Genomic DNA, 98,823 nt, shown 5'->3' on the forward strand with positions numbered 1-98,823 from the left:
ATCGCAGAGATGAACCCGGAGTAAACCCATGGCCCTTCTGATCCTCGGTCTGATCCTCTGGATCGCCGCCCATTGGTTCAAACGCCTGGCCCCCGGGCCGCGCGCCGCTATGGGCAATCCAGGCAAGGGGCTTGTCGCCGTGGCGCTGGTGATCGCGCTTGGGCTGATCATCTACGGTTACCGCAGCGCCGCCTTCGTGGATGTCTGGTATCCGCCCGCCTTCATGGTCCACATCAACAATACGCTGATGCTGCTGGCGCTCTGGGTCTGGGGTTCGAGCGCTGCGAAAGGGGCCAAGGCCTGGCCCGCATCGCGCATCCGCCATCCGCAGCTCACCGCGGTGAAGATCTGGGCGCTTGCGCATCTGCTGGTCAACGGCGATCTGGCCAGCATGCTGTTGTTCGGCACGATGATGGGCTGGGCAGTCGGTTCGGTGATCCTGATCAACCGCAGCGAGCCGAACTGGACCCCGCCGCCGCCCGCAGGCCGGGCCACCTATATCCGGCTCGCGGTGATCACGCTGGTTGTCTTCGCCCTGATCGCCGCCATCCACATCTGGCTCGGCGTCTGGCCCTTCCCTTCCTGAACAATCGGAGTTTCACATGAAACTATATCGCTTTCTGTCTGAAGAGGACACTTCCGCCTTCTGTCACAAGGTCAGCGAGGCGCTGAGCAAGGGATGGGAGCTTTACGGCACCCCGACCCAGACATGGGACGCGGCCGCGGGGGTCATGCGCTGCGGTCAGGCGGTGATCAAGGAGGTCGAAGGCAGCTATTCGCCCGATCTCAAGCTGGGAGCGCAGTGATGGGAGCCAAGACCAACCCGGGCCGTTTCTTCGAGGATTACCACGTCGGCGACACGATCCACCATGCGGTGCCGCGCTCTGTCGGGCAAGGCGAACGGGCGCTCTATCATGCGCTCTACCCGGCGCGTCACGCGCTCTATTCCTCCGATATGTTCGCGCGCGCCTGCGGCCTGCCCGCCAGCCCGCTCGATGACCTGATCGCGTTCCACGTGGTGTTCGGCAAGACCGTGCCGGATGTCTCGCTCAATGCCGTGGCCAATCTCGGATATGCGCAGGGCCGCTGGCTGGCGCCGGTCTGGCCGGGCGATACGCTGCGCTCGGTCTCCGAGGTGATCGGGGTCAAGGAGAATTCCAACGGCAAGACCGGCGTCGTCTGGGTCCGCACCAGCGGCTATAACCAGCATGGCAAGGCGGTGCTGGAATATGTCCGCTGGGTGATGGTGCGCAAACGCGATGCCGCCTCCGCCGCGCCGGAGCCCGTGGTGCCAGACCTGCTGAGCGCGCTCGATGCAGAGGCGCTGAAGATCCCCGAAGGGCTCGATTTCAGCGATTACGATTTCACCCTTGCCGGAGAGCCGCATCGCTGGGGCGATTACGAGATCGGCGAGCAGATCGACCATGTCGATGGCGTCACCGTCGAGGAAGCCGAGCATATGGTCGCGACGCGGCTCTGGCAGAACACCGCCAAGGTGCATTTCGATACCTCTGCCCGCCCCGACGGCAGCCGCCTGATCTATGGCGGTCACGTGATCTCCATGGCCCGGGCGCTGTCGTTCAACGGGCTGGCCAATGCGCAGATGATCGTCGGGCTCAACGGCGGCGCGCATGCCAATCCCTGCCTGTCGGGCGATACGGTGCGCGCCTGGTCCGAAGTGCTCGACAAGGCCGACACACCCGCCCCCGGCGTCGGCGCGATCCGGCTGCGGCTGGTCGCCACCAAGGACGGCGATCCCTTCCGTCTCAAGGGCGAGGACGGGAAATATCTTCCCGAGGTGCTGCTCGATCTCGATTACTGGGCATTGATGCCGAAATGATCCGGGGCCGGGGCGCCCTCGTGTTGCCGCCCCGGCCTTCCCATCGGGCCCAACCGCACCTTGTGGGCAAACCGGCTTGACCGGGAACTGAGTCGCAACCGCGCCAGAACCCCGTGCCGACCCCGCTTTTCAAACAGAACATCCGCAACATTTCGCTGATTGACCGCTTTTGTGATCACACCCCATTTCGCCGTGATCACAAATGTCGGATTGGGGCTGGCCAAAGCCGGACGACTGCTGAAATATCTTCACCGAGCCTTTAGACTCCATCGTGTAACGCGATTTGACTGGAACAGAAACGGGACCGTTTTTCATGAACATCCACGAATATCAGGCGAAAGCCCTCCTGCGCAGCTACGGCGCCCCTGTCTCCGACGGCCGCGTCGTGCTGAAAGCCGAAGACGCCAAGACCGCCGCCGGTGCGCTCGACGGTCCGCTGTGGGTGGTCAAGGCCCAGATCCACGCCGGCGGTCGCGGCAAGGGTTCGTTCAAGGAAGCCGATGCCGGTGACAAGGGCGGTGTGCGTCTTGCAAAGTCGGTGGAGGAAGCCGCCGAGGAAACCAAGAAGATGCTCGGCCGCACCCTCGTGACCCATCAGACCGGCCCGGCAGGCAAGCAGGTCAACCGGATCTACATCGAAGACGGCTCCGGCATCGAAACCGAGCTCTACCTTGCCCTGCTGGTCGATCGTCAGACCAGCCGCATCTCCTTCGTCTGCTCCACCGAGGGCGGCATGGATATCGAGGAAGTCGCTGCCAGCACGCCCGACAAGATCCTCTCTTTCAGCGTCGACCCGGCCAGCGGCTACCAGCCCTTCCACGGCCGCCGCATCGCCTTCGCCCTCGGGCTCGAGGGCAAGCAGGTCAAGCAATGCGTCGGCCTGATGGGGCTGCTCTACAAAGCCTTCACCGAGAAGGACATGGAGATGCTTGAAATAAACCCGCTGATCGTCACCGACAGCGGCGATCTCAAGGTGCTCGACGCCAAGGTCAGCTTTGACGGCAACGCGATCTACCGCCACGGCGACATCGCCGACCTGCGCGACACCACCGAGGAGGACAGCAAGGAGCTCGAAGCCTCGAAATATGACCTGAACTACATCGCGCTGGATGGCGAGATCGGCTGCATGGTCAATGGCGCGGGCCTCGCGATGGCGACCATGGACATCATCAAGCTCTACGGCGCCGAGCCGGCCAACTTCCTCGACGTCGGCGGCGGTGCCACCAAGGAAAAGGTCACCGAAGCCTTCAAGATCATCACCTCCGACCCGCAGGTCAAAGGCATCCTCGTGAACATCTTCGGCGGCATCATGCGCTGTGACGTGATCGCCGAGGGCGTTGTCGCCGCGGTCAAGGAAGTCGGGCTGAAAGTGCCGCTGGTGGTGCGTCTGGAAGGCACCAATGTCGATGCCGGCAAGGAAATCATCAACAATTCCGGTCTCGACGTGATCGCCGCGGATGACCTCAAGGACGGGGCGCAGAAGATCGTCAAGGCGGTCAAGGGCTGAACCGCCCTCCGAGGAGCTTTGCCATGACCCTGCCCGCGCCCATGTCCTCCCCCGCCCTGCCGGAGCTTTCCGGCCTGACGGGTGGTGACGGCGGCCGGGCGGTCTAGGTGGACCGGATATGAACCAGCGTATCGCAGAACAGAAACATCCCGACGCCGCGCCCAGCAAGGCACGGAACCACGCCGCCCAGCTCCGGCAGGGCGACCTCCCGGACGCACCCCTTAGCTGGCTGGCGACCGGCGCCGTGGTTGTCGCGATCTGCCTGAAGATCCTCGCGGTGCAGCTTCTGCCGCTCACTCTGCAGGAAACGCTGCTGGCCGAGGGCGGTCTCTACGAGACGCTTTCGGTGCTGCTTTATCTCGTCGCGGTGATTGCGCTGCTTGCGCTGTTCCCGCTGCGGCAGGTGGCGCAGCGCTGGTATCTGCCGGTGCTGCTTCTGCTCTTCGCCGCGCGCGAGCTCGATCTCGACAAAGCCCCCTTCACCCTCGGCCTGCTGAAGGCCCGCCAATACAGCAGCGACGCGGTGCCCATGGGGGAAAAGATCATCGCGGCGATCCTGCTGATCGCCATTCTCGGTACGCTGATCGTGACCCTGCGTCGCGAGACCGGCGCTCTGCTGAAGGCGCTGATGCGGGGCAGCGCCGCCGCGATGGCGATCGTGATCGGGCTGTTCCTCGGCATCGCCGCCAAGACCTTCGACGGGTTGGCCCGCAAGCTCTCTCCCTTCGGCATCGATCTCTCCGAGGGGTTCAACCACACGATCTACGTGATCGAGGAGATCGGCGAACTGGGCATCCCCCTGATGTTCCTCACCGCCATCCTGCTGCTCGCGCAGCGCGCCCGACATCGCAATCAGCCTCCGCAAAGGGCCGACGAAATCTGACCTGCCCTGCGCATCGGCGCGCCGCGGCACCCCAAACTGACCAAGGAAAAAACATGGCCGTACTCGTAGACGAAAACACCAAAGTCATCTGTCAGGGCCTCACCGGCTCGCAGGGCACGTTCCACACCGAACAGGCGATCGCCTATGGCACCAAGATGGTCGGCGGCGTGACCCCCGGCAAGGGCGGTCAGACCCATCTTGACCTGCCGGTGTTCAACTCGGTGCACGAGGCCAAGCACGTGACCGAAGCCAATGCCAGCGTGATCTACGTTCCGCCGCCCTTCGCCGCGGATTCGATCCTCGAGGCGATCGACGCCGAGATGGAGCTGATCGTCTGCATCACCGAAGGCATCCCGGTGCTCGATATGATGCGCGTCAAACGCGCGCTCGAAGGGTCGAAGTCGCGGCTCATCGGGCCGAACTGCCCGGGCATCATCACGCCCGACGCCTGCAAGATCGGCATCATGCCCGGCCATATCCACAAGCGCGGCTCCTGCGGCGTTGTCTCGCGTTCCGGCACGCTGACCTACGAGGCGGTCAAGCAGACTTCCGATCTCGGCCTCGGCCAATCCTCCGCCGTCGGCATCGGCGGTGACCCGATCAAGGGGACCGAGCATATCGACGTGCTAGAGATGTTCCTCGCCGATCCGGAAACCCAGTCGATCATCATGATCGGCGAAATCGGCGGCTCCGCCGAAGAGGAAGCGGCGCAATTCCTCGCTGACGAGAAAAAGAAGGGCCGCTGGAAGCCGACCGCCGGTTTCATTGCCGGGCGCACCGCCCCTCCGGGCCGCCGCATGGGTCATGCCGGAGCCATCGTGGCCGGTGGCAAGGGCGGCGCAGAAGACAAGATCGAAGCCATGCGCGCGGCGGGCATCGTGGTGGCGGACAGCCCCGCGACCCTCGGCGAAGCGGTGCAGGAAGCGATCGACAAGGGCTAACCCCGTCGGGCGGGTGCCTGCCATCCGCCCGACCCCGGCGACCCCGGTAATATCACCGCGGCGCCACTCATTAAGTGATGTCAAGTGAGGCACTCGTCATGACCGAACAACCCGCCAACGATCAATTTCACGCATCCTCCTTCCTGGAAGGCCAGAATGCGGAATATCTCGAGGCCATGTATGCCCGCTACGCCAACGACCCCGATGCGGTCGATGAGGCGTGGCAGGCGTTCTTCAATGCCATGGGGGATGACGATGCCGCCGTCCGGGCGGAGGCGGCGGGCCCGAGCTGGGCGCGCCCCGACTGGCCGCCGATGCCCTCCGACGAGATCACCGGCGCGCTGACCGGGCAATGGCCTGCCCCCGCCGAAGGCACTGCCGCGGGTGACAAGATCAAGGCCAAGGCCGAGGAAAAGGGCGTCAAGCTCGGTGATGCGCAGGTCCGACAGGCGGTGCTCGACTCGATCCGCGCGCTGATGATCATCCGCGCCTACCGGATCCGCGGGCATCTCGTGGCCGATCTGGACCCGTTGGGCATGCGCGACACCGGCCATCACGCCGAACTTGACCCGAAATCCTACGGATTTACCGAGGCCGACATGGACCGGCCGATCTTCATTGACAACGTGCTGGGGCTTGAGGTCGCCTCGCTGCGCCAGATCCTCGACATCGTCAAACGCACCTATTGCGGCACTTTCGCACTGCAATACATGCACATCTCCGACCCCGAGCAATCGGCCTGGCTGAAGGAACGGATCGAGGGCTACGGCAAGGAGATCCATTTCTCAAAGGAAGGCCGCCGCGCCATCCTCAACAAGCTGGTCGAGGCCGAGGGTTTCGAGAAGTTCCTGCATGTCAAATACATGGGCACCAAGCGTTTCGGTCTTGATGGAGGCGAAAGCCTGATCCCGGCGATGGAGCAGATCATCAAGCGCGGCGGTCAGCTCGGCATTCAGGACATCGTCATCGGCATGCCGCACCGTGGCCGCCTCTCGGTGCTCGCCAATGTGATGCAGAAACCCTACCGGGCGATCTTCAACGAATTCCAGGGCGGCAGCTTCAAGCCGGAAGAGGTCGACGGCTCCGGCGACGTGAAATACCACCTCGGCGCTTCCTCGGACCGCGAGTTCGACGGCAATATCGTGCACCTGTCGCTGACCGCCAACCCGAGCCATCTCGAGGCGGTCAACCCGGTGGTGCTCGGCAAGGCCCGCGCCAAGCAGGACCAGCTCCACGACAGCACCCGCAGCAAGGCGATGCCGGTGCTGCTGCACGGCGATGCCGCCTTCGCCGGTCAGGGCGTCGTGGCGGAATGTTTCGCGCTTTCCGGCCTCAAGGGGCACCGCACGGGCGGCACCATGCATATCGTGGTGAACAACCAGATTGGCTTCACCACCGCGCCGCATTTCTCGCGCTCCTCGCCCTACCCGACCGACAATGCGCTGGTCGTCGAGGCGCCGATCTTCCACGTCAACGGCGATGACCCCGAAGCGGTGGTCCACGCCGCCCGGGTCGCCACCGAATTCCGCCAGAAGTTCAACAAGGACGTGGTGATCGACATCTTCTGCTACCGCCGCTTCGGTCACAACGAAGGCGACGAGCCGATGTTCACCAACCCCTTGATGTACAAGGAGATCAAACAGCAGAAGACGACGCTCAGCCTCTATACCGAGCGGCTCGTCAAGGACGGTCTGATCCCAGAGGGCGAGATCGAGGACATGAAGGCCGCCTTCCAGTCCATGCTCAACGAGGAATTCGAGGCCGGCAAGGATTACCGCCCCAACAAGGCCGACTGGCTCGACGGGAAATGGTCGCATCTCGACAAGATGAAGCAGAAGAAATACCAGCGCGGCAAGACCGCGATCTCCGGGGAAACGCTCAAGGAGATCGGCAAGGCACTGGTCACCGCCCCCGAGGATTACCCGCTGCACCGCACCATCTCGCGGCTGCTCGAGGCCAAGGCCGCGATGTTTGAAAGCGGCAAGGGCTTTGACTGGGCCACGGCGGAGGCGCTGGCCTTCGGCTCGCTGCTCACCGAGGGCTACAAGGTCCGCCTGGCCGGTCAGGACAGCACCCGCGGCACCTTCAGCCAACGCCATTCGGCTTTCATCAACCAGCAGAGCGAGGAACGCTACTACCCGCTCAACCACATCCGCAAGGGTCAGGCCGAATACGAGGTCATCGACTCGATGCTCAGCGAATATGCGGTGCTTGGCTTCGAATACGGCTATTCGCTCTCCGAACCCAACGCTCTGACCCTCTGGGAAGCGCAGTTCGGCGACTTCGCCAATGGCGCGCAGATCATGTTCGACCAGTTCATCTCGGCGGGGGAATCGAAATGGCTGCGCATGTCGGGCCTCGTCTGCCTGCTGCCGCATGGCTATGAGGGCCAGGGTCCGGAACATTCCAGCGCCCGGCTCGAACGCTTCCTGCAGATGTGCGGCGGCGACAACTGGATCGTGGCCAATTGCACCACCCCGGCGAATTACTTCCACATCCTGCGCCGCCAGCTGCACCGCAGCTATCGCAAGCCGCTGATGCTGATGACGCCGAAATCGCTGCTGCGCCACAAGCTCGCGGTCAGCACGGCGGATGAATTCACCACCGGCTCCTCCTTCCACCGGGTGCTCTGGGACGACGCGCAGCACGGCAATTCGGACACCCAGCTGGTTCCTGACGACCAGATCAAGCGGCTCGTCATGTGTTCGGGCAAGGTCTATTACGACCTGCTCGAAGAGCGCGACGCCCGCGGCATCGACGACATCTACCTGATGCGTTTCGAGCAATTCTATCCCTTCCCGGCGCAATCGGCGGTGAAGGAGCTCGAACGCTTCAAACAGGCCGAGATGATCTGGTGTCAGGAAGAGCCGAAGAACCAGGGCGCCTGGACATTCATCGAGCCGAATATCGAATGGGTGCTGAGCCGGATCGAGGCCAAGCATTCGCGTCCGCGCTATGTCGGGCGCGCCACTGCCGCCTCCCCGGCCACCGGCCTGGCCTCGCAGCACAAGAAACAACAACAGGCGCTCGTCGACGAAGCCCTGAGCATCGAAGGAAATTAACCATGACTAGCGAAGTTCGAGTACCCACGCTGGGCGAATCCGTGACCGAGGCGACCGTGGCGACATGGTTCAAGAAACCCGGCGAGAAAGTCGCCGTCGACGAGATGCTCTGTGAGCTCGAGACCGACAAGGTCACCGTCGAAGTGCCAAGTCCGGTGGCCGGTACCATGGGCGATATCGTCGCTGCCGAGGGCGATACCGTCGGCGTCGATGCCCTGCTTGCCACGATCAGTGAAAGCGGCGGCCCCGCCGAAGGCGATGATCCGGCGGAGAAGTCGATCGACGCGGGCCCCGAACATCCGAGCCCGCGCGAACCCAAGGACGGCAAGGACGGCGACCCCGCGGGCGGCGCTTCCGTCGACGTGATGGTGCCCAGCCTCGGCGAAAGCGTCACCGAAGCCACGGTCAGCACCTGGTTCAAGAAGGTCGGCGATACCGTCGCGCAGGACGAAATGCTCTGCGAGCTCGAGACCGACAAGGTCAGCGTCGAAGTCCCAAGCCCCGCGGCCGGAGTGCTGAGCGAGATCCTCGCCGAAGAAGGCAGCAGCGTCGAAGCCTCGGGAAGGCTCGCGGTGATCACCTCGGGTGACGGCGCCAAGGCGTCGGCCAGCGCGCAGGAAACCGCGCCCGCCCCGGCGGCCCAGAAGGTCGAAAGCAGCGACGGCAAGGATATCGAGGACGCGCCCTCGGCCAAGAAGGCCATGGCAGAGGCCGGTATCAGCCGCGATCAGGTCACCGGCTCGGGCCGTGACGGCCGCATCATGAAGGAAGACGTGGCTTCGGCCATCGCCGCAGGCAATTCGGCAGCCAAGGACAGCGCCGAGAACGCCCCGGCCCCGGCCAAACGCGCGCCTTCGGCAGCCGATGACGCGGCGCGCGAGGAACGCGTCAAGATGACCCGCCTCAAGCAGACCATGGCCCGCCGCCTCAAGGAAGCGCAGAACACCGCCGCAATCCTGACCACCTTCAACGAGGTGGACATGAGCGAGATCATGGCCCTGCGCAACGAGTACAAGGAACAGTTCGAGAAGAAACACGGCGTCCGCATGGGCTTCATGTCCTTCTTCACCAAGGCCTGCTGCCATGCGCTGAAGGAGATCCCAGAGGTCAATGCCGAGATCGACGGCACCGACGTGATCTACAAGAACTACGTGCATATGGGCGTCGCCGCGGGCACCCCTACTGGCCTCGTCGTGCCGGTGATCCGCAACGCCGACGCCATGTCATTTGCCGAGATCGAAAAGGCGATCAACGAAAAGGGCAAGCGCGCCCGCGATGGCAAGCTGACCATGGCCGACATGCAGGGCGGCACCTTTACTATCTCCAACGGCGGCGTCTATGGCTCGCTGATGACGGCCCCGATCCTCAACCCGCCGCAATCGGGCATCCTCGGCATGGCGAAGATCCAGGACCGCCCGATGGCGATCGGCGGCGAAGTGGTGATCCGCCCGATGATGTATATCTCGCTGAGCTACGATCACCGGATCATCGACGGCAAGGGCGCGGTGACCTTCCTCGTGCGGGTCAAGGAGCTGCTCGAAGATCCGCGTCGCCTTCTGATGGACCTGTGATAGGCTGGGCGGGGGCCTTCCCCGTCCTAAGTCCAACGGCAGGGGCGATTTTATCGCCCCGCCCAAACGCACAGGAGCCTGCACATGACCGAAGCACATATTCTCGCCCTCTATGGCTTTCTTGTTCTTCTGACCCTGCTGTTGCAGGTCACCGGCTCGATGCAGCAGCTCAGCCTCGGCTATTTGATGTCCAACCGTGACGAGCACCGCTCGGTCACCGGCTGGACCGCCCGGCTCAAGCGCGCGCTCGACAATTCGGTGGTCGCCATGGCGCTGTTCGCGCCCGCAATCCTGCTGCTGATCGCCACCAAACAGACCTCCGATGCCTCGCTGCTCGCGGCGCAGGTCTTCCTCATCGGTCGCATCGTCTATCTCCCGGCCTATGTCTTCGGCCTCGTCGGCCTGCGGACGCTTTCCTGGCTCGTCGGCTTCGCCGCCACCACGGTGCTCTACTTCCTCGCCCTCTGACCCCGAACGCCATTCTTTTAAGGATTAGCCATGCAATTGCTCTGCACTTATGAGATCAGCGGCTTTGACGCCTGGAAAACCGCCTTCGACGATGATGCCGATGCCCGCCGCGAAGCCGGGTTGACGGTGTTGCAGATCTGGCGCGACGCCGACAGCGACAGCCGCGCCTTCGTCCTCCTCGGCCTCACCGACCGCCCCCGCGCCCAGGCCTGGCTCGACCGCTCCGAGGCGCTGCGCTCGGATGACGCGGGTACGGTCACTGCCACCACCGCCCATTTCCTCGCCACCGCATGAGCGCCGAACTCACCGTCCTGGCGCTGGCGGCCTTGTTGCAGATGCTGCAATTCGCCGCCTTCGCAATCCCCGCCAACCGGGAGCTCGGACCGGGCTACACGATGTCGGCGCGCGACCGCGCCCCCTCGCGCCCGATGTCCGACCGCACCGCGCGGCTCGGCCGGGCGCTCGACAATCATTTCGAGGGGCTGATCCTCTTCACCATCGCGGTGCTGGTGATCGAGATTTCGGGCAGCAACAGCCTGCTCACCGCGGGTTGCGCCTGGCTCTACCTGATCGCGCGGATCGCCTATGTTCCCGCCTATGCCCTCGGCCTGCGCCCGGGCCGTTCGCTGATGTGGTTCGTCGGCTTCCTCGCCACCGCCCTGATGCTGCTTGCGGCGCTGTTCTGATGCATTCCCCTCCCCGCCCGCGGATCTTGCCCTTCTTTGGGTCTGAAATACCTCGGGGGTCCGGGTGCAGCGCCCCCGCCAGGTGCCGCAGAAACACCAATACGTAACCGATAAGATACCGACGTCATATCGACGTCCCCAAAGTCCAAGGAGACCCCTATGTCCAGCTATGATGTCATCGTGATCGGCTCCGGCCCCGGCGGCTATGTCGCGGCCATCCGCTGCGCGCAGCTCGGGCTGAAAACCGCCTGTGTCGAGGGGCGCGAGACGCTGGGCGGCACCTGCCTCAACGTCGGCTGCATTCCCTCCAAGGCCCTGCTGCATGCGACCCATATGCTGCACGAGGCAGAGCACAATTTCGCCGAGATGGGGCTCAAGGGCAAGAGCCCCTCGGTCGACTGGAAACAGATGCTGGCCTACAAGCAGAGCACCATCGACACCAATACCAAGGGCATCGAATTTCTGTTCAAGAAAAACAAGATAGACTGGATCAAGGGTTGGGCCAGCGTGCCCGAGGCAGGCAAGGTCAAGGTCGGCGACGAGACCCACGAAGCCAGGAACATCATCCTCGCCTCCGGCTCCGAAGCCGCCAGCCTGCCCGGGCTTGAGATCGACGAGAAGACCATCGTCACCTCCACCGGCGCGCTTGAACTGGGCAAGATCCCCAAGAAAATGGTGGTCATCGGCGCCGGCGTGATCGGTCTTGAACTCGGCAGCGTCTACGCCCGTCTTGGCAGCGAGGTCACCGTGGTCGAATATCTCGACGCCATCACCCCCGGCATGGACCCCGAGGTCCAGAAGACCTTCCAGCGCATGCTGAAGAAACAGGGCATGAAATTCATCATGGGCGCCGCCGTGCAGGGCGCCGAGGTGGCCAAGGGCAAGGCGAAGGTCAGCTACAAGCTGCGCAAGGATGACAGTGAGCACGAGCTTGACGCCGATACGGTGCTGGTCGCCACCGGGCGCAAACCCTATGTTGACGGGCTCGGGCTCGAGGCGCTCGGCATCGAGATGACCAAGCGCGGCCAGATCGCGGTGAACAACCAGTGGCAGACTTCCGTGAAGGGAATCTACGCCATCGGCGATGTGATCGAAGGCCCGATGCTGGCCCACAAGGCCGAGGACGAAGGCATGGCCGCGGCCGAGGTGATCGCGGGCAAGCATGGTCATGTGAACTACGGCGTGATCCCCGGCGTGATCTACACCCACCCCGAGGTTGCATCCGTGGGCGAGACCGAAGCGACGCTGAAGGAAGCGGGCCGCGCCTACAAAATCGGCAAGTTCAGCTTCATGGGCAATGCCCGCGCCAAGGCGGTCTTCGCCGGTGACGGTTTCGTCAAGCTGATCGCGGACAAGGAAACCGACCGCATCCTCGGCTGCCACATCATCGGCCCCGGTGCCGGCGATCTGATCCACGAGGTCTGCGTGGCGATGGAATTCGGCGCCTCCGCGCAGGATCTGGCGATGACCTGCCACGCCCATCCGACCTATTCCGAAGCGGTGCGCGAAGCGGCGCTGGCCTGCGGCGACGGGCCGATCCACATGTGAGGCGGTCGTCGCTGCACACATCCTGAGATTGGGCGGCCCAAGCGGGCCGCCTTTCATATTTGACCTGTGTGATGTTACGGCTTTTGGAGCAGGCGATCTTGTCGGCGCGTCGCCCTATCCATGCAGTCAGAGCCCGGAAGTCACTGGGAAAACACGCCGTGCATTCCCCGCCATCCGCTCAAACCGGGGCGGGCAGCTCCCCGTCAGGCAGCCAGCCCGCGTCGCGCAGCAAGGTCTCTGTCGCCCCCTCGACCTCTTCCTCGAGCCGTCGCATGAAATCCTGACGGCTCAGCCCCGGTTCGATCGGCGCGAGAAACTCCACCACCGCCAGGCCCGGACGCCGGAACAGCCCGCGACGGGGCCAGAAATAGCCGGCGTTGGTGGCGGCGGGCACGCAGGTCTGGCCGAGTTGCTGATAGAGCAGCGCCGTTCCGACCTTGTAGGGCACACGCAGGCCGGGTGCGACGCGCGTGCCCTGGGAATAGATCACCAGCTGGCCCGGATCGATCCGCCCGGCGTTCACATCCGCGAGCATCTTGGTGATTGCCTGCCCGCGCTTGCCGCGATCGACCGGGATCATCTGCATCCGCTTGGCATATTGACCGATCACCGGCATCCGCAGGATCTCGCGTTTCATAATGAAACGGGCGCGCGGCAAGGCATGGAAGATCATCAATATGTCGAGGAAGGACTGGTGTTTGGACGCGATCAGCACTTCGCCCTGGGGCACGTCGCCGCGCACTTCGCAGCGCAGCCCGATCATCCAGCGCGCGCTCCAGATCGCCCAGCCCGCATAGGTCTTGGAGGCGCGATAGGCACCGCGTTTGGAAAACAGCGCCCAGGGGGCGAAAACCAGGCCGATCACCGGCATGGCGATGGTAAGCTGCACGATATAGAGGATCGAGCGCACCCATTGCAACATCAGGCAAGCTCCCTCAGCACCCGGCGCGCCGCCTTGCCCGTCGCGAGGAAGGCCACGGCGGCGGCGAGCAACGGCACCAGAAACGGCGCCAGCCAGCCCCAACCCGCAAAGCCGAGCCCGGTCAGGAACCCGCCCTCGTCCGACGCGGCGGGCAAGAGCAGCACTGCCAGCACGCCGAGCATGGTTCCCGCGGCGGCGCCCGACAGCGCCCGCAAAGTGAAACGCCGGATGAAAGCCTGGGCGATATAGCTGTCGGTGGCCCCGACCAGGCGCAGCACGGCGATGACCTGGGCATTGGCGGCAAGCGCCGCGCGTGCCGCCAGGGTGATCATCGCCGCCACTGTGGCCCCGATCAGCAGTGTGGAAAGCCAGCCGAGCAGCCGCAGCCGCGAGGCCGCCTGCACCAGCGGCGCGCGCCAGCGGGTGTGATCGTCAAGCACCGCGCCGGGCACTTCAGCGGAGAGCCGCAGCCGCAACCCGACGGGATCGAGCCCCGCGCCGTTTTCGATCACCTCGATCAGCCGCGGCACCGGCAGCGCGTCGAGCTCCATATCCGGCCCGAACCACGGCGCCAGCAACGCCTGCTGCTCCTCGTCGCTGAGCGCGCGGGCGCTGCCAACGCCCTTGGTCGTTTCAAGGATCCGCAGCGCCGCCTCGGTCTGCGCGCTGCGCTGATCGAGCGGCGCGACAATGCGGATCGTGGCCGATTGCGCCAGCTCCTCGCCCCAGCGCTGCGCCAGCCGTCCGGAGGCCAGCGAAAGGGCGAGCGCGAACACCGCCAGAAACGCCATCGCAGCCGCGGCAAAAAGGGTGAGCTGCGCGGTGAAACCCGAAGGCGGCACCACCCGGTCGGCCTGTTTGTCCCGGCTGAAAAGGGCGCGCAGCGCGCGCAGATCGAACTTCACAAATCGGCCCCCGCCAGTTGAATGCGCCGGTTGGCGATGCGCAGCACCCGGGCCTGGACCTGCGCCTTGGTGGCGCGGATCAGACCGAGATCATGGGTGGCGATCAGCACGGTCTTGCCCATGCGGTTCAGCTCGACCAGGAGGCGCAGCAGACGCTGAGACATTTCCCAGTCCACGTTGCCCGTGGGCTCGTCCGCCAGAACCACATCGGGCGACATGATGACGGCACGGGCCAAAGCGGCCCGCTGCCGCTCGCCTCCCGACAATTCCGGCGGCAGCGCCGCGGCGCGGTGTTTCAGCCCGACCCAGGAAATCAGCTCGCCAAGATCTTCCCCGGCAGCCTCGGCATGGCGGCCCGATACGGTGAGCGGCAGCGCGATATTTGCGGTGACATCGAGATGGTCGAGGAATTGGACATCCTGGTGCACCACCCCGACCCGGCGTCGCAGCATCGCCACGTCATCGCGCGCGAGGCTGCGCACATCGGCGCCGAACAGGGTAAGCTGCCCCGCCGTCGGCAGCAGCGCGCCATAGCAGAGCTTCATCAGCGTGGTCTTGCCCGCCCCCGAGGGGCCAGTCAGAAAATGAAAGGATCCGGGCGCCAATTTCAGCGTGATATCCGACAGCAATTCACCGCCGCCATAGCTGTAGGCCACATTTTCCAGCTCGATCACGAAGCACCTCGTCACATTCGACCTGTTGTGCCCCAGCACCGCTCGGGATTCAATGCGCCAGATGGCCGGGCGCGGCGGCATTTGCACTTTTACTGCCCCTGCCGAGCCCATATGCTGAGCCCCGATAGTGAATTGTGGGTTCTAGTATGCGCCAGGCAACGACATGCGGCTGATTTGCCCGAATTGTGACGCTCAATACGAGGTGCCCGATGAGGTGATCCCGGCGGCGGGGCGCGATGTGCAATGTTCCAACTGCGGCCAGACCTGGTTTCAGCATCATGGCTCCGGCCCGGATGAGGAGAGCGACGCGGACGCCGCGCCGGAGGCAGCCGACGAAACCGATCCAGACCCGCAGGACGACACGCCGCCTCCCCCCGATCCGGCGCCCGCCGTCGCCCCGCAGCCTCGACAGCTCGACCCGAGCGTTGCCGATATCCTGCGCCAGGAGGCCGAGGCGGAACAGGCCGCGCGCAAACGCCGACAGCAGGGCGAAACGCTCGACAGCCAGCCCGATCTCGGCCTGGAAAACGGCGCCGATCCGCAGCCGCCAAGCGCCACCCGTTCCGTGATGCCGGAACCGGGAGCAGCGCCCGGGCCGGACCGGACACCAACGGCCGATCAGCCCGACACGCCCCCGCAGGGGGACGCCGCCTCCGATGACGGCCGCAGCGCGGAAGCGCGCGCACGCATGGCGCGGCTGCGGGGCGAGCCGATACCGGCGGAGCCTGCCACCTCCGCCGCGGCGGTCTCTTCGCGGCGCGAATTGCTGCCCGATATCGAGGAAATCAACTCCACCCTGCGCAGCGGCAGCGAGCGCCCCCGCAGGCAATCCATAACGCCGCGCAGATACGAGGAACCGGAACCGCGCAAGCGGCGCACGGGCGGTTTCCGCGCCGGTTTCGCGCTGGTCCTCGCATTGGCCGCGATCCTCGCCCTTCTCTATGCCTATGCGCCGCAGATCGCGCGCGCGGTGCCGCAGGTCGATCCCTGGCTCTCGGCCTATGTGGCGCAGATCGACTCGGCCCGGCTGGCGCTCGATGCCGCGGTCCAGGACCTCCTGCGCTGGCTCGATGACAAGGCGGCGCAATCCGGCGGCTGATCCGCCGCGTTGCAGCACTAGAACCGTTCCAGCAACCGTTTGAGATAATCCCGCTCGACCTCGGGCCGTGCCGTCTCGCCCGAGCGGCGGCGGATCTCGTCAAGCAGCCGCCTTGCGCGGTCCTGCCCGTTCTCGCCCTCGGCCAGCGGCGCATCGCTGCCCGACGCGCCATTGCCGCCCTGTTCACGCCCCAGCGGATCCCGATTGGCGCTGCGCCGGTCGGCCTCGGCGGTGCCCTGACCGGGCGCACCATCGCGCTCCTCCTGCGCCATCGCCTCGCCGAGCGCGCGCATCCCCTCGCGCAGAGCCTCCATCGCCTGTGCCTGATTGTCGATCGCACCGGGCAGGTCATTGTCGCGCAATGCCTGTTCGGCCGAATCCATCGCCCGCCCGGCCCGTCCGAGCGCATCGCGCGCGGCGCGTCCCTCGGGGCTGGCCTGACCGGGCAATTGCCCCTGCTGGCGTTTCAGCTCCTCGCGCAGCGCCCGTTGTCGCTCCGCAAGGCCCTCTTCGCTCGGCTCCGCGCCGTCATCGCCGTCCTGCGCCCCGCGCCGCCCCTGTTGCGGATCCCCGCTGCCTTGGCCCTGACCGTTCTGACCGTCGTGCTGCTGACCGCGCCCCTGTCCGCCGTCGCGCCCCTCGTTGCCCTGGCTCTCGCCGGCATTGGCACCGGGGTTGAACTGTTCCTGCAGATCGCGGAACGCCTGATCGCTGAGCCCCTGCTGTTCACGCAGCGTGTCCGACAGCCCTTCCATCGCCTGCTCGCCGGGGCTCTGACCCGCCTCACCGGGCTGCCCCTCGGTGACGCGCATGTTCTCCATCATTTCCTGGAACTCGCGCAGTGCCTGTTCGGCCTCGGCCATGCGGCCCTCTTCCATCAACTGCTGAATACGGTCCATCATCCGTTGCAGATCATCCTGGGTCATCTGCATGGAGTCACCTGGCGGCTGCTGGCCTTCCTGACCGCTGCCCTTCTCGGCCTGCTGGCGCCGCAATTGCCGCAGATATTCCTCCGTCGCCTGACGCAGCTCATCCATCAGCTGCGCGATCTCCTCATCCGACGCGCCGTTCTTCATCGCCTCGCCAAGCCGCTCCTGCGCGCGGCGCATCCGCTCCAGCGCATCGGCGAGCACGCCCTCCTCGATCTCGATCGCCAGCCCCCAGAGCTCCTCGGCAATCTCGGCCCGGACCTCCTCATCGAGCCCAAAACGCGCACGCAGCTCCAGCCGCTCGATCTGGCGGCGCAGCCGCAGCAGCAAGGTCTGCGAGCGGAAGATATCCTCCGGCAGATGGGTCACCGCCTTGAGCACTTGGGTGATGCGCCGGGCATTGTCGCGCGACCAGAGCAGATCGCGTCGCATCTCGATCACCGCCGCCGCCAGCGGATCGAAGAACCGCCGCCCCGGCAGAACCAACGCTGCAGGCTCGGCCCGACCGATCTGCTCGGCGGCGTCGAGCACGCTCAAGGATACGCGGACCGGCAGGTTGGCCCAGGGGTGTTTGGAGAAATCCTCGATCAGGTTTTCCTCGAAATCGCGGCGGTCCCCGGCGATCGGGGTCGGCAGCGGCACCAAGATCTCCGGTCGCGGTTCCGGTGCGACGCTGAGCCCGTACCGTCGTTCCACCGAGGCCAGATCGAGCCGGATCCGCGCCTCCCCCGCCGCGACGCCGTAATCGTCGCTCGCGCTGAAGGGCAATCGCGTCTCGCCGAGCGCCGAGACCTCCGGCGCGCCGCTGACCGATACGCGCGGCGAGGCATCGGGCAGCATCACCACGTCCCAGCTTTGCCCACCCGGGCCGGAAACGGTGATCTCCCCGCTCCGGCGCACCGCGAAATCCTGCGCCGTGACATTGTCCGATGACGCCACTTCGCCACGTCCCGAAACCGTTTCCGACAGGCCAAGCGCCCCGACCTCGCCATAGAGCCGCAGGGTGACCAAGGTGCCCTCGGGCAGGGTCAAGCTCCCGCCCTTCTGATCGTTGAGGTAAAGCGTCGGCTTGCCGGTATAGCGCGGCGGCTCCGCCCAGCCCTCCCAGACCGGCCCCCCCGCAAGCCCAGGCCCACCGCCCGGGGCCATGTCGGCCACCGAGGAGATCCGCCAGAACGATCCGAACATCAGCGCGACCGCGAAAGCCAGCAGCGCCACATAGCGCAGCGCATAGGGATCGCGGCGTGCGATACGCAGATCACCGGGCACGCCCCGGGCGCGGGCGGCACGCTCTGCCATGCGCCGCTGATGCGCCCGCCAGAGCGCCATGGCGTCAGCGTCCCCCTGCCCGATCGCCGCCTCGTCAAGCAAGGCCGAAATCGGCCGCCCCGGGAGACTGGCATCGAGCCGCGCCAGCGCCGCCGCCCGGCCCGGGCGCCGCAGATGCCGCCCCGCATAGAGCAGCGACAGGCCACCCAGCAGCAGCAACAGGACGGCAATTCCCCAGATGATCTCGATGCGCAGCGCATCCTGCACCCCCATCATCAGCGCCGCGAGGCCAAGCAGGATCAGGCTCGTGAACGGCCAGAGGCTCTGCACCAGCGTCTCCGCCCACATCCCCGCCCAGGTCAGCCGCAACGGCCACCGCAGCCGGGCGAGGCTGGCGTGCAGGTCATCCGGGGTGAATCTGGCCATATTCAAGGATCTCCCGCGCTTTTCGGGCGGGACGCCCTCAAAGCCAATGAGGGATGGTATCGCGATTTATCATTTCGTCAAAGCTCGGCCTTGCGCGGATGATCGCGAATTGATCGCCCTGCACCAACACCTCGGGGATCAGCGGACGCGAATTATACTCGCTCGCCATTACGGCGCCGTAGGCCCCCGCAGAGCGGAACGCCACGAGGTCCCCCGCCTTGAGCGGCGCCATCATGCGCTGGCGTGCGAAGGTATCGCCGCTCTCGCAAACCGGGCCGACCACATCATAAGGCTGCTGCTCGACCCCCGGCGCCGGTTCGATCACCGGCACGATATCGTGATAGGCGTCATACATCGCCGGGCGGATCAGGTCATTCATCGCCCCGTCGAGGATCAGGAAATCACGACCCTCGCCGGATTTAACATAGATCACCGCGCTGACCATCAACCCGGCATTCCCGGCGATCAGCCGCCCCGGCTCGATCTCGATCTCGCAGCCAAGATGCCCGAGCGTGCGCTGCACCATGGCGCCGTAATCGGTCGGCAGCGGCGGCGCGGCGTTGGAGCGTTCGTAAGGAATGCCAAGCCCGCCGCCGAGATCCAGCCGCCTGATGTCATGGCCCTCGCCCCGCAGGATCTCGGTCAGCTCGGCGACCTTCTGATAGGCCTGTTCAAAGGGCGCCAGATCGGTCAGCTGGCTGCCGATATGCACGTCGATCCCGACCACGTCGAGCCCCGGCAGATCGGCGGCCATGCGATAGACCTCGCGCGCCCGGGCGATCGGGATGCCGAACTTGTTCTCGGATTTGCCGGTGGCGATCTTGGCGTGGGTCTTGGCATCGACATCCGGATTGACCCGGATGGTGATCGGCGCCACCACCCCGAGCTCGCGTGCTACTGCATTGAGCACCAGCATCTCCGGCTCGCTCTCGACGTTGAACTGGCGAATGCCGCCCTCCAGCGCCAGCCGGATCTCCCCGGCGGTCTTGCCGACCCCGGAAAACACGATCCGCTCGCCCGGCACCCCGGCGGCGCGGGCGCGCCGGTATTCCCCGCCCGAGACCACATCCATCCCCGCACCGGCCTGCGCCAGCGTGCGCAGCACCGCCTGGTTGGAATTGGCCTTCATCGCGTAACAGACCAGATGCGGCATCCCGGCAAGCGCCTCGTCGAACAGGTGATAATGGCGCAGCAGGGTCGCGGTAGAATAGACGTAGAACGGCGTGCCGACGGCAGCGGCGATCTCGCTCACGGCGACATCTTCCGCAAAGAGTGCCCCGTCCCGATAGAGAAAATGATCCATGTTTCTTTATGCCCCAAATACTCGCGCGCGCAGCGCGCCCACCCTATCGAACCGGCGCCGTCCGAAGAAACAGATAGAGCGGCAGCCCGCAGCTCACCCCAATACAGAACGTTGCCGGAATGGCAATCAGCGCGACCCAATTGCGCCGCACCGCCACCTCGGCCAGCACCCAGATGCTCAACGTCACCGCCGCGATGGTCAGGTCCCAGACCAATGCGCTGGTGGCCGCATTGACATGCCATGCGGCCACTAGCGCAGCCAGATCAAAGTCATGCTCGCGAAACCAGCGCGGGAACCAGAGCATCGGATGCGTCGCGCCCCAGAGGGCCAGTCCCAGATAGGTCAGACGCAGCAGCGACATTTCAGAAATTTCTTACCACACCGATGTTGGCATGGCCGGACACATGCAGCCCCGGCTCTGTATTGCTCGGCATCTGCCGCTCGTGCGGTGCAGGCGAGGAGCCGGCGTTCGGCCCGGCGCAGCCCGTAAGCACGGCAAGGCCAAGCGCCACAATGACCGCACGGCTCACAGCCCGAGCCCCAACGACAGGCTCACCGGCCCCTGGCGCAGCCCGACCCGTGTCGCCGCCGAAACGCCGCCGCTTGATATGGTGACCTGCGCGGCGCCGGTCGGGCGCACCGGTTCGCCGTCGACACCGCAGGCAGCCAGCGCCAGCAGCGTCGGGATCAGGGCTATTCTCAGCATCCGAAAATTTCCTTCCAACGGGCGACCTGTTCGCGCACCCGCGTCGGGGCGGTGCCGCCATAGGACATGCGCGAATTGACCGAATTTTCGACGCCAAGCACGCCGAACACGTCCTCGGTGATCTCTGTATGTACCGATTGCATCTGTTCCAGGCTCAGATCCGGCAGGTCGCAGCCCTGTTTCTCGGCCATCGCCACCAGCGTGCCGGTAACGTGATGCGCATCGCGGAACGGCAGGCCCGGCACCCGCACCAGCCAGTCGGCAAGGTCTGTAGCGGTGGAAAAACCACTGCCCGCCGCCGCCGCCAGATTTTCGCGGTTGGCATTCATGTCGCGCACCATGCCCTCCATCGCGGCCAGCGCCAGCATCAAGTTGTCGGCCGCGTCGAATACCTGTTCCTTGTCTTCCTGCATGTCCTTGGAATAGGCCAGCGGCAGCCCCTTCATCACCATCATCAACGCCGTGTTGGCGCCGAAGATCCGGCCGACCTTGGCCCGGATCAGCTCAGCGGCATCGGGGTTCTTCTTCTGCGGCATGATGCTGGAGCCGGTCGAGAACCGGTCGGACAGCGCCACGAAACGGAACTGCGCGGAGGACCAGATCACCAGCTCTTCGGCGAAGCGGCTGAGATGCATCGCACAGATGCTGGCCGCCCCGAGAAATTCCAGCGCGAAATCGCGATCGCTCACCGCGTCGAGACTGTTGGCCGAGGGCGCGTCAAAGCCGAGCGCCTCGGCGGTCATCTGGCGGTCGATCGGGAAAGACGTCCCGGCCAGCGCCGCGGCCCCGAGCGGGCATTCGTTCATGCGCTTGCGCGCGTCGCGGATGCGGCTCAGATCCCGGCCGAACATCTCGACATAGGCCATCATGTGATGGCCCCAGGTCACCGGCTGCGCGGTCTGCAGATGGGTGAAGCCGGGCATCACCCAATCGGCCCCGGCCTCGGCCTGACCCAGCAGTGCGACAATAAGCGCGCTCAGCCCGGATTCGGCCGCGTCGAGCTGATCGCGAACCCAGAGTTTGAAGTCGGTCGCCACCTGGTCATTGCGCGAACGTCCTGTATGCAAGCGCCCGGCAGGCTCTCCGATCACTTCCTTGAGCCGCGCCTCGACATTCATGTGAATGTCCTCCAGCGCCGCCGAGAAGGCGAAATCGCCGCATTCGATCTCTGACAAGATCGTGAGAAGCCCTTCCCGAATGGCGTCGGCATCGCTATCACTCAGGATGCCCGTCGCCGCGAGCATCGCGGCATGGGCGCGCGACCCGGCGATGTCCTGGGCGGCCATGCGTTTGTCGAACGAGATAGAGGCGTTGATCGCCTCCATGATCGCGTCCGGCCCGGCAGCGAAACGGCCACCCCACATCTTGTTCGAGTTCGTGTCAGTCATGTGCAATACCCTTGGAGGGACCTATGAGATCTGTCGTGCTTGCCTTCGTTTATACGGCCCTTGCCCTCGGTGCAAACCCCGCCGTCGCCGCCAGCACCGAGATCAGCGCCCTGCGCGAAGGCGATATGAAGAAGCTGGCGGTGCATGAATCCCCGCAGGCGACATCGGACGCCGCTTTCGACCTCGAAGATGGGGGCGGCAAGGCCAGCCTGACCGATTTCCGCGGCAAGCATCTTCTGGTCAATTTCTGGGCCACCTGGTGTGCCCCCTGTCGCACCGAGATGCCGCAGCTCAACGCGCTGCAAAAGCAATATGGCGGTGAGGACTTCCAGGTTCTGACCATCGCCACCGGGCGCAATTCGCCGGAAGGTATCCAGCGGTTCTTCGACGAGGCCGGGATCGACAGCCTGCCGCGCCACCAGGACCCGAAACAGGCACTGGCCAGCCAGATGGGTGTCTTCGGCCTGCCGATCACCGTGCTGATCGACCCCGAAGGTCGCGAGATCGCCCGGATGCAGGGCGATGCGGATTGGTCGAGCGACAGCGCCAAGGCGATCATCGCCGCCCTGATCGAGGCCGAACCGGAAAGCTGAGCACCCCCTGCCGCGCCACCCGGACGGCGCGGTTCAGGCTGTGTGTCTGAGGATCGCCGCTTCGGAAGCTGACAGGCTGCGCCGTGCGAAGCCGCCATAGCCATGCGGATCCTCTTCGAGCTGCGGGTAACAGGCCAGCAACCGCTGCCGGTCGCCCGCATCAAGCGCACTCAGCGCCGCCGAGGCCGGATGAAAGCTCTCGGTCTGCAGATTATTGGCCCAGAGCACCTGGTGGCAATCGAGCAGCAGGTGGATATAGGTGACCTCCCGCAGGGTGAGATCGACGCGCACCGCCGCGCCGTCGATCAGATCCCGCGCCGCTACCAGCACTTCCGGCGTGTTGAAGAGGCTTTGCGCCGCCCGTCCCTCGATCAGCAGTCGATGTTCGGGCGAGACCAGCAGATCGCCTTCCGGCCGCCCGGCGCCGAAGAGATCGCCGCGCAGCCGCACCGGGCGCAGACGCGGCATTGCGAAGAGCCGTGCCCCGCTCATCCGCCGACTGCCGATCCAGCGGATCGGCTGGGGACCGTTGTCCTTGGTCTGCACCAGATCGCCCTCGCGCAGATCCTCGACCAGCACCACCCCGTTCGGCGTGCGGATCCGGGTGCCGGGCGTGAAACAGATCACTCCGCCGCCGCTCATCGCATCCGGCGCGCTGACCGAGGCGCCCAGTGTATGGTGCACGATCCAGAGATCGCTGTTGCGCGGCGGTATCTCGTCCAGAAACATCAAGAGCGGCTGGCGGCCTTCGCCGAGCTCGATCAGCGTCACGGTATAGCTTTGCGCACCATCGGTGACGACAAAGGAATTATGCAGCATCGGCAGCGGATCGACCGCCCGCGCCGGATGCGGCTCCGGCGTGCCGTCCTGCGCCAGCGCCGCCCCGACGAGGCGGTGCACCATACGTGCCGCGCGCCTGCGCAATGCCTCGGCACCGTCCGCCTGATCCAGTCGCAAAATATCATTCGGGCCATCGACCCGAACCGCGTCCCCGCGCCAGGCCCATGCCGCCCCCAACTTGAGTTGCGTCAGCGGCGCGGCGTCGAGCCCGTCTATTTCCGTTTGCGACCAGCTGATGACGAACGTGCCACGAAAGCCCGTCTTCATTCTGCTGCCTGCCTGCCTGCCTCGATTATTATTGGCCAGAGGCTAACAAAATGGCAGCCAGCCGAAAAGCAGTGAATCCGCCTTGCCATCGACCTGTTGCAAATTGATCTTCGGCGCTCATCTGCAAGTCGCGGCGCACCGGTTCAAAATCGCAGGTTGACCCGCAGCGAACCGATGAATTGGCCCTCGTCCTGCCCTTCGAACTCCGCGCCGAGCCAGGAGAGCCCGTAAAAGGCCGAGGCGCCCTCGCCCTGCCAATGCAGCCCGGCGCGCAGCCGGTCGCGATGTCCGTTGAGCTCCAGTCCGCGATCTTCGGGCAGGTAGATCGAATCGCTCACATGGGCAATGTCGCCGCCGAGCACGAAGCTGAAACCCGTCGCATCGCCGTTCTGCACCGCGCGGTAGCGCTGGCCGCTGCCCGGATCACGGATCAAAAGGTCATTGCGTGTAACGTTGCCGAAGGTTAGGTCGAAACCGGTTCGGACGAGGTCCTCCACCCCGGCACGCGCCTCGACAAAGGGCCGCAGTTCCAGCCTGTCGGTAAGGGCGAGGTCCCGTCCCGTCTCGATCACCAGACGCGGATGCAGACCGTTGCCGATCTGATCCGCGCGGGTCGCATCCGACAGCGCGCCCTCGCCCAGCACCTCATGGAACTCGCCGTGCAGATTGCTCAGCCCGGTGTTCGGCCCGGTTGCCACGAGATCACCGCCGAGGGAGAATTCGAGACCGCCGCTCTGGTAATGGCTGTGCAGCCCGAGCGACAGGGCCCCCGCATACGGCCGATCCCCCGGAGCTGCCTCGTTGAGATTTTCCGGCGCCAGCACGTCCAGCCCGAAGCGCAGCTCCCAAAGCGCGCCGAGCCGGTCTGGCAACGCGCCCTGCCACTTCGGCCCCCAGACATGCGAGGCGCTGATCGCGCCGCTGCGCCAGCGGTCCTTGCCATCGCCGAGGAAATCGTTGCTGATCAGCCGCCCGCCGCCGAGATAGGATCGCTCATCGGCCTGCGCGGCCGTGAGGCCGAGCAGAGAGACGCACAGCGCCAAGGCAATTGGTCGAAACATGGTCTCCATCCCGCTCCTGAGGCCCCCGACAGGGGACCTCAATAGGTGATGGAAACAGATCTGACCAGTGCAGCAACGCAACAATCCCAGATTGTCTTCCCCGCTGCACGATGCTTCAGCCGAGCACTTCCCGAACTGAATCCTTCAGCTTGCTCGCGATCTCGTCGACATCGTCCCGGGTGAGGCAGAAGGGCGGCGCGAAGCCGATGATATCTCCCTGCGGCATCGCCCGTCCGATTACCCCGCGGCGCAGCAGCGCCGCATTGACCGAGGCGGCGACCGTCTTGCTGGCGTCGAAATAGCGGCGGTCGTCACGATCCTCCACGAATTCGACCGCGCAGAGCATCCCCTCGCCGCGCACGTCGCCGACATTCGCATGATCGCCCACCGCCTCGCGCAGCGCCTGGTTGAGATAGGCGCCGGTCTCCCCGGCGTTCTGCACCAGGTTGAGCTCGTCGATCAGCCGCAGGTTGGCGACCCCGGCCGCCGCCCCGATCGGATGCGCCGAATAGGTCCAGCCATGGCCGAAGGCGCCAAATTCGTCGGTGCCGCGCTCCAGCACCTGCCAGACCTTGTCGTTGATGATCGAGCCCGACAGCGGCGCATAGGCCGAGGTCAGGCCCTTGGCGATGGTGATGATATCGGGGCGGATGCCGTAATGATCGCTGCCGAACATCGAGCCGAGCCGCCCGAAACCGGTCACCACCTCGTCGGCGATCAGCAGGATATCATGCTTGTCGAGCACCGCCTGGATCTTCTCCCAATAACCCGCGGGCGGCGGCACGATGCCCCCGGTGCCGAGCACCGGCTCCCCGATGAAGGCGGCGATCGTGTCCGCGCCCTCGCGTTCGATCATCGCTTCGAGCTCGGCGACGCAATGATCGGTGAACTGCTCCTCGCTCTGGCTCAGGTCATCACGGCGGAAGTAATAGGGCGCCTCGGTATGCAGGAAGCGGTCGAATGGCAGGTCGAACTTATCATGAAACAGCTTCAGGCCGGTCAGCGAACCATTGACCAGCCCGGAGCCGTGATAGCCGCGCCAGCGCGAGATGATCTTCTTCTTTTCGGGGCGGCCCAGCACGTTGTTGTAATACCAGACGATCTTGACGTTCGTGGTATTGGCATCCGACCCGCCCAGCCCATAATAGACCTTGGACATGCCCTTGGGCGCGCGGTCGAGCACCATCTTCGACAGGGTGATCGACGCCTCGGTGCCATGGCCGACATAGGCGTGATAATAGGCCAACTCGCGGGCCTGATCGGCAATCGCCTCGGCGATCTCCTGACGGCCGTAGCCGACATTGACGCAATAGAGCCCGGCAAAGGCATCGAGCAGCTCGCTCCCGTCCCGATCGGTGATCCGGCAGCCCGACGCGGTCTTGATCACCCGCTGCGGGGCATTGCCGCGGGCGAATTCCGCCAGATGGGTCGAAGGGTGGAAGAAGTTCTCGCGGTCCCATTCTTCAAGTTGATCGTTCTTCAGCATGTCCGGTCCTTCATGATGATTGCCGCCCCCGAGGGCGATTCTTGTCGCCAGACTAGACGTGAACGGCGCGAATGAGCATTGGTTCTCGCGGCGCGGGGCAGAATAAACATCTGTCCCGACAACCTGCCGCAGACGTTTCTTCTGCTCAATCGCCGGGCAGCGGCGGCGGCGTGGATTTGATCGGTTTCGTCACGATATAGCCGAAATAGCGGTCGATCCCGATCTCGCCGTCCAGCAGGTCATCCATGAGATGCTGATAGGCATCGACATCGCGCACCACCAGCCGCAGCATGTAATCGACGCCGCCACCGATCGCCCAGCAATCGCAGACCTGCGGAAGCTCCTGCACCGCGTTTTCGAAACGGCGGAAATCTTCGGCGCGGTGACCCGAGAGGGTGACCTGCACCAGAACTTCCGTCACCGGCGCGAGCTTGCGCAGTTCCACCAGCGCCCGATAGCCGGAGATATAACCCGCATCCTCAAGCCGCTTCAGCCGCTCCCAACACGGGCTCGGCGTCAGGTTCACCGCCTCGGCCAGCGCCCGTTTGGTCATCCGCCCCTGCCGCTGCAACTGACGCAGGATCGCCATGTCGTAGCTATCGAGTTTGGGCAGGGACGACATGGGCAGACCTCTCGTGACGCGAGGCCGCAATCTAGGCGGGCCGGCAGGGGGCGGCAAGATGGAACGCACCGGCAGGATACCGGCGCGATACCGGTGCGATACGGGAATGAAAAAGGCCCGCGCAATCGGCGGGCCCTCTCCTTCTCTCTCTGGAATGTCCGGTCCGGCTTATTCAGCGCAGGCGCGGATCTTCTCGATGTCCGGACCGTTCGGCGTGCGGCCGAGGTTGAACGGCGCCGAGGCATCGCGCCACTTTGCGTAATCCTCGAGATATTCCAGCTGGCTCAGATAGACCTTGGCGGAATCGGGGTTCTCGCAAGCGGTTTCCTCGATCACCGTGTTGGCCTGTTCCTGGATCTTGGCGAGGGTCTCGTCGTCATAGCGGGTGATCTCGATCCCGGCGTCCTGGAACTGCTGATAGGCCTCGGTGGCCCGCTTCTCGGTGAAGGACAGTGACCAGATCAGGTTGGCCTGGGCCGCGACCTTCAGGTCTTCCTGTGTCTCGGGGGACAGCGCATCCCAGGAGGCCTTGTTGATCATCACACCGAAGATCGATGCCGACTGGTGCCAGCCCGGAGTTGCCCAGTATTTGGTAACCTGCTGGAAACCGCCGGAGAAATCGACGTTCGGGGTGGAGAATTCGGCCCCGTCGATCACGCCGCGCTCCAGCGACTGATAGATCTCGCCACCGGCCATCGAAACCTGGCTGCCGCCGAGCTTTTCAAGCAGACGACCCTGCTCGAGCCCCGACAGGCGCAGGCGCATCCCCTGCAGATCGTCCACCGTCTCGATCTTCTTGTTGGTGCGGAAGCCGGATTCGTTGTTGGTCACGCCATAGGGCAGATAGACCATGCCGAACTTGCCGTAGATCTCGTTATAGAGATCGCCGCCGCCCCATTGCTCGATCCAGTTGACGTAATCGATCGCGTTGAACAGGCTTGCCGTGGTGGCCAGCGGCGAAAAGGCCGAGTTGCGCCCCGCCCAGTAACCGGGCCAGTCAGCCCCGGCCTGGATCGTGCCGGACTCGACCGCGCCAAAGACCTCGCCCGCAGGCACAAGCGCACCGCCTTCGAAGAATTCGATGGTCAGATCATCTCCGGTCAGCTTGTTGGCCAGCTCGACGAAATGCTTGTCGATCTCGATCAGCTCAAGCGAGGTCGGCCAGGTGGTGGTCATGGTCCAGCTTTCCTGCGCCACGGATTGCGTCGCAATCCCCGCGGCCAGGGCTACCCCCGCCAATACGGTCGTTTTCAAGGTCATGTTATCCTCCTCAGGTTACTTGGTATAAAGCGTGTCCGGCAGCCAGGTGACGAGCTGCGGAAACAGGGCGATGGCGACGCACATCAGCAGGATCAAGCCGATGAACGGCAGCACGCCGACGATGATCTGCGATGTCTTGACCGAGCGCGGCGCAATGGCGCGCAGGTAGAACAGCGCATAGCCGAATGGCGGCGTCAGGAACGAGGTCTGCAGCACCACCGACATCAGCACGACGAACCACAGCAGGCTCACGTCCATTTCCTGCACGATCGGCAGGAAGATCGGGAAGGACAGCAGCACGATGCCGGTCCAGTCCAGGAAAGCGCCGAGGATGAAGACGATGAACATCATCATCGCGATCAGCAGCCATGGCGCCATGTCGAGGTTGCGGATGATCTCCTGCGTCGCGCGCAGACCGCCGGTGATGTTGAAGACGCCGGTGAAGGCCGTCGCGCCGATCACGATGAACAGGATCATCGCGGCGGTGCGCCCGGTCTCCAGCATCGCGCCGTAGAAATTGGCCAACGTGAACTTGCCGCGCAGGATCACGATCAGCAGGGCCAATGCGGCACCGATCGCCGAAGCTTCGGTCGCCGTGGCGATGCCCGCCAGCAGCGATCCGAGGATACCGAGGATCAGCACCAGCGGCGGCACCGCCTCGATTGCCAGCATCCGCATCAGCGCCGGTTTGCTGATCTTCTCGTCAGGCTCCACCGCCGGGGCCATGTCGGGGCGCACCACCGCGACGAAGAACACCCAGACCGCATAGAGCAGGCCCAGCACCACCCCGGGGATCATCGCCCCGGCAAAGAGCTCCCCCACCGACAGCGGCGAATAGCTCGCCATCAGGATCAGCATGATAGAGGGCGGAATGAGGATGCCAAGGCAGCCAGAAGCCGCGATCACCCCGGTGGTCAGCGTCGGGCTGTAGCCATATTGCAGCATCGGGCGCAGCGCCATCACCCCCATCACGGTGATCGAGGCGCCGATGATCCCGGTGGTCGCGGCCAGCAGGATCGAGATGAACACCACCGCCAGCGCCAGACCGCCGCGCACGTTGGACATCAGCAGGCGCAAGGATTCGAACATCTTGTCGGTCACCCCTGAATCCGACAGGAACCGCGCCATCAGGATGAACAGCGGAATGGCGATCAGGGTGAAATTGTCGAGTACATCGCCGAAGATCCGGTTGATCACGATGCCGAGCACCATCGGCTTGCCCGCGATCACCGCGCCGAGCACCGCGGTGCCTCCCAGAACGAAGGCCAGCGGATGGCCCATGAACAGGCCCAGCAACAGCAGGCCGAACATGCACAAAGCAATGATTTCAGGCGTCACGCGGTGTCTCCTGACGGTTTAGTACGAATTTCAGGAATTCCGAGATACCCTGGATCATCAACAGCCCGGCGGCGACCGCCATGGCCAGTTTCAGTGGATAGACCGGCAGCTGCACCGAGCCATAGGTGGTTTCCCCCTGCGCATAGGAACGCATGCCGAATTCCCAGGATCGGGTCATGAAGACCCAGGCGAAGGGGAAGAAGAAGATCACATAGCCCGCCGCCTCGACCCAGCGGCGCGGCCCGGCGGCCATGGCGCCGGTGACCAGATCGACCCGCACATGCGACTGATGACGCAGCGCATAGCCGCCGAGCATCACGAAGTAGAAACCATAGAGCTGCTTGGTGACGTCAAAGGCCCAGCGGGTGGGATCGTTCAGCGCGTAGCGCATGAAGACATCGTAGATAATGATCGCCGCAAAGATCACCGCCACGACGGAAACAATCCTGCCCACGACCTCATTGATCCCGTCAATTATACGGAAAAGCATGTTTGGTAATTCTCCCTGTCCTCGGCACGTTAGCGGGCAATGCATAAATGACAAGAGCGTATGAAGCCCGGCCCAGGCGGCCACGGGGCGCGCCGGAGTGACGCGACGGGGCGCAATGCCTTGCTATGCTGGGGCACGCGCGCGCCGGGCGCCAAAAACGACAGTATTACTTACCTTACGTCAGGTCCGCAGGCGCATCTCGTCGAGCGGCGCGGTGAAGGTTTCTGCGAGGCTCTTCCATTGCGTCTGCGGCAGGGCGCGCTTTCGGGCGATCATCCAGTAGCTCTCGGCCGGGTGCAGCGCCTGCTCGGAAAGACGCATCAGCCTGCCCTGCCGGAGCTGCGGATCGCAGAGCGGCAACGAGGCCAGCAGGACCCCGGCCCCGCAAACCACCGCCGCCAGCGCCGCGGAGAAACTGTCGAACCGGATCTGCGGCACGGGGGTCGTAGGATCGCCACTGTGCCGCGCCCATTCCTGCCAGCCCTGCCGCGGTCCGGAGACCGAAATGCGCGGCAGATCCTGCCATCGGCTCGTCTCGGCCATCAGATGCGGCGCGGCGACCGGGCTCAGCGCCTCCTGAAACAGCGGCACGGCATGATGATCCGGCCAGTCGCCCCGCCCGTATTCGACCCGCACCGAGGCTTCGCGATGTATGCTTTCGGATTGCAGCACCATGGTGGAAAACACGATCTGCGCCCGCCGCGCCTTCGACCAGCGGGCCAGCCGCGGGGCCAGCCAGAGCGCGGTGATCGAAGCGCTGGCGGAGATGCGGATCTTGTCGCGCTGCAACCCGAAAATGTCTTCGTAGCTCTGTGCCAGTTCACCCAGCGCATTGCTGACATAGGGCAGCCAGCTTTCGCCCTCCACGCTCAGCGCCACGCCGCGCGGTTTTCGGATGAACAGCTGACTTCCGATCCGCGCCTCCAGATGGGTGATGCGCTGGCTGATCGCGGCCTGCGTCAGGTTTAGCTCCTGCGCCGCGGCCGTGAAACTGCCTGACCGACCCGCCGCCTCGAAAGCGCGTATCCATTCCAGCGGCAAATTCTCCAGCGCGATCTCAGACATAAGAAAACCAACCCCTCATCCCGTTTTATCATTGATAGTGCTTATGCCTAAACTGTGAAACCCTCTGAACAATCGGATAGATCAAAAGGCCAATCCCATGTATGAGCATCACCTAAGCGACAACGGGCAGGTCCTGAGCCTGCGCAAAGACGGCCATGAGACGCGGTTTCACGCGATCTGGCTGCGCGACAATGCGCAGGACGCGCAGACCCGCTCCCCCGCCAACGGCCAGCGCCTGATCGCGCTGCGTGACATCTCCGAAGACCTCGCGATCAGCGCCGCCGAGATCACCGGCACACGTCTGAGCCTGACCTTCCAGCCGGAAGACCGCAGCATCGACTATGACCTCGCCTGGCTCGAGCGACACGCCTATGACCGCCCCGCAGAGCGCCGCCCCGGATGGACCGCCGATCCAGTCGAGACATGGGACAGCCGGTTGATGGAACGCCTGCCGACGGCGGATTTCGGCGCGGTGCAATCGGACCCGGCCGCCTTGCAGGGCTGGCTCGCGGATATCGCGCGTTATGGGTTCGGCAAGCTCACCGGCGGACCGGTTCAGGATCAGGCGCTGATGCAGGTGGTCGATCTGTTCGGCCATGTCCGCGAGACCAACTACGGCCGCCATTTCGAGGTGCGCACCGAGGTCAACCCGACCAATCTCGCCTATACGGGGCTGGGCCTGCAAGCCCATACCGACAACCCCTACCGCGACCCTGTCCCCACCATACAGGTGCTCTATTGTCTCGAAAGCTCGGCAGCGGGCGGTGAGAACATGGTGGTCGACGGCTTCCGCGTCGCCGAACGGCTGCGCGATGAGAATCAAGACTGGTTCAACGTGCTCAGCCGTCACTGCGCGCGGTTTGAATATGCCGGATCGGACGGGGTGATCCTGCGCTCCCGGCGTCCGATGATCGAGCTGGCACCGGATGGCGAGCTGATCGGTGTGCGTTTCAACAACCGTTCAGCGGCGGCGATCACCGATGTGCCGTTTGACGAGATGGCGACCTATTACGCCGCCTATCGCCGCATGGGCGAGATCATCGACGACCCGGCGATGGAGGTCAGCTTCCGCCTTGAACCGGGCGAAAGTTTCCTTGTCGACAACACCCGCGTGCTGCATGCCCGCAAGGCCTATTCCGGCACCGGCACCCGCTGGTTCCAAGGCTGCTATGCGGATATGGACGGTCTCCATTCGACGCTGGCCAGCCTGCAGGAACGCCGCCCGGAGGCCGCGGAATGAGCGTCCCTGCCCCCGAACTCACCCGCGACAACATCGTCGCGTTTCTCGAAGACATCTTCGAAAGACGCGGCGGCGAGGAATATCTCGGCGAGCCGGTGACCATGGCCGAACATATGCTGCAGGGCGCAACAATTGCCGAGCAGAACGGCCAGCGCGAAATCATCGTGGTGGCGGCGCTGCTGCATGACATTGGCCATTTCACTTCCGAATTCGGTACCTTCAGCATGGACGACACCGAGGACCGGCACCACGAGGAAGCAGGCGCGCAGGTGCTGGAGGCGTTCTTTCCGACCTTGGTGACCGATTGCGTGCGCTATCACGTCGCCGCCAAACGCTATCTCTGCGCCACCAAACCGGCCTATTTCGACCGGCTCTCGGAAGCGTCGGTGCATTCGTTGAACCTGCAGGGCGGGGTAATGAGCGCGGCCGAGGTTGCCGAATTCGAGAGGAACCCGAACCTCAAGGACATTATCGCCGTTCGCTATCTCGATGATGCGGGCAAAGATGCCGACATGGAGACGCCGCGTTTCGCGCATTTCGCGCCGATGGTGCAGCGCGTCGTCGATCAGCACTGCGCCGACAGCTAGGCCGAAACACCAGAAGACGCGCAACCACAACAGGTTGCGCGTCGTTTTCTTTCAGGGTCAGATGTCATGCACCGCATGGCAGGCGACGGTGCCGCCGATCGGTCCATGCAGCAGATCCGGCGCAATGCGGCTGCATTTCTCCATCGCGATCGGGCAGCGCGGATGAAAGGCGCAGCCGCTCGGCGGGTTGAGCGGGCTTGGCGGTTCCCCAGCCTGTGGCTCGACGTTGCGCTTGGGATTCTCAATGTCCGGGATCGTGTTGAGCAGCAGTTTCGAATAGGGATGCTGCGGCGCGGTGAACAGCTGCTCGACCGGCGCCTGCTCGACGATCCGGCCCAGATACATTACCGCGATGTGGTCGGACATGTGTCGCACCACGCTGAGGTCATGGCTGATGAACAGATAGGTCAGACCCAGTTCATCCTGCAGCCGCCGCATCAGATTGAGGATCTGCGCCTGCACCGACACGTCGAGCGCCGAGGTCGGTTCATCGCAGACCAGCAGCTCCGGTTCCGAGGCCAGCGCCCGCGCGATCGAGATCCGCTGACGCTGTCCGCCGGAAAATTCATGCGGGTATTTCAGCGCGTCATCGGCGCCGAGACCCACTGTCTCAAGCAGGTCGCGCACCCGTGCCAGCGTTTCATCCTCGCTGTCGCGCAGCTTCATCTCGCGGATCGGCTCGGCGATGATATCGCCGACGCGCCAGCGCGGGTTGAGGCTCGAATGCGGATCCTGGAAGATCATCTGCACCTTGATCGGCCGCCCTTCGGCACCGGTGCCGAAGGTGATGTCCCCGCTGCTGGTGGAATAGAGCCCGGTGACCAGCCGGGCCACGGTGGATTTGCCGCAGCCCGATTCCCCGACGATGCTGAAACAGGTGCCCTTCTCGACCGTGAAGCTGATATCCGAAACCGCGTTGACGAACAGCTTCGGACGCCGCTCGATCACCCGGTTGAGCCAGGGGGCGGAGACGTCGAAGATCTTGCTGACTCCGCTGACGCTCAGCGCCGGGACATCGGCGGTCAGCGGATCTCTGGATTGCGCGTTCATTGGGTGCCTCCCTGTTGCAGCCAGCAGGCGGCGCTGGTGGCGCCGGTGCGGACCAATGGCGGTTTGCTGGCGCTGCACTTCGGCCCGGCATGGGGGCAGCGCGGATGAAAGGCGCAGCCTGAGGGGCGCGCGTTGAGCCGTGGCATCGACCCGTCGATCTGCGCCAGGACCTCAACCCGGTCATGCAGGCTCGGGATGGCGCTCATCAACCCGCGTGTATAGGGATGCTGCGGATTGTGGATCACCTCGGCCACCGGGCCGCTCTCCACTACCCGGCCGGAATACATCACGCAGACCCGGTCAGCGGTCTCGGCGATTACCCCCATGTCATGGGTGACCAGCATGATCCCCACGCCGGTCTCATCACAGAGCCTGCGCAGCAAGGCGGTGATCTGCGCCTGGATCGACACGTCGAGCGCGGTGGTCGGCTCGTCGGCGATGATCAGCCGCGGTCCGGCGGCCAGCGCCAGTGCGATCACCACGCGCTGGCGCATGCCGCCTGAAAACTGATGCGGATATTGGCGCAGCCGCTCTTCGGGCGCCGGAATGCCGACCTGACGCAGCAGGTCGAGCGCGCGTTCGTGGGCCGCCTCACGCGACAGATCGGTGTGCAGGCGGATCGTCTCGACCAGCTGCTTGCCGATCGTGAACAGCGGGTTCAGCGCGGTCAGCGGGTCCTGAAAGATTGCCCCCATCTCGCGGCCGCGCACCTTGGTCAGCTCGGCTTCGGAAAGTTGATCGACCCGCTTGCCGTTGACGTGGATCTCGCCCCCGGCGATGCGGCCGGGATGTTCCAGCAGCCCCAGCACCGCAAGCCCGGTGATCGACTTGCCTGCCCCGGATTCGCCGACCACGCCGAGGATCTCACCGGGTGCGATCTGCATCGAGACATCGTCGATCGCCGTCAGCAGCCCCCGACGGGTGGGAAATTCGACCGTGAGCCCGGCAACATCCAGCGCCGGGGTCGCGGCGCTGCTCTGCTCGGGCGCGGGTATCGGTTGCACCATCATCTTACTCTCCATTCATCAGGGGGAAGGTGGGTGGAAAAATCTCCTGCACCGGGGGGTGGCCAAGAGTGCGTTCAGGGTATCTGGCGACGAGCCCGTCGAATTGGCGCTGGACCTGTTCGCGCGTCGCCGCCATGTCGATCCCGGCCACTTCGCCGTCGCGCATCGAGATCCGGCCATCGACGATGGTGGCGCGGGTGACGCGCCCGGTAGCCCCCAGCACCAGCGTCTGAATCGGGTCGATCCGCGGTGCCATATGGCGGTCGTTCATGTCAAAGATCGTGATATCGGCCTTGGCCCCGGCCCGCAGCACGCCGATATCCTCGCGCCCCAATGCCTTGGCTCCGCCGAGAGTGGCGGCATCGAAGACCTGGCCTGACGTGATCGACGGCATCGCGCCCTCGACCATCCGGCAGGTCATCACCGCCACCGCCATGTTGAGCACCATGTCGGGCGGCGCGGTATCGGTGCCCATGGCAATGTTGACGCCCGCCTCGCGCAGCTTGGCAAAGGAGTTCAGCGCGCCGCCGTGGCGGGCCGCGACCAGCGGGCAATGGATCACATGCACGCCGCTTTCGGCATAGAGTTCCAGGTCACGCGCGTCGGCAACGGTGAAATGCGGCGCCATAAGCCGCGGCGACAGGCAGCCGAGCTCGGCCAGCCATTGCGGCGCGCTCATGCCATGAAGCGCCTTGACGGTCTGCAGCTCCATCTGGCCCTGCGCCATGTGCAGGCGCACCGGGCAATCCAGTGCTTCGGCGGCGGCCATGGTCTCGAGCAGCAGCGCCTTGGTGCAGGTCTCGACCCTATCCGGCGCGAGCAGCGGCGAGACGAGGCCGCCCTTGAAGAGCTTGTTGGCAAAGGCGATTGCCGCATGCAGCCCGCGGATGCCGCGTTCTTCATCAAAGACCGCGCCGAGCTTGCCCGCCTCATCGACCACCATGCCGCCCGAACGATAGGCCGGGCCGAGCCAGACCCGCAGGCCCAGCTCTTCGGCAGCCTGTGCCGCGGCGGTGAATTCCTCCACCGTCTCGCCCCATTCGCGGTAGAACAGCGAGGCGATCGGCGCGGCCGAGGTGATGCCGTTGAGCAGCAGCTGGCCGAAGGAAAAGCGCTTCTGCAGGGCCAGCTCTTCGGGGCTATACATCTCATAGGGGCCGCGATCGACGTAGGATTGCGGCCAGACCCTACCCTTCTTCTCGCTCGGCCAGTTGTCATGGGCCAGCAAGGTGGTGTCGAGATCCGACAGCGCATCGAGATCCACGAAACCGGGCGCGATCAGTACCGGGCCGAGATCGAAGCGCGCCTGCACCTCGCCCTCGAAACGCGGCCCGGCATGGATCACGCGATCCTTCTCGATCACGACCTCGCCATTCTGCACCAGGCGGCGGCCCTGTTCGGTATCCACCACGATCCAGTCGGCGGCCAGACTCCAACGTCCCTCCGGACGCTTGCCGAGCGGGAGATCCTCGAACCGCATCACGGCGCTTCCATCAATGTCGCGCCGTCGCGCGCCGTGACGCGCCCGGCCTTCACCACCAGCTTTCGCGGCGCGTGGCTGACAATGGCATGGGCCACCGAGACGCCCTCGACGATCACCAGATCGCCGATGCCACCGACCTTGATCTCGCGGCGCTCCATGCCCATCGCCTCGGCCCCGCCCCCGGCACAGACATCGAGCGCCATGTACATCTCCGCATCCGAGCGCAGATTGCTGCGCAGCCCGACGAATTTGGCGCGTTCCAGCATGTCGCCGTTGCCGTACGGCCCCCACGTATCCTGAATACCGTCGTTTCCGGCACCGAACTTGATGCCATGCTCCGACATCTGCTTGACCAGCGGTGCGGGCGACGACGCCGGAGCGGTGGTCATGATGCTCGCCTCCAGCGCGCCGAGACGCTCCAGCAGCGGAGTGACACGGGCGGGATCGGTCATGCCGAGGCAGAAGGCATGCGACACGGTCAGCTTGCCTTTCATCCCCAAAGCCTCGGCGCGGTCGAGGATCTGCTCCATCGAGAAGGCACCGAGCTCGCCGCGTTCATGCAGGTGGATGTCGAGCCCCTTGCCATGTTTCTCGGCAAGACCGAAGATCGCGTCGAGATGGCCCTTGGGGTCTTTATCGACGCCGCAAGGATCGAGCCCGCCCATCAGGTCGGCGCCCATCTTCATCGCCTCGTCCAGCAGCTCATAGGTACCGGGGCTGATGGTCAGGCCCGATTGCGGGAAGGCCACGGTTTCGATCGTGACCACGTCCTTGAGCTTCTCGGCAGTTTCCATCACCCCCTCGAGCGCCTTCAGCCCGCCGGTCGTGTCGATATCGACATGGCTGCGGATCAGCGTTGCGCCGAAGGCCGCGGTCTGCAGCGCATGGCGCATCGACTGGACATGCGGGTCAAGGCCGAGTCGCTGTTTCATCTGGCGCTCGTTGTCGATCATCGCCATCAGATTGCCGCCGCCGACATCGTTGAAATACCACGGAAAGCCGAGCAGCGACTTGTCGAGATGGGTATGCGCCTCGGTCAGACCGGGGATCGCGATCCGCCCGCCCGCATCCTCGACGGCTGCGTCGTCGGCGTCGAGATCGGGGCCGATCCCGGCGATGCGCCCGTCGCGGATCAGGATATCGGTCGGATCGCCATCGAGCACACGGGTGTTCTTGATCAGCAGGTTACTCATATTCTTGTTCCTTCAGCGCAGTTTCGGGTTCAGCGCGTCGCGCAGCCAGTCGCCGAGCATGTTCACCGCTACCACGAGGATGCAGAGCTGCAGCGAGGGGAAGAGCACGATCCACCAGGACCCGGAGAAGAGATATTGATTGCCCACCCGGATCAGCGTGCCGAGCGAGGGCTGGTTCGGCGGCATCCCGACCCCGAGGAAGGACAGCGTCGCCTCGATCAGGATCGCCAGACCGAAGTTCAGCGTCGCGGCAACGAAGATCGGGGTCAGCGTATTGGGCAGGATATGCTTGATCATCAGCCGCCGCGCCGGGGTACCGACGAGCCGTGAGGCCAGCACATATTCCTTGCGCCGCTCCACCATGGTCTGGGCGCGCACAACGCGGGCATATTGCACCCAGGAATACATCGATATCGCCATGACCAGCACCGCGGCCACGCCGATCTCGCGCAAAGCGGGTGGCAGGAAGGCCTGGGCGATCGAGCTCACCAGGATCGCCACCAGCACGATCGGGATCGACAGCAGCACGTCACCGATGCGCATCAGCACGTTGTCGATCCAGCCGCCGTAATAGCCCGCCATCAGCCCCAGCAGCAGCCCGACGAACAGCGACACGCCGACCGAGGCGATGCCGATGATGATCGAGATCCGCGTGCCGTAGAGGATGCCGGAGAGAATGTCGCGGCCCTGCACGTCGGTGCCGAGCAGGAAAGGCCATTGCCCGCCCTCCATCCAGATCGGCGGCAGCTCGGCGTTCCACAATTCCAGCGCCGCGAGGTCATAGGGGTTTTGCGGCGACAGGAGCGGCGCGAGGAAGGCGGTGAGGATCACCAGACCGAGCACGATGGCGGCGCCGACCGCGGATTTGTGGCTCTTGAAGGACCACCACAGGTCACTGTCCCAGAACCGCTCCATGCGGGTCGGCATGGCTTTGTTGGTTGCTTGGTCGGTCATTTTTCAGCTCCACGAAGGCGGGGATCGATCAGCGCGTAGGTCATGTCCACGATGGCATTGAGCACCACGAAGATCAGCGCGACGATGCAGAGATAGGCGGCCATGATCGGCACATCGACAAAGGTCACGGCCTGGATGAACAGCAGCCCCATGCCCGGCCACTGGAACACCGTCTCGGTGACCAGAGCAAAGGCGATCAGCCCGCCGATCTGCATGGCGGTCATGGTGACCACCGGCATCAGGCAATTGCGCAGGGCATGGCGGAAATGGATCGAGCGGGCGGGGATGCCGCGGGCGCGGGCGAACTTGATGAAATCGGAACGCAGCACTTCGAGCATTTCGGCGCGCACCAGCCGCATCACCAGCGTGATCTGGAACAGCGACAGCGACAGCGCCGGCAGGACGATCGACATGCGCCCCGACGGGGTCAGCAACCCGGTGGTCCACCAGCCGAGATCGACCGTGTCACCGCGTCCGAAGGCCGGGAACCAGCCGAGCCAGACCGAGAACACTAGGATCAGCCCGATCCCGACCACGAAGGAGGGCAGCGAGATCCCGATGATCGAGGTGAATTGCATCGCCTCTGAATACCAGGCCGTTCGCCTGATCGCGGTAATTACCCCCATCGGCACGCCGACAATCAGGGAAATGAAGGTGGCGACCAGCACGAGCTCGAACGTCGCCGGGAAACGTTCGGCGATCATGTCGAGCACTTCGCGCTGGTTGCGGAAAGAGATGCCGAAATCGCCTTGGGCGGCGCGGCCCACGAAACTGCCGAATTGCATCAGGAAAGGCTTGTCGAGCCCGAGCTTCTCGCGCAGGTCGTCGCGCTGGCTCTGGGTGGCCTGTTCGTTGAGCATCTGATCGACCGGATCGCCGACAAAGCGGAAGATCACGAAGGCCAGAAAGGTCACCGACAGCATCACGAAGACGGCATTGGCGAGGCGTTTGATGATGAAGGCCAGCATGGCGCGGGCTCCTTGATAGCTGGAAAAGAGGGGCGACGGCGCACCGCCGCCCCAGTCTCAGGGAGATTACTTGGTCACGTACCACATGCGCGGCTTGTTATCCGGGAATTGCGGGAAATCCTCGAACCCGGCGGCGACGGCCCAGGCCATCGGCTGCTGGTGCAGCGGCATCATGATGACCTCGTCCCTGGCGATCTTCAGCGCCTCGGTTTCGAGCGCCAGGCGCTTCTCGCGGTCAAGCTCCACGGCTGCCTGCTGGGTCAACTTGTCGAGCTCGGGGTAAGACCAGCCGCCCCAGTTGAAGACGCCCGAATTGCCGTCCTTGCTGTGCAGCACCTGCAGCAGGATCGAATAGGTATCCAGCATCGGCAGCGTCGCCCAGCCGAGCGTATAGACGTCGGCCTTGCCGTTGGCGCGCTTCGGCGTCTGCTTGGCGGTCGGCCCGATGTCCAGCTTCGGCTGCAGCCCGATCCGCGACCACATGGAGGCGATGGCCTGGCAGAACTGCTCCTCGTTCACGTAGCTCTCGTTGGTGCAGACGAAATCGAAGGCGAAACCGTCGCCATAGCCCGCTTCCTCGAGAAGCCCCTTGGCCTTCTCCAGGTCGAGTGGCACGACCGTGTCGAGCTCTTCGGAATAGCCGGGGATCGAGGGGGCGACCAGCGTGCCGGCATTGCGGGACTTGCCGCGCATCACCTTGTCCCGGATCAGGTCCATATCCACGGCCATCTGCATGGCGCGGCGCACCCGGACGTCCTGCAGCGGGTTATCGCCGCCGCCGACCAGCTCGTCGCGCTGGTTGAAGCCGAGCATGATGGTGCGCAGGTCGGTGCGTTCGAGCACGTCGATATTCGGCGCGGCTTCGAGCCGCGGCAGATCCTGCACCGGCGCGGAATCGACGAAATCGACTTCACCGGAGAGCAGCGCCGCGACGCGGGTGGCGGCCGAGGAAATCGGATTGAACTCGATCCGCGTCAGATTGTGGTTCGGCTCGTCCCACCAGTCCTCGTTGACGTTGAGGATGGTCTTGGCCTCCGGCGTGCGCGATTCTAGGATGAAGGGCCCGGTGCCATTGGTGTTGAACGTGGCATAGCCCTCGACCCCGGCGCTGACGTCGGTCGGCTTCTCGGCGTTGTTCTCGACCAGCCAGTCCTTGTCGAAGATATGGATGTTGGTCAGGTCGTTGAGCAGCAGCGGATAGGCGCCGTTGAGCTCGATGTCGATCGTGTGGTCATCCACGACCTCGGCGCTCTTGTAGGCCGGCAGGTTGCCCTTGAGCGGCGAGCTCTCGTCACTGACCCGCTGCAGCGAGGCCAGCACGTCCTCGGCGGTGAAGTCATTGCCGTTATGGAACTTGACGCCCTCACGCAGGGTGAAGCGCCATGTCGTCGGGGAGACGATCTCCCAAGAGGTGGCGAGCCCCGGGACGATCTCGAGATTGCGGTCGAAACGGACCAGCCCTTCGTAGATGTGATTGAGGAAGTTGATCGTGTAGCTGTCGCCGTAGGAATAGGGGTCGAGCGAGACGATGTCGCGCGGCGCGCCCCAGCGCACCGTCTCCGCACTGGCGGCGGAGGTCATCAGCGCCGCCGCAAGGCCCAGGGCCGCTCCGCGATGCAGGTTTCGTAGCAGGTTCATTTTCTTCTCCCGTTGCATTGGACACGAAATTGTACGCTTTCGTATACAAGTATGCGTCATCGCCGCCGCCACGCTGATCCTGTTCCCCCCTCTTATCCCTGAGGAAATCGCGGATCGCTCCCTGACATCGGCCCCGACAGTGATCCAAGCCTAGGCAGGAAAACTTCTCTTGGCTACAAAAAAATAATAAATTGTATTCAATCACTGTATCCAATATATTGCAGTGTGTGAGTGCTACTTTTTCGATGTGAGATGGATACAATTATGTACAAACCTTCTACGCGCAGCTTTCCGGTCTATGATTCCCTCCGTCAGGCGATCATCGAACAGGCACTCAAACCCGGGGTGAAGCTGCCCGAAGATTCGATTGGCGAGACGTTCAGCGTCAGCCGCACCACGGTGCGCAGCGCGCTGGTGCGGCTTGATGCCGAAGGGCTGGTCGATCTGCAGCCCAATCGCGGCGCCTCCGTCGCGGTGCCCTCCATAGAAGAGGCGCATGACATCTTCGAAATGCGTCAATGCCTTGAACGCGAGGTGATGCAGCGGCTCTGCGCCATGGACCGCGCCCCGGTGATCAAGGCGCTGAAGGCGCATCTCGCCGAGGAAAAGAAATATCTCGACGTCGATACCACTCGCTCCATCCGCCTGTCCGGCGAATTTCACATCCTGCTTGCCGAGCTGACCGGCTCGAAGATCCTCGCCAATTACGTCAACGAGATCGTGTCGCGCTGCTCGCTGGTGCTGGCCCGCTTTGCCCAGGCCCATTCGGCGAAATGCGGGCTCGACGAACATACCGAGATCATCGCCGCGATCGAGGCAGGCGATGCCGAACGCGCCACCGCCCGGATGCATCATCATCTGCATGGCGTGCAGGACCGCGCCTTGCTCAATCCAGATGGCGAAGGCGAGGACAGCGTCAGCGATATCCTCGCGCGCTACCTGCCCTCCAACGGCTGATCACCCATCCCTTTCGATTTCCACCAGCAGAGACGGAATGTTTCATGACCCGCATATCCCCCCAATCCGACCGGTTCGATTTTTCCGCCCTCTCTGCGCGCGACCGCTACAAGCTGCTGATCGGCGCGGTGGTGCCGCGTCCCATTGCCTGGGTCACCACAATCGATGAGGAGGGCCGCCCCAACGCCGCGCCCTTCAGCTTTTTCAACGTGCTGTCATCCGACCCGGCGATCCTGGCGCTCGGGGTCGAGAATTACGCCGACATGCGGTTCAAGGACACCGGCCGCAACATCCGCAATACCGAGGAATTCACGGTCAACATCGTCGGGCATGACAATCTCGACGCGATGAATGTCACCGCCGTGCCCTTCGCCCCCGGTGTCAGCGAGATCGAGGAAGCCGGGCTGACCATGCTGCCGGGCGAATTCGTCTCCTGCCCGCAGATCGCCGAAGCGCCTGTGCGGCTCGAATGTCGCCGTCACGTCACCCTCAACATCGGCAAATCCCGCGAAATCATTCTCGGCGAGGTGCTGGCGATGCATGCAAGGCCGGGATTGGTGAACGAGCGTTTCCATGTCGATGCCGCCGGGCTCGATGCGCTCGGACGCATGGGCGGGCATGGCTATTGCCGCTCCAACGAGACCTTCGATCTGCCCACCATGTCCGAGGCGCAATGGCGCGACAGCCAGCCGCGCAAGACCGGGACGGACCGGTTCTGATGCGCGTCCTCGTCGTCAATCCGAACGCCACGGTCGAGATGACCGAACGCATCGCCGCCGAGCTGCGCCAGTATCTGCCGCCGGATATCACCCTGATCAGCGCCACCAACCACGACGGCCCGGCGTCGATCCAGGGCGCCGCCGATGGCGCGGCGGCGCTGCCCGGCACGCTGGCCCTGCTGCGCGCCCCCGGCCATGACGGCGCGGTGATCGCCTGTTTCGACGATACCGGCCTGATCGAACTGCGCGACATCCATCCGCGCCCGCTCACCGGGATCGGCGAAGCGGCCTTTGCCGAAGCGGCCGCGCGCGGTCGCCCCTTCGCCGTGTTGACCACCTCGCCGCTCTCCGTCCCGGTGCTCGAGGCCAACATCACCGCCTACGGGCTCGCGCAGCATTGCCGCAAGATCCATGCATCGTCGATCGAGGTGCTCGACTTCGAGACCGACCGCGCCGGGGCCGAACGGCGGCTGATCGCCGCGGGGCGCGATCTGCTGACGCAATATCCGGAGGTGGAGACCGTGGTGCTCGGCTGCGCCGGCATGGGCGGGCTCAGCGCCAGCGTCGGCGCGGCGCTCGGTGTCACTGTCGTCGATCCGATTGCCGCGGCGGCACATTCCCTGATGGCGTCCTTCGCGTTGAGCTGATCCCGGTTCCCGGAGCCTGCTGCTCGCGCTTGCCCAGGACCATGGCCCGGACGGCGGCCTTGCCGATATCACCACAGGAACCGGCCCTCATCATGCGAGGGGCCGGTTTCATCGTTTTTGGCCTCTGGACAAAGCCGCCAGAATTGATAAGTGAGGCTTATAATAAATACGCTATAGCAAACCTCGAAAGCGCCTCCCTTGTCCTCTCCCATCGATTCCGATCACATCGCCTTCCTGATTGCCGACATTGCCCGGCATTTCCGGATCGCCTTCGAGCATGACATTGCCAAGAGCGAGATCGGCGTGACCGCATCGGAAGCGCGGGTGCTGGCGCAGCTTGCCCGGGCCGGGGCGACACGGCAGGTCAGCCTTGCCGATTCCATGTGCCTCGCCCCGATGAGCCTGTCGGTCTTTCTCGACCGGCTCGAAGCGCAGGGGCTGGTACGGCGCCAGGCCGACCCGTCGGACCGCCGTGCCAAGCTCGTGGCCCTGACGCCGGAAGCCGACCCGATCCTTCAGCGCATGGCCGAAATGGGTCAGCAGGTCAGCGCCATCGCACTCGACGGGCTCGATGAGGCAGGGCAGCAGCGCTTCGCCGAGGCGGCCAAGACGATCCGCCGCAATCTCGAGGTCCATCGCGGCGTCAAGCCGCTGCGCATGGAAGTCGAGCCATGAGCGCCGCACCATTGATGAGCGCGCGCCGGGTCAGCCTGATCGGGGCGCTGCTCGTGGCGGTCGGGCCGGTCTCGATGGCCCTCTACACCCCGGCGATGCCGGCCGTCGGCACCGTTTTCGACTCGCCCGAAGCCGTGGTGAAACTGTCGCTGACCCTCTATTTCGGTGGCTTCGCCTGCGCCCAGCTCATCGCCGGGCCGCTTTCCGATGCGCTTGGCCGTCGTCCCGTCACGATCGCCTTCATGGCGATCTATTGCCTTGCCAGCCTCGGCGCCTTCCTTGCGCCGTCGATTGAGGTGCTGGTGCTGTCGCGTTTCGTCCAGGGTATCGGTGCCTCCGTCGGGGTGGCGATCAGCCGGGCGCTGGTGCGCGATCTCTTCACCGGCGAGGAATCCTCCAGGATCATGAACCTGATCGGCATCATCCTCGCGCTCGGCCCGGCGCTGGCGCCGACCATCGGCGGGCTCACGCTGGCGGTAGCGGGCTGGCGGGCGATCTTCGCGCTGATGGTGCTGATCGGCTTTGCGGTGATCGCCGTCACGCTGCTGGCGATGCGCGAAACGGTGACGCCTGATCGCAGTCGGTTGAAGCTCGGCGCGCTGTTCCGCAGCTACGCGATGCTGCTCGGCAATGGCCATTTCCTCACCGCGTCGCTTGTGATGGCGGGCGCGCTCGGGGCGCTCTATGCGCAGGCCACCTTCCTGCCCTTCATCCTGATGAGCGAGGTCGGGCTGACCCCGACCCAGTTCGGCCTCGGGATGCTCATGCAATCGGGCGCGTTCTTCGTCGGCTCGCTGGTGGTGCGGGCGCTGATGCCGCGGATCGGTGCGACGCCGCTGGTGCCGATCGGCCTGGGCTTCATCGCCGCGGGCAGTCTCGGCAGCGCCACCCTGCTGCTCTGGGCGCCCTCCTTCCTGCATGTGATGGTGCCGGTCTCGACCTATGCCTTCGGCATCGCCTTCGTGATGCCCGCCATGTCCACCGCCGCCCTCGCCCCCTTCGCGCGCAACGCCGGGGCCGCGGCCGCCATGCTCGGCTTCCTGCAGATGGGCGCAGGTCTGCTCATCGGCAGCATCGGCGCGCTCTTCGGCGATACGGTGGTTGCCATGGGCCTTCTGATCCCCCTGATGGGCGCCACCGCCTGTATTGCCTATCTGCTGCACCGCGCCCGGCCCTCCCTGCCGACGCCGGAACCGGGGGCCGCCCCCGCCCGGCGGCTGGGCCAATCCGCGCTCAACGATGCAAGAACCGTCCATTCGCCACCGAAATAATGTAGGCTGGCACGCATTTCCCGCCCCGACTACCCCCGCAGGGCAAGCGCCCGCTCTCCATTTCGACATCAAGACAGACCAAGACCCATAAAGGTTGCACAATGAAACCCATTCGCCCCTGGCTCCGCCCCGCCCTGCTCGGCCTCACCCTGCTCCTGTCCGCCCCGCTCGCGACGCAGGCGCAGGAGGGCCGCCCTCCTGCCGCGGTGAGCGTGATGACGTTGCAGCCGCAGAGCGTCACCCTGACCACCACCCTGCCGGGCCGTGTGGTCGCCTCTGCCCGTGCCGAGGTACGCCCCCAGGTCGCCGGGATCATCACCGAGCGGCAGTTCCGCGAAGGCGGACAGGTCGAAGAGGGCGACGTGCTCTATCAGATCGACCCGGCGAGCTATGACGCCGCGCTTGCGATCGCGAGGGCCAGTGTTGCCCAGGCCAAGGCCGGGCTCGAAAAGGCCGAGAAAGAGGCCCGCCGCATCGACGCGCTGCAATCACGCAATGTCGCAAGCGCCTCGGCGGCCGATGAGGCCGATGCCGCGCTGGCCATCGCCGCGGCCAATCTAGAGGCGGCCGAGGCACAGCTGCAATCGGCACAGATCGAGAAGGACCGCACCACGATCCGTGCCCGGCTCTCGGGCGAGATCGGCCGCTCGCTGACCAGCCCCGGTGCGCTCGTGACCGCCAGCCAGGCCACGCCGCTGGCCGTGATCCAGAACATCGATCCGGTCTATGTCGACGTCACCCAATCCGCCGCCGAGCTGCTGGCCTGGCGTCGCAGCCACGGCAATGGCCCTGCCGATCTGGCCGATCCCTCCGTGACCCTGACCCTCGCCGACGGGGTCGCATTCGATCAAAAGGGGATGCTGACCGCCGCCGAGCCTGAGGTGGACGAGCAGACCGGCGTTGTGGTCCTGCGCATGTCCTTCGACAACCCCGACAAGCTGTTGCTGCCGGGCATGTATGTGCAGGTCGAGATGCCGACCGAAACCCTCGATAGCGCCCTCGTGGTGCCCCAGCAGGCCGTCAGCCGCGACCGGCGCGGCCAGGCCACCGCGCTGATCGTCACGGAGGAAAACGTGGTGGAGCAGCGCGAGCTGACCATCCTGCAGGCCCGCGGCGCCGACTGGATCGTCAGCGACGGGCTCAGCGCCGGTGACCGGCTGGTCGTCGCCGGGTTCCAGAAGACCGGCCCCGGTGCCACCGTGACACCGCAGGAGGTCGCGGCCCCGCAGGCGACAGGGGCAGAGGCCGACCCGGTCGCGCCCGAAGGTGAGCAGACCGAGCAGACCGCGCCGCGCGCCGAGAAGACCGAGGCTTCTGCCGAGGCCGGATCCGGCACCGCCGCGGCGGCCACAGAGACCGACTGAACGCATATCAACTTCTCCTAATCCGGACGTACCGCCATGGCCCGTTTCTTCATCGACCGCCCGATCTTCGCCTGGGTCATCTCCCTGTTCATCTCCGGCCTCGGGGTGCTCGCGATCCTGACCCTGCCGGTCGCGCAATATCCGCAGATCGCGCCGCCTTCGGTCTCGATCCAGGCTGCCTATCCCGGCGCCTCGGCGGAGACCGTGGCCAATACCGTCACGCAGGTCATCGAACAGCAGATGACCGGGCTCGACGGGCTGCGCTACATGTCCTCGAGTTCGACCTCGGCGGGCGGCGCCTCGATCACCCTGACTTTCGAGACCGGCACCGATGCCGACATCGCCCAGGTCCAGGTACAGAACAAGCTCGCGCAGGCCAGTGCCCTGCTGCCTGAAACCGTGCAGCGCCAAGGCGTTACGGTGTCGAAATCCTCCGCCGGGTTCCTGATGGTGGTCGGGCTGATTTCCGACAGCGATGCCTATGATGCCACCGACCTTGCCGATTACCTCTCGACCAACATGGTCAATGACATCAGCCGCATCGAAGGGGTGGGCAGCGTGCAGGTCTTCGGCGCGCAATATGCGATGCGGATCTGGCTCGATCCGGCCAAGCTCGCCGCTTTCAACATGACGCCCTCCGATGTCGTCGCCGCCGTGTCGCGCGAGAATGCGCAGATCTCGGCCGGCGCCTTCGGTGCGCGTCCGACCGTCGAGGGACAGCAGCTCAACGCCACGATCACCGCGCAATCGCTGCTGCGCACGCCGGAGGATTTCCGCCAGATCGTGCTGCGCGCCCAGACCGACGGCGGGCTGGTGCTGCTCAACGATGTCGCGCGGGTCGAGATCGGGGCGGATAATTACGCCACCATCTCGCGGTTCAACCGCGATCCCTCCACCGGCATGGCGATCTCACTGGCGCCGGGGGCCAATGCGCTCGACACCGCCGCGCTGGTCGAGGAACGGCTCGACGAGCTTGCCGCCTTCTTTCCCGACGGCGTGACCTATGTGATCCCCTATGACACGACGCCCTTCGTGGCGATTTCCATCGAGAAGGTCGTGCATACGCTGTTCGAAGCGGTCGCCCTGGTGTTTCTGGTGATGCTGCTCTTCCTGCAGAACCTGCGCGCGACGCTGATCCCGACGCTGGTGGTGCCGGTGGTCCTGCTCGGCACCTTCGGTGTGCTCGCCGCCTTCGGCTATTCGATCAACTCGCTGACCATGCTGGCCATGGTGCTGGCCATCGGCCTGCTTGTCGATGATGCCATCGTGGTGGTGGAGAACGTCGAACGGATCATGGAACAGGAAGGTCTGAGCCCGCTCGAAGCCACCCGCAAATCGATGGACGAGATCACCGGTGCACTGATCGGCATCGGAGTGGTGCTTTCGGCCGTCTTCGTGCCGATGGCCTTTTTCCCCGGCTCAACCGGCGTAATCTACCAGCAATTCTCGATCACCATCATCTCGGCCATGGCGCTTTCGGTGCTGCTGGCGCTGACCCTGACTCCGGCGCTCTGCGCCACGCTGCTGAAGCCCAAAAAGGAAGGCCACCGCCCGCGCGGCCCCTTCGCGTGGTTCAACACCGGCTTCGGCGCCACGCTGCGCGGCTATGGCAGCACCGTGGGCTGGATGCTGAAACGCCCGTTCAGAATCAGCCTGCTGTTCCTCGCGGTGATCGCAGCGGCGGTGTTCCTGTTCCTGCGCACGCCGGGCGGTTTCCTCCCCGACGAGGATCAGGGCATCCTCTTCACCCTGATCTCGACCCCCACCGGCGCCACGGCCGAGCGCACGCTCGACGTGCTGGAGCAGGTCGAGGATTATTTCCTCGAAGAGGAAAGCGACATCGTGCAATCGGCCTTCGGCGTCGTCGGTTTCAGCTTCGCGGGGCAGGGCCAGAACCAGGCGCTGGTCTTCGTGCAGCTCAAGGACTGGAAGGACCGCACCGCCCCCGAGCAAAGCGTTCAGGCGCTGGCCGGACGTGCCTTCGGCAGGCTCAGCAGCATTCAAGACGCGCTGGTCTTCCCGGTGGTGCCGCCTTCGGTGATCGAGCTTGGCAACGTCTCGGGCTTTGACTTCTACCTGCAGGCCCGTGGCGGGCAGAGCCACGGCGAACTGCGCGATGCTCGCAACCAGCTGCTCGGCATGGCAGCACAGAGCCCGCTCATCGCCTCCGCCCGGCCCAACGGGCTGGAGGATGCGGCACAGTTCAACCTCGATATCGACTGGCGCAAGGCCGGGGCGATGGGGGTCTCGGCCAGCGATGTCGGCACGCTGCTGACCATCGGCTGGGCCGGGCGCTATGTGAATGACTTCATCGACGGCAGCCGCACCAAACGCGTCTATGTACAGGGCGAACCGGAGGCCCGCGCCACCCCGGAAGATCTGGAGAAATGGCGGGTACGCAATGCCAGCGGCGGGCTGGTGCCGTTCTCCAACTTTGCCGATGCCTCCTGGGTCTTCGGAGCCCAGGGCGTGACCCGCTACAACGGCGTGCCCGCCATGCAGATCCAGGGCGCCCCGGCACCCGGCGTGAGCACCGGCGAGGCAATTGCCGAGATCGAACGGCTGGCCGACCAGCTCCCGCCCGGTTTCTCGGTGGCCTGGACCGGCCTCTCGCTGGAGGAACAGGAAAGCGGCAGCCAGGCCCCCCTGCTCTACGCCCTGTCCCTCGCGGCGGTGTTCCTGGCGCTGGCGGCGCTCTATGAAAGCTGGTCGATCCCCTTCGCGGTGATGCTGGCGATGCCGCTCGGCGTGCTGGGAACCCTTCTTGCCGCCTGGGTCGGCGGCTTCCAGAACGGCGTCTTCTTCCAGGTCGGACTGCTGACGGTGATCGGTCTCACCGGCAAGAACGCGATCCTGATCGTCGAGTTCGCGCGCGAGCAATATGCCTCCGGTGTGCCGCTGCTCAACGCCGCGCTCGAAGCGGCGAAACAGCGTTTCCGCCCGATCATCATGACCTCGATGGCCTTCTCGCTCGGCGTCTTGCCTCTGGTGATCAGCAACGGCGCAGGCTCGGGCGGGCGCAATGCCATCGGCTCCGGCGTTCTCGGCGGTACCATCTCGGCGACGCTGCTTGGCGTGCTCTTCGTACCGGTGTTCTTCGTCATCATCGCGCGCATCACCCGTAGCCGGAAGTCACAGGCGCAGTCACAGCCCGACATCGACGCACCGTCGGCATGAATCCGCGTCCGGGCGGCCCGCTTCGGCGCGCAGCCCGGATCTGGGGGAAAATCCTGATTGCAGCCAAGTTTCATTCTGCGAAAATACAGGCGAGTGGAGAGGTGGATGCAGACAGGACCGATACGCATGTATGCCGACCTGTTCGGTCGGCCTGACCGGGTACATCCCGCGCGGCCCGCCAGCCTGTCGGCCGGGCCGATCGCCGATCCCGGCACCGCGCCGCGCCCGCCGCCGACCCGGCGATATCACCCCACCCGCCCGCGCGCGACGTTGCCCTGCGGAGGTCGGCATGTCGGTCATTGACCTCAGCAAGCTGCCCTTCGTGGAAAACGAGCTTCAATCCTTCCTCGATTCCATCTGCGAGACGCATGAGCTCGACTATGCCGCCTATGCCGGGCTCAATCCCGCCGCCCAATCGGTGCATGGCTTCGTCAATTATCCCGAAGAATGGCAGGCGCGTTATGTCACCCGGGGCTTCCAGCACCGCGACCCGGCCCTGCTGCTCGCCAGCCGCAGCATCGCACCCGTCGATTGGCAACGGCTGCGCGATGAGGCAAGCTTTCACGACATTTTCCGCGACGCCCATGATTTCGGCATTTCCAACCAGGGCATGACGATCCCGGTGCGCGGCCCCTTCGGCGACATCGGCCTGTTCAGCGTGACCCGCGATTGCGGCGACCGCGAATGGGCCTTGCTGAAGACGAAGATCATCGGCGCGCTGCAAAGCGCCGCGGTCCATCTGCACGACAACGTGATCCGCTCCCGCGCGCAAAGCGCCCTCCCCGCCGGACCGCGCCTGTCGCCGCGCGAAACCGAGGCGCTGCAATGGATCGCGGCAGGCAAATCCCAGCTCGACGTGAGCGACATCCTGTCGATCTCGCAGCGCACGGTCGAGGTACATCTGCGCTCGGCCCGCGAGAAACTCGGCGCGCTCAGCACCGCGCAGGCGGTGGCCCGCGCCATCGGCCTCGGGTTGATCCATCCGATCTGACCCTACGGGATTTCCACAATAGCCGGAGCCTCCAGCCTGCCCGATGATGACTCAATGGATCTGTCTTGGGGAGAAAGTGATGATTATCATAGTGGACGGCCTCAACCGCAACCGTTTCGGCGGATTGCTCGACCAGATGTTCGCCCTGCGCGCCAGGGTCTTCGGTGACCGGCTCGGCTGGGACGTTAAAATTCGCAACGGCCGGGAGAGCGACGAATTCGACGCGCTCGATCCGGTCTATGTCATCGGGGTGAACGCGGAAGGAAAGGTCATCTCCTGCGCCCGCGCCCTGCAGACCACCGGCCCGCATATGCTCTCCGAGGTCTTCAGCGACCTGCTTGACGGCGAAGCCCCGCCGCGCAGCGCCCGTCTGTGGGAATCGACACGGTTCTGCGTCGATACCGAAGCGCTTGCGGGGCAAGGATCCCGCGAAGCGCTCAGCCGCGCGAGCTGCGAGCTGATGATCGGCGCGCTGGAATATGCCCGATCCGCCGGGATCGAGGATATCATCACCGTCATCGATCCGATCATGAACCGGGTGCTGAAACGCTGCGACTGTGCGCCCTATGATTACATCGGCAGCACCCGGCCGATGGGCAAGGTCTCGGCCATGGCGGCGCTGCTCGACACCACGCCGGAACGGATCGCGCGGCTGCGCGCCTTCGCCGGTATCACTGACGATGTCTTCGCCACACCGAAACAGGCGGTGGCGCTTTCCGATATCCGCCCGATCACCCCGAGCAATGCGGCACAGGCAGCGGCGCTCGAGGAATATTGCCGCGAGCAGCTGAGCAGCGCGCGCTGCGGTTCGGAACGCGCCGCCGTGGAGGAACTGGCACGGATGTTGAAAAGCGTCGGCATGATCCGCCGCATCGACGATCGCCCGATCACCTATCACGGCTGAGCGCACACGCGCGCAGCTCAGCAAGTCTCGAGATAGGCAAGCAACCGGCGCTCCGCCGCCAGCAGATCGCGGCTGCCCGTGCCGTCGAGCACAAGCGGCTCGGCACCGGCAAGCTCGATCACCGCGGGATGGATATAGCTGTTGCGCGCGACAGTGGCGGTGTTGTTGAGCCGCTCCGCCGCGGCCTCGGCCATCGCCTTGATGCTTGCTCCGCCCGGCTCCGCACAGGCGAAGGCGGCCAGGGTTCCGGCCCAGGTGCGGAAGGTCTTGGCGCTCACGCCGTCAGCCCCCGCCGCCTGCGCGATATAGAGGTTCAACGCCGTCGAGTTCAGGCTGCGGGCATTGCCCTCCTCATCCACCCAGCTCAGCAATTCGGCCCCCGGCAGGTCATTGATCCGCCCGAGGATCCGCGCCAGCGTCCGGTCGTTCATCTGCCGCCGGACCGGCGTCCCGCCCTTCGCCTTGTAGCGCAGCTTGATCCGGTTTCCTGCCAGCTTCACATGGCGGCGCTGAAGGGTCAGGGCGCCGTAGCTGCCGTTGGCGGCGGTGTAATCGGCATTGCCGACCCGCATCGAGGTCCGGTCGATCAGCGCCACCGCACTGGCCAGGGCAAAGACCCGGTCGCCGACCTCCTCTTCCAGATCCCGGCGCACACGACGGCGGATGCGCGGCAGCAGGTGGCCGAATTCGACCAGCCCGGCGAACTTGGTCTCCGCCTGCGCCGCCGCCCATGCCTCGTGATACCGATATTGCTTGCGCTGGCGCGCATCCCGCCCCGTGGCCTGCAGATGTCCGTTGGGCAGCGGACACATCCACACATCCTCATAGGCGGGCGGCACCGCCAGTGCCTCGAGCCGTTTTCGTTCCGGGCCACGCGCGATGGTCGTGCCATCCGTGGCCACATAGCTGAACCCCCGACCCCTGCGCAGCCGCCGGATCCCCGGCTGGTCGTCGCTGTAATAGACGAGCTCGGATGGGGCCATCCCCGGTCAGGCCCGACGCACTTCGGAGGACAGTTTCAGCACCTGGTCACCATCCTCCTGCACGATCACCAGCGCGGGATTGTCATCGGAACCATTGCGGGTAATCTCGCTGCCCTTGATCTTGCGGGTCAGCTTGCACTTGTGGATCTCCTCGACCCGGCCCTGACCGACCCCTTGGCCCCAGTCCCATTCCACCCTGTCGCCTTCAGAATAATCCGCCATTCCCGGTCTCCCCCGCCTGGCCCTTTGCCTAGGCAACCCGCCCATGCGGTCTCGGGTTCCGCCGCCGCTTCTTCTGACCGAAAATACCTCGGGGGTCCGGGGGCTGGTCCCCGGTCCGGCATCGCCGACAGCACCGCCGCGACAGGATCAGCCCCGCCAGCGCAGGACCCGCCGCTCCACTGCCGCAATCGCCGCGCTGACCAGCACACCGAGCAGCGAAAGGATCACCACCCCGGCAAACAGCCGCTCCAGATCATAGAGGCTTCCGGCCTCGAGAATATAGGCGCCGATACCATATTGCGCGCCGAGCATTTCCGCCGCGACCAGCAGGATGATCGCGATCGCCAACGAGATCCGCAGCCCCGAAAGGATCCCCGGCATCGCGCCGGGCAGCACGATCTTGCGCACGATCGACCACCAGGACAGGCCGAATGACTGGCCCATGCGGATCAATCCGCGCTCGACATTATCCACCGCCGAATAGGTGGCCACGACCGTCGGGGTGAAGGTGCCGAAGGCGATCAGCGCGTATTTGCTGGCCTCGTCGATCCCGAACCAGATCACGAAGAGCGGCAGCAGCGCGATCTTCGGCACCGGGAACAGCGCCGCGACCAGCGGCACCAGCCCGGCCCGCACATAGGAAAATAGCCCGATCAGCACCCCCACAGCGATACCGAGCCCCGCGCCGATGCTCGCCCCAACCGCCAGCCGGGACAGCGAAGGCAGCAGATGCTTGAACAGCAACCCGGATTGATAGAGCTCCTGAAAGGTCAGCAGCACGTCGCTCGGTCTCGGCAGGGTCAGCGACGAGATCACCCCCGCGCGCGTGCCCCATTCGACGGCCAGCACCAGCAGCACGAAGACCAGCGGCCCGACACCGCGCCGATGCTGCGCAACGAAGCCGCCACCACGGAAGGGGATTTGTCGGCTTGCCTCAGACATCGAGCAACTCCGCATCCGCTGCCGCCGCCTCGTCGCGCATCAAGCCCCAGAGATGCCGCTGATGCGCCTCGAGCGCCGCATCGCCATGCGCGCGCGCCGACAGCGACGTGTCGATCTTAACAATCTCGCGGATCTGCCCGGGGCGGCGGGACAGGACCACGATCCGATGTCCCAGCCGCACCGCCTCGGCGAGGTTGTGGGTGACATAGACCGCGGTGAAAGGCTGGCGCGTCCACAGCGCCACGAGATCATCCATCAGCAATTCGCGGGTCTGGCTGTCCAGCGCCGAGAGCGGCTCGTCCATCAGCATCACCGCCGGACGCACTGCCAGCGCCCGGGCGATCGCCACTCGTTGCTTCATCCCGCCGGACAATTGCCTCGGCAGGGCCTCGGCGAAATCCCCGAGCTTGGTGCGGGCCAGCACATCGGCAATGATCGCCTCGCGCTCGGAACGGGCAAGCCGATGATCCTCCAGCGCCAGCGCCACGTTGCCGCGCACGCTGCGCCAGGGCAGCAGCGCGAAATCCTGGAAGATATAGGTCAGCGGATTGAGACAATCCGCAGGCGGCGCGCCGAGCTGCAGAACCTGCCCGGCCGAGGGCCGTTCGAGCCCGCCGAGCATCCGCAGCAAGGTTGATTTACCGCAACCCGAGGGACCGACAATACAAACGATCTGTCCGGAGGGAATATCCAGCGTGATGTCGCGCATCACCTCGGTGGCGCCATAGAAATGGCTGACGTTCTGCAATCTCAAATCCATGCCGGGTGTTTGGGACAAATCCGCCGCCGCTGCAATGGCCCTGCCCGGCCGCGCCCGGCGCCGCGGCCTCGGCGCAACAGCCAGCAGCCAAGACCGTCTGCGCGAGCGCCGCAGGTTCCCTCGCGCCGTCGGCAAGGCTAGGAGAACGGAGGAGACAGAACAGGAGTGAAGTGATGAACAAGGTCGTCCTCGCGGCGCTGGCAGGCATGATGCTGTCCGCCTGCACGAACAGGGATTCCGCCAATTTCGACGCGCCCGGTCGCTACGAGGTCACGGGCGTCGAAGAGGGCGAAATGCTCAAGCTGCGCGCCGGTCCCGGCACCGGCTATGTCGCGCTGCTCGGCCTGCCGAATGGCAGCGTCCTGCAGGTGTACAGCTGTCAGCCGGTCGGCGGCACGCGCTGGTGCGAAGCGCGACTGGAGGGCGCCGGGCAGGCCGTGGGCCATGTCTCGCGTGCCTATCTGCGCAAGCTCTGACGGAGCGCCGCGTCCGGTCCCACGCGCGCCGCAAGCCGGGCCGGATCGGACCGGCCCGCTTCGTTCTCCGCACCCAGGCTGAGTCTCAGACCCCGAGAGTCTTCACATAGGACGTGTCGATCAGCGTCTCCAGCGTGATATCCGCATCCACCAGCCCTTCGGACTGGAACCAGCTCAGCTGATCGGCAATCGAGGCGACATTCATCGCCGCGCCCTCGTTGAGCCGCATTGTGCCGTTGATGATCGACGGCGCCGCCTCGTCGCGCGGTCGGTCGGTATAGACATATTTATGGATCAGATCGACCATCCCGGCCTCGCCCTCATCACCACCGGTCCGTTCGATCATCGCGGCGTTGTAATCGGCCACACCCTTCGAATACCCGGCGAGGAAATTCGTGGTCATGTCCTTTTCGTCGCTGGCATTCTTCGCCGAGGTAAACACCGTGGTCACCTGATAATCCGGCAGATAGGTAGCCACGTCGCCAACGATATGCACCGCGCCGGACCCGGCCAGCGGCTTGGCGATATGCGGCACGATCGACCAGCCGTCGATCTGTCCCGACTTCAGCGCGCCGATGATCGCCCCGACCTTCTGCAGCGGCTTGTAGGTCAGGCTGATGCCCTCGGCCTCGGCCATCTTCGCGCCCATGTAATGGAAGGACGAGCCCGCCTGCGTGATCCCGAAAGACTTGCCGTCGAGCATGCCCGGCGCGGTGATCCCGGCCTGATAGGCGGCGTCGGACACGAGAAACTTCTGGCCGTCGATCCCCACCTCTTCCTGCAACGCGCCGCCGATGACCTTGACCGCGCCCTTCTGGGCCAGCGACACCAGCCCGCCGGAAATCGCGGTGATCGCGTAATCGACATCGCCGCTGGCGATCGCCATCGCCATCGGCTGCGCCGCATCGAAGAACCGCAGCTCGACATCAAGCCCGGCTTCCTCGAAATAACCGCGCTCCAGCGCCACGAAACTGCCCGCGTGGCTGGTAAAGCGCAGCGCACCGACGGTGATCTTGCGTCTCTGGGCCAGAGCGGGGGTGGCCAGACCGGCAGCGCTGACAGCGCTCGCGGCACCCATGCTGGCCAACGCCTGACGACGGTTAAAACGGATCATGCTATACTCCTGCGAAATTTGGCAAATCATGGGCGCGGCGCAGGCGCGAAGTCAAGCAGGGCGCCACCGCAAATCGAATTGCCCATGCAGGATTTTCCACGCCTGATCACCACCCCGAAGGGAGGATTCCACCGATGTTCGACCCCGCAACCACCCTGCAACTGGCCCGCCACATCGCCGCCCCGCGGCACCGAATCTGGGAGGCCTGGTCCGATCCGCATCAGCTTCAGCGCTGGTGGTGCCCGCGGCCCTGGCGCATCGAGATCAAGGACTTCGGCTTCGACCACGGCGGTGCATTTGACTCCGTCATGCATGGACCGGAGGGCGACGAAATGCCCGTGAGGGGCTGTTTCCTGCAGATCGAACCGCAAAGCCTGATCGTTTTCACCAGCCTGATGTCCGAAGGCTTCGCCCCGATCGAGACCGACCTGGCCTTCACTGCGCGGATCAACCTGACCGAGGTCGACGAGGGCACCAGATACGGCGCCACGGTCCTGCACCGCAACGCCGAGGATAACGAGAAACACCGCGCCATGGGATTCCACGAGGGCTGGGGCGCCGCGCTGGACCAGCTGGCCGCACTGGTCGAGTAAGCAATGGCGGCGGCGGTGGCGATTGCCACCGCCGCCGCCAGGTCCTATATCGCCCCCACACCCGCAAAACAAAGGCAAGCGCCATGTCCTTCGACCGTTCCATCAAGATCGCTCCCTCCATCCTCGCCGCCGATTTCGCCAATTTCGGCGCCGAATGCGAAGCCGTCGAGGCGCAGGGCGCCGATTGGGTGCATGTTGATGTGATGGACGGACATTTCGTGCCCAACATCACCTTCGGACCGGCGATGTGTGCCGCGATCCGCCCGCATATCAAAGGTGTGATGGACGTGCATCTGATGATCTCGCCGGTCGATCCCTATATCGACGCTTTCGCCGCTGCCGGAGCCGATGTGATCACCGCGCATGTCGAGGCCGGGCCGCATATCCACCGCACCCTTCAGGCGATCCGCGCCGCCGGGGCCAAGGCCGGTGTGGCGCTCAACCCCGGCACCCCGGCGGAATCGGTGGCGCATCTGCTCGACCTGACGGATCTGATCTGCGTGATGACCGTGAACCCCGGTTTCGGCGGTCAGAAGTTCATCGACATGGGCGACAAGATCCGCACCCTGCGCGCCATGATCGGCGACCGCCCGGTGCATATCGAAATCGACGGCGGCGTCGATCCGAAAACCGCGCCGCTGGTGGCCCAAGCCGGTGCCGATGTGCTGGTCGCGGGCTCTGCCGCGTTCAAGGGCGGCTCGGTCAGCAACCCCGCGCCCTATGGCGAAAACATCCGCGCCATCCGCGCTGCTGCCGAAGGCGTCTGGGCCTGATCTGCGGCGCTATCCGCTTAAACAATTGTTAAAGCGATTGTTTCGCATGCGAAACGTTACCGCAGGACGGAGCGAGCCGCCCTGCCCGCTTCCCTAAAAATCAGTCCAGCTGATCCGCAAACGCCGCCAGCAACCGATGCTTGAGGATCTTGCCGGTCGGCGCCGCAGGCAGGCTGGTGCCGATAAAGATCCGCCCCGGCCGTTTATAGCCCGCCAGCCTCGCGCCGACGAATGCTTTCAGCTCTTCCCCCGAGACCCTGTCACCCTCGGCGACCTGCACGAAGGCCAGCACCTGCTCGTCGCCATCCTTCATCCGTCCGATCACCGCCGACTGGATCACCTGCGGATGCTCGTTCAGCGCCGCTTCCACCTCGGGCGGATAGACGTTGAAGCCGCCGTGAATGATCAGCTCCTTCGAGCGCCCGAGAATATGCAGATGTCCCTGCGCATCAAGCCTGCCGAGATCGCCGGTATGCATCCAGCCCTCGGCGTCGAGCACCTTGGCGGTCTCCTCGGGATTGCGGTAATAGCCCAGCATCACGTGACCGCCGCGGGTCAGCACCTCGCCCGACCCTTCGCCGCCACCCGGGACAGCGTCATCAATCGCGACCTCGACCCCCGGCAACGCCGGGCCGACCGAAATATCGGGCGAGCCGATGGGGTTTCGCGTGGCACAGACACCCGCCGTGGTCTCGGTCATGCCATAGCCGTTCTGCAGCGCGACGCCATAGAACGCCTCGGCCTTGCGCTTCCACGCCGGGTCGAGCGGCGCCGCCCCGGAAGAGACATAGCGCAGCCGCTCGGAGCCAAGCTGCGTCAACCCTTGCTCCTTGGTGTATTGCATCAACAGCGCATGCATCTGGGGCACCGCCGAAAGCAGCGTCACACCGTCCTGCAAGGCGGCAAAGAGCTTGGCACCGGAAAACCGCGCCTCAAGCCGCACCGCCGCCCCGGCATAACAGGCCGCCGTGATCACCGAGGCAAGCCCGAAGACATGGGTGATTGGCAGCACGCCATAGACCAAGTCATCCGGGGTCATTCCGCGCAGCTCGGCCGAAGCCATGCCGCCGAACCGCACATTGTCATGGCTCAGCATCACGCCCTTGGGATCACCGGTGGTGCCGGTGGTATATAGCAGTACCGCCACATCGCGCAGCGTCGGGTCCGGGTTGCTGCGCATCGCCGCAAGATACAGGCTGCCGAAATCGCCCGTGACCTCCACCGCCCCGATCCGGGCCGCATGGTCGCGCGCATCGCTCGACGCGTCACAGGTCATCAGCAGCGCCGCCGGGGTGGCGTGATCAACAATGCGCCGGATCTCCGCATCGGTCTGTCGGGCATTGACCGGGATGATCACCGCGCCGAGCTTCCAGCATCCGAACAGAACGGCAACCGCGCTGGCGCAGTTTTCCGAGAGCATCAGTACCCTGTCCTGAGCCTGTACCCCGGCCTCCCCCAGCATCTGCGCCACCGCTTCGGCGGCGCGGTCGAGCTCGGCAAAGCTCCATGCCGTGCCCAGTGAATCGCTCAGGGCCGGGGCATCGCCCCGTGCCGCGACCTGCGCTGCCAGAAAATCCTCGACCCGTCCGCTCATTGCGCCGCCTCCTGCATCTGCGTTACCCCCTGAAGCCGCGCCAGCGCCTGCGCCGCTTCGGCCTCGATCCGCGCGATGATATCGGCCATCGGCTCGATCCTGTCGGTCAGCCCCAGCGCATGACCGGCCGAGAGCATGCCCCGGCTCACGTCGCCGGTGACATAGGCCTGTCGCCCAATCTTGCCCGAGACCAGCGGCAGCAGTTCCTGAATCGTGACCCCGGGGTTCTCCGCCTCCATCCGCGCGACCTCGGTGGTGGTCTCGTTGGCCAAGGTGCGGATCGTGTTGCGCACCGAACCCATGGTCAGCGCGGTGTCGCGTTCAGTGGCATGCACCAGCGCCTGTTTGTATTCGCGATGCGCGGTCAGCTCTTCGCTGACCAGCAGCCTTGTGCCCATCACCACACCAGACGCCCCCATCGACAGCGCCGCGACCAGCTGGCTGCCATGTCCGACGCCACCGCCGATCAGGAAGGGAATCTCAAGATCGCGCCCGGCCATCGCCGCGTTGACGAAAGAGCCGATCATGTCCATGCCCGGATGCCCGCCGCATTCGGCCCCGACGATCGACACCATGTCGACCCCGACCGCCTGAGCCTTGAGCGCGTAGCGTACCGCCGGGACCTTGTGCAGCACCGTCAGGCCAAGGTCTTTCAGCAGCGCGATATAGGGCTCGGGGTTGCGCCCCGAGGTCTCGACCACGCCGACGCCCTCGTCGGCGATCAGGCGAAAGATGTCCTCGGTCTGATCGCCCGGCACCAGCTTGGGCAGCATGGAGACATTGACCCCGAAGGGCAGATCGTTGCACAGCGCCCGCGTCTTGCGGATCTCGGCGCGCAGATCGTCATGGCTGGCAAAGCTCGCGGCGGTGATGAAACCCATGATCCCCGATTGCGCCGCCGCGGCGACATAGGGCGCATCCGACAGCCATTGCAGCCCGCCCGCGACGATCGGCAACCGCGTGCCGAAGCGGCGGGTGATTTCGGTGTTCCAGCTCATTGGCGATACTCCGGCTTGCGTTTCTCCAGAAAGGCGGCGATCCCCTCGGCGGCCTCGTCGCCACCTGCGGCGCGCGCCATAGCGTCGCGCTCGGCGTCCAGCTGGTCGGCCTCGCTATTTTCATAGGCGGCAGCGATCAGCGCGCGGATCGCGCCCTGCGCAGCGCGCGGCCCGGCGGCCAACGTGTCGGCAAGCGCATGGGCCTGCTCCAGCGCCTTGCCCTCCTGGCTCAGGATATTGACCGCCCCCAGCTCGGCAAAGCGCCCGGCAGAGACCGGGCGGCCCATCAGGCACATTTCCATTGCGAAGGGGCGCGGTAGCATCCGCGCCAGCGACGCGGTCAGCCCCGCATCGGGCACCAGCCCGGCCTTGACGTAGGCGGCGGTAAACTTGGCCTCCTTGGAGGCCACCAGCAGATCGCAGGCCAGCGCCAGCGACAGCCCGGCTCCGGCGGCACCGCCCTCGATTGCCGCGATCAGCGGCACCGGGCAGGCCCGCATGGCGCGCACGAGGTCATGCAGCAGATCGACCTTGTCGCGCCGCTCTGCCTCGCTGAGCTTGCGCCGCTCGATCAGCACGTTCAGATCTCCGCCCGCGCAGAAGAACCCGCCCTCGGAGGTCAGGATCACCGCCCGGATGCGCGGCTCGGCTGCCTGCTGCATCGCCTCGCTGATCGCCGTGTAAAGCTCCGGCGTCAGGGCTCCGCGCTTGGCCGCGTTGCCGTTCCAGATCACCAGCCGGTCGCCCCTGTCCTCGATCCGCGCGTTCATGTCAGCTTCTCCTGCGGCACCCGTTTGAACACGCCGGTCGCGGTGGCGATCAGCGTGCCGTCCTCATGCTCAAGCACCCCGGTGATATAAAGCAGGCTTCGTCCGCCCCCGGTGATCGTACCGGTCGCCGTCACCCTGCCGGGGCGTCCCGGACCGACGAATTGCGTAGTCAGCGAGATGGTCAGGAACGGCGCCCGCCCGCTGGCATCCACACTCAGCGATCCGGTGGTGCCGAGCGCTGAATCCAGCACCGTGGTCGCGATGCCGCCATGCAGTACGCCATGCCGGTTCAGGTGCTGTTCGGTCACCTGCAGATGGCAGCGCCCATGGGCTCGATCCGAGACATCCACGACGTAACCGATCAACCGTTGGGTGCCGGTCTCGTCGTGGATGAGCTGATCCGTATCAGGCGCTGGCGAGGGCAATGAACCGCTCCAGATGATGATCGGTATCGCCGAAACGATGGTCGGCCATGACGATGCGCTTGGCGATATGGGCAAGTTCGTATTCCTGAGTCATGGCAATGCCGCCATGCATCTGGATCGAGTCTTCGGCCACCAGACGCCCGACGCGCCCGATCAGGTTTTTCGCGGCCGACACGTGACGCTCGCGGCCGACGCGGTCCCCCTCCAGATGCCCGGCGGCGTTGATCACGGCAGAACGCGCCTGTTCCATCTCGATCAGCAGATCGGACATGCGATGCGCCAGCGCCTGAAAGCTGCCGATTGCGCGGCCAAACTGCTTGCGGGTGCCGAGATATTCGCGGGTCAGCTCACAGGCCGTGTGCATCGCGCCAAGCGTTTCGGCACACAGCGCGACATTGGCCGCAGCCATACGCGCCTCGATCACGGGATAGGCCTTGCCCGCGGCACCAAGCCGCGCCGACGCAGGCAGGCTCACCTCATCAAGCGTCACCTCACCGGCACGCCCCCCGGCCAGCAGCGCATAGCCCTCGATGCTCAGCCCCTTGGCATCGGCAGGCACCAAAAACAGCGAGATCCCGTCCTCGTCCCCGACATCGCCGCTTTCGCGGGCCGAGACCACCAGCATGTCGGCGGCTTCGGCATTGACCACTACCGCCTTGCGACCATTGAGCACGATCCGGTCGCCCTCTGCCTTGGCGGTGGTCTGCACGCGGTTCAGATCATAGCGGCTTGAGGGCTCGCCATGGGCGAAGGCCAGTTGCAGCGCCCCGCCGATGACCGCTTCGACATGCTCCTGCTGCGCCCCATCACCCAGATCGGCAATCAGCCCGCCAGCGAGCACGGCCGTGTCCATGAACGGTTCCACCACACCCGCGCGGCCCAGTTCCTCGAACACCACGGCAAGGTCAAACCCCTTGCCGCCGAAGCCCCCCTGCTCTTCGGTGAACAGCGCGCCGATCACCCCGAGTTCGGCCAGCGCGCTCCAGATATCGGCGGAGAAACCTGTCTCGCTTTCCAAAATCCTGTTGCGCGTCGCGGTATCGTATTTGTCTCGCAGGAAACGGCGCAGACTGTCTTGCAGCATCTGCCGCTCTTCGGTCAGGTCAAAGTTCATTTGGCACCTCCCAGCGTGGTCTTCGCGATGATCTCGCGCTGGATTTCATTGGAGCCGCCGAAGATCGACAGCTTGCGGTTGTTGAAATATTGCGCCGCCACCGGCCCGGCGGCGAGCGGATCAGGCAGCGCCGCGTTGGAGCCCTCGACGGCCTCCGAGGCGAACGGCATCGCATAGACCCCGGCAGCGCGGCGTGCGAGATCGTTGATCTCCTGACGAATGATCGTGCCCTTGACCTTGAGCATCGAGCTTTCCACCCCCGGCGCCTGTCCGGCAGCGGCCTTGGAAATGATCCGCAGGTTGGTCGTGGACATCGCCATTAGATCGATCTCGACCTTGGCGATACGTGCTGCGAAATGCGGGTTCTCGATCAGCGGCCTGCCCCCGGCCATCTCGGATTTCGCGATTCGCTTGACCGCAGTCAGCCCGGCCTGGGAAAACCCGACACCGGCGATGTTGGTGCGCTCATGGGTCAGCAGGTACTTGGCATAGGTCCAGCCCTTGTTCTCTTCGCCGACGAGGTTTTCAACCGGCACTTTGACATCGGTGAACCAGACCTCGTTGACCTCGGCCCCGCCATCGAGCAGCACGATCGGGCGCACTTCGATGCCCGGCGTCGCCATGTCGATCAGCAGGAACGAAATGCCCTCCTGTTTCTTGGCGTCCTTGTCGGTGCGCACCAGACAGAAGATCATGTTGGCGTGTTGACCGAGCGTGGTCCAGGTCTTCTGACCGTTGACGATATAATGATCGCCCTCTTTCACCGCCGTGGTCTTCAGCGAGGCAAGATCCGACCCGGCACCGGGTTCGGAATAGCCCTGGCACCACCAATCCTCGCCCGACAGGATGCGCGGCAACCAGTAGTCGTTCTGCTCCTTGGAACCGAATTTCTGCAGCACCGGCGCCAGCATCGACAAACCAAAGGGCACGATGCGCGGCGCATAGGCGGCGGCAGCCTCTTCCTCGAAGATATGACGCTGCACTGCGTTCCAGGCGGCACCGCCGAATTCCTTCGGCCAGTTCGGCGCCAGCCAGCCCTGCGCGTTCAGGATCGCATGCCAGCGCTCATGGCCTTCCTTGCCGAGCTCCTGACCCTTGCGCACCTTGTCGGAGAGATCCTTGGGCAGTTTCTCGTCCAGAAACGCCCGTACTTCGTCGCGAAAGGCGCGTTCTTCGTCTGAATAGCTCAGGTCCATGGTCGGTCCTTTCAGTAGATTTCAAACAGGCCCGCGGCACCCATGCCGCCGCCGATGCACATGGTCACGACGCCGAGCTTAGCTCCGCGCCGTTTGCCTTCGCGCAGGATATGCCCGGTCATCCGTGCGCCGGTCATGCCGAACGGGTGGCCGATGGCGATCGAGCCGCCGTTGACGTTGCAGATCTCCGGGTCGATCCCCAGCGTGTCGCGGCAATAGAGCGCCTGACTGGCAAAGGCCTCGTTCAGCTCCCAAAGGTCGATATCAGAAACCTTGAGCCCGTGCCGTTCCAGCAGCCGCGGCACCGCAAAGACCGGGCCGATGCCCATCTCGTCAGGTTCGCACCCGGCCACGGCAAAGCCCTTGAAAGCGCCCATGGCCTCCAGCCCGGCCTTTTCGGCGGCCTGACTGTCCATCAGCACCAGCGCCGCGGCGCCGTCGGAAAGCTGGCTGGCATTGCCGGCGGTGACAAAGCCGCCCTCGCGCACCGGTTTCAGCCCCTGCAAACCTTCCAGCGTGGTGCCGGGGCGGTTGCATTCGTCCTTGTTGACGGTGACCTCGTGCTGCGAGACTTCCTTGGTTTCCTTATTCATCACGCCCATCACGGTCTGCATCGCGACGATCTCGTCATCGAACTTGCCCGCCTCCTGCGCGGCGGCGATCAGCTGTTGGCTGCGCAGACCGTATTCATCCTGCGCCTCACGGCTGATGCCATAGCGCTCGGCCACGATATCGGCGGTCTCGATCATCGCCATGTAGACGGCGGGGTTGTGTTCAAGCAGCCATGCCTCGGGGACGCGCCTGGTTTCAGGCTGCACCATAGAGATGCTCTCGACCCCGCCCGCGACCATCGGCCCGGCGCCTTCCTGAGTAATGGCATTGGCGGCCATCGCCACGGTCTGCAGCCCCGAGGAGCAGAACCGGTTGACCGTCACCCCGGCCGCCGACACCGGCAGCCCGGCGCGCAGCGAGATCTGGCGGGCGATGTTCTGCCCGGTCGCGCCCTCGGGATAGCCGCAGCCGAACATCACATCCTCGATCTGGCCCGGATCGATCCCCGCGCGTTGCACCACATGTTCGACCACATGGCCGCCCATGGTCGCGCCATGGGTCATGTTGAAGGAGCCGCGAAACGACTTGGCCAACCCGGTCCGGGCGGCAGAGACGATGACGGCTTGGCGTGCGTTCTGGGTCATTATGCGGCTTCCTTGTTGAGATCATCGAAATTGCGGCCCTCGGCCACCAGTGTTTTGAGCAGCGGCGCGGGTTGCCAGAACCATGCATCTTCCGTGGCGTAGCTCTCGATATCTCTGAGCACGCTCTCAAGCCCCTGCAGATCGGCCCATTTCATCGGACCGCCCCAATAGCGCGGGAAGCCGTAGCCAAAGAGCAGCACCATATCGATGTCGAGCGGACGCCGCGCGATGCCCTCACCGAGCAGCTTGGCCGCCTCGTTGACCATGGCGCACATGTAGCGGCGCACGATCTCACGATCGGTGAAGTCACGCGGGGTGATGCCGCGTTCTTTCTGCTCGGCCTCGATCAGCCGGGTGATCTCGGGGTTCGGCACGCCGCCGCGCTTGCCCTTTTCGTAGATGTAATAGCCCTGACCGGTCTTCTGGCCGAAATGCCCCTGCTCGCAGAGCCGGTCGATATAGGTCGGCACCCGCTCGTCGGGGTGGCGGTCGGCAGCCTTGCGCTTGCGGGTGGCCCAGCCGATATCGAGCCCGGCCAGATCGGCGACCGCGAAGGGGCCCATGGCAAAGCCGAAATCGGTCAGCGCCTTGTCGATCTGATAGGGGGAGGCGCCATCGAGAACCATGTGATCCGCCGCCGTGCGGTAAGTCGCCAGAATGCGGTTGCCGATGAAGCCGTCACAGACCCCGGCGCGCACGCTGACCTTGCCGAGCATCTTGCCGAGCGCGAAGCCGGTGGCCACCACCTCGGGCGCGGTTGCATCAGCGACGACGATCTCCAGCAGTTTCATCACATGGGCGGGCGAAAAGAAATGCAGCCCGATCACATCACCGGGGCGCGAGGTGCTGGCGGCGATCTCGTTAACGTCGAGATAGGAGGTGTTGGACGCCAGCACGCAGCCCGGCTTGCAGACCGCGTCGAGCTGGGCAAAGACCTGCTTCTTCACGTCCATGTCCTCGAACACCGCCTCGATCACCAGATCGACATCCGACAGGCTGGCGTATTCGGTCGAGACCTTGAGCGCCTCGGTGGTCAGCGCCTCGTATTTGTCCTGCGAAATCTTGCCGCGCTTCACCGCGCCCTGCAGATTGCCCGCGATACGTTCATGCGCGGCCTTGGCGGCTTCGTCCTTCATCTCGATCAGCACGACCTTGAGCCCCGACAGCAGCGCCGCTGTGGCGATGCCCGCGCCCATGGTGCCGCCACCGATCACCCCGATTTCGTGCAGATCACGCGGCGTGACGCCCTTGAGCTCGGGCAGGTTGCTCACCGCGCGTTCGGAGAAAAACGCGTGGATCATGCCCTGACGCTGATCGGTCTCCATCAGGTCGACGAACATCTGCCGTTCGGTCTTCATCCCGACCTTGAAGGGTTCCTCGGCGCTGGCCTGCACCGCGCGCACCGCCTGTGCCGGAGAGATCTGCCCCCGCCCCTTGCGGAACGCCGCTTCATAGGCCGCGTCCCAGTCGATCGGGGCAGTCCCCGGCATTTCGCTGATCGGGCGGCGGGTGGCGCCGCTGTCGAGCAGTTCCTGCGCATAGGCAAGCCCGACCGTCTGCGGGTCGCCTTCCTCGATGCGGTCGATGATGCCGAGCTCCAGGGCTTCGGGCGCCATCACGTGACGGCCCGAGGTAATCACCTCGATCGCGGCTTCGGCACCGGTGAGACGCGGCAGGCGCTGGGTGCCGCCGGCGCCCGGGATAAGCCCGAGATGCACTTCGGGCAGGCCGACGCGGGCATTGGGCTGGGCGATCCGGTAATGCGCGCCAAGCGCCACTTCGAGCCCGCCGCCGAGCGAGACACCATGCATCGACGCGACCACCAACAGCGGGCTGGCCTCGATCCGGTTACACAGGTCCGGCAGATAGGGCTCCTGCGGGGGCTTGCCGAATTCGGTAATATCGGCTCCGGCGATGAAGGCACGCCCTTCGCCGACGATCAGCACCGCGCGAACGCCCTCTTCGGCCTCGGCGCGGGACATGCCGTCCTGCAGCCCGGCGCGGACCGCCTGACTCAACGCGTTGACCGGCGGGTTCTGGATCCGCAGCACGGCGATGTCACCGTGACGTTCATAGGCTATCTTGTCGCTCATCGGGTTTTCTCCTTCGAAAATCTCAGCCGCGTCGGGTCAGGGCCGGGGCATGGCCGGTGCGCTGTTCAAGCGTGCGAACCGTGTCGCGCAGCGCCGGGCCGACCTCGGTCAGGGCGCGGGTATCGGTCAGGTCCTTTGGCAGAGCGCCGCAGGTGAATGCAACCGGCTCGCCGAACTCACCGGCGAAATAGGGCACGCTGACCGCGTTGACACTGCGGGCATAACGGGTCGGGGGCGGGGCGATGGTGAAACCCTGCCCGATCATCTGATCATAGCCGTCGCGGCGGAACTGCGCCAGTTCGGGGTCCGGGTCCAGCGAGGCGAAACGCGCCTCGCCCATGGTCGCCAGCACCGCCTGTCCCGAGGAGGACCCGAACATCGGGATCCGGTGTCCCGGCTCGAGCCAGATCGTCGCAACGCCCCGCGGCCGCCAGGTCTTGGCCAGCAGCATCCGGTCACCATCGCGCACCGCGATCAGCGCCAGCGTGCCGGTGGCATCGGCGAGCTTCTGCATCGCATCCGAGGCCAGATCGACGAAGCTGATCGACAGCGAGGCGACCGAGCCGAGCGCCACCGCGGCGGGGCCGAGGCGGAATCTTTCGTTGCGCCCGCCATGCGACAGATAGCCCAATTCGCAAAGCGTATAGGTCAGCCGGGTCAGCGTCGGCTTCGGCAGACCGGTGCGCGCCGCCAGCTCCGAATGGGTGAGCCCGTCATCGCTGGCCCGGAAGGCGCGCAGCACCGAGAGGCCGCGGGCCAGCGTATTGGCGAACTTGCGATCTGTCTGCTGCTCACTCATCGCGCGGCCATCGGGATCAGCAGCGAGATCATCGGGAAGGAGATGATCAGGATCAGCACGATCACATCGACCGAGAGGAACCGGGTAATCCCCGCGAAAATCTTGTCGATCGGCGCCTCGCGCCCGACGACATTGGCGATCACGAAGACGTTGAGCCCCACCGGCGGGGTGATCAGCCCGATTTCGAGCAGTTTGATCACCACGACGCCGAACCAGATCAGGTTGAGATCATAGCTTTCGATCAGCGGGATCATCAGCGGCAGGGTCAGCACCATGATGCCGATCGGATCGAGGAACATGCCGAGCAGCAGGTAGATCGCCGCGATGCAGATCATCAGCACGACAAGCGAGAGCTGCGCATCCGAAACCCAGCCGACGATGTCGGAGGCCACGCCGGTCAGCGCGACGAAGGCGACGAAGATCTTGGCGGCGGCGGCGATCAGGAAAATCGCCGACGTCTGCACACAGGTTTCCTTGACCGCTTCCCAGAGACCGGCAAGCGTCAGCTTGCGCTGTGCAAAACCGATCAGCGTGGCGGCGACGACGCAGACCGCGGCAGCCTCGGTCGCGGTGAAGATACCGCCGTAGATACCGCCGATGATCAGCACGAAGAGCAGGATCGCGGGCCAGCTGTCGAAAGCCGCGCGCCAGCGCTCCGAACCGCTGTAGCGCTGTTCGGTCGAGGGCGCGATTTCGGGGCTGCGCCAGACCCAGACGCCGATCACCAGGATGAACCCCGCCAGCGTCAGCAGCCCCGGCAGCACCCCGGCGAGGAACAGCGAGGAGATCGAGGTCTCGGTGAAGATACCATAGATGATGAACAGCACCGAAGGCGGGATCAGCGAGCCGAGCGTGCCACCCGCCGCCACAGACGCCGTCGCCAGACGCGGGTCATAGCCCATGCGCAGCATCTCCGGCGTGCAGATCTTGCCCATGGTCGAGGCGCAGGCGATCGAGGAACCGGTGATCGCCGAGAAGCCGCCGCAGCCCATGACGCTCGCCATCGCCACCCCGCCCGGCAGGCGGGTCAGCCAGACCTTGGCGGCGTGGTAGATCTTGGTGGTGATGTCGGCGCGGTAGGCGATATGGCCGAGGGCCACGAACAGCGGGATCATCGACAGGTCATAGGAATGGATCAGGTCGAAGGAATTGGAGAACACCATCGAGCTGGTGGCGCGGATCGCGCGTTCGGGTGAAAACGTGCCGCTGCGAAAGGCGAAGATGATGAAGGTGGCAATGGTCGCGACTGCCCCGAGGGTGAAGGCGATCGGCACCCGCATCGCCAGCAGGAAGAGCACCGCGGCGAAGGCGATGAGACCGATGGTGGCCGGATCCATTAACGCTTTCCTTCTTCGGTCAGCAGATCGCCGACATGTTCCTGGGCATCGGAAACCACGCCGCCCGCGCGGATTGTGTTGATGTCGCGCCAGGCTAGCTCGGCGAGCCGCAGGAAGGTCGCGAGGATGCCGATCAGGAACAGCAGCCGTCCCGGCCATTTCGGCAGGGTGAGATCGCCGTAAAAGAAGCTGCCGCTTTCGATCACGCCGAAAAGCTCGCGCCAGCCGGCCCAGATCAGCGGCGCCAGCGCGATCATCCCGATCACCGACCCGGCCACGATCAGCCAAGAGCGCAGCCGCGCCGGGAACATGTCAGAGACGAAGGCCACGCTCACATGAGCGCGCGCGGCCGTCGCGGCGGCAAGGGGAAGCAGGATCGCGGCGACCATGAGCTCGCGCACCATGGTCACGCTGTCGGGCACCTGGCTGGCAAACACGGCACGGGCCAGAACGTTGGCGGTGATCATCACCCCCAGCATAATGACCGCGACCGCGCCTAGGGCGAGCAGGATCTTTTCCAGTGGTACCAGCATTTTGCTCCCCCTCCCAAGGTCAGCTATCAGTTGCTTTTGGCGTCCCAGGGGTAGCCGTCAGCGGCGCGCTTCTCAGTGTATTTGGTGATCAGCGCCTGATAATCCTCCAGCAGCTTCTCGCCGGGCAGGCCGGAGCCTTCGGCGGTCTGCACCCATTCATCGAGGAACTTCTTGCCACCCTCGACCAGTGTCGCGCGCTCGGCTTCGGGCAGTTCGATCACTTCGACGCCCTGTTCCTTCATCGACGCGATGGCCTTGTCGTTGGCGTCATTGATCATCTTGCCGAACTCGTCAGCCATGTCCGATCCGACCTCCCCGACCAGCTCCTGCTGTTCCGGCGTGAGACTGTCGAAAGCGTCCTTGTTCATGAAGATGCCCAGGCCCCCGACCTGACCCCAGTTGAGGATCGTATAGCTGTCCATCACCTCGGCCTGCTTGAGCGCCGCGACCGCGTAGCTGTAGCCCTGCGAGCAATCGATCAGCCCGGTGTCGAGCCCCTGATAGGCGTCATAGATCGACATGTTGACCATGTTGGCACCCTGCTCGCCAAACACCTTGCCATAGGCGCCGACGCCGCGGACCTTCTTGCCGGAAATGTCGGCGACCGAATTGATCGCGCCGCCCTTGCAGCCGATGTTGACCTGGCTGGTGGTCCATGTGCCGATATAGACCAGGTTCTTGTCGGCCAGATCGGCCGCGATCTCGGGGCTGTTGCGCATCAGCTCATCGGTGGCGCGCATCCCGACCCAGGCGTCCGGGTTGTTGACCGGCAGATCGGCGATGCCGTAGCCGGCCATTTCCTGCGGGTAATAGACCGCGATGACCGACCCCATGTCAGCGACGCCATCGGCGATCGATTGCACGGCGGCATTGGCTTTGAACAGCGCGCCGCCCCACTGGATATCGACCTTCAGATCCCCCTCGGACCGCTCGGCCAGTTCATCGGCGAACCATTGCAGCGCATCGGCGCGGGCGCCGCGGTTCGGGCCGGCCTCTCCGTGGATCAGGGTCGTCTCGGCCTGGGCGAACGAGGCGCTCGCGGCCAGAACAGCCGTTACGGATAGCGATTTCAGAAAAGTCATGCAGATCCCCTCCCTGGGATTGTTTTACATAGCAAAACATGGTTTCATTTTCTTGGAGACAGGCTAGGCGCGAGATCGATTCCACGCAAGCAGAACTTCGCGGAAAGCGACGCCCTGCGCCGCTTCCTTGCGTTTACCATTTCAGAACAGGGAGTTGACCGCCGCTTAGCGTCGGTAGATGAAGCACCGCCCCGGCACCGCACCCTCCGGCAGCGCGATTTCGGCCAGCGACTCGAAATACATCCGGTCGCTCGACACCATCACCCCGCCCCGCGCCAGCAGCGGCTCAACCAGCGGCGAAATGGCCCGTGCGAAAGCATCGTTTTTCTGCAGGTTCGGCCCGCCGAGGTCGGCATGGATGAGCACCGCGCTGTCGCCGAACCGCTCACCTGCTGCGGGCAAAGTGTCATGCACATCACCCAGGATCAGGTGGTCCTCGGGCGGGGTGCTGTCGGGCTGCGCGGTCGGGTTGCGCTCGAAGACATGGATCTCCCGGTCCGGCAGGGTCGCGCGCAGGTGGTGATAGGTGCGGCCATTGCCGAGCCCCAGTTCGAACACCGGCCCTTCAAGCGCCGCGATCAAATGCGCCGCGTGATCGAGACAGGCGCGCTGCGACACCATCCGGTCGATGAATATGTCCAGTCGGCTCTTTTCCTGGCGCACCGGTGGCTCCTTTATTGCAATGATTTCAACATGGGGTCGTCACCACGGGATATGTAGGGAGATGAAGGGTAATTTCGCAGGACACTGGACGCTGCGGGCTAAATCGGTTTCACTTGCCACAACTTAGGCGGCCTTGGCTGGAATATCGGGACGCAGATGACACCATTGCTGGAAGTTGAAGACCTTACCATCGGCTTCGGCGCGGCGCCGCCGGTCGTCAGCAATGTCAGCTTTACCATCAACCCCGGCGAGACGCTGGCGCTCGTCGGGGAAAGCGGCTCCGGCAAGACCTTGACCTGCCGCAGCGTGTTGCAGATACTGCCGCCGTCGGCAGTGCTGAGAAGCGGTTGCATCCGCTTTGACGGGGAAGACGGACCTGTCGACCTGCTGCGCCTGCGCGAACGCGAGATGCGGGCGATCCGCGGGGACCGGATCTCGATGATCTTTCAGGAACCCATGCGCTCGCTGTCACCGCTGCACCGGCTTGGCAATCAGGTCGCCGAAGTGCTGCGCCTGCACCGCGACATGGGCCGCGCCGAGGCCAGACGCACGGTGCTGGAGAAATTCGAGCGCGTCGGATTTGCCGATCCTCTAAGGGCCTGGCGCAGCTATCCGTTCGAGATGTCGGGCGGCATGCGGCAGCGCGCGATGATCGCCATGGCGATGGTTGCCAAACCCGAGCTGCTGATTGCCGACGAGCCGACCACTGCGCTCGATGTCACCACCCAGGCGCAGGTGCTGGGCCTGATCCGCACCCTGCAGGCCGAGACCGGCATGGCGGTGATCCTCGTCACCCATGACCTCGGCGTGGTGGCCAACATGGCGCGGCAGGTCGTGGTGATGAACAAGGGAAGGGTCATGGAACGGGGCGATGCCGCAGACGTGCTGGGCGCGCCCGCGCATGGCTACACGGCCAAGCTCTTCGCCGCCGCGCCGATGATCCCCGAGGTCGCGCGCCCGGCCCGCGCGCCGCCCCATGACGATCTGATCCTCGACCTGCGCGGGGTCAGCAAGACCTATACCTTGCGCGCCGGAGGCTGGCGCAGGCCGGTGAAGGTCACCGCCTGTCGTGACATCGACCTGCAATTGCAGCGCGGCAAGACCCTCGCCGTGGTGGGGGAAAGCGGCTCGGGCAAGACCACCTGCGCACGGATCGCACTCGGTGCCGAACGCCCCGACCCCGGCGGCTGCGTGTTGTTCTATCCGACCCCGGGTACCGATCCGGTGCCGGTGCATGACATGAATTCCGCCCAGCGCACCGCCTTTCAGGAACAGGCGCAGATGGTCTTTCAGGATCCCTATTCCTCGCTCTCTCCGCGGATGCGGGTGCAGCAATTGCTGACCGAGCCGATGGAAATCCACCGCATTGCCAACCGCGCCGAGCGGCGCGAGCGTGCCATCGAAAAGCTGCGGTTGGTCGGGCTCAGCCCGGACATGCTGGGGCGTTATCCGCATGCCTTCTCGGGCGGCCAGCGCCAGCGCCTGTCTATCGCGCGGGCGCTGACGCTGGAGCCCTCGCTGCTGATCTGCGACGAGCCGACCTCGGCGCTCGATGTTTCGGTGCAGGACCAGATCCTGACCCTGCTGGAGGACATCCGCGAGAGGGCGCATCTGAGCTATCTGTTCATCAGTCACGACCTCGCCGTGGTGGCGCGGATCGCCGATGAGGTGGCGGTGATGCGCGCCGGGGTGATCGTCGAGCAGGCCGCGCCCGACACGCTTTTCTACAATCCACAGCATCCCTATACCAAGGCGCTGATCGCCGCGCAGCCGGAGCCCGATGTATCGCGCCCCATCGACCTTGAGCTGGTGTCGCATGGGGCGGGCGCACCGTCGAGCTGGCCCGAGATGTTCCGCTTCGAAGGGTTGAGCGCGCCGATGCTGCGTGAGCTCGAACCCGGCCACATGGTGCGCTGTCATGCGTAGCCTGATCGCCCTCCTGCTGCTCCTCGCCCTGCCGCTGGCAGCACAGCCGGTGCCGCAGGAATCCTCTTTCTGGGCGGCGGAGGTCAGAAGCGGCGACCTGCCGCCGGTGACGGAGCGCCTGCCCGAGGTGCCGCTCGTCGTCGATCTTGAAGCCAAGGGCCGCAGTTTTGGCCATCAGGGCGGCACACTGCGCACCCTCGTCTCCCGTTCCAAGGATGTGCGGCAGATGGTGGTCTATGGCTATGCGCGGCTGGTCGGTTACGCGCCGGATTACTCGCTCTATCCCGATCTCTTGCGCGATGTGGAGATCGAGGAGGGCCGCCGCTTCACCCTGCATTTGCGCCCCGGCCACCGCTGGTCGGACGGCACGCCCTTCACCTCGGAGGATTTCCGCTACTGGTGGGAGAATGTCGCCAATAACGACGCGATCACCCCCTCCGGCCCGCCAGATTTCATGTTCGTGCAGGACGAGCTCGGCACGGTCAGCTTCCCGAATCCGGTGACCGTAGTCTTCGAATGGCAGGCGCCCAACCCCAACTTCCTGCCGCTGCTGGCCCAGGCCAGCCCGCCGTTCATCTACCGCCCCGCCCATTACCTGCGGCAGTATCACATCGACTTTGCCGATCCGGAGGCACTGAAGCTGGCGGTGGCCCGCGCGCGGGTCAAATCATGGGCGGCACTGCACAACAAGCTCGACAACATGTACAAATACGACAATCCGGCGCTGCCGACACTGCAGCCCTGGATCAACGCCAGCGGCAACCGCTCGTCTCGGCAATTGTTCGTGCGCAACCCCTATTACCACCGGATCGACGCACGCGGCGTGCAACTGCCCTATATCGACGTGGTCGAGATGACCATCGTCGGCGGCGGGCTGATCGCGGCCAAGGCCAATGCCGGGGAGGTCGACCTGCAGGCAAGGGGCCTCGATTTCCCCGATGTCTCGATGCTGAAGAAGGGCGAAAGCGATGGTGGTGCCTATCGCACCCTGCTCTGGGCCAATGGTGCGGCCAGCCAGATCGCAATCTATCCGAACCTCAATTTCGCCGATCCGGCCTGGCGCGCGGTGATCCGGGACGTGCGGTTCCGCCGTGCGCTCAGCCTCGGCATCGACCGACGGATGATCAACCGGGCGCTCTATTTCGGCCTTGCCAAGGAGGGCGGCATGACGGCGCTGTCCTCAAGCCCGCTGTTTTCGGAGCGTGACCTCCACGAATGGGCCGGGCTCGACATCGACCGCGCCAATGCGCTGCTCGACGAAATGGGGCTGACCAAGCGGACGGCGTCGGGGTTGCGCAAGCTGCCCGACGGGCGCGCGATGGAATTCGTCGTCGAGACCGCCGGAGAGCGGCAGGAGGTCGAGAACGCGCTGGCCATCGTCGCCGACACCTGGCGCGACCTCGGCATCCGGCTGATCATGCGCCCGCTCGACCGCGACATCCTGCGCAACAGGGTCTATGCCGGTGTCAGCATGGCGGCGGTCTGGTACGGCTGGGACAACGGCCTGCCCGCGCCCGACACCTCGCCGCAATACCTTGCCCCGACCAATCAGGAATTCTTCGCCTGGCCGAAATGGGGCCAGTACTATCAGACCAAGGGCGGATCGGGCGAGCCGCCCGACCTGCCCGAGGCACAGGCGCTGATGGCGCTGTCCGAGGAATGGAACCGCACCCAGGATGCGGCGCAGCGGCGGGCGATCTGGCGGCAGATGCTCGCCATCCATGCCGATCAGCAATTCGGCATCGGCATCCTTTCCGAAGCGCCGCAGCCGGTGGTGGTGTCCCGGCATCTGCGCAACGTGCCCGAACAGGGGATCTGGGCCTTCGACCCCGGCGCGCATTTCGGCATTCACCGGATTGACGAGTTCTATTTTGATGACCCGTTGCAGCAGGTAAACCAGTGACTTTCGTGAAATATGCCATTTACCGTTTCTTCACCATGTTGCTGACACTCTGGGTGGTCTCGATCCTGGTCTTCGCGATCATCAACCTGCCGCCGGGCGATTACCTTTCCAACCAGATCGCGGAGCTGCGCGCCACGGGACAGGCCGAGGGCGTTGCCAAGGCCGAGTTCCTGCGCCAGGAATATGCGCTCGATCGCCCGCTCTGGGAGCAATACCTGATCTGGGTTGGCTTCGCGCCCGGCCCGCAGGGCTTTGCCGGGCTGGTGCAGGGCGATTTCGGCTGGTCCTTCGAGTTTGACCGCCCCGTCGGCGAGATCGTCGGGGATGCCTTGTGGCTCACGGTGCTGGTCAATCTGGCGGCGGTGATCTTCGTCTATGTGGTGGCGCTGCCACTGGGCGTGCTGGCGGCGGCGCGCGCGGAAACCTGGGTCGATTACACGGCCGGTTTCGTCGGCTACCTTGGCCTTGCCACACCCAACTTCCTGCTGGCGCTGATCCTGTTCTACTACGGGCACAAGTATTTCGACCTGCCGATCGGCGGGCTGATGGCGCCGCATTTCGAGGATCAGGCGATGTCCTGGCCCAAGGTGCAGTCGATCCTGCTGCATCTCATCGTCCCGACCTTCGTGATCGGCACCTCCGGCGCTGCCGCGATGATGCAGCGGCTGCGCGCCAACATGCTTGATGAGCTCGGCAAACCCTATGTCGAGACCGCCAAGGCCAAGGGGCTGGGCCCGTCGCGGCTGCTGGCGAAATATCCGCTGCGCATGGCGCTGAATCCTTTCGTCGCCGATATCGGCAACCTGCTGCCCGCGGTGGTTTCGGGCTCGGTGCTGGTCTCGGTGGTGCTTGGCTTGCAGACCATCGGCCCCTATCTGCTGGCGGCGCTGAAGTCGCAGGACCAGTTTCTCGCCGGTTTCGTGTTGATGTTCGTTGCGCTGCTGACGCTGATCGGCACGATGATCTCCGACATGCTGCTGGTCCTGCTCGACCCGCGCATCCGCTACGGGGGGCGCGAGGCATGAGCATTCAGCCCTCCAACCGTTTCGTCGATACCGAGCCATGGGTCGATACGCCCGACACCGGCTTGCCCGAACGCGCCGATCTCGATGTCTCCGTCTCGCGGCTGATGTGGCGCAAGTTCAGGCGCCACAAGCTCGGGCTGATCTCGGGGCTGTTCCTGCTGATCTGCTACCTGATCCTGCCGGTCGCCGGTTTCATCGCGCCCTACACGCCCAACGAACGCAATGCCGAGCATCTCTATGCGCCCCCGCAGGACATCAACCTCTGGCACGAGGGGCGTTTCATCGGGCCTTACGTCTATCCGACCACGGCCGAGGCCGATCTCGACAATTACCGCTGGACCTACAGCGCCGACGAGACCCGGCCGATGAAGCTTGAGTACTTCTGCAAGGGTCGCAGCTATCAGCTGTTCGGGCTGATCCCCTCGGACACCCATCTGTTCTGTGCGCCCGAGGGGGCGACGGTGTTTCTCTGGGGCTCGGACCGGCTTGGCCGGGACGTGTTCAGCCGCATCCTTTATGGCGCGCAATTGTCGCTGACCGTGGGGCTGATCGGGATCACCGTGTCCTTCATCCTCGGCATTACCTTCGGCGCCATCGCGGGCTATTTCGGCGGCGCCATCGACTGGGTGATCAACCGCGCGATCGAGATCCTGCGCTCGCTGCCGGAACTGCCGCTGTGGCTGGCCTTGTCGGCGGCGGTGCCGTCGAACTGGGGGCCGGTGGCGGTGTTCTTCATCATCTCGATCATCCTCGGCATCCTCGACTGGCCGGGGCTGGCGCGGGCGGTGCGTTCGAAATTCCTGTCCCTGCGCGAAGAAGAATTCGTCAAGGCCGCGGAGATGATGGGCGCCAGGCCCGGAAGGGTGATCCGCCGTCATCTGCTGCCCAATTTCATGTCGCATCTGATCGCCAGCGCCACCCTGTCGATCCCGGCGATGATCCTGGGCGAGACGGCGCTGTCCTTCCTCGGGCTCGGTCTGCGCGCCCCGGCGGTGAGCTGGGGGGTGATGCTCAACGATGCGCAGAACCTCGCCTCCATCGAGATCTATTGGTGGACCGCGATCCCGATGTTGCCGATCATCATCGTGGTACTGGCGTTCAACTTTCTCGGCGACGGCCTGCGCGCCTCGCTCGATCCCTACAAGCAGTGAGGAGGATGTCGCATGAATGATTTCGACGAAAGCAATCCGGGCGGCGATGCGCCCTGTTTTGCCCATGAACTGGTCGACGGTCAGCCGGTCGATCCGCAGCAATGGCGCGACGTGAACCGGTTTCGCAAGGCCGAACGGATCCGGCTGCTCGCGCGGCGTCGCGAAGTGCCGCAGGCGCGGCTTAAGGAGATGGCGCAGCAGGTCGGCGCGGGACTTGATAAGCTGATCTCACCGCAGGAAGGCATGGTGATCGCCGGTTACTGGCCGATCCGCGGCGAGCTTGACCTGCGCTTCTGGCTAAAGACCGCGCATGAGGCCGGGGCCGAGCTGGCGCTGCCGGTGGTGGTGCAGCGCAACGCCCCGGTCGAGTTTCACCGCTGGGCGCCGGGCGCAAAGATGAACCGCGGCATCTGGAACATCCCCGTGCCCGCCGTGGCCGAACCGCTGATCCCCGATATCGTGCTCAGCCCGCTGCTCGGCGTTGACGCGCAGGGCTACCGGCTCGGCAATGGCGGCGGGTATTACGACCGGACCCTGGCCGCCGCCGATCCGCTTCCCAGGGTGATCGGGGTCGGGCATGACTTTTGCCCGATCAAGACGATCTTTCCGATGCATTGGGATATCCCGATGCATCAGGTCGTGCTCGGCGACGGCAGCGTCAGGGACCATCGCCCCTGACGCAGCCAAGCCAGCCTCACTCGTTGTACCAGTTTCCCATTTTCACCTCGGTATCGGTGCCGACCCGTTTGGCGAAATTCTCCGGATCCTGCGTACCGCCGTCCCGGCCCCGGTAATGGTAGGGATAGACAAATTTCGGCTTGAACTCCGCCACCGCCGAGGCCGCCGTATTGGCATCCATTGTGAAGGGCAGGTTCATGCAGACGAAGGCCAGATCAATGTTGGTCAACGCGCGCATCTCCGGAATGTCCTCGGTATCGCCGGAAATATAGACCCGGAAACCGTCGAAATTCAGCACATAGCCGTTGTCGCGCCCCTGCGGGTGGAACTGCTTGCGCGCCTCGGTGGTGTTATAGGCCGGGATCGCATCGATGCGCAGCTCCCTGAAGCTGGCCTGTTCGCCGTTGGCCAGTGCCGAGGCCTTGGCCTTGAGCGCATCGGGCAGCATCTCGAACACCGCCGGATTGGTAATGATCTGCGTCTCTTCGCCGACCAGCGCCTTCAGCGTATCGGCATTGTAGTGATCGCCATGTTCATGGGTGATCAGGATCAGATCCGGCGCCGGATAATCGGCATAGGCCGATGCATCACCGACCGGATCGCAATGGATCGTGCCAAGCGGCGTCTCCATCACGAAAGAGGCGTGATCGACCGGATGCACGGTTATGTCGCCGACGTTGCTGGAAAACACGTTGCCGGTATGGGCCTCTGCGAGAGCGGCATAGGGCAGAAGGGTGATGCTGCCGCCCGCGGCGGCGGCGCTCAGCATCAGCGCGCGTCTGGTAAGATTCATCTTTATGTCTCCTGTAATGCAAGGCTTTCCCGTCGCGACCTAGCGGCAGGACGGCCGGTTTCAACATTCAGCGATCATCGCCGTTCTCGTCCTCCGTCTCGGACAATTCCCCCTCCATGGTCGCCTGGGCGGCGGCGGTGACCGCTCGTTTCTGCGCCTCGCTCAGGTCTTCGACCTTGGCATCGGCAAGCCGGACGGTCACCTCGCGATGGGCAAAGCGTATGCCTTCGCGTTCGAACAAAGCCCGGATCTCCGCATAGACCCGCTTGCGGATCAGCCATTGATCGCCCGGCTTGGTCATGAACTTGACCCGGATGATCATCGCCGAATCCTGCATCTCGATCACCCCCTGCGACTTCAGTGGCTGGATGAAATTCTCGCCGATCTCCGCGTCTTCGAGCAGCTCGAGCCCGAGCTTCTTGATCAGCTTGCGGACCTTCTCCACATCGGTGTCATAGGTCACCCGGAGCGGCAGTTTCATCATCACCCAGTCGCGCGAGTAGTTGGTCATCACCTGGATCTCGCCAAACGGGATCGTGTGCAGATAGCCAAGGTGATGGCGCAGCTGGAAGGAGCGCACCGAGATTTTCTCGACCGTGCCCTTGACCCCGCCCACATCGATATATTCGCCCTTGCGAAACGCGTCATCAAAGAGAAAGAACGCCCCCGCGAAAATGTCCCGTACCAGCGCCTGCGAGCCGAAACCGACCGCCACGCCGACGATCCCTGCTCCGGCAAACAGCGGCCCGACATTGACCCCGAGCTCCATCAACACGATCAGCAACACCGTCACCACGACGACGACGAGGATGAAATTGCGAAAAAGCGGCAGCAGTGTCGCCAGACGGCTGGCCGACGAGCCACCGCCCTCATCGCCGAGCTCAACTTCCTCGGCCTCGCCGACCTCTTCGGCGATCTTGCTGTCGATCCAGATCCGGAAAGCGTGATAGACGACATAGCCGATGAAGCAGATCACCAGGATATCGAGCAGCCGGTCGGCATAGGTCTCGGCCATCCGGGCGCTCTCGTTATCCCAGATGTAGAAGAACGCATAGGCCCCGGCGACAAAGGCCAGGATACCGGCAACCCGTCGCGCCAGCGCTTCGAAGGAATTGACCGACTGGCGCGGCATCAACTCGGCCCGCGCGGCCTCTTCGGCGGGATCCGGAGTCGGCACGACCTCGACCTGCGGCGGCTCCCCCTCCTGCGTCCCTTCCTCGCGGGCCCGTATTGCCTCCCGCCGTGCCGTGCGCTCGGCCTCTTCCTTCTGGAGCAGCTCGTTCATCCGTCGGATCGCACGCGCCCGCGCAAAGCCGCGTTCGATGAAGAAGTTGAACCCGCCATAAACCACGATGATCGAGATCAGGATGCCATAGGCCCCGGCGATCAGCGGCACCGAACTCGGGTTGGCCAGCACCAGATCATAGGTCAGCTCGAACCAGGCAAACAGCACATAGACGATCACCACCGGTGCCCAGACCCGCACCAGAAACCGCGTCACGGCACTGCATTGGGACAGCGGCTTGCCGTGGCGAAGCGCCCCTGAGATCGCGCGCCGGTTGACCAGGACCAGCAGGATGTTCATCAGGACGATCAGCGCCGAAAGCATCGAGGCAAGGAAGGCATAGACATCGTAATTCAGCCCCAGCTCGGCGATCCAGATGCCGAACAGGATGGCGCAGATGTCAAGCGTCGCCATCAGCCAGAGCCAGCGATGCAGGCGCCGCGCATCCCGGTCGCTGAACGCCGGAATCCGGTATTGCGACAGGAACGGCGACAGGATCATCCGCCACAACCCGGCCACGAAGCGACAGGCGAAATAGCCGATGTTGATCAGCGTCACGGTGAACTGGACCGCGGTATCCTCGAGCGGGCCGAAAAGGATGAAGCCCAGCACATAGGCCACCGCCATCGAGATCAGGATGCCCACCACACCGATCGCGAACCGATAGAGCAGAAACGGCATCTTCTCGGCATAGCCCTGCGGATCGGGTCTGATCCGGGCCGCCACATGGGCGCGCGCGAAGCGCTTGGCGAACACCTCGCGCTCGACGATCACCCCGGCGAAAAACATCAGCAGGCTGTAGAGCAATGTCCGGGCGAAAAGCGCGATGGTGCCGTCGGGGCTCGCCGCCCGCAGGATGTAGAGCACCTCGTTGAAGGCCACCGGCAGCGACAGCAGATGCTCGATCACCGCGGTACGGAACCGCAGGGCCCGTTCCTGCAATTGCATCAGCGGCGTATGCAGCGGCTCCTCGGCCTGCGCCTCCGCGCTCTGCGGGTCGGGAGGCGCGTTCAGGATATTTCCGGCGCTGTCGATAACCACCACGCCCACGCCATTTTCCCCGGCCTGACGAAGGATCTCGCCGATCCGCCCGGCCTCCTGCGGGGCCGTGTTGTCCGCCCCCGGCATCAGCGAGCCGAGACCCTGGACCAGGCCCGTCGCGGGAAACAGCATCAGGCCCAAGCTCAGCCACAGGGTGAAAATCATCAGATTGCGCATGGAACCCCGCTGCGGCATGTCGCCTGTCACCACGCTATGTCAGGGCAAATTTCATTGCAATTGAAGCCTCGTAACGGTTTTTCATAAAGCCTCACGCTTGCGTGCGGGTCTTTTGCTCCGGGACGATTCTATGCCATAGCTAGAACCAGTCTTCCGATGCTGCCGGACCGGCCCCGCGCCCGAACCGTCCCGCATCCTGCTGCCGAAGGAACCGCCGATGCCCGCTGCCCCCGCGATCTCCGCCCGCACCTGCCGCAAAGCCGCGAGCGCGGGCCGCCTCTCCGGCGGCGACCGGCGACACTGACACAGAAAGCGAGAGGCCGCGCTATGGCAAGACCGAGATCGAGGCATCACCGGCGCGACACGGCCCAGCGCCGGGTGATGTTTTACAGCCACGACACCTTCGGCCTCGGCCACCTGCGCCGCTCACGCGCACTCGCCACCGCCCTGACCGAAGCCGATGGCGCGACCTCCGCGATCATCCTCACCGGCTCGCCGGTGGCCGGGCGTTTCGCCTTTCCCGACCGGGTCGATTACATCCGACTGCCCGGCGTCACCAAGCTCACCGACGGCAGCTATGTCAGCGAGACGCTGGGGCTGGAGATCGACGACACCACATCGTTGCGCGCCGGGTTGATCCAGACCGCGGTGGAGGAATACGAGCCCGACCTGCTGATCGTGGACAAGGAGCCCACCGGCTTTCGCGGCGAGTTGCTGCCGACGCTCGAGCGGCTGCGCATCCGGGGCCGCACCCGCGTCGTGCTGGGGCTGCGCGACGTGCTCGACGAGCCCGAGGTGCTGGCCGCCGAATGGGCGCGCAAGGGCGCGGTGCAGGCCGCCGAGAACCTCTATGACGAGGTCTGGGTCTATGGCATGCGCGACATCTATGACCCGACCATCGGCCTGCCGCTGTCGGATGATCTGCGCGCCCGGATGCATTGGACCGGCTATCTGCGCCGCGACAAGGGCCGCCCCGCCGACGTGCCCGAACACCCCTATGTGTTGATCACCCCCGGCGGTGGCGGCGACGGCGCGGCGATGGTGTCGCTCGCGCTCGATGCCTATGAACAGGATCCCGACCTGTCCCCCCATGCCATGCTGGTCTACGGCCCGTTCCTCTCCGGCGAGGTGCGCGAGGCCTTTGACGCGCGGGTGGCAAAGCTGGGCGGCCGGGTCACCGCGCTCGGCTTTGACAGCCGCATCGAGGCGCTGATCGTCGGTGCCGACGGGGTGATCTGCATGGGCGGCTACAACACCTTTTGCGAAGTGCTGTCCTTTGACAAACGCGCGGTGATCGTGCCGCGCACCGTGCCCCGGCTCGAACAATGGATCCGCGCCAGCCGGGCCGAGGAACTGGGCCTTGTGCGGATGCTCGACGAGACCCGCGATGGCATGACCCCGCGAGCGATGATCGCGGCGATCCGCAACCTGCCGCATCAGGGCAGACCATCGCAGGCCGGTGCAGATGGGCTGCTTGACGGGCTCGACGTGGTGATCACCCGCGCCCGCGCGCTGATGGACCGGACCGGCGAGGCATGAGCGCGTCCGCCCTCGCCATCGTGGTCAAGGGCTGGCCCCGGCTGTCGGAGACCTTCATCGCGCAGGAGCTGGTGGCACTCGAAGAAGCCGGGCTCGCCTTCGAGATCTGGTCCCTGCGCCACCCGACCGACCGCAAGACGCACCCGCTGCATGACCGCCTGCGCGCCCCGGTGCGCTACCTGCCGGAATACCTGCGCGATGAACCCCGGCGTGTGGCAGGCGCGATGGAGGCGGCCCGCGCCCTGCCCGGCTACGCTTCGGCGCGCGTTGCTTTCGAGGCCGATCTCGCCCGCGATGATACCCCCAACCGGCGCCGCCGCTTCGGACAGGCCTGCGTGCTGGCGCAGGAGGCCCCCGATGCGCTGCGCGGGCTTTACGCGCATTTCCTGCATACCCCTGCTTCGGTGGCCCGCTATGCCGCGATCCTGCGCGGGGTGCCGTGGTCGTTCTCGGCCCATGCCAAGGACATCTGGACCTCGCCGGAATGGGAGCTGCGCGAAAAGCTTTCTTCCGATCATCACGGGGCCCGCTTCGGCGCGACCTGCACGGGAACGGGTACCGCCCATCTGCGCAGCCTCGCGGGGGCTCCCGGTCTGGTCGATCTGGTCTATCACGGGCTCGACCTTGCCCGTTTCCCGGCCCCGCCGGACCGCGCCCTGCGCGCCGCCGATGCCCCCCTGCGGCTGATGTCGGTCGGGCGGCTGGTGGAAAAGAAGGGTTTTGACCGGCTGATCGACGCGCTGGCGCTGCTGCCTGCCGATCTTGACTGGCGCTGGACCCATATCGGCGGCGGCACCTTGCAGGAAAACATGCAGACCCGCGCGCAGGAGGCCGGAATCAGACCCCGCATCGACTGGCGAGGTGCCTGCGACCAGCCCGAGGTAATCGCGGCGATGCGCGCCGCCGATCTCTTCGTCCTGCCCTCGCGGATCGCCGAAGACGGCGACCGCGACGGGCTGCCGAATGTGTTGATGGAGGCGGCGAGCCAGAAGCTGCCGATCCTCAGCACCCCGGTCTCCGCGATCCCTGAATTCATCGAAGACGGCGTGCACGGATTGCTGCGCGACGACGCCCCGCAGACGCTGGCCGCCGCGATCACCGGTTTCGCCGCCTACCCCGCACTCGGCCCACGTCTGGCGCAGGCCGCCTATGCCCGCCTCCGGGCCGACTTCATGATGGCCCCCGGCATCGCGCATCTGCACCGCCGCCTCACCGACATGCTGGCGGCAGGCTGATGCGGCTGGCCTTCTACGCTCCGCTGAAACCGCCAAACCATGCCAACCCTTCCGGCGATCGCGCCATGGCGCGCGGGTTGCTCGCGGCGCTGCAGGGCATCGGCGCCGAGGTCACGCTGGCCAGCGTTCTGCGCAGCCGCGACGGCAGCGGCGACCCGGCAATCCAGCGCGCCCTGATCACAGAGGCCGGAGGCGAGATCGCCCGTCTGATCCCCGAGGGCCGCGCCGCAGGCTGGCAGTGCTGGCTGACCTATCACAATTACTATAAGGCCCCCGACCTGATCGGCCCCGCCGTCGCGGCGGCGCTCGACATTCCCTATCTGCTGGTCGAGGCGAGCCGCGCGCAGAAGCGCCTCATCGGTCCATGGGCCAATTTCGCCCGGGCCGCCGAAGCTGCCTGCGATGCCGCGCGGGTGATCTTCTACGTCACCGGCCATGACGCCGAAACCCTGCAGCGCGATGCGCCCGAGGGTCAGGCGCTGATCCACCTGCGTCCCTTTCTCGACCGGAGCGATCTGCCTCCCGACACCACAGGCGAGGGGGGGCTGCTCTCGGTCGGGATGATGCGCCCGGGCGACAAGCTCGCCTCCTACCGGATCATCGCCGAGACCCTGGCGTTGCTGCCGCCGCACCTGCGCGATCTGCGCATCATCGGCGACGGGGCGGCGCGGCCCAAGGTCGAGGCGCTGATGGCGCCTTTTGGCGGTGCGGTGCGTTTTCTCGGCGCGCTCGACAGCGATGCGATAGCGATGCAGTACCGACGTGCCACTGCCTTCTTCTGGCCCGGCGTCAACGAGGCCTTCGGCATGGCCTATCTCGAGGCCCAGGCCCATGGCCTGCCAGTGATTGTCCAGGACCGCCCCGGCGTGCGCGACGTCCTCGCCCCCGAACCGCGCCCCGACCCCGCGGCGGGCCCCGCCGCCCTTGCCGCCCAGATTGCCGCCCTCTCCGAGGCCCCGGACCTGCGCCGTCATGCCGGGGCGCGCGCGCGGGCCCATATCGCTGCGCATCACCTGCGCGATAGCGCAGAAACGACATTGAAACAGGGACTTGCGCTGTGCGGGGTCCTGTCATGATCCGCCTCGCCCTGCTGCGCCACGGCCACACGGAATGGAACCGCGCAGGCCGTATCCAGGGCCGCAGCGACATTCCGCTCGATCCCGAAGCCCGCACACAACTCGCCCGGCTGCGCCTACCGGAGCCGTGGGACAGGGCCGCGCTCTGCGCCAGTCCGTTGTCGCGCGCCATGGAGACCGCCGCGCTGGTCGCGGGCCGCCCGGCCTGCCCGGAACTGGCGCTGATCGAAATGAACTGGGGCAGCTGGGAAGGCCGCCATGGCGCCCTGCTGCGCGCCGATCCGGACGGCGGTTTTCGCGATATCGAGCATTGGGGCTGGAGCTATGCCCCGCCCGGCGGCGAAAGCCCCGCCGCGCTGCGCGCCCGGCTGGTCCCCTGGGCCGAAACCCTGCACGAGGATACGCTGGCGATCTGTCATATCGGGGTGATGCGGGTGCTTCTGGCCCATGCCACGGGATGGAACTTCGACGGTCCGGCACCGTTCCAGGTCAAGCGTAACCGGCTCTATATCATAGAGATCTCACGGGACCACTGGCGGGCCGAGCCCGAACCCCTGCGCTTGCAGGAGACCGCGTCATGAAGATACTGATCGTTGTTACCCATCTGCTCGGCAGCGGCCACCTGTCCCGCGCGCTGATCCTAGCACGGGCCTTCAACGCGGCGGGATGGCAGGTCACGCTGGCCTCGGGCGGCATGCCCGCGCCATTGCTCGACCGCGGAGACGTGCCGCTCCTGCAGCTGCCGCCGCTGCGCGCGAACGGGGTCGATTTCTCGCAACTGCTTGACGCCGAGGGCAAGCCCGCGGACGGACGCCTGATCGCCGCGCGCTGCGCGGCCTTGAGCGAGGCGGTGAACGCGCTGCGCCCCGATGTGCTGCTCACCGAGCTTTTCCCCTTCGGCCGCCGAGGCCTGCGCGACGAGTTCATCGCCCTGCTCGAAGCCGCCCAAGCCCTGCCCCGCCCGCCGCTGGTCTGCGCCTCGATCCGAGATATATTGGCGCCGCCCGGAAAGCCGAAGAAAGCCGCCTTTGCCGAAGAGATGCTCGCCCGGTTCTATGACGCTGTGCTGGTCCATTCCGACCCGCACATCACGACGCTGGACCGCAGCTGGCCGGTCTCCGCAGCACTGGCGGAAAAGCTGCACTACACCGGTTTCGTCGCGCCTAAGCCGATGAGGCCGCACCCGCAGGGCATCGGCACCGGCGAGGTTCTGGTGAGCGCCGGAGGCGGCGATGTCGGCAAGGCCCTGTTCGCGACGGCACTGGAAGCGGCGGCGCGCGACGGATCGCGGCGCTGGCGGCTGCTGCTTGGCGGTGCCGGGGCGGCGGATCGCGCGGCCGCGGTGACGGCGCCGCAGAACGCCATCGTCGAACCCGCCCGCCCGGATTTTCGCCAGATGCTGCCCCATGCCGCCGCCTCGGTCTCGCTCTGCGGCTACAATACCGCGATGGACGTGCTGCAATCCGGCGTGCCGGCGGTTTTCGTGCCTTTCGATGAAGGGAACGAGGTCGAACAGGGGTTGCGGGCGGAAGCGCTGGCGGCGCTCGACCGGATCGCCGTGCTGCGCAGCGCCGATCTCCATGCGAGGCGGTTGCTCAAGACGCTCGACCGACTCGCGGAATCACCGCCCCGCCCGGCGATGCGCAGCGGTTTCGATGGCGCGGCGCAAAGCGTGCGGATCGCCGCCGCGCTGATCGGGGCGCGAGGATGAGCACTCGGATCGACTGGTCACCCCTGCGCCGAGAACTGGCACGCTGGCGCCGCGAGGAGCGTGTACTGCCGATCTGGTGGCGTGATGACGACGCGGTGGCCGTGACACCGGCATTGCATCAATTGGCATCGCTGTCCGCAGAGCTGGCGCTGTCCGTGCATGTGGCGGTGATCCCGAAATACGCCGAACCGGCGCTGGCCGCCTTCTGCGCCGATGCGCCGACGCTTGTGCCGCTGGTCCATGGCTGGGCCCATCAGAACAATGCGCAGGCGGCGCAGAAGAAATCCGAATTCGGCCATTATCGGCCCGAGGCACCGGCCGAGACGCAACAGGCGCTTGACCGGTTGCGCGGCCTCTTCGTCGCGGATCTGTTGCCTGTCTTCGTACCGCCGTGGAACCGTATTTCGCCCGATCTGATCCCGCATCTGGCGCCGCAGGGCTATCGCGCGCTTTCGACCTATACGCCGCGCCGTGCGCCATGCCCCGCACCTGGCCTTTTGCAGATAAACACGCATATCGACCCGATCCGCTGGCGCGGTGGCGGCGGGCTGCTCGACCCGGAACGGCAGATCGGCGATCTGGCAGCACTGCTCGTCGAGCGTCGAGAGGGGCGGCAGGACAATGACGAGCCGCTCGGATTGCTGAGCCATCACCTCGTGCATGATGCGGCGATCTGGGAGTTCTGCCGGGCCTGCCTGTCGGAACTGCTGACGGGGGGCGCGGTTGGGGCGGATTTGCGAGATATGCTCGGGGAGGCGTCGTAGGGTGGGTGAAACCCACCGCTCCTGGATGATGTGAAGGAAGAACGCGTGGGTTTTACCCACCCTACGAATTATTAACCATTCCAACGCAAATATTCCCCATGAGCCGTTATCGTCGCATGTTCGTGCCCGGTGGCACGTATTTCTTCACCGTCAATCTGGCCGAGCGCGGCACGGATCTTCTGACACGTGAGATCGGTTTGCTGCGCTCGGCCTATGCCGCGATGACAGGGCAGCATCCGCTGAGGGCCGAAGCGATGGTGGTGCTGCCCGATCATCTCCATGCGGTCTGGACCTTGCCGCCGGGGGATGCGGATTTCTCGATCCGCTGGAAGAAGCTGAAGGCGATATTCTCGCGACATTGTCCGATCCACGAGGAGGTCAGTGGCAACAAGGCCCGCAAGGGTGAGCGCAGCATCTGGCAACGCCGCTTCTGGGAACATTGCATCCGCGACGAAGGGGATTTTGCCGCCCAAGTGCATTATTGCCATTGGAACCCGGTGAAACACGGCCTTGTCAAACGCGCGGAGGATTGGCCTTATTCGACTATCCACCGAGACGCAGGGTGGGTGAAACCCACGCGGCAATTCTCCGAAAGGACACCCAACCCGGCAAACCAAGCCCTCCGACAGAGCTCTGAGCTTATCCCCTGAGCGCCTCCGGCCCCCACCTCAGCCTTGCCGACGCACCCGCCGCCGCCGCCGAAGCCTCGTGCAAGCCTTCACCCATCCATCTTCAGCGCCGAAATAAACGCTTCCTGCGGGATATCGACCTTGCCGAACTGGCGCATCTTCTTCTTGCCCGCTTTCTGCTTGTCGAGCAGCTTGCGCTTGCGGCTGGCGTCGCCGCCATAGCACTTCGCGGTTACGTCCTTGCGCATGGCGCTCAGGGTTTCGCGCGCGATCACCTTGCCGCCGATCGCCGCCTGGATCGGGATCTTGAACATATGGCGGGGGATCAGGTCTTTCAGCTTTTCGACCATGGCGCGACCCCGCGTCTCGGCGCGGTCGCGGTGGACCATGGTGGAAAGCGCATCGACCGGCTCGTCATTGACCAGGATCGACATCTTCACCAGCGCGTCCTGCCGATAACCGGTCATCTGGTAATCGAAGCTGGCATAGCCCTTGGTCACCGATTTCAGCCGGTCATAGAAGTCGAAGACCACCTCGTTCAGCGGCAGGTCATAGACCACCATGGCACGCGAACCGGCATAGGTCAGGTTCTCCTGTATGCCGCGCCGGTCCTGGCAGAGTTTCAGCACGTCACCGAGGAATTCGTCGGGCACCAGGATCGTCGCCTTGATGCGCGGCTCCTGAATATGATCGACATAAGTCAGATCGGGCATGTCGGCGGGGTTGTGCAACTGCTGCACGGTGCCGTCCTTCATGTGTATGTCATAGATCACCGAAGGCGCGGTGGTGATCAGGTCGATGTCATATTCACGTTCGATCCGGTCGCGGATCACCTCGAGATGCAATAGCCCGAGGAAACCGCAGCGGAAGCCAAAACCGAGCGCGGCGGAAGTTTCCATCTCGAAGGAGAAGGACGCGTCGTTCAGCGCCAGTTTCTCGATCGCGTCGCGCAGATCCTCGAATTCGGCGGAATCGACCGGGAACAGCCCGCAGAACACCACCGGCTGCGCCGGTTTGAAGCCCGGAAGCGCCTTGTCGGTGCCTCTCTTTTCATGGGTGATCGTGTCACCGACCCGGGTGTCGCGCACCTGTTTGATCGAGGCGGTCAGGAAGCCGAGTTCCCCTGGCCCGAGCGTCGCGATCTCGGTCATGGCGGGGCGGAAGACACCGATGCGATCGACGTGATGCACGGTGCCGTTCTGCATGAAACGGATTCGGTCGCCCTTCTTCAGCTGCCCGTCCATGATCCGCACCAGAACGATGACGCCGAGGTAGCTGTCATACCAGGAATCCACCAGCATCGCCTTGAGCGGTGCGTCGAGCGTGCCGGTGGGCGCTGGCAGTCGGGTGACGATGGCTTCCAGCGTCTCCTTGATGCCGATACCGGTCTTGGCCGAGACTCTGATCGCATCGGAGGCATCGATACCGATCACATCCTCGATTTGCTCCGCCACGCGGTCGCAATCCGCCGCCGGGAGGTCGATCTTGTTGAGCACCGGGACGATCTCGTGATCGGCGTCGAGCGCATGATAGACATTGGCGAGCGTCTGCGCCTCGACCCCCTGCGTGCTGTCCACCACCAGAAGCGAGCCTTCCACCGCGCGCATCGAGCGGGAGACCTCATAGGCGAAATCGACGTGGCCGGGCGTGTCGATGAGATTGAGGACATATTCCTCGCCATCATCGGCGACGTAGTTGATCCGCACGGTCTGTGCCTTGATCGTGATGCCCCGCTCACGTTCGATATCCATCGAGTCAAGCATCTGCTCTTTCATGTCCCGGTCGGCCACCGTGTTGGTGGACTGGATCAGCCGGTCGGCGAGCGTGGATTTCCCATGGTCGATATGGGCGACGATGGAGAAGTTGCGGATGTGTGAAAGCGGTGTCATACTAGGGATATGTAGGGGTTTGAAGGGTTGGTCAAGGTGGATCGCGTCTCGGCCCTTCCTGGTGTTGGAAGCGGCCTCATGCGCGGGTGATCGCCGGATCGCCGGGACCATGCCCCGGCAAGGACCTGCCCTCCCCTCCGTCCTTTCCCGCTTCGCTGTTCCTGCCCGGCATGTCGGCCACCCGGCTGCTCAACCTCTCTGCAAGTCGAAAGGTTTTCCCATGACATGTGATCGGTCCTTTCATTGGCTGGTGCTGAGCGCCTTCTGCCTCGGCGCGCCGACCACTGCCTTGGCGCAGCAATCCGCTCCGGCGTTCGAATTCTACGGCCAGCTCAATTTCGGCATTTTCCACACGGACGACGGTGTCGAGAACGACACCTATCTGGGCGACAATGACAATTCCAACAGCCGCATCGGGCTGATTTGGGAAACCGACCTCGCCAATGGCGCGGGATTGAAGTTCCATTTCGAGAGCGCGCTCGGGTTCACCGGTTCCTCGGCCATGTCACCAAGCGATAATGACCTCGATCTGGATTGGCGGCGCACGGACCTGCGCAAGTTCGAGGTGGTCTATACCACGCCCTCGATCGGCGCCATCTCCTTCGGTCAGGGCAGTACCGCGACGGACGGCATCACCGAGCAGGATTTCTCCGGCACCGACGTGATCGCTTATTCCGGCCTGTCCGATCTGGCGGAATCCGTCGCCTTCAATACCGAGGCGGGCAGTGCCACGGGAGTCACTGTCGGCAGCGCCTTCAGCAATCTCGACGGGGCGCGCCGCTTCCGGCTGCGCTACGATTCGCCGGACTTCAACGGTTTCGGGTTCAGCGTCTCGGGCGGTGAGGAAGTGCTGCGCCGGGGGGATGATCGGGAGTTCTATGATCTCGGCCTGCGCTACGGCAACGATTACGGCGTGAACAAGGTCGCCGCCGGTCTCGGCTATTCCTGGGTCAGCGGGGGCGGCGAGGTGCTGTCGGGATCGCTGGCGATGCTGCATGAGCCAAGCGGCATCAATGCCGCCTTCGCCGTCGGCGAGCAGCAGGACGGTGACGCGGCATATGCCTATGTCAAACTCGGGCTGATCCGGAGCTTCAACAGCCTCGGCAGCACCGCCTTCAGTGTTGATTACTACGAGGGCGATGATTTTGCACTGGCCGGGTCGGATTCCTCCTCCGTCGGCCTGGCCGTGGTGCAGCGGATCGACCGTTACAACACCGAGATTTACGCGGCCTATCGACGTTATTCCTATGACGCACCGGCGCTCGACACCCAGGATATCGACGTCGCGGTACTGGGCGCGCGCTGGAAATTCTGACAGGCGCGCGGACCGCTCCTGTCGCCCGGGCCTCGCGAATGTTGAATTGCCCCGTCCTGCAAATTGCGGCATAATTGGCGGCAGAGCAGAAACCGGCCAGCACGGGACGAACCCGGCGGTCAGATCAACGAGGCAGGATTCATGATGCGTATATTTGTGGCGCTTGTTGCGCTTTCGGGACTGGCCGCCTGCGGTGGCGGATCTCGCTATTCCAGCATGAATGCAGGGGTCTATCGTCCGGCGCCGGTGCTATTTGCCCGGGGTCCGATCCAGCAGGCCTGCGAGACACAGGGACGGCGCGCCGCGACCCCGGCCCGTTGCGGCTGTGTGCAGGCGATCGCCAATCAGTCACTCTCCCGCTCCGAGCAGCGCCGCGCCGCCAAGATGTTCAAGGACCCGCACGAGTTTCAGGAAATGCGGCAGTCGAACAATCCCAAACACGAACAATTCTGGCGCGCTTGGAAGACATTCGGCCAGAATGCCGCCGCTGCCTGCGACAGGACCTGACCGAAGGGGGGCAGGCCCAGGTCCCACCAGGCTTCGGAGCCATCATGCTCAGAGATCGCGGATCCAGAATTGCAACGGCTTGTCGGTTTCCGTCTGCTCGCCGAGGTCTTTCCAGCTGAACCGCGCCAGCGGGCCGGGGAGCGGTGCATATCCGCGTCCGCGCCAGAAGGTGTCCAGCGGTCGGTAGCTTTCAGGTCGCATCGGGTGATCGGCAGGACGTTGTACCGCGCAGAAGCAGCATTTGGCGAATCCCAGGCGACGCGCATGATCCTCCCGCGCATCAAAGAAGCGGTGCCCCAGGCCGCGACCGCGATAAGAAGGCAGCAGCACGCTTTCGGCGCAATAGAACACGGTGTGGAGTGCGATGCCGCTGCCCGCGAAGGCTGCCGCGAAATCATCCGCATGATCGGCCAGCGGCGTGCCGGTGCTGGCCCCGATCAGCGTCGCGCCGTCAAAGGCGCCAACCACCAGCGCGCTGTCACTGTCGCGATAGCGCTGCAGGTAGTTTTCCTCATAGGTCTGATCACCGTCATAGAGATAGGGCCAGTCGCGAAACACCGCGATCCGCAGCCGCGCCACATCGGGCAGCGCGGCGGCGAGCGCCTCGCCGGTGAGGGTTTCGACCCGAATTCCGGCCATGCTCACGAGACCTGCGCGATCCAGTCGTTGAGGTTGTAGCGCGTGGTGACGCGGGTGATCCTGCCCTCTGCGTCCAGATCGAAGAACGAACCCGCAGGAATCCTGTAGGTCTGCTGACGCGCTTCCGGCAGGCCGTTGTCGGTTTCGAGATAGGTGCCGTTGACGACATATTCCGCTGCCGCGCGCTTGCCGTCGGGGCTGTCGAAGATCACCATATCGGTCAGCCGTTCGGCATAGCAGCGGTTCATATGTCGGCAGAACTCGGCGAATTTCTCCCTGCCGACGCGGATATTGCCCTCGTTGACATGATGCTCGACATTCTCGGAGAGGCAGGACAGCATCCGGTCGAGATCGCCATCGTTGAAGGCATCGAAATAGATTTTCACGGTCTTGTTCACTTTGTTGCTCCTTCAGAACGGCATTGCCCGGATGTCCGGGGCGGGCCGAAACGGTCTATCAGATGGGTGGTGATCTGGTCGCGGGCGGCGCGAAACTGGGTCAGCTTGGCATCGCGGGTCTCGCCGAGCCCGGTCGGGTCGAGGATCGGCCAATATTCCACGTCGAGATGGAAGTAGCGTGTCAGTTCCAGCGCCCGGCGCTGGCTGGCGGGGCTGAGCGCGATCACCAGGTCAAAGGAGCTGAGGTCGTCGCCCCATTGTTCCATCTCGTCGAAGCTGCGCGAGCGATGGCGTGACAGTTCGACGTCGATCTCGGCACAGACGGCGATGGAAAAACCGTCGATTTCCAGGTCGTTCTTCACCCCGGCGGATTGGACATAGGTACCGGTGCCGTAGAATTTCTTCATGATCCCTTCCGCCATGGGCGAGCGGACCGCGTTGTAATCGCAGCAGAACAGAACGGACTGGGGCAATCGCGCCGTCATTCAACCGCCGTAATGCAAGACGCAGATCAGGGTGAACAAACGGCGTGCGGTGTCGGAATCGATCTCGGCCTTGCCTTCGAGCCGCTCCTGCAGCACCCGTGAGCCTTCGTTGTGGATACCGCGCCGGGCCATGTCGATGGTCTCGATCTGGGAGGGCGGCAGTTTCTTGACCGCTTCGAAATAGCTTTCGCAGATCTGGAAATAATCCTTCACCACCTGCCGGAACGGGCCGAGCGACAGGTGAAACTCCGCCGCCTTTTCCGCCGCTTCGGTGTTGACGTCGAAGACCAGTCGCTTGTCACGGATCGCCAGCGCCAGATGATAGGGCCCCGCAGGAATGGCGCGGTCGTCGCGCTCGGGCAGCACGAAGCTGTTGTCTTCGAGAAGGTCGAACATGGCGACCCTGCGCTCCTGTTCGATCTCCGGCGTCGGGGGCGGCAGGTTGGCATCGTCGATGACGATATGGGTGATCCGGGACATGGCTGCGCTCGTACAAGGTCGGGTTGCAGATGCTTAGCGCAGGGGAAACGCCCGTTCAATCTTCCCGTGCGCCACCCGGCGCGACAAAAGGCGCCGCAGCCCGGCCCCCTGCCCTGTGTCAGCCGTTGAGTTTGCGCAACCGTGCGGTCACCGACAGGCCATGCGCTTCGAGGCTTTCCGAGCGCGCCAGCACCTCGGCGGCCGGGCCGATGGCGCGCAGGGCGTCCGGAGACATCTGCGCCAGCGTCGTCCGCTTCATGAAATCGAGCACCGAAAGCCCGGAGGAGAAGCGCGCCGAGCGGGCGGTCGGCAGCACGTGGTTCGGCCCGCCGACGTAATCGCCGATCGCCTCGGGCGTCCATTGGCCGAGAAAGATCGCCCCGGCATGGGTGATCTTCTCGCTGAGCGCCGTCGGATCGGCGACGCAAAGCTCCAGATGCTCCGGCGCGATGCGGTTGCTCAGGGCGGCTGCGGTGTCGAGGTCCGGCACGGTGATGATGGCACCGAACTCCTGCCAGCTCGCCCCGGCGATGGCACGGCGTTCGAGGGTTTGCAGGTATTTCTCCACCGACGCGGCAACGGCACGGCCGAAATCGGCATCGGTGGTGATCAGCAGGCTTTGCGCGCTTTCGTCATGTTCGGCCTGGCTCAGCAGGTCGAGCGCAATCCAGTCCGGATCGTTGTCGCCATCCGCGATCACCAGAATTTCGGATGGCCCGGCGATCATGTCGATCCCAACCTTGCCGAAGACCCGGCGCTTGGCGGCGGCAACGAAGGCATTGCCCGGCCCGGTGATCTTGTCCACCGGCGGAATCGTCTCGGTGCCATAGGCCAGCGCCGCCACCGCCTGCGCCCCGCCGATACGGTAGATCTCATCGACCCCGGCAATCTGTGCAGCCAGCAGGACCAGCGGGTTGAGCACGCCATCCGGGCTCGGCACCACCATGGCCAAACGCCCGACCCCGGCGACCTTGGCCGGGACCGCGTTCATCAGGACCGAAGAGGGATAGCTCGCCAGCCCGCCCGGCACATAGAGCCCGGCTGCCGAGACCGGGGTCCAGCGCCATCCGAGCGTCGCACCGTCCGGATCGGTCCATTGCGCGTCATTCGGTACCTGCCGTGTATGATAGGCCCGGATGCGCTCGGCGGCGGTTTCGAGCGCCTTGCGCTCCTTTTGGGAAACCTGTTCCACCGCCTCCGCGATCTCCGCGGCACTGATCCGCAGCGTTTCGGCGCTGAGGTCGAGCCGGTCGAATTTGGCCGTCAGCTCGATCAGCGCCGCATCGCCACGCTTCCGCACATCGGCAATGATCCCGGCCACGGTCGCATCGACATCGGGGCTGTCCTCGCGCTTGGCCTCGAGCAGCGCCCTGAAAGCGGTTTCGAAATCGGCATCGCGGCTGTCGAGGGTCACGGGCATGGCAGGGCTCCAGATTGAATGTTGGTCGGAACGGGTCAGCTGCCGGTGCGGCGCGGCACCGGGGCGCGCAGCACCGGCTCCGGACGATCGACGGAGGTCACCGCGCGCGGAGGGGCGACAATCGGGCCCGACGAAGGCTTGGCCATTTTCACCGGCGGGGCATTGCCCTGCGACAGGCGGGCCTGCACCAGCAGATCGCGGCTCAGTTCGGCGCTGTCATAACGCGCCCGCGCGCCATGCGATTGCTGCACCGCGCCGAATCCGGCAGCCACCAGCAGCAGCCCCGGCAGCAATCCGAGCAGCCGCGCAGCCAGCCCGGCTTCGGTCCCGGCCGCGAAAAGCCCGGGCGCGGCGGCAAAGCCCAGCAGCGCCGCCGCAGCGCCGGTCACGACCAGCAGCCAGCCGACGAGCTCGACCAGCCGCGACAGGGCGCGGCTTCTGCCGTAGCTGCGTTCATAGTGTCTGGGCATCGCGGATGATCCTTGCACTCGCCCGGTCAGTCAGGGTGCCGGGGCAGCTTGCGGGAGGGCGCCAGATAGGGGCGCGTGACATCTTTCAGGGTAACCTCGAGCGCCTCGACCGAAAGACGGATCGCACCATCCCCTGCGAGGGTCAGCAGCAGATCGCCTGAGGGCGCATCGCCCGGCGCGAAACTGAGATCGAGCAGCGACAGGATTGTGTCGGCATCGCCCTTGGGCACCGCCTGGCTCGATACGCGCTGCACGTTGTTGACCATCAGCACCGATTGCACGCGTTCCGGCGCCTGCCGGGCGCCATTCGCGTCTTCCCAGCGCAGGCGGTTGAGCAGCAGCGCAAAGCGCGCGCCATTGCGATGCCAGCGCATTTCCGACGCCGGAAAAACCGCATCCTGGGTCAGCGCCGCGATGACCTTGAGATCTTCCTCGTCCAGGGCGCCAAGGTTCAGCGGCGCCTCGGCACCATCCTCGTATCTGGCATCTTCGCTCATGTTTCCGACACCCGTTCGATATCCGCACCGACACCACGCAGCTTGGCCACCACATGCTCGTATCCGCGATCGAGGTGATAGACCCGGCTGACCCTGGTCTCGCCCTCCGCCGCCAGACCGGCCAGGATGAGCGACACCGAAGCACGCAGGTCGGTCGCCATCACCGGCGCGCCCTTGAGCCTTTCGACCCCGGTCACCCGCGCGGTGCCGCCATGCACCTCGATCTTCGCGCCCATTCGGGTCAGTTCCGGTGCATGCATGAAACGGTTCTCGAAGATCTTCTCCTCCAGCACCGAAGTGCCTTCGGCGAGGCAAAGCAGCGCCATCATCTGCGCCTGCAGATCGGTCGGGAAACCGGGGAAAGGCTCGGTCGTGACATCGACCGCGCGGATCCGGCCATTGCGCCGCGCCACCTTCAGGCCCGCCTCGGTCTCGCTTACGTCGATCCCGGCCGCGTCGAGCTTTTCGCAGAATGCCGACAACAGGTCGATCCGCCCGCCGAGCAGCTCGATCTCGCCGCCACACATGGCCGGGGCCAGCATATAGGTGCCAAGCTCGATCCGGTCGGTGACGACGCGATGCGTGGCACCATGCAGACGGTCAACGCCCTGGATGGTGATCGTCGGTGTGCCATCCCCCTCGATCTGCGCGCCCATGGCCCGCAGGCAATCGGCAAGATCGACGATCTCCGGCTCGCGCGCTGCATTGTCGAGCACCGTGGTGCCCTTGGCGAGAGTCGCCGCCATCAGGATATTCTCCGTCGCACCGACCGAAGCGAATTCAAGCCGGATGCGCGCGCCCCTGAGCCGCCCGCCCTGCGCCAAGGCATGCAGATAGCCGTCCTTCAACTCGATCTCGGCACCGAGCGCCGTCAGCCCCTGGATATGCAGATCCATCGGCCGCGCCCCGATGGCACAGCCGCCGGGCAGCGAGACCACCGCACGCCCCTCCCGGGCCAGCAGAGGGCCCAGCACCAGGTTGGAGGCGCGCATCTTGCGCACGATATCGTATTTCGCGACATGGTTGATCTCGCCGTGGGTCGCCATGGCAATCACCATGCCTTCCTGCAACGAGGTGACTTCGGCGCCCAATGAGGACAGCAGCTCCGTCATCGTGCGAATGTCCGACAGCCGCGGCGCGTTCGTCAGTGTCAGCGGTTCTTCGCTCAACAACGTGGCGGGCATCAGCGTCAGGCAAGCGTTCTTGGCGCCCGCGATCGGAATCTGCCCGCTCAGCGCGCCATTGCCTCGTACCAGAATCGAATCCATCTCTCAGCTTTCCTGTTCGCGCCCTTGCGGAGCATTTCCTGTATCGTCCGATTCCCCGGACGTAGATTCCGCCGCGCGGGCACGTGCCTGCGCCTTGCGCCGCGCCATATTCGCCTTCAGCGCAGCCTTGAGCCGGTCTTCGCGGCTGGTCGCCGCTTCACGGGGCTTTTTCGGGGCGGTATCCTCTGCCATGGCGTTTGTCTAGCGCAGGGCGAAGAAAGCGTCCAGATTGGGGTTGCACTGGATTTCGAATGGGGCTAATCAGCCGCCCACGATGCTGTGGTAGCTCAGTGGTAGAGCACACCCTTGGTAAGGGTGAGGTCGAGAGTTCAATCCTCTCTCACAGCACCATCTCGCTTTTTGGCATTGAAAATCCCGCTAACGCCTTGAACGGAAAGGCGAATTTCGGAGTTCCATACACTCCATTTGGGTGGTAGCGCAGAGGCTCAACGAAGGCCAATCTGAGCACCGTTTGACGCAAGGCGTAGCTACCTTTTTCGTATATCTCCCAAGGGTTTGACAGGAATCTTAGGGATAGTTCCATACATTCCTCCAGGCGTCCCTTCGGCGGCACCGTTTTGGAGGCGCGTTCAGCCAGCACGATCTTCTCACGTTCCAGCTTGTCGATCCGTTTCTCATAGGCCGCGACCACGCTATCGCTCTTCGCGTCGATGATGCGGTCCAGCAGCTCTTCTATCTGCGTCTCTGAGGCCTTGATCTGGCTCTGCCATTCCGTGCGTTGCTCCTCAGCTTGGCTCAGCCGCATGTCCCATGCATCGCGGAACATCGCCTTGGCAAGCTTGAAGAGTGTAAGCGTTTCCTGCCTGCCACCTTCCGTCTGTCATCATGATGGGTTCATTGGACCCTATTGATTGTTGGACTGGA

The 98,823-nt window shown here is 64.9% G+C and carries 99 protein-coding genes and 1 tRNA gene (1 of these 100 cut by a window edge); 45 read left to right on the plus strand and 55 right to left on the minus strand.

Going from position 1 to position 98,823, the window contains the following annotated elements:
• The 13 genes from ACFSUD_RS12315 to lpdA form a co-directional block, all read left to right on the plus strand.
• Positions 1–24, plus strand: the end of a protein-coding gene (locus ACFSUD_RS12315) for an HpcH/HpaI aldolase/citrate lyase family protein (protein ID WP_386374846.1). The gene continues 834 nt to the left of window position 1, outside the view; 24 of the gene's 858 nt are visible here — the last part of the coding sequence; the start codon falls outside the window, past its left edge; the stop codon is at positions 22–24.
• A 4-nt stretch (positions 25–28) separates the two neighbouring features.
• A complete protein-coding gene (locus ACFSUD_RS12320; protein ID WP_386374848.1) occupies positions 29–586 on the plus strand; it encodes an NnrU family protein in 558 nt (185 codons plus the stop codon).
• 16 nt (positions 587–602) lie between these two features.
• Positions 603–806, plus strand: a complete 204-nt coding sequence (locus tag ACFSUD_RS12325; RefSeq protein WP_386374850.1) for a DUF1737 domain-containing protein — start codon at positions 603–605, stop codon at positions 804–806.
• On the plus strand, positions 806–1,840 hold the full coding sequence (locus ACFSUD_RS12330) for a MaoC family dehydratase (RefSeq protein ID WP_386374852.1): 1,035 nt from the start codon (positions 806–808) through the stop codon (positions 1,838–1,840). The genes ACFSUD_RS12325 and ACFSUD_RS12330 overlap by 1 nt, the downstream gene beginning before the upstream one ends.
• Before the next feature lie 313 nt (positions 1,841–2,153).
• Complete coding sequence (sucC, locus tag ACFSUD_RS12335) at positions 2,154–3,347, plus strand: ADP-forming succinate--CoA ligase subunit beta (RefSeq protein ID WP_386374854.1); 1,194 nt, start codon at positions 2,154–2,156, stop codon at positions 3,345–3,347.
• A gap of 118 nt (positions 3,348–3,465) precedes the next feature.
• Positions 3,466–4,230, plus strand: coding sequence for a hypothetical protein (locus ACFSUD_RS12340; protein ID WP_386374856.1), 765 nt, complete (start codon positions 3,466–3,468; stop codon positions 4,228–4,230).
• A 53-nt stretch (positions 4,231–4,283) separates the two neighbouring features.
• Positions 4,284–5,171, plus strand: coding sequence for a succinate--CoA ligase subunit alpha (gene sucD / locus ACFSUD_RS12345; protein WP_386374857.1), 888 nt, complete (start codon positions 4,284–4,286; stop codon positions 5,169–5,171).
• Positions 5,172–5,269: 98 nt separating this feature from the next.
• Positions 5,270–8,233, plus strand: coding sequence for a 2-oxoglutarate dehydrogenase E1 component (locus tag ACFSUD_RS12350; protein ID WP_386374859.1), 2,964 nt, complete (start codon positions 5,270–5,272; stop codon positions 8,231–8,233).
• Positions 8,234–8,235: 2 nt separating this feature from the next.
• Entirely contained in the window at positions 8,236–9,804 is a 1,569-nt protein-coding gene (gene odhB, locus ACFSUD_RS12355) for a 2-oxoglutarate dehydrogenase complex dihydrolipoyllysine-residue succinyltransferase (protein ID WP_386374861.1), read from the plus strand.
• A gap of 84 nt (positions 9,805–9,888) precedes the next feature.
• Positions 9,889–10,272 carry an MAPEG family protein gene (locus ACFSUD_RS12360; RefSeq protein WP_386374863.1) on the plus strand — a complete coding sequence of 128 codons (384 nt, stop codon included), beginning with the start codon at positions 9,889–9,891 and terminating at the stop codon, positions 10,270–10,272.
• A 30-nt stretch (positions 10,273–10,302) separates the two neighbouring features.
• The gene (locus tag ACFSUD_RS12365) at positions 10,303–10,566 is read left to right on the plus strand and encodes a hypothetical protein (RefSeq protein WP_386374865.1); all 264 of its coding nucleotides are present in this window, start codon (positions 10,303–10,305) and stop codon (positions 10,564–10,566) included.
• Entirely contained in the window at positions 10,563–10,958 is a 396-nt protein-coding gene (locus ACFSUD_RS12370) for an MAPEG family protein (protein ID WP_386374867.1), read from the plus strand. The genes ACFSUD_RS12365 and ACFSUD_RS12370 overlap by 4 nt, the downstream gene beginning before the upstream one ends.
• Before the next feature lie 159 nt (positions 10,959–11,117).
• Entirely contained in the window at positions 11,118–12,506 is a 1,389-nt protein-coding gene (gene lpdA / locus ACFSUD_RS12375) for a dihydrolipoyl dehydrogenase (protein ID WP_386374868.1), read from the plus strand.
• 178 nt (positions 12,507–12,684) lie between these two features.
• Here the strand turns inward: lpdA and ACFSUD_RS12380 are convergent, their stop codons facing one another.
• The 3 genes from ACFSUD_RS12380 to ACFSUD_RS12390 are packed head-to-tail and all read right to left on the minus strand — an operon-like array spanning position 12,685 to position 15,007.
• On the minus strand, positions 12,685–13,428 hold the full coding sequence (locus ACFSUD_RS12380; RefSeq protein ID WP_386374870.1) for a lysophospholipid acyltransferase family protein: 744 nt from the start codon (positions 13,426–13,428) through the stop codon (positions 12,685–12,687).
• Positions 13,428–14,333 (minus strand): cell division protein FtsX, encoded by a 906-nt coding sequence (locus tag ACFSUD_RS12385; protein WP_386374872.1) that lies wholly within the window; start codon positions 14,331–14,333, stop codon positions 13,428–13,430. The genes ACFSUD_RS12380 and ACFSUD_RS12385 overlap by 1 nt, the downstream gene beginning before the upstream one ends.
• A complete protein-coding gene (locus ACFSUD_RS12390; protein ID WP_386374874.1) occupies positions 14,330–15,007 on the minus strand; it encodes a cell division ATP-binding protein FtsE in 678 nt (225 codons plus the stop codon). Before ACFSUD_RS12390 ends, ACFSUD_RS12385 begins: the two co-directional genes overlap by 4 nt.
• A gap of 163 nt (positions 15,008–15,170) precedes the next feature.
• Here ACFSUD_RS12390 and ACFSUD_RS12395 point away from each other — a divergent pair, with 163 nt between their 5' ends.
• Positions 15,171–16,106, plus strand: a complete 936-nt coding sequence (locus ACFSUD_RS12395; protein WP_386374876.1) for a zinc-ribbon domain-containing protein — start codon at positions 15,171–15,173, stop codon at positions 16,104–16,106.
• A gap of 17 nt (positions 16,107–16,123) precedes the next feature.
• On the opposite strand, the gene ACFSUD_RS12400 is transcribed toward ACFSUD_RS12395, so the two are convergent.
• The 6 genes from ACFSUD_RS12400 to argH are packed head-to-tail and all read right to left on the minus strand — an operon-like array spanning position 16,124 to position 22,127.
• On the minus strand, positions 16,124–18,730 hold the full coding sequence (locus ACFSUD_RS12400; RefSeq protein ID WP_386374878.1) for a TIGR02302 family protein: 2,607 nt from the start codon (positions 18,728–18,730) through the stop codon (positions 16,124–16,126).
• A gap of 37 nt (positions 18,731–18,767) precedes the next feature.
• Positions 18,768–20,033: a diaminopimelate decarboxylase gene (gene lysA, locus ACFSUD_RS12405; RefSeq protein WP_386374880.1), complete on the minus strand. Its 1,266-nt coding sequence runs from the start codon at positions 20,031–20,033 to the stop codon at positions 18,768–18,770.
• Positions 20,034–20,076: 43 nt separating this feature from the next.
• Positions 20,077–20,394: a DUF2834 domain-containing protein gene (locus ACFSUD_RS12410; RefSeq protein WP_386374882.1), complete on the minus strand. Its 318-nt coding sequence runs from the start codon at positions 20,392–20,394 to the stop codon at positions 20,077–20,079.
• Between the two features lies 1 nt (position 20,395).
• Positions 20,396–20,563, minus strand: a complete 168-nt coding sequence (locus tag ACFSUD_RS12415) for a hypothetical protein (protein ID WP_386374884.1) — start codon at positions 20,561–20,563, stop codon at positions 20,396–20,398.
• On the minus strand, positions 20,560–20,739 hold the full coding sequence (locus ACFSUD_RS12420) for a hypothetical protein (RefSeq protein WP_386374885.1): 180 nt from the start codon (positions 20,737–20,739) through the stop codon (positions 20,560–20,562). Before ACFSUD_RS12420 ends, ACFSUD_RS12415 begins: the two co-directional genes overlap by 4 nt.
• Positions 20,733–22,127, minus strand: coding sequence for an argininosuccinate lyase (argH, locus tag ACFSUD_RS12425; protein WP_386374887.1), 1,395 nt, complete (start codon positions 22,125–22,127; stop codon positions 20,733–20,735). Before argH ends, ACFSUD_RS12420 begins: the two co-directional genes overlap by 7 nt.
• 23 nt (positions 22,128–22,150) lie before the next feature.
• On the opposite strand from argH, the gene ACFSUD_RS12430 reads away from it, so the two are divergent.
• The gene (locus ACFSUD_RS12430; RefSeq protein WP_386374889.1) at positions 22,151–22,720 is read left to right on the plus strand and encodes a TlpA disulfide reductase family protein; all 570 of its coding nucleotides are present in this window, start codon (positions 22,151–22,153) and stop codon (positions 22,718–22,720) included.
• Positions 22,721–22,753: 33 nt separating this feature from the next.
• On the opposite strand, the gene ACFSUD_RS12435 is transcribed toward ACFSUD_RS12430, so the two are convergent.
• From ACFSUD_RS12435 to ACFSUD_RS12470, 8 genes are all read right to left on the minus strand, one after another.
• Positions 22,754–23,827 (minus strand): Hint domain-containing protein, encoded by a 1,074-nt coding sequence (locus tag ACFSUD_RS12435; RefSeq protein WP_386374891.1) that lies wholly within the window; start codon positions 23,825–23,827, stop codon positions 22,754–22,756.
• A gap of 143 nt (positions 23,828–23,970) precedes the next feature.
• Positions 23,971–24,888: a lipid A-modifier LpxR family protein gene (locus ACFSUD_RS12440; protein WP_386374893.1), complete on the minus strand. Its 918-nt coding sequence runs from the start codon at positions 24,886–24,888 to the stop codon at positions 23,971–23,973.
• Between the two features lie 115 nt (positions 24,889–25,003).
• Positions 25,004–26,374: an aspartate aminotransferase family protein gene (locus ACFSUD_RS12445; protein ID WP_386374895.1), complete on the minus strand. Its 1,371-nt coding sequence runs from the start codon at positions 26,372–26,374 to the stop codon at positions 25,004–25,006.
• Between the two features lie 145 nt (positions 26,375–26,519).
• On the minus strand, positions 26,520–26,996 hold the full coding sequence (locus tag ACFSUD_RS12450; RefSeq protein ID WP_386374897.1) for an Lrp/AsnC family transcriptional regulator: 477 nt from the start codon (positions 26,994–26,996) through the stop codon (positions 26,520–26,522).
• Positions 26,997–27,164: 168 nt separating this feature from the next.
• A complete protein-coding gene (gene dctP, locus ACFSUD_RS12455) occupies positions 27,165–28,256 on the minus strand; it encodes a TRAP transporter substrate-binding protein DctP (RefSeq protein WP_386374899.1) in 1,092 nt (363 codons plus the stop codon).
• A gap of 15 nt (positions 28,257–28,271) precedes the next feature.
• Entirely contained in the window at positions 28,272–29,567 is a 1,296-nt protein-coding gene (locus tag ACFSUD_RS12460; protein ID WP_386374999.1) for a TRAP transporter large permease, read from the minus strand.
• 16 nt (positions 29,568–29,583) lie between these two features.
• Positions 29,584–30,084 carry a TRAP transporter small permease subunit gene (locus ACFSUD_RS12465; RefSeq protein ID WP_386374901.1) on the minus strand — a complete coding sequence of 167 codons (501 nt, stop codon included), beginning with the start codon at positions 30,082–30,084 and terminating at the stop codon, positions 29,584–29,586.
• Positions 30,085–30,264: 180 nt separating this feature from the next.
• Positions 30,265–31,149, minus strand: coding sequence for a LysR family transcriptional regulator (locus ACFSUD_RS12470; RefSeq protein ID WP_386374903.1), 885 nt, complete (start codon positions 31,147–31,149; stop codon positions 30,265–30,267).
• Positions 31,150–31,246: 97 nt separating this feature from the next.
• On the opposite strand from ACFSUD_RS12470, the gene tmpA reads away from it, so the two are divergent.
• Both tmpA and tmpB read left to right on the plus strand, forming a co-directional pair.
• The gene (tmpA, locus tag ACFSUD_RS12475) at positions 31,247–32,389 is read left to right on the plus strand and encodes a 2-trimethylaminoethylphosphonate dioxygenase (RefSeq protein WP_386374905.1); all 1,143 of its coding nucleotides are present in this window, start codon (positions 31,247–31,249) and stop codon (positions 32,387–32,389) included.
• Positions 32,386–32,976: a (R)-1-hydroxy-2-trimethylaminoethylphosphonate oxygenase gene (gene tmpB / locus ACFSUD_RS12480; protein WP_386374907.1), complete on the plus strand. Its 591-nt coding sequence runs from the start codon at positions 32,386–32,388 to the stop codon at positions 32,974–32,976. Before tmpA ends, tmpB begins: the two co-directional genes overlap by 4 nt.
• Positions 32,977–33,033: 57 nt before the next feature.
• Here tmpB and ACFSUD_RS12485 read toward each other — a convergent pair whose 3' ends face one another.
• From ACFSUD_RS12485 to ACFSUD_RS12515, 7 genes are all read right to left on the minus strand, one after another.
• The gene (locus ACFSUD_RS12485; RefSeq protein ID WP_386374909.1) at positions 33,034–34,026 is read right to left on the minus strand and encodes an ABC transporter ATP-binding protein; all 993 of its coding nucleotides are present in this window, start codon (positions 34,024–34,026) and stop codon (positions 33,034–33,036) included.
• Positions 34,023–35,036, minus strand: a complete 1,014-nt coding sequence (locus ACFSUD_RS12490; protein WP_386374911.1) for an ABC transporter ATP-binding protein — start codon at positions 35,034–35,036, stop codon at positions 34,023–34,025. Before ACFSUD_RS12490 ends, ACFSUD_RS12485 begins: the two co-directional genes overlap by 4 nt.
• A gap of 1 nt (position 35,037) precedes the next feature.
• Positions 35,038–36,513 (minus strand): amidohydrolase family protein, encoded by a 1,476-nt coding sequence (locus ACFSUD_RS12495; RefSeq protein WP_386374913.1) that lies wholly within the window; start codon positions 36,511–36,513, stop codon positions 35,038–35,040.
• Positions 36,513–37,709 (minus strand): amidohydrolase family protein, encoded by a 1,197-nt coding sequence (locus ACFSUD_RS12500; protein ID WP_386374915.1) that lies wholly within the window; start codon positions 37,707–37,709, stop codon positions 36,513–36,515. Before ACFSUD_RS12500 ends, ACFSUD_RS12495 begins: the two co-directional genes overlap by 1 nt.
• A 12-nt stretch (positions 37,710–37,721) precedes the next feature.
• Positions 37,722–38,663, minus strand: a complete 942-nt coding sequence (locus tag ACFSUD_RS12505) for an ABC transporter permease (RefSeq protein WP_386374917.1) — start codon at positions 38,661–38,663, stop codon at positions 37,722–37,724.
• On the minus strand, positions 38,660–39,631 hold the full coding sequence (locus ACFSUD_RS12510) for an ABC transporter permease (RefSeq protein WP_386374919.1): 972 nt from the start codon (positions 39,629–39,631) through the stop codon (positions 38,660–38,662). The genes ACFSUD_RS12505 and ACFSUD_RS12510 overlap by 4 nt, the downstream gene beginning before the upstream one ends.
• Positions 39,632–39,697: 66 nt before the next feature.
• Entirely contained in the window at positions 39,698–41,269 is a 1,572-nt protein-coding gene (locus ACFSUD_RS12515) for an ABC transporter substrate-binding protein (protein WP_386374921.1), read from the minus strand.
• Between the two features lie 264 nt (positions 41,270–41,533).
• Here ACFSUD_RS12515 and ACFSUD_RS12520 point away from each other — a divergent pair, with 264 nt between their 5' ends.
• From ACFSUD_RS12520 to ACFSUD_RS12565, 10 genes are all read left to right on the plus strand, one after another.
• Complete coding sequence (locus ACFSUD_RS12520; protein ID WP_386374923.1) at positions 41,534–42,226, plus strand: GntR family transcriptional regulator; 693 nt, start codon at positions 41,534–41,536, stop codon at positions 42,224–42,226.
• A 44-nt stretch (positions 42,227–42,270) separates the two neighbouring features.
• Positions 42,271–42,945, plus strand: a complete 675-nt coding sequence (locus ACFSUD_RS12525) for a flavin reductase family protein (RefSeq protein ID WP_386374925.1) — start codon at positions 42,271–42,273, stop codon at positions 42,943–42,945.
• Positions 42,945–43,592, plus strand: coding sequence for an aspartate/glutamate racemase family protein (locus ACFSUD_RS12530; RefSeq protein WP_386374927.1), 648 nt, complete (start codon positions 42,945–42,947; stop codon positions 43,590–43,592). Before ACFSUD_RS12525 ends, ACFSUD_RS12530 begins: the two co-directional genes overlap by 1 nt.
• 198 nt (positions 43,593–43,790) lie before the next feature.
• Positions 43,791–44,267, plus strand: a complete 477-nt coding sequence (locus tag ACFSUD_RS12535) for a MarR family winged helix-turn-helix transcriptional regulator (protein ID WP_386374929.1) — start codon at positions 43,791–43,793, stop codon at positions 44,265–44,267.
• On the plus strand, positions 44,264–45,538 hold the full coding sequence (locus ACFSUD_RS12540; protein ID WP_386374931.1) for a multidrug effflux MFS transporter: 1,275 nt from the start codon (positions 44,264–44,266) through the stop codon (positions 45,536–45,538). Before ACFSUD_RS12535 ends, ACFSUD_RS12540 begins: the two co-directional genes overlap by 4 nt.
• A gap of 101 nt (positions 45,539–45,639) precedes the next feature.
• Entirely contained in the window at positions 45,640–46,902 is a 1,263-nt protein-coding gene (locus ACFSUD_RS12545) for an efflux RND transporter periplasmic adaptor subunit (RefSeq protein WP_386374933.1), read from the plus strand.
• 36 nt (positions 46,903–46,938) lie between these two features.
• Positions 46,939–50,079: an efflux RND transporter permease subunit gene (locus tag ACFSUD_RS12550; RefSeq protein WP_386374935.1), complete on the plus strand. Its 3,141-nt coding sequence runs from the start codon at positions 46,939–46,941 to the stop codon at positions 50,077–50,079.
• 105 nt (positions 50,080–50,184) lie between these two features.
• Positions 50,185–50,382 carry a hypothetical protein gene (locus ACFSUD_RS12555; protein ID WP_386374937.1) on the plus strand — a complete coding sequence of 66 codons (198 nt, stop codon included), beginning with the start codon at positions 50,185–50,187 and terminating at the stop codon, positions 50,380–50,382.
• Positions 50,369–51,070, plus strand: a complete 702-nt coding sequence (locus tag ACFSUD_RS12560) for a LuxR family transcriptional regulator (protein ID WP_386374939.1) — start codon at positions 50,369–50,371, stop codon at positions 51,068–51,070. The genes ACFSUD_RS12555 and ACFSUD_RS12560 overlap by 14 nt, the downstream gene beginning before the upstream one ends.
• A gap of 79 nt (positions 51,071–51,149) precedes the next feature.
• Positions 51,150–51,974 carry an acyl-homoserine-lactone synthase gene (locus ACFSUD_RS12565; protein WP_386374941.1) on the plus strand — a complete coding sequence of 275 codons (825 nt, stop codon included), beginning with the start codon at positions 51,150–51,152 and terminating at the stop codon, positions 51,972–51,974.
• A 17-nt stretch (positions 51,975–51,991) separates the two neighbouring features.
• On the opposite strand, the gene ACFSUD_RS12570 is transcribed toward ACFSUD_RS12565, so the two are convergent.
• From ACFSUD_RS12570 to ACFSUD_RS12585, 4 genes are all read right to left on the minus strand, one after another.
• Positions 51,992–52,957: a DNA topoisomerase IB gene (locus ACFSUD_RS12570; protein WP_386374943.1), complete on the minus strand. Its 966-nt coding sequence runs from the start codon at positions 52,955–52,957 to the stop codon at positions 51,992–51,994.
• A gap of 6 nt (positions 52,958–52,963) precedes the next feature.
• Entirely contained in the window at positions 52,964–53,179 is a 216-nt protein-coding gene (locus ACFSUD_RS12575; RefSeq protein WP_386374945.1) for a hypervirulence associated TUDOR domain-containing protein, read from the minus strand.
• 147 nt (positions 53,180–53,326) lie between these two features.
• Entirely contained in the window at positions 53,327–54,121 is a 795-nt protein-coding gene (locus tag ACFSUD_RS12580) for an ABC transporter permease (RefSeq protein WP_386374947.1), read from the minus strand.
• Positions 54,114–54,881, minus strand: a complete 768-nt coding sequence (locus ACFSUD_RS12585) for an ABC transporter ATP-binding protein (RefSeq protein WP_386374949.1) — start codon at positions 54,879–54,881, stop codon at positions 54,114–54,116. Before ACFSUD_RS12585 ends, ACFSUD_RS12580 begins: the two co-directional genes overlap by 8 nt.
• A gap of 173 nt (positions 54,882–55,054) precedes the next feature.
• Here ACFSUD_RS12585 and ACFSUD_RS12590 point away from each other — a divergent pair, with 173 nt between their 5' ends.
• A complete protein-coding gene (locus ACFSUD_RS12590; protein ID WP_386374951.1) occupies positions 55,055–55,357 on the plus strand; it encodes an SH3 domain-containing protein in 303 nt (100 codons plus the stop codon).
• An 85-nt stretch (positions 55,358–55,442) separates the two neighbouring features.
• Here ACFSUD_RS12590 and ACFSUD_RS12595 read toward each other — a convergent pair whose 3' ends face one another.
• Positions 55,443–56,471, minus strand: a complete 1,029-nt coding sequence (locus ACFSUD_RS12595) for an ABC transporter substrate-binding protein (RefSeq protein WP_386374953.1) — start codon at positions 56,469–56,471, stop codon at positions 55,443–55,445.
• Positions 56,472–56,605: 134 nt separating this feature from the next.
• Between ACFSUD_RS12595 and ACFSUD_RS12600 the strand changes: the two genes are divergently transcribed.
• Together ACFSUD_RS12600 and rpe are read left to right on the plus strand one after the other, a co-directional pair.
• A complete protein-coding gene (locus ACFSUD_RS12600; protein WP_386374954.1) occupies positions 56,606–57,064 on the plus strand; it encodes an SRPBCC domain-containing protein in 459 nt (152 codons plus the stop codon).
• Positions 57,065–57,147: 83 nt separating this feature from the next.
• The gene (rpe, locus tag ACFSUD_RS12605; RefSeq protein ID WP_386374956.1) at positions 57,148–57,837 is read left to right on the plus strand and encodes a ribulose-phosphate 3-epimerase; all 690 of its coding nucleotides are present in this window, start codon (positions 57,148–57,150) and stop codon (positions 57,835–57,837) included.
• Positions 57,838–57,937: 100 nt separating this feature from the next.
• Here rpe and ACFSUD_RS12610 read toward each other — a convergent pair whose 3' ends face one another.
• The 13 genes from ACFSUD_RS12610 to ACFSUD_RS12670 form a co-directional block, all read right to left on the minus strand.
• Positions 57,938–59,431 carry a class I adenylate-forming enzyme family protein gene (locus ACFSUD_RS12610; protein ID WP_386374958.1) on the minus strand — a complete coding sequence of 498 codons (1,494 nt, stop codon included), beginning with the start codon at positions 59,429–59,431 and terminating at the stop codon, positions 57,938–57,940.
• The gene (locus ACFSUD_RS12615) at positions 59,428–60,429 is read right to left on the minus strand and encodes an NAD(P)H-dependent flavin oxidoreductase (protein ID WP_386374959.1); all 1,002 of its coding nucleotides are present in this window, start codon (positions 60,427–60,429) and stop codon (positions 59,428–59,430) included. The genes ACFSUD_RS12610 and ACFSUD_RS12615 overlap by 4 nt, the downstream gene beginning before the upstream one ends.
• Positions 60,426–61,199, minus strand: coding sequence for an oxepin-CoA hydrolase, alternative type (locus ACFSUD_RS12620; RefSeq protein ID WP_386374960.1), 774 nt, complete (start codon positions 61,197–61,199; stop codon positions 60,426–60,428). The genes ACFSUD_RS12615 and ACFSUD_RS12620 overlap by 4 nt, the downstream gene beginning before the upstream one ends.
• Positions 61,196–61,624, minus strand: a complete 429-nt coding sequence (locus ACFSUD_RS12625; RefSeq protein WP_386374961.1) for a PaaI family thioesterase — start codon at positions 61,622–61,624, stop codon at positions 61,196–61,198. Before ACFSUD_RS12625 ends, ACFSUD_RS12620 begins: the two co-directional genes overlap by 4 nt.
• Positions 61,605–62,738 carry an acyl-CoA dehydrogenase family protein gene (locus tag ACFSUD_RS12630; protein WP_386374962.1) on the minus strand — a complete coding sequence of 378 codons (1,134 nt, stop codon included), beginning with the start codon at positions 62,736–62,738 and terminating at the stop codon, positions 61,605–61,607. Before ACFSUD_RS12630 ends, ACFSUD_RS12625 begins: the two co-directional genes overlap by 20 nt.
• Complete coding sequence (locus ACFSUD_RS12635; RefSeq protein WP_386374963.1) at positions 62,735–63,934, minus strand: acyl-CoA dehydrogenase family protein; 1,200 nt, start codon at positions 63,932–63,934, stop codon at positions 62,735–62,737. The genes ACFSUD_RS12630 and ACFSUD_RS12635 overlap by 4 nt, the downstream gene beginning before the upstream one ends.
• Before the next feature lie 11 nt (positions 63,935–63,945).
• Positions 63,946–65,130 carry an acetyl-CoA C-acyltransferase gene (locus ACFSUD_RS12640; protein WP_386374964.1) on the minus strand — a complete coding sequence of 395 codons (1,185 nt, stop codon included), beginning with the start codon at positions 65,128–65,130 and terminating at the stop codon, positions 63,946–63,948.
• Positions 65,130–67,223 carry an FAD-dependent oxidoreductase gene (locus tag ACFSUD_RS12645; RefSeq protein WP_386374965.1) on the minus strand — a complete coding sequence of 698 codons (2,094 nt, stop codon included), beginning with the start codon at positions 67,221–67,223 and terminating at the stop codon, positions 65,130–65,132. The genes ACFSUD_RS12640 and ACFSUD_RS12645 overlap by 1 nt, the downstream gene beginning before the upstream one ends.
• 22 nt (positions 67,224–67,245) lie before the next feature.
• Complete coding sequence (locus ACFSUD_RS12650; protein ID WP_386374966.1) at positions 67,246–68,022, minus strand: IclR family transcriptional regulator; 777 nt, start codon at positions 68,020–68,022, stop codon at positions 67,246–67,248.
• Positions 68,019–69,359, minus strand: a complete 1,341-nt coding sequence (locus tag ACFSUD_RS12655; protein ID WP_386374967.1) for a TRAP transporter large permease — start codon at positions 69,357–69,359, stop codon at positions 68,019–68,021. Before ACFSUD_RS12655 ends, ACFSUD_RS12650 begins: the two co-directional genes overlap by 4 nt.
• A complete protein-coding gene (locus ACFSUD_RS12660; RefSeq protein ID WP_386374968.1) occupies positions 69,359–69,892 on the minus strand; it encodes a TRAP transporter small permease in 534 nt (177 codons plus the stop codon). Before ACFSUD_RS12660 ends, ACFSUD_RS12655 begins: the two co-directional genes overlap by 1 nt.
• Positions 69,893–69,918: 26 nt before the next feature.
• Positions 69,919–70,974: a C4-dicarboxylate TRAP transporter substrate-binding protein gene (locus ACFSUD_RS12665; protein ID WP_386374969.1), complete on the minus strand. Its 1,056-nt coding sequence runs from the start codon at positions 70,972–70,974 to the stop codon at positions 69,919–69,921.
• 165 nt (positions 70,975–71,139) lie between these two features.
• Positions 71,140–71,637, minus strand: coding sequence for a class I SAM-dependent methyltransferase (locus ACFSUD_RS12670; RefSeq protein WP_386374970.1), 498 nt, complete (start codon positions 71,635–71,637; stop codon positions 71,140–71,142).
• A gap of 156 nt (positions 71,638–71,793) precedes the next feature.
• Between ACFSUD_RS12670 and ACFSUD_RS12675 the strand changes: the two genes are divergently transcribed.
• The 5 genes from ACFSUD_RS12675 to ACFSUD_RS12695 are packed head-to-tail and all read left to right on the plus strand — an operon-like array spanning position 71,794 to position 78,320.
• Positions 71,794–73,563 (plus strand): ABC transporter ATP-binding protein, encoded by a 1,770-nt coding sequence (locus ACFSUD_RS12675; protein WP_386374971.1) that lies wholly within the window; start codon positions 71,794–71,796, stop codon positions 73,561–73,563.
• Positions 73,556–75,466 carry an ABC transporter substrate-binding protein gene (locus ACFSUD_RS12680; protein WP_386374972.1) on the plus strand — a complete coding sequence of 637 codons (1,911 nt, stop codon included), beginning with the start codon at positions 73,556–73,558 and terminating at the stop codon, positions 75,464–75,466. The genes ACFSUD_RS12675 and ACFSUD_RS12680 overlap by 8 nt, the downstream gene beginning before the upstream one ends.
• Positions 75,467–75,501: 35 nt before the next feature.
• A complete protein-coding gene (locus ACFSUD_RS12685; protein WP_386375000.1) occupies positions 75,502–76,491 on the plus strand; it encodes an ABC transporter permease in 990 nt (329 codons plus the stop codon).
• The gene (locus ACFSUD_RS12690) at positions 76,488–77,642 is read left to right on the plus strand and encodes an ABC transporter permease (RefSeq protein WP_386374973.1); all 1,155 of its coding nucleotides are present in this window, start codon (positions 76,488–76,490) and stop codon (positions 77,640–77,642) included. Before ACFSUD_RS12685 ends, ACFSUD_RS12690 begins: the two co-directional genes overlap by 4 nt.
• 12 nt (positions 77,643–77,654) lie before the next feature.
• Positions 77,655–78,320, plus strand: coding sequence for a 5-formyltetrahydrofolate cyclo-ligase (locus tag ACFSUD_RS12695; protein WP_386374974.1), 666 nt, complete (start codon positions 77,655–77,657; stop codon positions 78,318–78,320).
• Positions 78,321–78,336: 16 nt separating this feature from the next.
• On the opposite strand, the gene ACFSUD_RS12700 is transcribed toward ACFSUD_RS12695, so the two are convergent.
• The gene (locus ACFSUD_RS12700) at positions 78,337–79,113 is read right to left on the minus strand and encodes an MBL fold metallo-hydrolase (RefSeq protein WP_386374975.1); all 777 of its coding nucleotides are present in this window, start codon (positions 79,111–79,113) and stop codon (positions 78,337–78,339) included.
• 67 nt (positions 79,114–79,180) lie between these two features.
• On the minus strand, positions 79,181–81,616 hold the full coding sequence (locus ACFSUD_RS12705; RefSeq protein WP_386374976.1) for a mechanosensitive ion channel family protein: 2,436 nt from the start codon (positions 81,614–81,616) through the stop codon (positions 79,181–79,183).
• A gap of 327 nt (positions 81,617–81,943) precedes the next feature.
• Here ACFSUD_RS12705 and ACFSUD_RS12710 point away from each other — a divergent pair, with 327 nt between their 5' ends.
• From ACFSUD_RS12710 to ACFSUD_RS12740, 7 genes are all read left to right on the plus strand, one after another.
• Positions 81,944–83,155 carry a glycosyltransferase family protein gene (locus ACFSUD_RS12710; RefSeq protein WP_386374977.1) on the plus strand — a complete coding sequence of 404 codons (1,212 nt, stop codon included), beginning with the start codon at positions 81,944–81,946 and terminating at the stop codon, positions 83,153–83,155.
• Positions 83,152–84,390 (plus strand): glycosyltransferase, encoded by a 1,239-nt coding sequence (locus ACFSUD_RS12715; protein WP_386374978.1) that lies wholly within the window; start codon positions 83,152–83,154, stop codon positions 84,388–84,390. The genes ACFSUD_RS12710 and ACFSUD_RS12715 overlap by 4 nt, the downstream gene beginning before the upstream one ends.
• Positions 84,390–85,466 carry a glycosyltransferase family 4 protein gene (locus tag ACFSUD_RS12720; RefSeq protein WP_386374979.1) on the plus strand — a complete coding sequence of 359 codons (1,077 nt, stop codon included), beginning with the start codon at positions 84,390–84,392 and terminating at the stop codon, positions 85,464–85,466. The genes ACFSUD_RS12715 and ACFSUD_RS12720 overlap by 1 nt, the downstream gene beginning before the upstream one ends.
• Positions 85,463–86,047: a histidine phosphatase family protein gene (locus tag ACFSUD_RS12725; protein ID WP_386374980.1), complete on the plus strand. Its 585-nt coding sequence runs from the start codon at positions 85,463–85,465 to the stop codon at positions 86,045–86,047. The genes ACFSUD_RS12720 and ACFSUD_RS12725 overlap by 4 nt, the downstream gene beginning before the upstream one ends.
• Complete coding sequence (locus tag ACFSUD_RS12730; RefSeq protein WP_386374981.1) at positions 86,044–87,177, plus strand: glycosyltransferase family protein; 1,134 nt, start codon at positions 86,044–86,046, stop codon at positions 87,175–87,177. The genes ACFSUD_RS12725 and ACFSUD_RS12730 overlap by 4 nt, the downstream gene beginning before the upstream one ends.
• Entirely contained in the window at positions 87,174–87,941 is a 768-nt protein-coding gene (locus ACFSUD_RS12735) for a polysaccharide deacetylase family protein (RefSeq protein ID WP_386374982.1), read from the plus strand. Before ACFSUD_RS12730 ends, ACFSUD_RS12735 begins: the two co-directional genes overlap by 4 nt.
• 98 nt (positions 87,942–88,039) lie before the next feature.
• A complete protein-coding gene (locus tag ACFSUD_RS12740) occupies positions 88,040–88,591 on the plus strand; it encodes an REP-associated tyrosine transposase (protein WP_386374983.1) in 552 nt (183 codons plus the stop codon).
• A gap of 68 nt (positions 88,592–88,659) precedes the next feature.
• Here ACFSUD_RS12740 and lepA read toward each other — a convergent pair whose 3' ends face one another.
• The gene (lepA, locus tag ACFSUD_RS12745) at positions 88,660–90,459 is read right to left on the minus strand and encodes a translation elongation factor 4 (protein ID WP_386374984.1); all 1,800 of its coding nucleotides are present in this window, start codon (positions 90,457–90,459) and stop codon (positions 88,660–88,662) included.
• A gap of 220 nt (positions 90,460–90,679) precedes the next feature.
• On the opposite strand from lepA, the gene ACFSUD_RS12750 reads away from it, so the two are divergent.
• The gene (locus ACFSUD_RS12750) at positions 90,680–91,774 is read left to right on the plus strand and encodes a porin (protein WP_386374985.1); all 1,095 of its coding nucleotides are present in this window, start codon (positions 90,680–90,682) and stop codon (positions 91,772–91,774) included.
• Positions 91,775–91,915: 141 nt separating this feature from the next.
• Positions 91,916–92,281 carry a hypothetical protein gene (locus ACFSUD_RS12755; RefSeq protein WP_386374986.1) on the plus strand — a complete coding sequence of 122 codons (366 nt, stop codon included), beginning with the start codon at positions 91,916–91,918 and terminating at the stop codon, positions 92,279–92,281.
• A 48-nt stretch (positions 92,282–92,329) separates the two neighbouring features.
• Here ACFSUD_RS12755 and ACFSUD_RS12760 read toward each other — a convergent pair whose 3' ends face one another.
• The 9 genes from ACFSUD_RS12760 to ACFSUD_RS12800 all read right to left on the minus strand — a co-directional run bounded on the left by ACFSUD_RS12760 (position 92,330) and on the right by ACFSUD_RS12800 (position 98,130).
• Complete coding sequence (locus ACFSUD_RS12760) at positions 92,330–92,920, minus strand: GNAT family N-acetyltransferase (RefSeq protein WP_386374987.1); 591 nt, start codon at positions 92,918–92,920, stop codon at positions 92,330–92,332.
• 2 nt (positions 92,921–92,922) lie between these two features.
• On the minus strand, positions 92,923–93,318 hold the full coding sequence (locus tag ACFSUD_RS12765; protein ID WP_386374988.1) for a ketosteroid isomerase-related protein: 396 nt from the start codon (positions 93,316–93,318) through the stop codon (positions 92,923–92,925).
• Complete coding sequence (locus ACFSUD_RS12770) at positions 93,315–93,803, minus strand: arsenate-mycothiol transferase ArsC (RefSeq protein ID WP_386374989.1); 489 nt, start codon at positions 93,801–93,803, stop codon at positions 93,315–93,317. The genes ACFSUD_RS12765 and ACFSUD_RS12770 overlap by 4 nt, the downstream gene beginning before the upstream one ends.
• Positions 93,804–94,283 carry a UPF0262 family protein gene (locus ACFSUD_RS12775; RefSeq protein ID WP_386374990.1) on the minus strand — a complete coding sequence of 160 codons (480 nt, stop codon included), beginning with the start codon at positions 94,281–94,283 and terminating at the stop codon, positions 93,804–93,806.
• 118 nt (positions 94,284–94,401) lie between these two features.
• On the minus strand, positions 94,402–95,703 hold the full coding sequence (gene hisD, locus ACFSUD_RS12780; protein ID WP_386374991.1) for a histidinol dehydrogenase: 1,302 nt from the start codon (positions 95,701–95,703) through the stop codon (positions 94,402–94,404).
• A gap of 35 nt (positions 95,704–95,738) precedes the next feature.
• A complete protein-coding gene (locus tag ACFSUD_RS12785; protein ID WP_386374992.1) occupies positions 95,739–96,173 on the minus strand; it encodes a hypothetical protein in 435 nt (144 codons plus the stop codon).
• Between the two features lie 26 nt (positions 96,174–96,199).
• The gene (locus ACFSUD_RS12790; protein WP_386374993.1) at positions 96,200–96,670 is read right to left on the minus strand and encodes a DUF2948 family protein; all 471 of its coding nucleotides are present in this window, start codon (positions 96,668–96,670) and stop codon (positions 96,200–96,202) included.
• Positions 96,667–97,938 (minus strand): UDP-N-acetylglucosamine 1-carboxyvinyltransferase, encoded by a 1,272-nt coding sequence (murA, locus tag ACFSUD_RS12795; RefSeq protein ID WP_386374994.1) that lies wholly within the window; start codon positions 97,936–97,938, stop codon positions 96,667–96,669. The genes ACFSUD_RS12790 and murA overlap by 4 nt, the downstream gene beginning before the upstream one ends.
• Before the next feature lie 3 nt (positions 97,939–97,941).
• Positions 97,942–98,130: a hypothetical protein gene (locus ACFSUD_RS12800; protein WP_386374995.1), complete on the minus strand. Its 189-nt coding sequence runs from the start codon at positions 98,128–98,130 to the stop codon at positions 97,942–97,944.
• 84 nt (positions 98,131–98,214) lie between these two features.
• On the opposite strand from ACFSUD_RS12800, the gene ACFSUD_RS12805 reads away from it, so the two are divergent.
• A tRNA-Thr gene (locus tag ACFSUD_RS12805) sits at positions 98,215–98,289 on the plus strand.
• Here the strand turns inward: ACFSUD_RS12805 and ACFSUD_RS12810 are convergent.
• Positions 98,279–98,725 (minus strand): hypothetical protein, encoded by a 447-nt coding sequence (locus tag ACFSUD_RS12810; RefSeq protein ID WP_386374996.1) that lies wholly within the window; start codon positions 98,723–98,725, stop codon positions 98,279–98,281. The two genes, ACFSUD_RS12805 and ACFSUD_RS12810, sit on opposite strands and share 11 nt — an antisense overlap.
• Between the last annotated feature and the right edge of the window lie 98 nt (positions 98,726–98,823).

It is taken from the genome of Sulfitobacter aestuarii (assembly GCF_042685005.1).
GTDB classification, from domain to species: Bacteria; Pseudomonadota; Alphaproteobacteria; order Rhodobacterales; family Rhodobacteraceae; genus Sulfitobacter; species Sulfitobacter aestuarii.

Bases quoted from the DNA above. Each gene is read 5' to 3' on its own strand.
- ACFSUD_RS12320 (WP_386374848.1), top strand. From the start codon at position 29: ATGGCCCTTCTGATCCTCGGTCTGATCCTCTGGATCGCCGCCCATTGG.
- ACFSUD_RS12325 (WP_386374850.1), top strand. From the start codon at position 603: ATGAAACTATATCGCTTTCTGTCTGAAGAGGACACTTCCGCCTTCTGT.
- ACFSUD_RS12330 (WP_386374852.1), top strand. From the start codon at position 806: ATGGGAGCCAAGACCAACCCGGGCCGTTTCTTCGAGGATTACCACGTC.
- sucC (WP_386374854.1), top strand. From the start codon at position 2,154: ATGAACATCCACGAATATCAGGCGAAAGCCCTCCTGCGCAGCTACGGC.
- ACFSUD_RS12340 (WP_386374856.1), top strand. From the start codon at position 3,466: ATGAACCAGCGTATCGCAGAACAGAAACATCCCGACGCCGCGCCCAGC.
- sucD (WP_386374857.1), top strand. From the start codon at position 4,284: ATGGCCGTACTCGTAGACGAAAACACCAAAGTCATCTGTCAGGGCCTC.
- ACFSUD_RS12350 (WP_386374859.1), top strand. From the start codon at position 5,270: ATGACCGAACAACCCGCCAACGATCAATTTCACGCATCCTCCTTCCTG.
- odhB (WP_386374861.1), top strand. From the start codon at position 8,236: ATGACTAGCGAAGTTCGAGTACCCACGCTGGGCGAATCCGTGACCGAG.
- ACFSUD_RS12360 (WP_386374863.1), top strand. From the start codon at position 9,889: ATGACCGAAGCACATATTCTCGCCCTCTATGGCTTTCTTGTTCTTCTG.
- ACFSUD_RS12365 (WP_386374865.1), top strand. From the start codon at position 10,303: ATGCAATTGCTCTGCACTTATGAGATCAGCGGCTTTGACGCCTGGAAA.
- ACFSUD_RS12370 (WP_386374867.1), top strand. From the start codon at position 10,563: ATGAGCGCCGAACTCACCGTCCTGGCGCTGGCGGCCTTGTTGCAGATG.
- lpdA (WP_386374868.1), top strand. From the start codon at position 11,118: ATGTCCAGCTATGATGTCATCGTGATCGGCTCCGGCCCCGGCGGCTAT.
- ACFSUD_RS12380 (WP_386374870.1), bottom strand. From the start codon at position 13,428: ATGTTGCAATGGGTGCGCTCGATCCTCTATATCGTGCAGCTTACCATC.
- ACFSUD_RS12395 (WP_386374876.1), top strand. From the start codon at position 15,171: ATGCGGCTGATTTGCCCGAATTGTGACGCTCAATACGAGGTGCCCGAT.
- ACFSUD_RS12400 (WP_386374878.1), bottom strand. From the start codon at position 18,730: ATGGCCAGATTCACCCCGGATGACCTGCACGCCAGCCTCGCCCGGCTG.
- lysA (WP_386374880.1), bottom strand. From the start codon at position 20,033: ATGGATCATTTTCTCTATCGGGACGGGGCACTCTTTGCGGAAGATGTC.
- ACFSUD_RS12410 (WP_386374882.1), bottom strand. From the start codon at position 20,394: ATGTCGCTGCTGCGTCTGACCTATCTGGGACTGGCCCTCTGGGGCGCG.
- ACFSUD_RS12420 (WP_386374885.1), bottom strand. From the start codon at position 20,739: ATGCTGAGAATAGCCCTGATCCCGACGCTGCTGGCGCTGGCTGCCTGC.
- argH (WP_386374887.1), bottom strand. From the start codon at position 22,127: ATGACTGACACGAACTCGAACAAGATGTGGGGTGGCCGTTTCGCTGCC.
- ACFSUD_RS12430 (WP_386374889.1), top strand. From the start codon at position 22,151: ATGAGATCTGTCGTGCTTGCCTTCGTTTATACGGCCCTTGCCCTCGGT.
- ACFSUD_RS12435 (WP_386374891.1), bottom strand. From the start codon at position 23,827: ATGAAGACGGGCTTTCGTGGCACGTTCGTCATCAGCTGGTCGCAAACG.
- ACFSUD_RS12440 (WP_386374893.1), bottom strand. From the start codon at position 24,888: ATGTTTCGACCAATTGCCTTGGCGCTGTGCGTCTCTCTGCTCGGCCTC.
- ACFSUD_RS12445 (WP_386374895.1), bottom strand. From the start codon at position 26,374: ATGCTGAAGAACGATCAACTTGAAGAATGGGACCGCGAGAACTTCTTC.
- ACFSUD_RS12450 (WP_386374897.1), bottom strand. From the start codon at position 26,996: ATGTCGTCCCTGCCCAAACTCGATAGCTACGACATGGCGATCCTGCGT.
- dctP (WP_386374899.1), bottom strand. From the start codon at position 28,256: ATGACCTTGAAAACGACCGTATTGGCGGGGGTAGCCCTGGCCGCGGGG.
- ACFSUD_RS12460 (WP_386374999.1), bottom strand. From the start codon at position 29,567: ATGTTCGGCCTGCTGTTGCTGGGCCTGTTCATGGGCCATCCGCTGGCC.
- ACFSUD_RS12465 (WP_386374901.1), bottom strand. From the start codon at position 30,084: ATGCTTTTCCGTATAATTGACGGGATCAATGAGGTCGTGGGCAGGATT.
- ACFSUD_RS12470 (WP_386374903.1), bottom strand. From the start codon at position 31,149: ATGTCTGAGATCGCGCTGGAGAATTTGCCGCTGGAATGGATACGCGCT.
- tmpA (WP_386374905.1), top strand. From the start codon at position 31,247: ATGTATGAGCATCACCTAAGCGACAACGGGCAGGTCCTGAGCCTGCGC.
- tmpB (WP_386374907.1), top strand. From the start codon at position 32,386: ATGAGCGTCCCTGCCCCCGAACTCACCCGCGACAACATCGTCGCGTTT.
- ACFSUD_RS12485 (WP_386374909.1), bottom strand. From the start codon at position 34,026: ATGAACGCGCAATCCAGAGATCCGCTGACCGCCGATGTCCCGGCGCTG.
- ACFSUD_RS12490 (WP_386374911.1), bottom strand. From the start codon at position 35,036: ATGATGGTGCAACCGATACCCGCGCCCGAGCAGAGCAGCGCCGCGACC.
- ACFSUD_RS12495 (WP_386374913.1), bottom strand. From the start codon at position 36,513: ATGCGGTTCGAGGATCTCCCGCTCGGCAAGCGTCCGGAGGGACGTTGG.
- ACFSUD_RS12500 (WP_386374915.1), bottom strand. From the start codon at position 37,709: ATGAGTAACCTGCTGATCAAGAACACCCGTGTGCTCGATGGCGATCCG.
- ACFSUD_RS12505 (WP_386374917.1), bottom strand. From the start codon at position 38,663: ATGACCGACCAAGCAACCAACAAAGCCATGCCGACCCGCATGGAGCGG.
- ACFSUD_RS12510 (WP_386374919.1), bottom strand. From the start codon at position 39,631: ATGCTGGCCTTCATCATCAAACGCCTCGCCAATGCCGTCTTCGTGATG.
- ACFSUD_RS12515 (WP_386374921.1), bottom strand. From the start codon at position 41,269: ATGAACCTGCTACGAAACCTGCATCGCGGAGCGGCCCTGGGCCTTGCG.
- ACFSUD_RS12520 (WP_386374923.1), top strand. From the start codon at position 41,534: ATGTACAAACCTTCTACGCGCAGCTTTCCGGTCTATGATTCCCTCCGT.
- ACFSUD_RS12525 (WP_386374925.1), top strand. From the start codon at position 42,271: ATGACCCGCATATCCCCCCAATCCGACCGGTTCGATTTTTCCGCCCTC.
- ACFSUD_RS12530 (WP_386374927.1), top strand. From the start codon at position 42,945: ATGCGCGTCCTCGTCGTCAATCCGAACGCCACGGTCGAGATGACCGAA.
- ACFSUD_RS12540 (WP_386374931.1), top strand. From the start codon at position 44,264: ATGAGCGCCGCACCATTGATGAGCGCGCGCCGGGTCAGCCTGATCGGG.
- ACFSUD_RS12545 (WP_386374933.1), top strand. From the start codon at position 45,640: ATGAAACCCATTCGCCCCTGGCTCCGCCCCGCCCTGCTCGGCCTCACC.
- ACFSUD_RS12550 (WP_386374935.1), top strand. From the start codon at position 46,939: ATGGCCCGTTTCTTCATCGACCGCCCGATCTTCGCCTGGGTCATCTCC.
- ACFSUD_RS12555 (WP_386374937.1), top strand. From the start codon at position 50,185: ATGCAGACAGGACCGATACGCATGTATGCCGACCTGTTCGGTCGGCCT.
- ACFSUD_RS12560 (WP_386374939.1), top strand. From the start codon at position 50,369: ATGTCGGTCATTGACCTCAGCAAGCTGCCCTTCGTGGAAAACGAGCTT.
- ACFSUD_RS12565 (WP_386374941.1), top strand. From the start codon at position 51,150: ATGATTATCATAGTGGACGGCCTCAACCGCAACCGTTTCGGCGGATTG.
- ACFSUD_RS12570 (WP_386374943.1), bottom strand. From the start codon at position 52,957: ATGGCCCCATCCGAGCTCGTCTATTACAGCGACGACCAGCCGGGGATC.
- ACFSUD_RS12575 (WP_386374945.1), bottom strand. From the start codon at position 53,179: ATGGCGGATTATTCTGAAGGCGACAGGGTGGAATGGGACTGGGGCCAA.
- ACFSUD_RS12580 (WP_386374947.1), bottom strand. From the start codon at position 54,121: ATGTCTGAGGCAAGCCGACAAATCCCCTTCCGTGGTGGCGGCTTCGTT.
- ACFSUD_RS12585 (WP_386374949.1), bottom strand. From the start codon at position 54,881: ATGGATTTGAGATTGCAGAACGTCAGCCATTTCTATGGCGCCACCGAG.
- ACFSUD_RS12590 (WP_386374951.1), top strand. From the start codon at position 55,055: ATGAACAAGGTCGTCCTCGCGGCGCTGGCAGGCATGATGCTGTCCGCC.
- ACFSUD_RS12595 (WP_386374953.1), bottom strand. From the start codon at position 56,471: ATGATCCGTTTTAACCGTCGTCAGGCGTTGGCCAGCATGGGTGCCGCG.
- ACFSUD_RS12600 (WP_386374954.1), top strand. From the start codon at position 56,606: ATGTTCGACCCCGCAACCACCCTGCAACTGGCCCGCCACATCGCCGCC.
- rpe (WP_386374956.1), top strand. From the start codon at position 57,148: ATGTCCTTCGACCGTTCCATCAAGATCGCTCCCTCCATCCTCGCCGCC.
- ACFSUD_RS12610 (WP_386374958.1), bottom strand. From the start codon at position 59,431: ATGAGCGGACGGGTCGAGGATTTTCTGGCAGCGCAGGTCGCGGCACGG.
- ACFSUD_RS12615 (WP_386374959.1), bottom strand. From the start codon at position 60,429: ATGAGCTGGAACACCGAAATCACCCGCCGCTTCGGCACGCGGTTGCCG.
- ACFSUD_RS12620 (WP_386374960.1), bottom strand. From the start codon at position 61,199: ATGAACGCGCGGATCGAGGACAGGGGCGACCGGCTGGTGATCTGGAAC.
- ACFSUD_RS12630 (WP_386374962.1), bottom strand. From the start codon at position 62,738: ATGAACTTTGACCTGACCGAAGAGCGGCAGATGCTGCAAGACAGTCTG.
- ACFSUD_RS12635 (WP_386374963.1), bottom strand. From the start codon at position 63,934: ATGGACCTGAGCTATTCAGACGAAGAACGCGCCTTTCGCGACGAAGTA.
- ACFSUD_RS12640 (WP_386374964.1), bottom strand. From the start codon at position 65,130: ATGACCCAGAACGCACGCCAAGCCGTCATCGTCTCTGCCGCCCGGACC.
- ACFSUD_RS12645 (WP_386374965.1), bottom strand. From the start codon at position 67,223: ATGAGCGACAAGATAGCCTATGAACGTCACGGTGACATCGCCGTGCTG.
- ACFSUD_RS12650 (WP_386374966.1), bottom strand. From the start codon at position 68,022: ATGAGTGAGCAGCAGACAGATCGCAAGTTCGCCAATACGCTGGCCCGC.
- ACFSUD_RS12655 (WP_386374967.1), bottom strand. From the start codon at position 69,359: ATGGATCCGGCCACCATCGGTCTCATCGCCTTCGCCGCGGTGCTCTTC.
- ACFSUD_RS12660 (WP_386374968.1), bottom strand. From the start codon at position 69,892: ATGCTGGTACCACTGGAAAAGATCCTGCTCGCCCTAGGCGCGGTCGCG.
- ACFSUD_RS12665 (WP_386374969.1), bottom strand. From the start codon at position 70,974: ATGACTTTTCTGAAATCGCTATCCGTAACGGCTGTTCTGGCCGCGAGC.
- ACFSUD_RS12675 (WP_386374971.1), top strand. From the start codon at position 71,794: ATGACACCATTGCTGGAAGTTGAAGACCTTACCATCGGCTTCGGCGCG.
- ACFSUD_RS12680 (WP_386374972.1), top strand. From the start codon at position 73,556: ATGCGTAGCCTGATCGCCCTCCTGCTGCTCCTCGCCCTGCCGCTGGCA.
- ACFSUD_RS12685 (WP_386375000.1), top strand. From the start codon at position 75,502: ATGTTGCTGACACTCTGGGTGGTCTCGATCCTGGTCTTCGCGATCATC.
- ACFSUD_RS12690 (WP_386374973.1), top strand. From the start codon at position 76,488: ATGAGCATTCAGCCCTCCAACCGTTTCGTCGATACCGAGCCATGGGTC.
- ACFSUD_RS12695 (WP_386374974.1), top strand. From the start codon at position 77,655: ATGAATGATTTCGACGAAAGCAATCCGGGCGGCGATGCGCCCTGTTTT.
- ACFSUD_RS12700 (WP_386374975.1), bottom strand. From the start codon at position 79,113: ATGAATCTTACCAGACGCGCGCTGATGCTGAGCGCCGCCGCCGCGGGC.
- ACFSUD_RS12705 (WP_386374976.1), bottom strand. From the start codon at position 81,616: ATGCGCAATCTGATGATTTTCACCCTGTGGCTGAGCTTGGGCCTGATG.
- ACFSUD_RS12710 (WP_386374977.1), top strand. From the start codon at position 81,944: ATGGCAAGACCGAGATCGAGGCATCACCGGCGCGACACGGCCCAGCGC.
- ACFSUD_RS12715 (WP_386374978.1), top strand. From the start codon at position 83,152: ATGAGCGCGTCCGCCCTCGCCATCGTGGTCAAGGGCTGGCCCCGGCTG.
- ACFSUD_RS12720 (WP_386374979.1), top strand. From the start codon at position 84,390: ATGCGGCTGGCCTTCTACGCTCCGCTGAAACCGCCAAACCATGCCAAC.
- ACFSUD_RS12725 (WP_386374980.1), top strand. From the start codon at position 85,463: ATGATCCGCCTCGCCCTGCTGCGCCACGGCCACACGGAATGGAACCGC.
- ACFSUD_RS12730 (WP_386374981.1), top strand. From the start codon at position 86,044: ATGAAGATACTGATCGTTGTTACCCATCTGCTCGGCAGCGGCCACCTG.
- ACFSUD_RS12735 (WP_386374982.1), top strand. From the start codon at position 87,174: ATGAGCACTCGGATCGACTGGTCACCCCTGCGCCGAGAACTGGCACGC.
- ACFSUD_RS12740 (WP_386374983.1), top strand. From the start codon at position 88,040: ATGAGCCGTTATCGTCGCATGTTCGTGCCCGGTGGCACGTATTTCTTC.
- lepA (WP_386374984.1), bottom strand. From the start codon at position 90,459: ATGACACCGCTTTCACACATCCGCAACTTCTCCATCGTCGCCCATATC.
- ACFSUD_RS12750 (WP_386374985.1), top strand. From the start codon at position 90,680: ATGACATGTGATCGGTCCTTTCATTGGCTGGTGCTGAGCGCCTTCTGC.
- ACFSUD_RS12755 (WP_386374986.1), top strand. From the start codon at position 91,916: ATGATGCGTATATTTGTGGCGCTTGTTGCGCTTTCGGGACTGGCCGCC.
- ACFSUD_RS12760 (WP_386374987.1), bottom strand. From the start codon at position 92,920: ATGGCCGGAATTCGGGTCGAAACCCTCACCGGCGAGGCGCTCGCCGCC.
- ACFSUD_RS12770 (WP_386374989.1), bottom strand. From the start codon at position 93,803: ATGACGGCGCGATTGCCCCAGTCCGTTCTGTTCTGCTGCGATTACAAC.
- ACFSUD_RS12775 (WP_386374990.1), bottom strand. From the start codon at position 94,283: ATGTCCCGGATCACCCATATCGTCATCGACGATGCCAACCTGCCGCCC.
- hisD (WP_386374991.1), bottom strand. From the start codon at position 95,703: ATGCCCGTGACCCTCGACAGCCGCGATGCCGATTTCGAAACCGCTTTC.
- ACFSUD_RS12785 (WP_386374992.1), bottom strand. From the start codon at position 96,173: ATGCCCAGACACTATGAACGCAGCTACGGCAGAAGCCGCGCCCTGTCG.
- ACFSUD_RS12790 (WP_386374993.1), bottom strand. From the start codon at position 96,670: ATGAGCGAAGATGCCAGATACGAGGATGGTGCCGAGGCGCCGCTGAAC.
- murA (WP_386374994.1), bottom strand. From the start codon at position 97,938: ATGGATTCGATTCTGGTACGAGGCAATGGCGCGCTGAGCGGGCAGATT.
- ACFSUD_RS12800 (WP_386374995.1), bottom strand. From the start codon at position 98,130: ATGGCAGAGGATACCGCCCCGAAAAAGCCCCGTGAAGCGGCGACCAGC.
- ACFSUD_RS12810 (WP_386374996.1), bottom strand. From the start codon at position 98,725: ATGTTCCGCGATGCATGGGACATGCGGCTGAGCCAAGCTGAGGAGCAA.